Origin of the sequence: Rothia mucilaginosa (assembly GCF_019334805.1) — a bacterium.
Lineage (GTDB): Bacteria > Actinomycetota > Actinomycetes > Actinomycetales > Micrococcaceae > Rothia > Rothia mucilaginosa_C.
In genome coordinates this window covers 1-115,343 of the sequence record NZ_CP079822.1, presented here as the reverse complement: position 1 = coordinate 115,343, position 115,343 = coordinate 1, and the positions used below count along the sequence as shown (strand labels likewise).

Below are 115,343 nucleotides of genomic sequence, written 5' to 3'. Positions count from 1 at the left end.
GCGCGGTAGAGCCCGCTGGCGGTGAGCCGTTCGGGGTACTTGGCGCGGAAGGCGCGTGAGGGTTTGAACTCTTTGATGAGGTCTTTAATGCTGAGCGCCGGTTCTTCGGTGATGATGCGTCGTCGTGCGGTGGGGGAGGCGCTGGGCTCCGTGTGGTGCTCAGCGTGTGCCGTTGGCGTGGCGGATGTACGCCCGGGATGGTCCTGCTGGCCCGCGGTGGTGGTCTCCATAGACAGTCACTTTCGATTTTTTCGATGAATGAGCGTGTGTGCCCCCTTCATCTTATGCCCTAACTCACGTTTAAGGCACACTTGTTACGACTTAAAAGTTCACCCTAAGGTAGAAAAGTTAGCAAGTAGGGGTACCTAACTAGCCAAAGAAAAACTAATTAGGACATACTTTATTTGTGTATTCCGTGAATAAGACCCCTCAGCGCGTCTCAACGAACGAGGCGCAGACCCGAAACGGCACCCGAACCGCCGCCTCGGGCTCTACTGGTGCTTCCAGTACAAAGTCCTCCGCGGCACGCACATCCAAGCGCAAAGCCGAGGCAGAAGAACGCACCAGGGACCGCGTCCTGCGTGAAGTCCTCAACAACGGCCCCGTATCCGCAGCAACCCTCGGTGAACTCCTCAGCCTCACCCCCGCAGCGGTACGCCGCCACCTCGACGCCCTCGAATCCAACAACATGATCGAGGTCGCGCCCATCAAAAAGCACGGCGCCGGAGCCGGACGACCCGCCCGCCGCTACGTGATCGCCCCCCAGGGCCACGAACGCCTCGGCAACGACTACCTCATCATCGCCCGAGAAGCCCTGCAAATGCTCCGCGACACGGTCGGCCAGGAAGCCCTCGAAGCTTTCGCCTCCGCCCGCGCCGCAGAAATGGAAGCCCGCTACCGACCCGTCGTAGAAGCCGCCGGTGACGATGTGGCAGCCCGAGCGCAGGCGCTCGCAGAGGCAATGAGCAAGGACGGTTTCGTGGCGACCGCGCAGGTCACCGCTCCTCCTGCAGGACGAACGGTTCCCGAGCATTTCCTGGCAAGTATTCAGCTCTGTCAGGGTCACTGCCCGGTACGCGACCTCGCTGGAGACTTCCAAGTGTTCTGCGAGCAGGAAACCGGGATTATTTCTGACCTGCTCGGCGTTGATGTCCGTAGGCTTTCAACCATGGCTTCGGGTGCTCACGTGTGTACCACGCACGTGCCCCTGAACCGTGTCACCGCCGAGAGTGAGAAGAACGCAGAAGAATCCGCAGGGAAACCTTCGGAGGAACCTTCCGCGTAACAATCACCGCAGTACCCAGCGGCACACCCCGATGAACCCGTCAAGGGTACGAGCCGCACGCTGAAATCCGCCCGCAACCACGCGGTGTACACCGCAAGCACACTGCGTACACCGCATCACGCATCGTGGTTGAGCGCGGCATCAGCCCCTTCAACTACCGCGCCTGCAACCGGCAGGTGGCGGCAAGAAATGTAATAACCATCGAAGAAAGGCCGTAATGACTGAGAAAGTTGGGCAGAACGCCAACGACACCGTCATTTCAGAGATCCTGGAGATGAACCCCGAACTCGAGGGCATTGGCAACTACGAGTACGGTTGGGCAGACTCCGACGAAGCAGGCCAGGTAGCAAAGCGCGGCCTGGACGAGGACGTCGTGCGCGACATCTCTGCGAAGAAGAACGAACCCCAGTGGATGCTGGATATGCGTCTGAAGGCGCTGAAGTTCTTCGAGCGTAAGCCCATGCCCACCTGGGGTGCGGATCTTTCCGAAATCGACTTCGACAACATCAAGTACTTCGTGCGTTCGACCGAGGGCCAGGCGGCTTCTTGGGAGGAACTGCCCGAGGACATCCGCACCACCTACGAGCGCCTGGGTATTCCCGAGGCGGAGCGTAACTCCCTCGTCGCGGGTGTGGCTGCACAGTACGAGTCTGAGGTCGTGTACCACCAGATCCGTGAGGACCTGGAGAAGCAGGGCGTGATCTTCGTCGACACCGACACCGGTCTGCGCGAATACCCCGAACTGTTCAAGGAATACTTCGGCTCCATCATTCCGATTGGTGACAACAAGTTCTCCGCACTGAACACCGCCGTATGGTCCGGTGGCTCCTTCGTGTACGTTCCCCCGGGAGTTCACGTGGAGATCCCGCTGCAGGCGTACTTCCGCATTAACACCGAGAACATGGGCCAGTTCGAACGCACCCTGATCATCGCGGACGAAGGCTCCTACGTTCACTACATTGAGGGCTGCACCGCCCCCATCTACAAGTCCGACTCCCTGCACTCCGCAGTGGTTGAGATTGTGCTGAAGAAGAACGCACGCGTTCGCTACACCACCATCCAGAACTGGTCGAACAACGTCTACAACCTGGTGACCAAGCGTGCGGTTGCGCACGAGGGCGCCACCATGGAATGGGTGGACGGCAACATCGGCTCCAAGGTCACCCAGAAGTACCCGGCTGTTTACATGGTCGGCGAGCACGCTAAGGGTGAGACCCTGTCCATCGCATTCGCGGGTGAGGGTCAGCACCAGGACACCGGCTCGAAGATGGTTCACATTGCACCGAACACCTCCTCGACCATTGTGTCCAAGTCCGTGGCACGTAACGGTGGCCGTAGCGCATACCGCGGCCTGGTTCAGGTTCGTGAGGGCGCTAAGCACTCCAAGTCCTCCGTGGTCTGTGACGCACTGCTGGTGGACACCATCTCCCGCTCCGACACCTACCCCTACGTGGATGTCCGCGAGGACGATGTAACCATGGGTCACGAGGCGACCGTTTCCCGCGTCTCCGAGGACCAGCTGTTCTACCTGATGCAGCGCGGCCTGAGCGAAGAAGAAGCAATGGCGATGATCGTCCGCGGCTTCGTTGAGCCTATCGCCCGCGAGCTGCCGATGGAGTACGCACTCGAACTGAACCGCCTGATCGAACTTCAGATGGAAGGATCTGTGGGCTAATGCCGACCAACGAAGAAACCCTGGGTTACCACTCCCCGATCATCCCCGGCATGGACCAGGAGGGCGAGAAGCTCGCCACCGAGTTCGCCCACGATGACACCCTGATGCGCGCCACCGAGGCACACCACCAGGGCTCCAACCCGAACAACGTCCAGAAGGTACTCGAAGCATCCCGTGCAGAGCGTAAGACCTCCTACAACGTGGAAGACTTCGCACCCCTGACCGGTCGTGAAGAGGACTGGCGCTTCACCCCGCTGAAGCGTCTGGGCGGCCTGCACCTGGAGAAGCTGACCGGCACCGCACCGGCACCGAAGATCACTGCACCCGAGCAGGTTCAGGTTGAGACTGTCTCTCGCGAGGATGCACGCATCGGCTCCGCAGGTATCCCCGAGGACCGTGTGGCAGCGAACGCGTGGTCCAGCTTCACCGAAGCAACCGTGGTGACCATCCCCGCCGAAGCTGAACTGGCTGAGCACGTGGAAATCGACATCACCGGCACTGGCAACGAGGCTGCCGCACAGCACATCGTGATTGAGGCTAAGCCCTTCTCGAAGGCTGTCGTGGTTCTGCGCCACACCGGCTCCACCGTCCTGGCACAGAACGTTGAGTTCGTGGTGAACGACGAGGCTGAGCTGAACGTTGTTTCCGTGCAGCAGTGGGCTGACGACGCGATCCACACCTCCGCACACTACGCTAAGCTGGGCCGCAATGCACGCTTCAAGCACGTTGTGGTGTCCCTCGGCGGCGACCTGGTGCGCGTGACCCCCTCCACCAAGTTCACCGCTCCCGGCGCTGAGACTGAAATGTACGGCCTGTACTTCGTAGACGCAGGTCAGCACATTGAGTCCCGCCTGTTCGTGGACCACTCCGTACCCAACTGCAAGTCCCGCGTGACCTACAAGGGCGCGCTGCAGGGTAAGGGTGCGCACTCCGTATGGGTTGGTGACGTTCTGATTGGTAAGGATGCAGAAGGCACCGACACCTACGAGCTGAACCGTAACCTGCTGTTGGAAGTTGGCCCCCGCGCCGACTCCGTGCCGAACCTGGAGATTGAGACCGGCCTGATTGAGGGCGCCGGCCACGCATCCACCACCGGCCAGCTCGATGAGCAGCACCTGTGGTACCTGCAGGCTCGCGGTATTCCGGAGGCTGAGGCACGCCGTCTGGTCGTGCGCGGCTTCCTGAACGAGATCATTCAGCAGATTCGTGTTCCCGAACTTGAAGAGCAGCTCACCGAGGCCCTTGAGGCAGAGCTCGCCCTCAGCAACAACTAAGCTTTACCAGGAGAAATCAATGTCTACTCTTGAAATCAAGGACCTTCACGTCTCGGTTATCCTCGACGACGAAACCACCAAGCCCATCCTGAAGGGCGTTAACCTGACCATCAACTCGGGCGAGATTCACGCAATCATGGGCCCGAACGGTTCCGGTAAGTCCACTCTGGCTTCCACCATTGCTGGCCACCCCAAGTACCAGGTTGATTCCGGTCAGATCCTGCTCGACGGTGAGGACATCACCGAGATGAGCGTGGACGAGCGTGCACGCGCAGGCCTGTTCCTGGCTATGCAGTACCCGGTTGAGATCCCCGGTGTGACCATGTCCAACTTCCTGCGTTCCGCTAAGACCGCTGTGGACGGCAAGGCTCCCTCCCTGCGTACCTGGACTAAGGACGTTAAGGAAGCCATGAAGAACCTGGAGATTGACCCCGCGTTCATCGCACGTAACGTGAACGAGGGCTTCTCCGGTGGTGAGAAGAAGCGCCACGAGATCCTTCAGCTGGAGCTGCTCAAGCCCAAGTTCGGCATCCTGGACGAGACCGACTCCGGTCTGGACGTTGACGCACTGAAGATCGTGTCTGAGGGCGTTAACCGTGCGCACGACGAGAACGACATGGGCGTCATGCTGATTACCCACTACACCCGCATCCTGCGCTACATCAAGCCGCAGTTCGTGCACGTGTTCGTGGACGGCAAGATGGTTGACCAGGGCGGCCCCGAGCTGGCTGACCGCCTGGAAGAAGAGGGCTACGTAGCTTACGTAGGTAAGAAGTAAGCTTCTTCCCTGACCGGATTCTGACAGAAAGATAGAACTATGACTGAGACTGTGCAGGGTCGTGTTCCTCAGGAAGAGATTGAGGAAGCCCTCAAGGAGGTCATTGACCCGGAGCTCGGCGTCAATATTGTTGACCTCGGTCTGCTCTACGGTCTGCGCTGGGATGAGGATGGAACCCTCATTCTGGACCTGACTCTGACCACTGCGGCGTGCCCGCTGCAGGAGGTTATTGAGGAGCAGGTTCAGAGCAACCTGGATAACCTGGTTGATTCTTGGCGTGTGAACTGGGTTTGGATGCCGCCGTGGGGCCCGGAGCGTATTACTGAGGACGGCCGCGATATGATGCGCGCGCTGGGCTTCAACATCTAAGCTCCTGACTCGCAGATAAGGTACCCGCCCGGTGCCGAAGGTGTATGCCTTCGGCACCGGGTGGGTATTTTTCTGCGCTTCAAATGAGGTGATTGTGTGGTATTAATCCCAGATTAAAAATTAATTTTTGATGATATGGGATACATTTTGCTAAAGCAATGAGGACGCTTTGACTTTGGGGGGGGCGAGTATATTTCCTTGTGAATCATACACTCACATCACATTAGGCTCTCATGCAATGGTTGCTTGAGGATGCCGAAAGGAAATCATGGCACAAAAGATTATTGCCGCTGACGGTTCTGTCTACGTTAAGAAGAAGCCTTTTTATCTCCGTTGGTGGTTTATCACTCTCGTTATTCTTGTTCTTCTTGGTGGTTGCGCTTCGATGATGGGCGGCGGCTCTAAGAGCTCCACCACGGTAAGCGCTCCCTCATCTTCTGCCGCTGCTGACTCAGCTGCCACGGATGCTCCTGCCGCTGCAGCAGACTCCTCTGCGGCAGAGTCTAATGCAAAGCAGAGCGATAGTGTACCGAGTGAGTACAAGTCGGCATTGAAGAAGGCCGAATCGTACTCGCGCACCATGCACATGTCCAAGCAGCGTATCTACGACCAGCTCACCAGCGAATTCGAAAAGTTCTCTCCTGAGGCTGCTCAGTACGCTGTAGACAATATGAAGGCTGACTGGAACGCGAATGCCCTGGAGAGCGCAAAGAGCTACCAGAAGACTATGAACATGTCTCCTGAAGCAATCCGCTCTCAGTTGACTTCTTCTTTTGAAGGTTTCACTGAGGAAGAAGCTGATTACGCAGTCTCTCACCTGAACTAATTCAATAGATGATTCATAGAAGCCGCCCGGCATGGAACACATTCCATACCGGGCGGCTTCTATATTGTCAGCTTTGAACCTAGTCGTTCAGGTGCAGCAGCTTCAGCGAGTGCTCGTACTTAATCATGAGGCAGGTACGAGTCGGTTCCTCCAGAAGAGCCAAACGCTGCGGGTCAGTATTATCCGCAATATCGGCAAGCTTCACCAGACGAGCCAAATCATTCACACGCACCCGGCTCAGATACGACTCACGCGACTCACCCGGGCGGCGGGTCAAAGCCTCAATCGCATCCACAATACGCGCCGAGAAATGACGCGCCAAGAAAGCGAGAGAAACGCCGGTATCCTCCACCGTGTCATGCAGCAGCGCCACGATCTGCGCTTCAGCCTTCAGCTCCTCCAAAGAGATATCAGGGTGAGTTGCGGCAGCCAACTCACTAGCAAGCTTACGCACCCCAAGAGCCACACGGCGAGGGTGGGAGATATAGGGCCAGCCGTTACGGTCAGTCTGCCCCTCATGCGCCTTATCAGCAATGCTGTCTGCCAGGCGAACCATCTCTTTGTAGTAGTTATTCGACATGAGAACCTCCGTTGGTTTGAACTCCTGCGAGTTGATGGTCCCAGCGGCGTTTTCCGTACCAACGCGGCACGGGTGGTAGCTGGTACCAACACTTTACTCCAGCAGCTACGCGGCAGTGACGGAACTCGCCCGAAAAACCCCTAATACGTCAAATATGACGCGCCGAAGAAGAAAAGAGGGTGTTTTTCCTTCTGAAATTGTGGGTTTGGTGCCCTTTCTGCCGTGTATCTGCGGTTGGTAACAGACATTCAGGAGGCGCCCGCCCCTCCGCGAAAGTGTCCGCCGAACCCTTTGGTACCGCCCGGTGTAACTCGCCCAAAATCTCATATGGTGGCGAAAAATTTCTAACTTTTTCTAGCGAAAATCGGCGTGCAAACCGCCCAACACTAAGGCAGTTTAAGCGTGTTTAGCACACACCGATACACACTCATCAAACGAAAAAATCGCCTGCCCTCTGTGCCCCGCCAAAACCTTCAAAAACCCGTATTTTTGCGCGAAAATACGCGATAAACTGGGGGCAACCAAACATCGGAGAACACCATGGCAGAGCTCTATGAGCGCTTCGTCGCCTTGTATCCCTACCCACACGAGCGAATCCGCCACGGCGCCCCACGAGCCGAACTTAACCGGCGATACCTCGAACACCTTTACGAGGGCAAGAACCGGGGAACAACCCCCATCGTGGTTGCCCTCGACCCGACCCTGCTCGGAACCATTGAGAATAACGTCTCCCTGCGTACTTCAACGCCCGTGCAGAACATCACCGCTGACACCGTCGAGCGGTATGCACACGACCTCATCACCGACCATCACTATTACCTGGATCAAGTCGGTGTAGAAGTTGCCGCGCACGAGGCGTTCCGGCACCTGAACGAGAGCACCTACCTGCAGACCTACCGCCTCCTCATGGAAAACGGCGAACTCGGTGAAGACGATATCGCTATGCCGCTGAAAGCGGAGTACCCCTTCGAACTGACCGCGGGCATCATCAATGAGAAGGTCAAAGCCACCGACATTGACAGCGCCGCGGAACTGCTCATCATGGACCTGCCGCTGTGGGATGCTTCCGGGGTGTTCGCATACCTGCCTTTCGGTGGGTGGGACTCCAGCCCCAGCCCCGAGGCGATGCTGTCCATTGCCCGCTACTGGTTTGAACGCGATGACGCCTACCCGGCTGTTATTGCCTCGGACTTTATCGAGTTCTACACGCCTGTACCGGTCACGACCCGCCGCGACGCAGAGATCCTGGCGGTTGAGCATACGATGGTTTCCTCGGCGATGCCGGTGCGTGTCTACCGCGGCTTCGACAAGCTTGTGGAGGCGCTCTACGGCCAGCACGACTGGTACCTGTGGTGGGAGCAGCTCCCGGCAGCGCTCCTCATTGAAACGCCCTAAACCAGCCTAAGCTAGGCGAGGCACAGCGAAGGGGCGGGGTGAACCTGCACGGTTCGCCCCGCCCCTCTCGCGTATCTGCGCTATTTCAGCTCGTCCACGTGTCGTGCCCGCAAAGCACGAGCGGTCGCCGTCGCGTAATCAACCGCCTGCACCACCCACGGAATCAGCAACCGCCAATACATGCGCTTGGGCAGATTACGCGCCACCGCCGCCCTGCGCAACGCACCCCAACGGTCCATGAGCGCCGGAATCGACCGGACCATCAACGCAATCAGCAGACCCAGACGCTCGGGAGAAAGACCCACGAAACGCAGCGGCGAACACAGCTTCACAAAGCCGTCAATCAGAACCGGCAGGGGAGTGCTCACCAACAGGGTACGGGAAGCGTAGAAAGCCGTCAGCATGGTCGCGATAGCATCCGCGCCGGAGGCGTACTGCCCCGTAAACACATAGTAGGCGACCATGATCAGTAGCAGCAGAGACAGCGTGCGAACCACCAGCCACAGCTGGGAAGCAGGCACACCGGCCCACAACGCGCAGAGCGTGGATGCGACCAAAGCCACCAGCGCCACCTGCCAGCCGGTCACCGCCAACAGCAGGAACAGCCCAAAGAAGAGCGTGCCCTTGAGCCACAGCGGCGCCCGATGCACCGGCGTGTTCAACGGCTGGTAGAAACCCACCAGCAGGGTACCGGGGTTGAAATCCGAGCCCTGGGAGGCGGGACGAGGGTTCACGCGCGGCGTGTTAGCGCCCATGCACGCCTCCTGACGAATCCAGGCCTTCGGTAGCGCCCTCGTTGGGGAACCCCTCGGCACACCACGTGCGGTACTGTTGCACCAGCTGCGCCGCGTCCCCCTGAGCGAGCAAACGGCCGTCATGAATGATCACGGCTTCATCGCAGGATGCCGCCAAATCCAGGTCGTGCGTGCTGAGCACCAGCATCTGATCCAGCGACTCCAAATGCTTCAGTAGCCGCGCGCGATTGCGCAAATCCAGTAGGGTAGTCGGCTCATCGAGCAGAAGAATCTGCGGGCGCGCCGCCAGCACGCTGGTGAGAGCGACCAGCTGCTTTTCGCCTCCTGAGAGGGTGAAAACGCTCTGGTCCTCCAGACGTTCGAGGCCGCGTTCACGGAGCAGCTCACGAATCCGTTCGCGGCGCTGATCATCGCTGAGGGCACTACCTTCAACGGCAGCGGCACGGCGCAGGCTCAGGTCAATATCCTCGGCAACGGTGGGCATAATCAGCTGCGCCTCCGGCTGGGCGAAGAGCATGCCCACACCCTCAAAAGCGCCCTGCGAATTACCGCGAGCACCCGCACCCTTCGAGCTGCGGCTCGGCGCCTCCAGGGTGTCGACACCGTTCACGCGCACAATACCTTCATCCGGGTGGGTGAGCCCATTGAAAAGCCCCAGTAGGGTGGACTTGCCGCTACCGTTCAGACCGAGCACCGCGGTGCGCTTCGCCGTGAACCGCAGGCTCACATCCTTGAGGATACGGCGATGCCCGCCTTCGGGCAGCTCGGTGAAAACACTCACCGATTCAAGCTCAAGGGCGGGCATGCTGGTAGAGGCGCTCACCGCCTGTTCGCCCTGTACCTGCTGTGGTGCAGGCTGGCGCGTGGAGCGGCGAAAAAACATAGCTATCCTCTCGTGCGGCACATTGTGTGCCTTTAACGCTGGGTAGAAGCCAGGGACGGGAAGGCGCGGCGTACCGACAAACCAACCAGAACCGCGATCGTGGACTTCACCAAATCCCAGGGAACGAATACCATTGCCGCACTGAATGCGGCGTCAAAAGTCATGTGGGCGTTCACCATCATACCGGCGATACCGCAGGCGGTCAGAACAACAAAACCGCAGAAGTTCGCAAGCAGAGCCATGAGGAAGGTCGCACCCACCGAACGGGTGTTGCGGGTGAACAGGTAGGCGAGGGTACCGGCAATAGCGGCGAAGGGCAAGAAGCCGAGCAGGTAGCCGGCACTCGGGGAGGCGAGCGTACCCAGGCCGGCGCCGCCCTTAGCGAAGATGGGCAGGCCCGCGAAACCAACCAGCAGGTACAGTGCCACGGAGGCGGTGGCGCGCTTGCCGCCGAGCACCTGAGCGGTGATGTAAATGCCGAGGGTCTGGAAGGTGAAGGGAACCGCAACGCCACCCAAGCTGACGGCGGGCATGATGGCGAGCGCGGCGATGAAGCCCGCGAACACTGCGATGAGGGAGAGGTCGGTGGCGAGCGAGGTCTTTGCCGCTACGTTACGGCGCGGTGCCTGGGATGCCGGGGTTGCCTGGGCTGATTCGCGCACGGAATCGGTCATTGGGGTGGTGCTCCTTTGGTACGTATTTCTCCGCAGATTTTTCTGCGGAGTTGAGGGTAGCGGTGGTTGAGTGCTTGTCACAACCCAATTTTGAACAATGTTCTATAAATAGTGTCCGGTATGTATCGTACACCTCACGCCACAAAAACAAAAGGTGCCCCACATGCGCACTCGGCACACCTGCACTAAAATTGATGAGGTGCTCCGCGCGCTCGCTACTTCTAGCCCGGCGAGTCCCGCCTACCGAGCACTATCAACCCACACACCAGACCGCCATCCGGAAAGGCACCCATGATTGCTGTACAGAACCTCGAATTGCGTGCAGGCGCGCGCCTGCTCATGGAAGAGGTCACCTTCCGCATCGATAAGGGCGACAAGATCGGTCTGGTGGGCCGCAACGGTGCCGGTAAGACCACTATGACTAAGGTGCTTGCCGGTCTGACCCTGCCCGCTGACGGTACGGTGACCCGCAGCGGCACTATCGGCTACCTTCCACAGGACCCGAAGGTGGATGACATGAGCCAGCTGGCTCGTGACCGCATCCTCTCGGCGCGTGGCCTGGACGGTGTGGCGCGCAAGATGCGTCAGGCGCAGGAGGACATGGCGAGTGAGGACCCGGCGGTGCGTGCTAAGGGTATGCGCCGCTACGACCGCCTGGAGGCTGAGTTCATTGCCGGCGGCGGCTACGCGGCGGAGTCGGAGGCGGCGGTCATCACCTCCAACCTGGACCTGCCGGAGCGTGTGCTCGCCCAGCCGCTGTCCACTCTGTCGGGCGGTCAGCGTCGCCGTGTGGAGCTGGCGCGTATTCTCTTCTCCAATGCGGACACCATGCTGCTGGACGAGCCGACCAACCACCTGGATGCCGACTCGGTTCTGTGGCTGCGCGATTTCTTGAAGAACTTCTCGGGCGGCCTGATGGTCATTAGCCACGATGTTGAGCTGATGGAACTGGTCGTCAACCGCGTCTTCTACCTGGACGCGAACCGCTGCGTGATTGACCAGTACAACATGGGCTGGAAGAACTACTTGCTTCAGCGTGAGCAGGATGAGCACCGCCGCAAGCGTGAGCGTGCGAATGCGCAGAAGAAGGCGAATGCTCTGATGGAGCAGGCGAATAAGATGCGCGCGAAGGCGACGAAGGCTGTTGCTGCTCAGCAGATGATTAAGCGTGCTGAGAAGCTTCTGCGTGGCCTGGAGGAGGAGCGCCAGAGCGATAAGGTTGCGGCGATTCGCTTCCCGGATCCGGCGCCGTGCGGTAAGACGCCGCTCTCTGCGCAGGGTCTGTCGAAGTCCTATGGCTCTCTGGAGATTTTCACGGACGTTGATTTGGCAATTGACCGCGGTTCGCGCGTGGTGGTGCTGGGCCTGAACGGTGCCGGTAAGACCACTCTGCTGCGCATGCTGGCTGGTTCCACTCAGCCTGATACGGGTGAGGTCGTGTACGGTCACGGCGCGAAGCTGGGCTATTTTGCGCAGGAACACGAAATTCTTGATGGTGACCGCACTGTCTTTGAGAACATGAAGTCTGCCGCGCCGGATCTGGACGACACCCGCGTGCGCACGATTTTGGGTTCGTTCCTGTTCTCCGGTGATGATGTGGATAAGCCTGCCGGTGTGCTTTCCGGTGGTGAGAAGACCCGTCTGTCCTTGGCGACCCTGGTGGCGTCGAGTGCGAACGTGCTGCTGCTCGATGAGCCGACCAACAACCTGGACCCCGCCTCGCGTGAGGAGATTCTGAACGCGTTGAAGGCGTACCAGGGTGCCATTGTGATGGTTTCTCACGATGAGGGCGCCGTGGAGGCGCTGGATCCTGAGCGTGTGCTGCTTCTGCCGGATGCGGTGGAGGATTTGTGGTCGAAGGATTACCAGGATCTGATTTCGCTGGCGTAAAGGCTGGCGTAAAGCAGTATTCGCCGACATAAAAGCATGGGTGAGGCTCCGGTGCCGTGTGGCGCCGGGGCCTCTTTGCGTGTATTGCTCGTTGTTTTATTGTCCGGGGCGTATTTCTATGTTCTGAAGATGCGTTGCGGAAGATGTTATCGGTATTTTTTCGCGTGAATAGTGCCGAAAAATGTGACCTGACCCGTGGGGTTGTATTGTTTTCTGATCATATGTGATGTTATTGCGTTCCTATGCATGGGAACTGTGGGTTCTGACACACGAAACTCGTGGCGTATTTGACGGGAAATAATGTTGCCTTGTGGGTTTTCCCGAAGGAAAGAAAAGCTCTTAGGCGATATTTCAGGGGGTCTGTGTGGGCTTTTTGAATTTTTCATGTGTCTCTACATACATTGTGGGAAAAATAGTAGAAACCCAACATGCAGGGGGCGTAGACTTATAACTGTTCCCGCCATTGCGAGGACGCAAATGCGAAACATTAGGGCTCACTGCAGATGGTGAGCTAACGCGGGGGAGAAGAGATTCCCGCCCGCTCACGAAGGAGAACTGCCAATGCACAACACTGAGTTCGAGAAGTACCCCACCTCCGGTGAAGAGAACGTTGAGGTTGACGTCTTCTGGCCCATCCAGGACGCTTAATCTCTCACCCCGATAGGTCGGGATAAGGATTAGAAAAGCGCCCCGCCGCTTCCGTAGGGAAGTGACGGGGCGCTTTGCTGTCCTCAGTGAGAATTTAGTTATGCGGCGTGAATACCCAGTCCGAACATTTGTAGGGGGTATTCGGTAAAGCCCATCATGGCTGCCGCGTACCAGGCGATGTACCCGGTCAGTGCTAGAACGAGTGCCTTCTCGCGTACGCTGCCGGCATCACCCAGGAGTGGCAGCGCCATGTAGCCGCTCTTTTTCCATAGGGGGGATGCCACCAGGGGCTTGATGACAATGGGGTAGAGGGGCAGCAGGCCGCGGGTTGTCAGCAGGTCGCCAATCAGGTGAATGGTGGCGCCAACTGAAATAGCCCAGGGGAGCAGCGCCAGCGAATCGGTTGTATAGGCTGCGTATCCAAGGGCAACGGCACCGATCCATCCACCCGGTGCGCCGAGCACGCGCAAGGCTAGACCGCCCGAGAATGCGGCAAGAAGCAGTGAAGCCCAGGGGATTCCGTTGTAGCTCAGGTTGGCACTGAAATAGGCAACCGCCCAGAAAGCTATCAGACCCAAAATGGAGTGCGTTCCCTTGCGGTGTCCGCCGCTGACCGCCCCGACAATACGTGCTACCCAGCGTGAAAGGGGTGGGATGGAGTTGGCGATACTGCCGTTGTGGTGGTCAATATCCGGGAGCATGCCCGCACCGGCGCACGCCAGGGTGGTCACGATGAGGGTGGGGGTATCGGGAACCTGCACCACTCCCGTCTCGACGAGCACTAGCCAGCCAGCTGCGGCGCTGACGGTGTGCGAATAGCCCATCATGGGGAGGTGCCTCCTTGAATGTGATTGCCCTGCGAGTGTGGTTGCCTGGGTTCCGGGATGTTCACTCGAACTAATTAGAACAAATATAGCATATATCGAAATTACTTTCGATAGGTGGGGTTATCCCCTCAAGCGGCATCACTTCTCAATCGGCACTACCTCTCAAACGGCAGAGTCTGCTTCCAGAACTCGCGCTCACGCAGGTAGTTCTCCAGCCAGCCCACGTGCTCGGAGCACGCCAGCCAAATCTTGCGACGCTCGGGGGTGTGCACCTTCGGGTTGTTCCAGAGCAGCTGAAATTCTGCAGCCTGCTGGCAGCCCTTGCGGGAGCACTTGGCGTACTCGGGCTGTGCGTCCTGTGAGAGTGAGCCGAGCAGATCCATGTCTTCTTATCCTTACTATTGCGCCTCTACGTGCGGTGTTATTCCGTGCCCGCGCAACCCCGCAGAAAAGGGGTGCGGGTTGTTCCGCTTCAGCTAGTGTACGCGCCCGATGAGGCATGTAAAAGAAGGGGAGCGGGCGTTCAGTACCCAAGAGCGGAGTGTAGCCTGCGGCACCATCACCCTAAAACGCGGTAAAATAAGGTTCGACTGTCCATCCGTCCACACCCCGACCGCGGAGCCGCTGCATCGGCTCTGATCGTGAGGGGTCGACTCATCAAGGAAGCTCATGAGCGAGAACACTCCCAAGACCGTGCTGGTCACCGGCGGCAACCGAGGCATCGGCTACGAAATTGCCAAGGAATTCCAGGCAGCAGGACACAACGTCTGCATCACCTACCGTAGCGGTGAAGCCCCCGAAGAATTTTTCGCCGTCAAGGCAGATGTACGCGATGCCGACAGCATTAACGAAGCATTCAAGGAAATTGAAGCAGAATTCGGCCCCGTGGAGGTGCTGGTCGCCAACGCAGGTATCACCCGCGACATGCTGCTGATGCGCATGAAGGAATCCGACTTCACCGACGTGGTCGACACCAACCTCACCGGTTCTTTCCGCGTGGTTCAGCGCGCCATCAAGGGCATGCTGAAGCTCAAGCGCGGCCGCATCATCCTGGTTTCCTCCGTGGTGGGTCTGTACGGTTCCCCCGGCCAGGTCAACTACTCCGCATCTAAGGCTGCACTGGTCGGTATGGCGCGCTCCATCACCCGTGAGCTGGGCGGCCGCAACATCACCGCTAACGTGGTGGCACCGGGCTTCATTAACACCGCAATGACCGAGGTTCTGCCCGAAGAGACCAAGAAGAACTACCTCGCGTCCATCCCGGCTGGTCGTTTCGCGGAGGCAGAAGAGGTCGCTCGCGTGATTCGCTGGCTCGCATCCGATGAGGCTAGCTACATTTCTGGCGCTGTCATCCCCGTTGATGGCGGCCTGGGTATGGGTCACTAACCCCACCCGTACGGACTGCACGAAGCGCCTGAGCGTGGGCGCACCCTTTCTAGACTTTAAGGACATAAAACTATGGCACAGCTGACCGGCAAGACCATCATCATTACCGGCTCCTCCCGCGGCGTTGGCGCAGACACCGCACAGATTCTCGCCGCTGAGGGCGCGAACATCGTGGTGAACTACCGCTCCAAGGCACCGCGCGCGAACAAGATCGTCAAGGCTATTGAAGAGGCTGGCGGCAAGGCAATCGCAGTACAGGCTGACGTGACCAACAATGAGGACCTGCAGAACCTCGTCAACACCGCCGTGGAGACCTTCGGCTCCCTGGACTACCTGATTCTGAACGCTTCGGGCGGCATGGAATCCGGCATGGGCGAAGACTACGCAATGCGCCTGAACCGTGACGCACAGCTGAACCTGGCACGCCTGGCTGCAGAGAAGATGCCCGAAGGCGCACGCATCGTGTTCGTGACCAGCCACCAGGCGCACTTCATCCGCGAGGTTGAGACCATGGACGAGTACAAGCCCGTCGCAGAGTCCAAGCGCGCAGGCGAAGACGCACTGATCGCCGAGATCCCCGCACTTTCCGAGAAGGGTATCTCCCTGGTCGTCGTGTCCGCTGACATGATTGAAGGCACCGTCACCGCAACCCTGCTGAACCGCCTGCACCCCGGCGCCATTGAGCAGCGCCGCGAGACCGCCGGCAAGCTCTACACCGTCAACGAGTTCGCGCAGGAAATCGCGAAGATGGTCACCGCAGACGTTGAAACCGGCCACGTTGAGCTGGTCGGCGGCGCACGCGGCTTCATCGACTAATAACTTCAGCTGCTATGGGTGCCGTCGCGGATGCGCCCGCCCCTCTGACAAGGTACATTTGATGAGGCGCGCCGCCCCTGACGCGGCGGCACCTATAGCCCCTAAGGTTTAGCGCGAGGAACCCAATGTGGGGTACCCGCGCACTATGCGCCAACCGCTCCGATAACCCGGCACGGGTTGCGGGGTGGGGCGCATCCCATCCATCTAACTCACTGGAAGAAGAACCATGAGCACCGTACTCAACCTTCAGAATGTCTCCGTGATTCGCGGCGGCCGCAAGATTCTCAACGACGTTTCCTGGACTGTGAACGAAGGTGAACGCTGGGTTGTTCTGGGCCCCAACGGCGCCGGTAAGTCCACTCTGCTTTCGATTGCGGCAGCCCGCCTGCACCCGACCAGCGGCGAGGTTGAAATCCTTGACGAGACCCTCGGCGCTGTTGACGTATTCGACCTGCGCCCGCGCATTGGTCTGTCCTCCGGTGCTTCGGCTACCCAGATTCCCGCCAACGAGAAGGTTTCCGACGTTGTCGTGACCGCAGCGTACGCTGTGTCCGGCCGCTGGAAGGAAGAATACGACGTCATGGACGACGAGCGTGCCACCGAACTGCTGGCTGAATGGGGTGTCGACACCCTCGCTGACCGCACCTTCGGATCCCTCTCCGATGGCGAGCGCAAGCGTGCACTGATTGCCCGCGCCCTCATGACCGATCCTGAGCTGCTGCTACTGGACGAGCCCGGCGCAGGCATGGACATCTCCGGCCGTGAGGACCTGGTTGAGCGTCTGACCGCGCTTGCCGCTGACCCCTACGCACCGGCTACCGTGCTCATCACCCACCACCTTGAGGAAATCCCGGCGGGCTTCACCCACGCCCTGCTGGTCCGTGATGGCGGCGTGGTTGCTGCCGGCCCGATCCTGTCCACCATTACCGAGGCTAACCTCGCCGCAACCTACGATATGGACCTGGCTCTGACCGTCACCTCCGCGGGTCGTTACTCCGCGTTCAAGCGCGCATGAGCCGTGCCCCGAAGCAGCTGAGCGCCGAACAGATCGCTGAGCGTGCCGAGCGTGTCTACGCCATCGAGTCGGTCACGGCTCTGGCGCAGGCACCCGAGCAGGCTTTGCGCTACTACACGCAGCTGACCGATGTGAAGCTCCGTAGCGCCATGGAGCCGCAGTGGGGTATTTACATTGCGGAGTCCTCGAAGGTGATTCGTCGTGCGCTCGTTGCCGGTCATCAGCCCGTTTCTTTCCTGATGAGTGAGAAGTGGGCTGATGATTTGGCGGATGTTCTGCGCGCCCATCCTGACACTCCCGCGTATGTGGGTAGTGAGGAGCAGCTGGAGCAGGTGACCGGTTTTCATCTGCATCGTGGTGCGTTGGCGGCGATGGCTCGTCCGGAGCCGCAGCCTCTGGAGCAGTTGCTGCAGGGTGCCTCTCGCGTGGCGATTTTGGAAGATATTGTGGACCACACGAATGTGGGCGCTATTTTCCGTTCGGCTGCCGCGCTGAACGTGGATGCTGTGCTGGTGACTCCGCGGTGCGCTGATCCGCTGTACCGCCGCTCGATTCGAGTGTCGATGGGTACTGTTTTTCAGGTGCCGTGGGCTCGCCTGGAGTCGTGGCCTGCTGACTTGCAGACCCTGCACGAGCTGGGCTTTAAGAGCGCGGCGTTGGCTTTGGAGGAGGACTCGCTGACCCTGGAGGAGCTGTCTGCCCGCCGGGATGAGAAGCTTGCGCTGATTCTGGGCACGGAGGGGCACGGCCTGTCGCCCCGCACCTTGGCGGCGTGTGATGATACGGTGATGATTCCGATGTCGCACGGCGTGGATTCTTTGAATGTTGCGGCGGCGAGTGCCGTGGCGTTCTGGGAGACCCGCCCGCGTTCATAACCTGAGTTCTCACCTGATTCTTAACCCGCGTGAGTGCCTTCTTCGGGGGCCCTTGCGGTGTGTAGGTTGGTGCCTGTGAGGGAACGTACTGGGATTTAATCCGTGAAGGTGGTACCCTTAATGGGTTGTGCACGCCCTATGCGGGCACAATGGTGATGCGCTCTGAGATTTTCTCGATAGCTGCACATCGAAAAACCTACTCCATCTATATAAGGGCTACTGGCAAAATCCAGTAGCAGAAGAAGGTAATCAATGAAGGCAGAAATCCACCCGGACTACAACCTGGTTCTGTTCCGCGACCTCGCATCCGGCAAGGTCTTCCTGACCCGTTCCACCATGACCTCGGACAAGACCGAGAAGTGGGAAGACGGCAACGAGTACCCGATCGTCGAGGTTGAAATCTCGTCCGAGTCGCACCCGTTCTACACCGGTAAGCAGCGCATCATGGACTCCGCAGGTCGCGTCGAGCGCTTCAACGCACGCTTCGGCAACTTCGGCAAGAAGTAAATCTTCTTTCCCAGTTTTGCTTTTTAGCGAGATCAATGCCCCGTTCTCCTTGGTTTTCAGGGAGGCGGGGCATTGCGCGTTCTATGCGGGTAGCAGAATGGTTCGCGTGAACGTGAGGAAAGTTGTAATGTAAAACCTTTCGTTCACCGGTGCGTAGACCCGCTGACGGCGTTACAATGGGAAAGTATTTTGCGAGCTGTGCATTTTCTGTGCCCTCCAGCGCCGCCCCGTATCGGCGGGTTATTTTCCGGCTCTCTGTATTCTAGAGACTTCGCTGGGTGCACTGCGCGCCTCGCGTATCACCACCTCAAACAAAGGACAACTTAATGAGCGACGCTCACTCTGAACCGTCGCAGAAGAAGAAATGGGTCAAGCGTATTCTGCTGATCCTGCTGATTCTTCTGCTGGTTATTACCCTCGGTATTGGTTTCTTTATTTGGCGTGCTGGCCACACCTGGGATAGCAAGACCGAGAAGTTTGACTCCATCACTAAGGTGGATGAAGATCTCAGCAAAATTAAGGAGCAGCTTGGCGAGGCTAAGAAGCTCAACGTGACGGAGCTGAAGGCTCCGACCGTCACCAACTCGGATACCGGCAAGAACGGCTCCGATGCTGCTGCGGCTCTTGCAGCGAACGCCAGCGAGCACGATAAGAACGGCGACGGCATCCTGGATGACGGTTACAGCTACGATGTCGTGAAGGGTCCGGGTAAGAACATCCTGCTGCTCGGTAGCGATACTCGTTCCGGTTCTGAAGCAGCTCAGGTGAGCGGCTCCCGTGCAGATAGCATCATGCTTGCTCACATCCCTGCTGATGGTAAGGGCGTGTACCTGGTCTCGATTATGCGTGATACCTGGGTGAACATCCCCGGCTACGGCGCGGCAAAGATTAATGCCGCACTGAACTACGGCGGTATTTCTCTGCAGGTGGCAACCGTTGAGAACCTGCTGGGTATCAAGATTGATCACGTGGCTGAGATTGAGTTTGAGGGCTTCAAAGCTCTGGTGAACTCGGTCGGCGGTGTGGATGTTCAGGTACCTTTCGACTTCGATATCAATGCGTGGTCTTTCAAGCAGGGTATGCAGCATATGGATGGTGGCGCGGCACTTGCGTTCGTGCGTGCTCGTTACCAGTTCGCTGATGGTGACTACCAGCGTGTTCGTAACCAGCGTGCGTTCCTGCGCGGTCTGTACAACACGATGAAGTCTAAGGGTGCACTGGATAATGTGGGCTCTTTCCAGTCTGCTGTTGAGTCTATTGCTGGTTATATGCGTGTGGACTCCGGTCTGAATGCGGCACAGATTGCTCAGATTGCGGCTCCGGTGCTGACCAGCGGTGACACCACGATGCGTATGACCACCCTGCCGAACGCAGGCCCGGGTTGGTCCTACGACGGTCAGTCGATTGTTATCGTGAACCAGGCTGCAAACGCTAACCTGTCCTATGCTTTGCAGCATGACAGCATGGATCAGTTCATGGCAACTTATGGTCAGGACTAAGATCTGACTCCTTACGGGGGTGAAAGCTGATGAGGCTTTCACCCCCGCTGGTTTTAATCGGCTCTCCACGCGTAGCTCATGATGCTCAGGATGGTAGGCACACAAAAGGGGCGGCTACCTCACCGTGATAGTGGGGTAGCCGCCCCTTTTGTATCTTTGCGTTGTATCTTTACGCTCTGTCGTGGAGGAGTTTATGCCTTCGAGTCTACTTCTTCAGCCTCGTCGGTCTCTTCGTATTCTTCCTCGTACTCGTCGTATTCTTCGTAGTCCTCGTAGTAGGGCTGGCGACCAAAGTAGAAGGCAACTGCCGCGACAGCGCCGCCCAGAATCGCGATGAGGATGCCGAGCATAGGGGTCCACAGCATCGAGATTAGGCCGGCGACCAGAACTGCGAGGCCTGCACCCTTAACCAGGTTCAGAAGACGCTCGCGCTCGGAGGGCTCGTAGTATTCCTCTTCCTCAATGCTGTACTCGATAACCGGCTTCTCCGCGGCAGGTTCGCTGCGGGTCGGCTCGGCGGGTGCGGAGGAGCCACCGGTCAGGGAGCTCATGAAACCGCGACGCTTCTTCGGAGCCTGCTGTGCAGAGGACTCCAGGTAGTGGCGTTCACCTTCGGTGGGTACGAATGCCGGGGGCACCTCGTAGTCTTCACCAACGGGCAGTAGAGCCGGAACGTTGTTGGGCAGAGTCTCGTACCATTCCTGCGGAATATCTGCTGGGCGTGCAGCCTGAACGGTCAGCGAAAGTTCGAGGGTGTTACCGCGAATGGTGCCCCACGCGCTGGTGAGGCGGTCGTTCTCGAACGCGTAACGAATCACGGGGGTGAGCTGCTCAGACATTTGGGTGCTCAGGCGACCGACGAGCTTACGGTCGTGGCGCACCTCTACACTGTCAACCACGCGGCCGTCGGAGGTCTTCAGCTGGTTAGCTTCCAGGGTCAGGATCACGCGGCCTTCACCGCTGGGCGGCAGGATGCTGTGCAGGTATTCGGAGTGTTCCTTCTCGTCGAGCACCTTCATGGACGGGCCCTGGGGCAGCAGGGTCGCGCGGGTCGGTGCGTCGTTGAGGGGGAAGAGAGAGCCGGGGGCGGACAGGGAGAGCACGCCGGTGCTCTTCACGTGCATGCCGCCGCCTTCCGCGCGTACGGCAACAGCGGAAAGCTGCAGGTGCGCGATGGGTTCGTAGCCGGAGGCGACCACGCGGGTAATGGAATCCCAGTACGCGGCGGAGTCCTCCACACTCATGCGGCCTACCTTGAATTCGTCAATGTAGACGGCAATGCTGTTGGGTTCGTAAGGGTTATCCGGTTCGGGAACAAGACGCGCTTCACCGTACCAGATCCGTTCACGGTCGATGTGCAGTTCCTCGAAAATTTGGAGGGTTTCTGCTTCGTAGTAATCATCGGTGACGATGTCAACGCTACCGCGGTCACCGAGTGCGTAATCGACCACTGAAAACTCCTTCTGATATGTCTAAGCGAGCGGATACCTAGTCTATTCTCTCATGCTTTCAGAGCGGACAGCTCACAAAAACGGGTGACATTTATCTGTCTTTTAGCACCGGGTGCATATAGTTTTGCGTTTGGGGGAATCAGCCCCGGTAACGATGGCTCACGTCGCCGCACTAAAGGGCCGCGAACCCTCCGCGTGGAGCCTCCCGAAACAAAAATTTCGGCTGAGAAAGCCGCGAAAAAGACCACCGCTCGACACCACCCGGTTCACAACCGGGTAAGTGCCAAGCGGCGGTCTACATCAATCAGTTTGAGAACCTGGCGGGGGAGATCGGAACCTAGTCTAGGCACCGGTCCACACCCCGCCTCAGCTACTCAAACCATGCAGCTTAGTTCTGCAGGGAAGCGTTGAACTTCTGAGCCACAATCGAACGGTGGCCGTGGTCCTGAGCCTCCAGAACCAGACGACGCAGAGCCGAAGGAGCCTCGGGGTTCGCCTCCAGCCAACGCTGAGCCAGCGCCACGGAGGGGTTGCCCTCAACACCCAGACCCTCGGTGGAGCCGGTGTTGTACGGAGCCTTCGGGTACAGGCCACGTACAATGCGGGTCGCCATACCAATCGAACGAGACGCCCAGAGAGGCAACAGAGCCTCAAAGTAGGAGTCGTAGTAGGACTCACGCAGCTCAACCGGGCCACGAGCAAAACCGTTAATGGTCGAGGCCAGAGCGTCGTTCGACAGCGACTCGTCTTCCATGATGGTCTTGTACGCGGCAGCCTTACGCTCAGCAGAGGGCAGAGCAGCAATCGCGTACGCGTAACCATTCGAAGAAATCGAGGAGGGGCTGTACTTAGCCGCACGGTCCAGATCCTCAACGGTCACCAGGTCGCGGCTTGCGAGCGCACCCAGTGCACTCCAACCCAGGTTCTGGTCGTAAGGAATGCCGGTTGCGTCAGCAATATCGCCGGTGGTGTCTTCGAAAGCACCGCGGGCAATATCGCGGCAGAGCTCTTCACCCTTGGTCGCGTTGGTGGAGACCGAAATCAGGGCGCGCAGCAGAATCAGCTGCTCGTCGGAGCCGGGCTTAGCCTGTGCCAGTGCGGCTGCGAATGCGTCATAGAGAGCGTCGTAGAGGCGCTCGCGGCCGGTGGGTGCGGAGAAGGTTGCGATAGCGACCTGTGCGTTGTTGACCATGGTGCCCAGCAGGGATGCGCTCGGTTCCTTGGAGACGTTGCGTACGACTGCGTCGACGTAGGTGGTGACGGGCAGGCGTGCATCGCGCACGTTCTCCCAGAGGGAGCCCCAGATGAGGCCGCGGGAGAGTGCGGATTCGAGGGTGGAGACACCTTCGATAGCTGCCTGCAGGCCGTCTTCGTCGGTCAGGGCGACCTTGGCGTAGGTGTGGTCTTCTGCGTTGAGCATGAGCAGGTCAGCTTCGCCAACGAGCTTCTTCTGCTCATCGGTGAGCTCCACGCGGTGCTCGGAGACGGGCTCTGCCGGGTACTCGAGGGAGAGCAGACCGGTGGAGGTGAGCTTGCCGTCGGTCAGTGCGAAGGTTTCCAGCTTTGCCACGTGGGGGCGGCCCAGACCTGCGGGCTGCTGTGCGGGCAGTTCCTGGGTGAGGATCAGGTCGGTAAGCTGACCGTCTTCGCCGTAGACGCGCTTGGTGCCCAGTGCGGACACGCCGGAGGTCTGCAGCCATGCGTTAGCCCATGCTTGCATGTCGCGGCCGGACACCTCGTTGAGTACCTGCAGGAAGTCGTTCAGGGAGGTGTTGCCCCACTCGAAACGCTTGAAGTACACGCGTGCTGCTTCGATGAAGGTGTCGAAACCGACGTAGGCGACCAGCTGCTTGAGCACGGATGCGCCCTTTGCGTAGGTGATGCCGTCGAAGTTCTGCGATGCTGCTTCCAGGTGGGGGATGTCAGCGACGATGGGGTGGGTGGTGGGCAGCTGGTCCTGCATGTATGCCCATGCCTTGCGGTTGTTCGCGAAGGTGACCCACGCATCCTCAAAGTGGTTAGCTTCCTTAGCGCCGAGGGTGCCCATGAAGTCTGCGAAGGATTCCTTGAGCCACAGATCGTCCCACCACTTCATGGTGACGAGGTCGCCGAACCACATGTGCGCCATTTCGTGGCAGATGGTGTTGGTGCGGCCTTCGAGGTCGTCCTCGGTTGCGCCGGAGACGAAGATGTAGTCTTCGGTGAAGGTGACCAGGCCGGGGTTCTCCATTGCGCCGATGTTGTATTCGGGCACGAATGCCTGCTCGTACTTGGGGTACGGGTAGGGGTAGTCGAAGAGGTCCTGGAAGAAGTCCAGGCCGTTTTTGGTGACCATGAAGATGTGGTCGTAGTCGAAGTGCGGCTTGAGGGACTGGCGGCAGTATGCGACCAGGGGGATGTCGCCGCTGTTGACCTTGCTCTTGGGCTTGTAGGTGGTGGTTGCGGTGAAGTATTCGCCGGCAACGATTGCGGTGATGTAGGTGGAGATCTTTGCGGTGGGGGAGAAGACTCGCTTGGTGATGGAGTCGTCGGTGGGGTCTACGACCTGGCTTTCGAGTACGCCGTTGGAGCTGACGACCCAGTCCTTGGGTGCGGTGATGCGGAAGTTGAAGACTGCCTTCAGGTCGGGCTGCTCGAAGTTCGGGAAGACTCGGCGGCAGTCGGAGGGCTCGTACTGGGTGTACAGGTACACGCGACCGTCGGAGGGGTCGAAGTAGCGGTGCATACCTTCGCCGGAGCGGGAGTAGTAGGAGCGACCGTGGATGGTGAGCACGTTTTCTGCCTGCAGGTTGGGCAGGGTGATGCGTGCGCCGTCGACGACATCAGCCAGGGTCAGCTCGGTGCCGTTGAGCTTAACGGAGTCGACGCTGTGGTGGATGTAGTCGATGAAGGTTTCTGCGCCGGGGGTGTTGCAGGAGAATCGGACGGTGGTGACGGTGGGGTAGGACTCGAATTCGGGGTCCTTGGCGTTAGTCAGGTCGACATGCACGTCGTAGGTGTCGACACTGATGAGAGCCGAACGTTCTGCGGCTTCTTCGCGGGAGAGGTTCTCATTATTCATGCTCTTTATTCTAGTCGTAATGACCGAAAATATGGCAGTTGAACGGGCGTGCCGGTCATATTACTCAAGGTGCGAGAAGATTACCCGGGGTGTGGGGAACTAACCAACCTCGAATGTGTGACACAGAACATGCTCTTTCGATTTGCGGAGTGCTCAGAAAGCCCGTATAGTATTACGTGTTGCTTCGAACGGCACCGAAAGGAAAACGTTCGAAAGTCACCTGCGCGGGTGGCGGAATAGGCAGACGCGCTAGCTTGAGGTGCTAGTCCTCGTATTAGAGGGTGGGGGTTCAAGTCCCCCCTCGCGCACAGATAATCCCCGGTTCTTCGGAACCGGGGATTTTTGTATGCCCGGTAAAATATGCCCGGTAAAAAACGCACAAAAAAGTAGTGGGGTGAGGCTCCTCGAAAGGAACCTCACCCCACACTAGCTACGCTAAGGAAGCTAGAAGAACAGCTGCATCAGCTGAAACTGAATTACTCAGCACTCAGAGAATTACTCAGCCAGACGCTCCGGGTCGGTGGTGACCAGAATCTTCACAGCGGTCTCGTTGTGGTTGATCAGGGTGTCGAAGCCCTTGTCAATCAGGTCTTCCACAGCAATCTTGCCGGTGATGAAGGGCTTCAGGTCAATCTTGCCGGACTCAACGAGCTTGATGGTCTCCGGGTGGGAGTTCACGTATCCGATGGTACCGCGGATATCGAGCTCCTTGAGCACAACCTTCTGAACATCCAGGGAAGCGGGCTTGCCCCAAATGGAGACGATGACAACCTTACCGGTGGGCTTGAGAGCATCCAGGATCAGGTCCAGTGCGGGCTGAACGGAGGTGCACTCGAACGCGATATCAGCGCCACGGCCGTCGGTCAGCTTGTGAATCTCAGCCAGAACGTCAACCTCAGCGGGGGAGAAAGCGTAGTCAGCAACACCGGAGTCCAGAGCCTTCTGGCGGCGCAGCGGGGACAGCTCAGAGATGATGACCTTAGCACCCTTAGCCTTCAGAACTGCGGAGGTCAGCAGACCGATGGGGCCAGCACCGGTCACCAGTGCAAATGCGCCCTCTTCGAACTCGCCTGCACGCTCAACAGCGTGGTAGCCAACGCTCAGGGGCTCAATCAGTGCAGCCTCGTCCAGGGGAATGGTGTTGGGGATCTTGTGAACCCAGCGGCGCTTGACAGCAACCTTCTCGGACAGACCGCCACCGCGACCTGCCAGGCCGATGAAGTTCATGTCCTTGGAAAGGTGGTAGTCCTTGGAGTCGGGGCCGGTGTAAACGTCATCGCGAATGATGTAGGGCTCGACAACAACGTGGTCGCCAACCTCAAGGTCGTCTACGCCTTCGCCCAGTGCCTCAACAACACCGGAGAATTCGTGACCGAGGGTGACGGGGGAGTCCTCACCAGAAATGGGGTGGGGGTGACCGTGCTGGGGGCAGAAGATGGGGCCGTCGAGGTATTCGTGCAGGTCGGTACCGCAAATGCCGCACCAGGCGACCTTGACCAGAACCTCGCCCGCAGCGGCTTCGGGTGCGGGGATGTCTTCAATGCGGATGTCGTGGCGGTCGTAGAAGCGTGCTGCCTTCATGGGATGGAGCTCCTTAGCGTGGTTGTGGCGCTTACTGCGGTGTGTGCTTGCCGGTACGGTTCGCATCCATGGGTCTGTCACGGTAATGGCAGAGGCCCAAACGACATGGTCTGGACCGGTTGTGAACTGTCCTGCCGGCATTCGCATCGCTAGCGCCAGATGGTGACGGGTGCGGCTGGATTGCCGCTCCCATGTGCTTAATGCTACTCCTATGAATCAAAGATTCCTAGGATATATACAAAATTTCTTTTATGTGACACAAATTTCTTTTTGGGTGTTTTCGACTCCATCACGCCCGAACATCTAGCGCCCGGCGAGCGCAGACGGTAGCGTAGAAGCATGACTGACGCGAACGCACAGGGCACCGCCGCCCACACCCAGCCCACTTCTGACAGCTCCGATCGAACGGCACCGAACCGACCCGCCGCAACAACCCGCCACTACGACGCACCCGACGCTGATTGCGTGCGCGGTAGCGAGTACTCCGAGATCCTTGCCCTCGAAACCGAGCAGCGTAAGCGTGCCGCTGAGCACCGCCGCAAGCGCGGGCACACGCATCCCGAGCAGGAACGTAGCCACGGCGAGCGCCAGGGACATGGAAAGGGTCACCACCTCGACGAAGACAGCGGGCTGGCGCATATTCGCCGCGACCTCGCCGAATCCGTTGCCACCCGCGCGGACTCCCTGACCGCAATTCTCAAGGCGATTCACGCGCATCCTGAGACCGCCTACGAGGAGTACTTCGCCTCCCGCACGCTCGTTAATGCGGTCCGCGAGGCCCACCCGAACCTCAGTATCGAGTACCCCGCCTTCGGTCTGGATACCGCGTTCAAGATGGAGCTCACCAGCGCCGACTACGACCCCGCCAAGCATCGCACCATCGCGATTCTCTCCGAATATGACGCGCTGCCGGGCATCGGTCACGGCTGCGGCCACAACGTCATTGCGGTATCCGGGCTGGGCGCTTTCCTTGCTTTGGCAGATGCGCTCGCCACCGGCCCCGAGGCGTTCAGCGGCAGGGTTCTCTACTACGGCACGCCCGCCGAAGAATCTGAAGCCGGTAAGGAGCTGATGGCGCGCGCCGGCGCGTTCGAGCGGGTGGATGCCGCCATTATGGTGCACCCCTACTTTATCGATGTGGCTGATCAGGCGTGGTTGGGTCGCCGTGAATGTCGCGTGACCTACACGGGCGTGAGCGCGCATGCTTCCTCGCACCCGTTTATGGGTCGTAACGCCCTGGACGCGGCGAACCTGGCGTATCAGGGTTTGGGTTTGTTGCGTCAGCAGATTCCCGGTTCTGACCGTATTCACGCGATTATTGACCACGGTGGGGACGCCCCGAACCTGATTCCTGCCTCCGCGAGCCTGCACATTAATATCCGTTCTAAGCACGCGCCGACTTTGCGTGCGCTGTCGCGACGGGTTGAGGAGGTGCTGCGCGGTGCGGCGCTCATGGCTGGTGTGAGTGCGGAGGTGACGTGGGATTCTTCGCCGATGACCATGCCAGTGCGCACGAACCGTCCGCTGTTGAAGCGTTGGGTTTCGGCTCAGCGTTCGGTGGGTCGCCACCCGTACCCGCCTGGCACGGTCAGTGACACCCTGGCGGCTTCTACTGATTTCGGTAATGTGAGCCTGCGCGTGCCCGGTATTCACCCGCTGATTCAGATTGCGCCCGAAGGTACCGGTATGCACACGGTGGAGTTCGCGCACTGTGCGGACACTCCGGCGGCGGTTGATGCTGCCCTGGATGCGTCGTTCGGTTTGGCTTCTGTGGCTTTGGATTTCCTGATTGACGACGAGTTGGCGGATGCGGTTCGTGCCGATTTTGAGGCTTCCGGCGGTGCCGTGGATGTTGAGGGCTACTTTAGCGACATGTGAGCTTGCTCAAAAGGTCAGAACGTCATTATTTGGTTTTATGAGTGAAAAACACCCCTTATAGCCCATAAAGTCACCAGCACCCATCGAAAAAAGCAAAATAATCCAACACAAAACGCAAAATCTGCGGCATAATAGAAAGTAACGGAGCGAGCCCACCGGGAAGAACGCCCACGCTCAGGAAATTCACCCCCGAGGCACACACCCGCTTCCACATAAACCCCGCGAGAATCCTCTCGCACCACACGGATAACTCTCACGAAAGAGGGCATACAGCAATGAACGGTGTCAACAACCCCACCAAGCTCGGCGTCATCGGTGCAGGCGGCGTCGGTAGCGCAACCGCATACGCAGCTATGGTCCGCGGCTCCGCAGACGAAATCGTCCTGTACGACATCGACGGCAAGCGCGCACACGCTGAAGCACTGGACATCGCACACGGCGCAATGTTCGCACACGAAGCAACCGTAACCGGTGGCGACGACATCGAACTGCTGCGCGACTGCGACATGGTCATCATCACCGCTGGTGCTCGCCAGAAGCCCGGCCAGCCCCGCCTCGAACTGGCAGGCGCAAACGTCGCAATCCTCGAGAAGCTGCTGCCGAACATCCTGTCCGTAGCACCCAACGCAATCATCATGCTCGTCACCAACCCCTGTGACGTTCTCACCGTTGTGGCTCAGAAGATCACCGGCCTGCCCGCAAACCGCGTGCTGTCCTCCGGTACCGTTCTGGACTCCTCCCGCCTGCGTTGGCTGATTGCTAACAAGGCTGGCGTCTCCATCAAGAGCGTTCACGCAAACGTTGTTGGTGAGCACGGCGACTCCGAGTTCCCCGTCTGGTCCGCAGCAAACATCGGCATGGTTCCCCTGACCGAGTGGGAGCAGGACGGCAAGCCTGTCTTCACCGAAGAGGTCCGTGCAGAGCTCGCAACCGAAGCTATGCGCGCAGCATACAAGGTTATCGAGGGCAAGGGTTCCACCAACTACGCAATCGGTATCTCCGGTGCACGTATCGCTGAGGCATTCCTCGGCGGCCAGAACGCGGTGTTGCCCGTCTCCACCACCATTGCAGGCGAGCTGTACGGCTTCAAGGACGTTGCACTGTCCCTGCCCACTATCGTGAACCGTGAGGGCATCCAGCGCGTGCTCGAGGTCCCCATGAACGAGGCTGAGCTGGCACAGCTGAAGGCATCCGCTGAGGCAATCCGCGCAGCCGCAGCTTCCCTCGGCTTCTAAAAACCCGGCTTCTAATTCTCTCGGGCTCAACCCGTAAGAAGCAAACATTCAGTAGGCGCAGCGTAGAGCTGAGCTAACCGACAGAAGAACCCGCCGCACCCGGCACCTGCTCCCTTGAGGAGTGGGGGATTCGGGGACGGCGGGTTCGCTGTGTCTGTAAGGTCTTTTATGCGGGGCTTGATGCGCCGCGTGCTGCTTCGCGTGACCAACCTGGCTTTACCGCTCTGACTTTGTGGCTCTCTTCGCCGCCCCGAATATAACTGCCGGTTGACCTGTCACGCCCGTTCATAGTTCCGCATTTAAACCGCTGTATGACCGCCCGGCGCACACCACAGGCGCGTAGGTAGTAGAATAATGGCATGAGCATTGATCCTCGCACCGAACTCACCCGCCTCCTTGACGCGCTGGAGGCGCACCTGACCGCCGTCGTAAACCGAACCGGCGAGCACGACCCCGCCGTCGATGAGGCGTACGTAGAAATCGCCAACGCCTTCGAAGCCTACGAAGATTCCCTCTTCGAAGCCTACAACGAGGTCACCCCCTTGAGTGTCTACGGTGACGAAGACGAGGACGACCTCGACGAACTGCTCGATGACGAAGAAGATGAAGACGACGACGATATCGAGTACGAGGACTAAATAGCGCCTCGCCCATACGTTACGGACCGACCCCTGACCGGTACCCCCTAAGCGGGGTAACGAGGCAGGGGTCGAGCCATACCTGCCCACCCGATACCCACCGAGCATGCACCGAGAACGGAGACACCCGTGAGCGAACCCCGCACCTGGCGCGATGCCGCCCTCATCCTCCGCACCCAAAAACTCGGCGAAACCGACCGCATCATCATCATGCTCACCCGCGATAACGGAATCACCCACGCCGTCGCCAAAGCCGTACGCAAACCCACCTCCAAATTCGGCGGGCGACTCGAACCGTTCATGCACACCGACCTGTCCTTCAGCCGCGGTCGTACTAATCTGCACACCATTACCCAGGCGGTAACCCTGCACGCCTACACCGCACCGATTATGGCTAACTACGATGCGTACACGTGCGCCTCCACCATCGCCGAACTGGCAGAAGCACTCACCAAAGACACCGATAGCACCTCCGATATTTACACTCTCACCCATGGGGCGCTTGCCGCGCTCGCGCATGGGCAGCATGTGCCGCAGAGGATTCTGACCCGCTATCTGGCGCGCAGCATGAACGCCGCCGGCTGGCCGCTCATCGGTGAGAACTGCACTCGATGCGGCAACCCGCTTGTCAGCACCGATAGCCGGGGCGATAACGGGGCAGACAGTAGCACCCCCGTCGCTACAAGCGGAAGCGGCAGGTACATTGCCTTCCACACCGCCCACACCTACGGGCACCACACGGTTCTCTGCCCCCAATGCGCACCCGCCACCGACACGCCCCTAACCGGTCTGCATGCCGAAGAGCTCGGCTATGCGCTCGCTACCGCATCGGCGGATCCGCGCGCCTGGGCAACTATTGACGCAGCACCGGTACCGGTCGCCTCCAAAATTCTGGGACTCTACCTGAAAACCACCCAAAACCTGCTCGAACACCCCCTGAAAACGGCGAGCGCCCTCGAAGCAGAAATTCCTGCCTCGTAAAAGATGCACGCCGGCGCGTCAAACATGGGCCAACCAGGACGCAAAATAACCCCCGAAGCACCCACCCATGCGCGCTGTGTCACGGTAAAATAGCTAACAGCACGCCAGCGTTTATTTCTGGCGTATATCTAGGCAAACGACCCCGGGGGAGAACCCCGCCAGGGAAGAAAGGCACACATGGCACGCACCCAGCCCGTACCCCCGCCCGCGCACCCCACCGGGGCAACCCCTCCGCCGATTCCGAAGAAGTTCATTCCGCAGCACGTCGCCGTCGTGATGGATGGTAACGGACGCTGGGCGAACGAACGCGGCCTGCCCCGCACCGAGGGTCACCGCGCCGGTGAGGCTGCACTGCTGGACGTTGTCGCGGGCGCTATCGAAATGGGCATCCCGTACGTGACCGCCTACGCGTTCTCCACCGAAAACTGGAAGCGCTCACCCAGCGAAGTGGCGTTCATTATGCGTTTCTCCACCGAGGTGCTGCAGCGCCAGCTGGCGACCCTCAAGACCTGGGGTGTGCGCATCCGCTGGGCTGGCCGCCGACCCAAGCTGTGGAAGAACGTCATCGAAGAGCTCGAACACTGCGAGCGTGAAACCATCGACAACACTGTCTGCACTCTCACCATGTGCGTGAACTACGGCGGCCGCGCAGAAATCGCCGACGCGGCGGCCGCTATCGCGGCGGACGCTGTGGCGGGCAAGCTCAAGCCCGGCAACATTACCGAAAAGACCATCCAGAAGTACCTGGATGAGCCTGACCTGCCGGACGTTGACCTGTTCCTGCGTTCCTCCGGCGAGCAGCGCATCTCGAACTTTTTGCTCTGGCAGAGCGCCTACGCCGAGATGGTCTTCATGAACGTGCTCTGGCCCGACGTTGACCGCCGCACCCTCTGGGAAGCTGTCGAAGAGTACGCGCGCCGCGACCGCCGCTACGGTGGCGCTGTCGATGCCGTCGCCAACGACAAGTAGCCCCTGGCATACAGACCCGGCACGCTAAGGCTCATAGCCCCATAAACCACCCACACCCTCCAACACTAGGGAGAACAAATGCGCATCTACCCGACCTTCTTCAACATCTTCTTCAAGGGCATGGACCCCGAGAAGGCACACCACGTCGGCTTCTGGGGCGTTCAGACCCTGCGCAACGTCGGCATCACCCGCGCGCTGCGCAAGTACTTCCAGCCCGCCCCCGAACTGGCAACCACCGTCATGGGCATTACTTTCCCCTCGCCGTTCGGCCTGGCTGCAGGCTTCGACAAGGGCGGTAAGGGCATTGCCGCGCTGGCTGGTATTGGCTTCGGCCACGTCGAGATCGGCACCATCACCGGTCAGGCGCAGCCCGGCAACCCGCAGCCGCGCCTCTTCCGCCTCGTGGAAGATAAGGCGGTCATCAACCGCATGGGCTTCAACAACGACGGTGCCGCAGCGGCAGGCCCGCGCGTTGCCGCCGCCCGCGCAGACCTCGAAACCGAATACCGCGGCGCCGTACGCCCGGTTATCGGCGTGAACATCGGCAAGACCAAGGTCGTTGAGCTCGAGAACGCTATCGAGGACTACCTGATCTCTACCCGCACCCTGGCACCGCAGGCAGACTACCTGGTCGTCAACGTCTCCTCCCCGAACACTCCGGGTCTGCGCACCCTGCAGGCTATCGAGTCGCTGCGCCCGCTGCTGGCTGCCGTGCGTGAAGAGGCAGACCGCGTATGCCCCAACCGCCACGTACCGCTGACTGTGAAGATTGCGCCGGACCTGGTCGATGAGGACGTTATCGAGGTGGCAGCCCTGGCTAAGGAACTGAAGCTGGACGGCATCATCGCCACGAACACCACCATCGCCCGCGATGGCCTGGGTCTGACCAGCGACATGACCAAGGTCAAGGAAATCGGTGCCGGCGGCCTCTCCGGTGCGCCGCTGAAGCCCCGCTCCCTTGAGGTGCTGCGCCTGCTCAAGCGTGAAATTAGCGACGACCTCGCCATCATCTCCGTTGGCGGCGTGACCACCGCTGAGGATGTGCAGGAGCGCCTGGACGCTGGCGCTGACCTGGTGCAGGGCTACACCGCGTTCCTGTATGAGGGTCCGCTCTGGGCGGCACACATTAACCGTGGCCTGGTGAAGCTGCGCCGCGCTCGCCGCTAGAAGATTTGCAGGCGGGAGCGTTATGCTCCCCGGCGCGCTGACTTGGCGTGTTGACTCTGCGTGCTGAAAGGGGGCACCGTTCTCTACCCGTTGGGGGTGGAGGCGGTGCCCCTTTTTTGTGTGCCCTCTATTCCGCCGAAAAGCCACATGTGGCTTCTGAGCATGCATAGTTATTTGACGTATAAAGCATTGAATTGTTCGAATAGTGACGATTCGTTGCTATTACACTCATTGCAAAGCAAACGACTGTAAAGATGCGGTAGGGTTTTATATGTAGCGTCCCGTGGTGCATTGTTGCGCCTGCTGGGTACGTTGCGCGGCTGGGTTCTTCCGGCGGTCAAGTAACGACCATTTTTACCAGCCTGACAAGTGCATACACACCATCACCGACGATAGGAGCGCACCCTCATGGAGCCTCGTACCTTCCTTTACCACACCCAAATTCCTCGCCGTACCCTGTTGGGTAGCGGCGCACTTGTGGGCCTGGGGGCCCTGCTTGCGGCGTGTGGCCAGCAGGCTAATAACGAGGCGGCAGCCACCGCATCCGCAGCGCCGAGCGAAACGGCTTCGGCTTCTGAGTCACCTTCGGCTAGTGCTACTCCGTTTACTGTTCGAGGCTACTCGGGCGGTTCCAAGGTGCCGGATGGGGAGTATCGCCCTGCGGACGGTAAGGGTCCTGCTCAGAATGTGCCGAAGCCTAACGCTCCTGAAGAGGGCTACCGCGAGAAGTCTATTGAAGGTATCCGTAAGACGATGGACGCTTGGGTTAAATGGACTAATTATGGAATTCAGGTAGGCGATTTTACGGAATCCCGAAAGTATATTTCCAATGATTTTACGGAGGAGCTGGAAGGGTATAAGAGTTTTGAAGATTTGTATAAGCGGGCGGGTGGATTATTGATGGCATAGATAACTACACCGCTCATACAAAGCCATGGACGGAAGATGGGGAAACCTATTTTTGGAAGGCATATCGCGAGTGGAATTATATAACTCTTGTGGAGCCTACTGGCGAGTGGCACAGAGATGTCAATATCCAGAAAGATAACGATACATGGAAATTTGAGTTTAAGTACTCCGATTCTTCCTGGAAGATTGTTGGCTGCGAACAGGTAGATGGATAATGCGCTGAGAATTAGTGCATTTCAAAATTCTAGAGTTTTGTATTTTGAGGATAGGAATTTCTGTGTCTTCTTTTGTTCTTAATCGCCGCGTGTTGTTGGGCGGCATTACGTTGTTTGGTGTATCCGGTCTGCTTGCGGCGTGTGGTCAGCAGGCTAATAACGAGGTGGCAGCCACAACTTCCGCTGCGTCGAGCGAGACCGCTTCTGCGTCTGCGGCGGCATCGGAGTCACCTTCGGCGAGCGCTACTCCGTCTACTGTTCGCGGCTATTCGGGCGGCTCCAAGGCGCCCGACGGCGAGTACCGCCCTGCGGATTCGAAGGGGCCCGCCCAGAACGTTCCGAAGCCTGCGGCACCTGAGGAGGGCTACCGCGAGAAGTCGATTTCTGGTTTGGAAAAGACCATTCGAGCATGGATCCTGCATGAAAATTATTCAATTCAAACTGGAGACTACGAAGAAACCATCAAATTTTTGAGTCCATCCTTTACATCAGAGATTGATTTCTATAAAAAGATTTCTTCCCTGTATCAACGAGGTGGCTGGGTTGTAGCTGGAACCCATAATTTTATTGCTAACGGTGCACCGTGGTCCGAGGATGGTGAAACCTATATTTGGCGCGCATACCGACAGTGGACTTACGCAATGTATGTTGAGCCTGACGGCAGCTGGGAAAACCATGAAAATAGTGAAGATACCAATAATATGTGGGATTTTAAGTTGCGTCATAATGGCGAGCGCTGGCTCATTGAAGCAACAACCAAAGTAAAGCCCTCGTAATCTTTCCGCAAGATAGACCGCACCCGCCCGGAGGGTAGGAACAATGACGGGTTCCCAGTGCGCGCTCGCGCATAATGGAGATAAGTGGGAGATCATGCACTACAACGATGTGGAGGACTGACCATGAACCCCAACATGCTGAACCGCCGCTCAATACTGACCGGAGGCACCCTCATCAGCCTCAGCACCCTACTCGCCGCCTGCGTGCCGCACGACATCACAACTGCAGGAGACGGATCCACCGCCTCCGGCACCTCTGCCACCAGCAGCAGCTCAGGCAGTAGCGCCGGCAACAACGCAAGTAACGGCGAATACCGCAAAGCAGACGCCAAAGGCCCCGCCCAAAACGTCCCCAAACCCAACGCCCCCGAAAACGGATACCGCGCAAAGACCCCGGAGGGCATCCTCAAAACCATGGACGCCTGGAACCAATGGGTCAACTACGGCGTCCAAACCGGCGACTACAGCAAAGCCCGCGAATTCCTCTCCTCATCAAACGACGGAGAACTCAAAATCTACCGGGAAATAGAAGCGCTCTACCAGCGCGGCGGATGGGTCATCGACGGCATTCAACACTTCGAACCCGCCGGTATACCCAGGACCGACGACCATCAAACCTACTACCTGGAAACCAACCACGAATGGGACAAACAAACCGAGGTAGAACCCGACGGCCGCCAAGAAACCTGGAGCAGCGACAAGGAAGAAGAAATCTACACATTCGCCCTCGAACACCGCGACGGCAGGTGGCAGATCCTCTACTCCCGAATCGAAGCCTAACCGTACCGGCGTCTAACCTCGATACATTCACCCAGAAGCCACATGTGTTTCGCGTAAGAACATAAAAATAGGGGAGAGGCCTGAACCTTCAGGACCTCTCCCCAAGCACCTATAAGGCGCAAACGACTTAGCGCGGGTACTCGCCGTACTTCACCATCGGAACCGGGCGGCGCATACGACGAATCATCATCATACGGTTAAACGCATACATGCCAGAACCGCGCTGAACCTCACCGAACTTAGCAATCAGCTTCTTCTTCAGGCTGCGCCACAAAATGAAGTAGTCAACAACCCACAGGATCATCAGCGCATACATTGCGTACACGGAACCGTAATAAATCGGCGCCGCCGCAGAAGACGTACCAGACACACCCTGAGCAATCCAGCCACCAATGAGCAGAACCAGCAGCACAGCCAGCATGAAATCGCCAAGGTTACGGCGCGCATCCACATAATCACGGATATAACGGCGCTGCGCACCACGGTCCACGGCGGGCAGGTAACGCTGATCGCCACCCATCAACGCATCATTCTGACGCTCACGAGCCTTCGCCATCGCCTCACGTTCACGAGCCTTTGCCTCCTTACGGTCATTAACAACCAGAGGCTGACGACGAGCCGCCTGCTGCTCCTTACGCGAAGGAGTAGGACGGCCCTTCTTCGGGGTGAACTTCGGATTAACCGGAGCCTGAGGCTCCTCTACAACCTGCGGCTGAACAGCTTCCGCTTCAGCCTTCTCTTTCTTACGACCAAACACCCTCCCATCATACCCGAACGGCACACACCAAACCCGCCCCCACAAGCCCACACCAGTAACTGAAACAACCCTAACCACCCGGCGGTTAGGGCCAAGGCAGGGTCAAGGTGGGGGTAAGGTAGAAACATGACTACTGAATTCACCCACCACAGCGCCCTCAGCGCCGCCGTCACCAAAAACTTCGAAGCAACCCTGCAGACCCTCACCGAGCTCGTCGCCATTCCCTCCATCGCCTGGGAATCGCACGACCTCACCCAGGTAGACCGTAGCGCCGAGGCAGTCGCCGCGCTCGCAACCAAGGCAGGCTTCGACAACGTACGCATCGAACGCGCCACCTACACCACCGCCGACGGCACCGAAAAGCAGGGCATGCCCGCCGTCATCGCCTCCCGCCCCGCCGCAGAAGGCTACCCGACCATCCTGCTCTACGCCCACCACGACGTACAGCCCGCCGGCGACCTCGACCTGTGGGACACCGACCCCTTCGTCGCAACCCGCAAGGGCGACCGCCTCTACGGACGCGGCGCAGCAGACGACAAGGCAGGCATCCTCGTGCACCTCGCCGCGCTCGCAGCCCTCAACGAAACTCTCGGCGAGGACTTCAAGCTCGGCGTGAAGCTCTTCATCGAAGGCGAAGAGGAGGCAGGCTCGCCCTCCTTCGTCTCCTTCCTCAACACCTACCGTGAGGAACTGTCCGCCGACTACATTGTCGTCGCAGACTCCGCCAACTGGCGCGCCGGCGTACCCGCACTGACCACCAGCCTGCGCGGCGTCGCATCCGGCGACATCGAGGTGCGCGTCGGCAACCACGCCATCCACTCCGGTATGTTCGGCGGCCCCATGCTCGACGCACACACCCTCATGGCACAGCTCATCGCCACCCTGCACGACGCCACCGGCGCCGTAGCCGTCGAAGGCCTGCACCGCGCCCCCGAACCCGAACTCGAATACGCCGAAGCAGACTTCCGCAACGACTCCGGCATCCTCGACACCGTACCCCTGGCAGGCACCGGTAGCGTCGCCTCCCGCCTGTGGACCCAGCCAGCAATCTCCGTCATCGGCATGGACATCCCCTCCATCGCAACCTCCTCCAACACCCTCGCCGTCGTATCCCGCGCACGCATCAGCACCCGCCTAGCACCCGGCGACAACCCCGAAAACGCACACCGCGCACTCGCCGAACACATCAAGGCACACGCACCCCACGGCGCACAGGCGAACTACACCGCCGTTGACTCCGGCATGCCCTTCGCCACCGAAGTCGACGCAGACGGCGCACAGACCGCCCTCGACGCAATGCGCGCCGCATGGGACGTCGAACCCGTACAGACCGGCATGGGCGGCTCCATCCCGTTCATCTCCGACCTGAAAGACGTCTTCCCGCAGGCACAGATCCTCGTCACCGGCGTAGAAGACCCCGACACCCGCGCACACAGCGCCAACGAGTCCCTCTACATCCCGGACTTCAAGAACGCAATCCTCGCGGAGGCGCTGCTGCTCAGCGCACTCGGCGCTCGCTAGAAACATCCACAAAAAGTGGGGGAGAAGGGTCACAAACCCCAACCCCCACTTTTTCGGTATCCTAGAAGCAGAATTACATGTCAAGCCCCCACACCAAAACTCACGCCCCCGGCGAACTATGCACACCCTAGGTTGTACATCAAACACCCGGGCGCGTATCGTGAAGGCTAAAACGCCCACACGCACCCACACGCGGCGCACACGGGCAACCAACCAAACAAAAGGACAACACCAATGAGTGAAACCACCACCGAACTGCCGACCCACGGCGTCAACCTCACCGAAGTAGCACAGACCAAGGTCCGCACCCTCCTCGAACAGGAAGGCCGCACCGACCTGCGCCTACGCATCGCCGTCCAGCCTGGCGGCTGCTCCGGCCTCATCTACCAGCTCTACTTCGACGAGCGCGTCCTCGACGGCGACGCAGTCCGCAACTTCGATGGCGTAGAAGTCATCGTCGACAAGATGAGCGCACCCTACCTCGAAGGCTCCACCATCGACTTCGAAGACACCATCGAAAAGCAGGGCTTCTCCATCGACAACCCCAACGCAGCAGGCTCCTGCGCATGCGGTGACTCCTTCCACTAAACCGAAGGCACCCACCACGCGCCACTAAAGCGCAACACACCTAACAAACCCCCGTCTCGCATACTGCACCCAACCATGCAGATACGCGGCGGGGGTTTTACACTTAACACATGACTACGCACGAAATCACCTGGAAATACATCCTCAACCAGCTCGTCAAACACCAAAACCTCACCGACACCGAAGTCGCCTGGGCAATGGACCAAATCATGACCGGTCAAACCGAACAGCCGATCCTCGCATCCTTCCTCACCGCCCTCCACTCCAAAGGCGAAACCCCCGAAGAACTCGGCGCACTCGCAGCCGGCATGATCGCCAAAGCCGAAACCGTCGACATCGACCCCCACGCCGTAGACATCGTCGGCACCGGCGGCGACCAGCAAAACACCGTCAACATCTCCACCATGGCAGCCCTCGTCATCGCAGGCACCGGCGCCACCGTCGTCAAACACGGCAACCGCGCCTCCACCTCCAAATCCGGCTCCGCAGACGTCCTCGAAGCCCTCGGAATCCGCCTCGACATGCCCATTCCCGCAGTCGCCGAATGCGCTCGCGAGACTGGCATCACGTTCCTGTTTGCGATGACTTTCCACCCGGCAATGCGCCACGTGGGCCCGACCCGCCGCCTGCTGGGCATTCCGACCGCGTTCAACTACCTGGGCCCCATGACAAACCCGGCTCGCGTGAAGTCCTCGGCTATCGGCGTTGCTAACCCGGTCATGGCTGAGAAGATGGCTCACGTCTTCGCGGAGCGCGGCGATCACGCCCTGATTTTCCGCGGTGATGACGGTCTGGACGAGCTGACCATCGCCACCACGAGCCGCCTGTGGGAGGCTGTAGACGGCGAACTGACCGAGTACCGCTTTGACCCGACCGAGTACGGTCTGCAGAACGCGCCGCTGGAGCAGTTGCGTGGCGGCGACGCCGAGTACAACGCGGGCGTTTTCCGTGCAATTTTGGCGGGGGAGGGCGAGGCCCCGAAGAGCCCGCTACGCGCTATTCACGACGCTGTGGTGATGAACGCAGCCGCAGGCCTGGTGGCGTACCGCCCGACCAACGGCGAAAGCTTTGAAACCCGGTTCACTCAGGCTTTGGCTGATGCGCGCGAATCCATTGCGTCCGGTGCAGCGGAGCGTGTGCTCAACGCATGGGTAGAGTTCAGCGAAAAGCACGCAGAATAAAGAAGCCCCAAAATAAAGAAGCGCAGTAGCTGATGACAGGCACCCGAGATAGGCGCACCGAACGGTGTGAGCTCGTCTCGGGTGTTTGTCGTTTAACTGGAGGCGTTGAGGAGCCCGAAGGTTCGGGGCATGTGAGCGTGCGGCTGAGCGCCGAGGAAGACGCGAGGCGCACGGAGCGCAGAATAGCGGATGGAACAGTGTACTCGCACTGCAAGGAGCGCACAGGTTTGATTCGTGCCAGCCTGAGCGTAGAAAGCACGGGTGAGCAGCCGGTGGGGTAGTGAAAAATAGGTCTACTTTACATAATGTATATTATCGGCTTTTTAGGGAGGTCTAGAATGAACCCAAGATTCCCCATATCTAAATAAAGTCTTAACAGTTCATGTATTAACCTCACTCGGTCACCAGAACCGTCGCCAGTACTCAATCCACCTGAAATAATGGATATACCCCGCATCACGAAGGTGTCGTCGCCTCGTGTGCAGATCCAACGTCAACCACGCCGGTTGATGTACATCAAAGGAGAAAACTCGTGGATTGGCTCTTTGAGACACCCTGGACGCTCTGGGTTGCACTCGCTCTCGTTTTCGCCGTCATAGAAATGCTCAGCCTCGACCTGTTCTTTCTCATGCTGGCGATCAGCGCAGGCGTCACCGCAGCAATATCGCCCTTCGTGGATAACATGCTGATTCGAACCGTTATTTTCGTGGTGATCTGCCTAATTTTGGTTCTTGGTCTGCGCCCGCCGCTGCTGAAGAAACTCAATAAAACAGCCACCGGAGCTGTCACTAATGCTGAAGCACTTATTGGTGCTGAGGTGCGCATCACTCAAGATGTGACTAGTGAAACCGGTTTGGTGGTACTAGCTGGCGACACCTGGACGGCACGCACCGCCTCCGGAACGCTCGTTGCAGGATCACACGCGAGGGTACGAGCCATTGAGGGTGCTACCGCAATCGTAGAGCCTCTCCCCCACAACTAAGAGCAACAACTAAGACCCATCTGAATACCGGCTCTAGAAGCAGGTTCAGATACCCTAAAACACACCATATAACTCACCGATAAGGAGAAACAATGCCTATCAGCCTTATTCTGACGGTCCTACTCATCCTCTTCGTGCTGACGATGCTCGCAAAGACCGTGCGCGTCATCCCGCAGGGACGAGCCGGCATCGTCGAACGACTGGGTAAGTTCCACGCCGTCCTCAACCCCGGCCTGCACATCGTCATCCCCGTAGTTGACCGCGTGCTGCCCCTCATCGACCTGCGTGAACAGGTCGTTTCCTTCCCCTCGCAGTCAGTGATTACCGAAGATAACCTCGTGGTCGGTATCGACACCGTCGTGTACTTCCAGGTCACCGACCCGCGCTCGGCAACCTACGAAATCACCAACTACATTCGCGCCGTGGACGAGCTGACCAGCGCAACCCTGCGTAACGTCGTCGGTGGCCTGAACCTGGAGCAGACCCTCACCTCCCGCGACCAGATCAACGCTGAACTGCGAGGCGTACTCGACTCCACCACCGGCCGCTGGGGCCTGCGCGTCTCCCGCGTGGACATCAAGGAAATCCAGCCCCCGGTATCCATCCAGGACTCCATGGAGAAGCAGATGCGTGCAGAGCGTGACCGTCGCGCCGCAATCCTCACCGCAGAAGGCCAGAAGCAGTCCGACATTCTGACCGCAGAAGGTGAATCCCGCGCCGCAATCCTGCGTGCAGAGGGTGAAAAGCAGGCGCAAATCCTTCGTGCAGAAGGTGACGCACAATCTGCAATCCTGCGCGCAAACGGTGAAGCCGAAGCCGTGCAGAAGGTCTTCGCAGCAATCCACGAATCCAACCCCAGCCAGCAGCTGCTCACCTACCAGTACCTGCAGACCCTGCCCAAGCTCGCCGAAGGCGACGCCAACAAGCTCTGGTTCATCCCGACCGAACTCGGCGATGCACTGCGCGGCCTGGGCAACGCATTCGGCACCCTGCCCGCATCCGACCTGGCAGACGCACCGAAGAAGCCCGCAGCACAGGCACCCAAGAGCGCACCGCAGGCACCCGGAAGCTACGGCATCAACGGCTAAACGCGAAATCTAACGCATAAAAAGGCGTGAATCACCAAAAATCACGCCGAATAAACACCACCACGCTGGGCGGGTGGAGACTATTACCGATATAATGGATGTTTTGTAAACGTTCGAGGGAATAGTTCTCCCCCGCCCAACGTTATGCCTAAAGCGCCAAAGAGCGCACCCGACGACACTGGAGGAAAAATGAGCGATCGTAGCCTGCGCGGTATGCGCCTGGGTTCCCAGTCGATGGAAACCGAATCGAACGTACAGCCCGCGCCCCGCCAGCGCGTCGAATACCGTACCGCAGACGGTGACCGCGTTTTCGTGACCTTCGCGGCAGAAGCAGAAATCCCCTCGGTATGGACCGCAAAGTCCGGCAAGGAAGCATACCTCGTCAACGGCGACTCCACCGCAGACGCCGAAGAAGAGAAGCCCGCACGTACCCACTGGGATATGCTCATGGAACGCCGCAGCATCGAAGAGCTGGAAAAGACTCTGGAAGACCGCCTAGAATACTACCGCAAGCACTACGCGCTCTAAAAGCGCCGTAGAGGCGCCGTAGAAACGCTGTAGAAGCCCGCGCTGTAAGAAGGGCCCGCTAAGCACCACTCGTGCTCTTAGCGGGCTTCTTGTTTTGGCGCTGGTTCCGTCGGTACATGAGCCAGGAAAGAGCGCTACAGACAGCATAAAAAGACCGGGGCGGATACGTTATGTATCCGCCCCGGTCTTTCGTTTAAAGCTCAGGCGCGAGAAGCGTCTGCGCAAAAAGCTACCGGGCTTACTTGCCCAGAGCCTTCTTCAGCTTCTGAATGCGGTTAGCCATACCCCAGCGAGTCACCTTAGACATGGAGTCAAAGATAATGTTGCCGTCCATCTTCGAAGCGCCAATCTCACGCTCAACGAAGGTAATCGGAACCTCAACAATCTTCAGGCCAGCCTGCTCAGAACGCCACGCCAGATCAACCTGGAACACGTAGCCCTTCGAGTCGATGCCCTCAAGGTTCAGGCGCTGCAGAGCGTCACGACGGTACGCACGGAAACCAGCGGTAATGTCCTTAATGGAGGTGCCCAGAATCAGGCGGGTGTACAGGTTAGCGCCGCGCGAGAGAACCTGGCGGTGAGCCGGCCAGTTCTTGGTCTTGCCACCGGGAACGTAACGCGAACCAATAGCCAGGTCAGCGCCCGCCTCCACAGCACGAACCAGAGAAGGAAGCTGCTCAGGCTGGTGCGAGCAGTCAGCGTCCATCTCAATCAGAACGTCGTAGCCTGCCTCAAGGCCCCAATCGAAGCCAGCGAGGTATGCGCCGCCCAGGCCGTCCTTAACGGTGCGGTGCAGAACGTGAATCTGGGAATCCTTAGCCGACAGCTCATCAGCAATCTGACCGGTACCGTCGGGGCTGTTATCATCCACCACGAGAATGTCCACCTCGGGAGCTGCCTTGCGAAGACGCTCTACCACGATGGGCAGGTTCTCCTTCTCGTTATACGTCGGGATGACAGTTAGAACGCGCATATTACTCCCTCACAGGTGTATATAAAACAGGCAGTGTAGGTATCCAGTATACCGGGTAAATATTTGAGCAACTGAACCATTGGCGGCCTCCACTGCTCCTAAACCGCCTAAAAAGGTGTTGACAAGCTAAAAAATTAGTTACTTTCAGTGTAAATAGATTCCAGGACGGGCAGAGTCGAATCCTCCTCCAGCGCCGGAAGCAACGGAATGCGAGCGCGGGGGTCGGTGCTCCACGATGCTACGCGGGAGTCGGGTGCTTGGACCATGAGGGCTTCGACGCGCCATTGTGCTACGTATGCGGGGGTGTCGGGGGTGAGTTGGCCGGTGAAGGGGTTGTCTTCGTGTGCGAGGCGGTATACGCCGCGAGTGAGGGCGGCGAAGGCGCTGCGTGCGGAGATGCCGTGTTCGTCGTTGACGAGTTCGCGGATGAGGGACCAGGCGCCGGGTGCGTAGAGTTGGGTGTCGGATCCGAGGGCGATGGAGGTGCCGGTTGCGTTCGCGCGGCGTGCTACGGAGGCTACGGTTTCGCGTGCTTCTCCCCCGGCGTGTGCGAGGAGTGCCTGGACGGTGTCGTTGGCTTCTTCGTCTTCTTCGGGTTCGCAGACGCTCAGGCCCAGGTTGATGCGTGCTTCTGCCAGTTTGGTGAGGTATTCGTCGGTGATGGGGTCTTGCGGGGTGCTGATTGCCGCGTCGAGGCGGATGGGCAGCCAGGGGCGGTTTTCGCGTACGGCGAGTGCGGCATCGGCTGCGGTGGTGAAGCCGGTGGATGCGTCGATGGAGAGCAGGAGTGCGGCGTCTTCGGCTACCTGTGCTGCTGCGGGGGCTTCGGTGGGTGCGACGAAGATGCCGACCAGCTGCAGGCCCTTGACGGCGCGTTTGCCTTCGGTGAGGGGGCGTAGTGCCTTGATGGCGCTGATCAATTCATCGGTTTCTACGCCGGTGGCGTTGAGGATGAGGCGGATGTCGGGTGTGCCATGTTCGGCGGTGTAGTAGCTGAGTGCGGAGACGAGGTCGGGTACGTCTTCCATGCCGGCGAGGAGGGTGTGGGTGTGGTAGCCGGCTGCGCGGTATGCCTGCAGGTAGTCGAGGATTTCGGGTGCTTCTTTGCCTGCTACCGGTGCCAGTGCGCGCGCAAAGGCGGGGGTTAGCAGGGCGCCTTCGAGTTCGGTGATGGTGGCTGATTCGTCGGCAATTGAACGCGCGCCTGAATCGGAACCAACCCAGCGGACCGCACCGTCCTCGACCAGCATTGCGGTTGCGTACGGGTCGACCGGGCTGTACACGCTACCATCTACAAAAATACGGGTAGACATTAGAATCCTTTCACCTTTGAGGCGCGCCGAGGCGCATGAGGGCGGGCACTTCAATTGTGCTCGCGTAGCTGAGCTGAGCATCTTATTTGAGTATAGAAGCACCCCCGCTACCTGCGGTAGTTCGTTCGTCCTTAGATGACGTGCCCACGATGAGGCGGGATGAGGCGGAACGATACACAAGTGGCGGGGGTGGTAGCCCGAACCGGTCGGGCATGGTGTTGCACTATATACGGTGTCGCACTAAGGCGCGGGTTAGACGTCCAGTGCGACCACGCCGCGGCGGACCGCCTCAATCGCCTCTTCACAGCGGGCGCGAATGACCGGGTCCAGCGAGCGGATGTGCGCAATCTGGTCCAGGGCGTCCAGTACCTGCTTTGCCCAGCGCACGAAGTCGCCGGCGGCAAGGCCGGTGTCCTCGATTGCCTTTGCGAGGTGCGCACCGTTCGCCCACGCGTACATGGGTTCGACCAGGCCGAAGTCGCATGCCGGGGTCGGGTTGACCTTGAACTGTTCCTCGGCTGCGTTCAGGTCGGCGAGGCGCTGCGTAATCGTCGCGATGGGTGCGCGCAGGGACGGGTGCGGGTAGTGAGCCAGGTATTCCACCGCGTCGCGCTTGCCCTGGTAGGTCAGCGCGGCAACGGTTGCCGCGATGGCGGCGGGTTCCAGTCCGTCGAGGAAGTGCGCGTCCAGGCACAGGGCGGTCAGTAGGTCACGCTCGCCGTAGATGCGGCGTAGAGCCTGTCCGCCGGTGGTTAGCGATAGTTCGTTATCCTCGGTGCGTTCGACGTAGCCGTAGCTTTCCAGCAGACGCGCAATGCGGTTGAAGACCTGCGCGATCGTGTTGGTGCGGCGGGCAATCTGACGGCGCAACCCTTCCGTCTCGGAGTTGAGCTTCTGCCAGCGCTCAGCCCAACGCATGTGGTTTGCACGGTCGGAGCAGCCGTGGCACGGGTGGTTACGCAGCTGAGCCTGCAGAGCCTCCAGCTGTGCGTCAATGCTGTTCTGACGAGCAGGGATGTTCTGCTGTGCGAGCGCACGCGGGGCGCGGCCGTCGTAGAGTGCCTGGCGCATGCGGCTTGCCGTGTCGCGGCGTTCCTTGGGGGTTTTGAGGCTTAGGCGCTTGGGGATTTTGATGCGTGAGACCGGTTCGACGGCGCCTTCGAAATCGCGGGTTGAGGCGGTGCGCTGGTGCGCGTCCTCGGTGACGATGCCGATGCGCGGGTCGGCGTGCGAGTCGGAGCGGGTGATGACGACTGCGTAGCCGCGGGAGCGGCCGTGCGGAATGTAGATGATGTCGCCGGGTAGTAGCTGCTGGATGCTGTGGTGTGCCTGCGCGCGGGCGTGGCGTTCGTTGCTCTTGGACGCTTTCTTTTCCAGTTCGGCGATGTGGCGGCTGAGCTGGACGTATTCGGTGAAGTCGCCCAGGTGGCATGCCATTGCTTCGCGGTAGCCTTCTAGGGCGCTTTCGTTTTTGCGTACGCGGGAGGCGACGCCGACGACCGATTTGTCTGCTTGGAACTGTGCGAAGGAGGATTCCAGGATTTTGCGGGTGCGTTCGGCGCCGTAGGAGGCGATGAGGTTTGCCGCCATGTTGTAGGTGGGGCGGAATGAGGAGTTCAGCGGGTAGGTGCGGGTTGAGGCGAGGGTTGCCACGTGTTCTGGGGACATGCCGGGGCGCCACATGACGACGGCGTGGCCTTCGATGTCGATGCCGCGGCGGCCTGCGCGTCCGGTTAGCTGGGTGTACTCGCCGGGGGTGATGTCCACGTGGGATTCGCCGTTGTACTTGGTGAGCTTTTCCAGGATGACGGTGCGGGCGGGCATGTTGATGCCCAGTGCGAGGGTTTCGGTGGCGAAGACCAGCTTGATGAGGCCCTGGGCGAAGAGGGTTTCGACGACCTCCTTGAATAGGGGTAGTAGGCCGGCGTGGTGCGCGGCGATACCGCGAATCAGGCCGTCACGCCATTCGTAGTAGCCGAGGGTGTTCAGGTCGCGGGTGTCCAGGTGAGCGGTCGCTTCCGCAATGTAGGCGCGGATGGTCTGCTGCTGTTCGGGGGTGGTCAGCGTAATATCGGCGGATACGCAGTGGCTGACCGCGCCGTCGCAACCGGCACGGGAGAAGATAAAGCAGATTGCGGGCAGCAGGCCCTGTTTGTCGAGGGCGCGCACCATCTCCGGGCGGGTAATGCGCTGCGGGCGCAGAGGCTTCTGCTCACCGCGCGCATCAAAGTCCCGGTCGTTACTGAAACGATCGTTGCTGAAACGGTCACGACGGTTCGAGCGGCCGCGCTCGCCGCTGCTGAACGTCTCATTGAGCCAGCCTTCACGGCGGTGACGGAAACGTTCACGCTTGCCGCCGTAGCGTCCACGGCCCGGGCTCGAACGGAAGCCGGGGCGTAGCGCCTTCAGCTGCGGGTTCAGGCGCAGACCGGCAAGCAGAGGGTTGGCGCCCGCCTCCACGGTTGCGCCGCGATGCTTAGCCTTCTGTGCCTTCTTCGCCTGCTTGCGGGAGAGCTTCTCCTCCGGCTCCTGGTTCTTGCCCTGGGTGTGGTTTTTGCCCTGCGCGGAGTTGTCTTCGGGTACGAACAGGTCCACCACGCGGTGACCGACCATCATGTGCTGCCACAGCGGCACCGGGCGGTGCTCCGAAACAATAATGTCCGTGCCGCCGCGCACCGTATCCAGCCACGCGCCGAACTCCTCAACGTTCGACACCGTAGCCGACAGGGAAATGACGTTCACATGCTCGGGAAGGTGAATAATCGCCTCTTCCCACACTGCGCCACGGAAACGGTCCGCCAGGTAGTGCACCTCATCCATCACCACGTAGCCCAGGCCGGTCAGCGTGGTCGAGTTAGCGTAGAGCATGTTGCGCAGCACCTCGGTGGTCATCACGACCACGGGTGCTTCCGTGTTAATGCTCGTATCGCCGGTCAGCAGACCCACGTAATCCTCACCGTACGCGCGCACGAAGTCGTGGTACTTCTGGTTGCTCAGCGCCTTAATGGGGGTCGTGTAGAACGCCTTCATGCCGCGGCGCAGCGCCAGGTAAATACCGAACTCGCCCACAATGGTCTTACCCGCACCCGTAGGCGCGGCAACCAGGACGGAACGGTCCGCCTCCACGGCGGCACACGCCTGACGCTGAAAATCATCCAGCGGAAAATCCAGGGACGCTTCAAAAGCCCCCAGGGCGGTCTTCGCGTAGGCGGCGCGTTCTCGGGATGCGGCGTAGGCGGCAGCGTAGTCGGTGCGCTCCGCCGGGGTCTGTGCGTTAGAAGCGTTAGAAGTGTGTGCGTCGGACTGTGCGTGGTGCTTGCTCATAGTATGTCCAGTGTAACGGTTCGCCCGCCGCGAGCCTCCAGAAAGCATCCTGCACGGGCACTAATCCGGTATGGGCGAACAGCGAGCGCATCCGGCGCGGTATAACGCTCCCTGTGAATCTCGCTATGGAGGTGCCGTGCGAGCCGACGTTAGAAGCTTTCCCGGCATGCGAATCTGGGCACTCTAATCTGGGTATGTCTGGGCATGCGAAAGGGGCGGGATACAGGTTCTCTGTACCCCGCCCCTTGCGGCTACGTCGCTCAATGCGAACTATTTAGTTAGGAAGTCTTCTCTTCCTCGAAGTAACCCATCTTCGCCAGGTCTTCACTGCTGGTTGCGGTGTTCAGGCTTGCTTCATCCGACCCCTGTGCCAGCTTGGCAAGCTTGCGGTCGCGGCGCTTGTCGTTGATCATGCAGATGCCGATCGCTGCGAAGAAGAAAATCAGCAGCGGCGCCATGAGCACGAACATCATCATGATGTCGCTACCGGGTGCGGTCAGCGCTGCAATCACTGCAACGAGCACGACAACCCAACGCCAGGACTTCAGGATGGTCTTGCCTCGGATGAGGCCGAGCATGTTAATGCCGACCAGGATCACCGGGATGATGAACGCGCAGGAGAACGTAACAACGAACTTCAGGATGAAGGAGATGTACACGCCCGCATCAATGTAGTTACTTTCGTTGACGGGGGTGAACTTCAGCAGCGCGTAGACCACGCCGGGGAGGGTGAAGTACGAAATGGCGACACCGCAGGCAAACGCGAAAATAGATGCGGTGAGGAAGCCGAAGAGATACTTCTTCTCCTTGGTGTGCAGTGCCGGCAGCAGGAATCGCAGTGCCTGGTAGAGCCAGACGGGAGAGGCGATCACCAGGCCGATGTACATACCGACCTTCAGCAGCTGGTCGAAAGGAGATGCGACGCTACCGTAGTTCAGGTTTGCGTTGCGGCCGGTTTCTGCGTTGATCTGCTGCAGGGGTGCAGAGATCATTTCGATGAAAGGCTGGTAGAGGAAGACCGTACCGATGATGGCTGCGATGATGGTTGCGATAGCCGCTTTGATGAGGCGGTCGCGGAATTCGCGCAGGTGTTCCTTGAGTTCCATGCGTGCTTCAGGATTGATTTTGCGGTTGCGCACGTCCTGGTCGGGTGTTGCCACGTGGTGTCCTCTGGGTGTCGGTGCCGTGTGTGATTCGGCTGAGGGGGTCTGGTGGGGTGTTTATGGGGTGGTGCCGCAAAACCCGTGCCGGCCGGTGGGCTGGCACGGGTTTGGTGCATCGGTGGCGGGACCGTTACTTGGTTTCGGTCTTGCCGTCCTTGCCGTTGTCTACGACCTCAGCGGTGACGACCTCTTCGCCGTCCTTCTCGCGGGGGTCCTTCTTGGAGTCGTTCTTCAGACCCTCAACTTCGGTCTTGAAGATGCGCATGGACTGGCCGAGGCTGCGTGCCATGCCGGGCAGCTTGGGTGCGCCGAAGAGCAGGACGATAAGGAGGATAACGACAATGATGGTCGCGGGGTGGCTGAAAATCTGGCCCATGGTGTGCCTTTCTGGTTAGAGCAGGTCTCCGATGTTTTGAGGTTGGCCGAGTCGATCTCGTCGGGAGACCCGTCGCTTGATCCGCTCAGACCTGCGTGTCTGCTTACCTTGTTCGTAGTTATTGTATGCCTCAGTGATGGGTGTGAATACCCCGAGGGTGGTGTCTCGCGGGAGTTTTCGGCTTGCGTTCGCTTGCGCTGCGTCGAATTGTCCCTCGATTGACTCGACCCAGGTTACGGTTTCGTCAAGGAGTGTGAAACCGCGAGTGAGTGCTTTGTAGGTGAACCATGCCAAATAGAGGAGCGAGCAGATGATGAGCGCGCCCCATAGCAAAATCCAGAACCACCAAGACATGAGCACCATTATACAAGTTTTAGGTTAATGTTTTGGCCCCTTGGAAGGGTTTTTAGGGTGTTTTTACTAGTGGGTGAAGTTCTATTTTTCTGCGGGCACACCTGCAGGCACACCACTGCGGCTACTCGCATTGAGGGTTTGCAACTGGTCAAGCAACGCCGCACGCAGGTGCGCGGGACCGACAAGTTCGAGGGCACCTCGGTGCGCGATGACGGTGTCGAGGATGTTCTTATCGCCAGCGCCGTGGGCGTTGTTGTAGTAGTGGATGCGCACGTACTGGGTGCGTGAAGCCTTCTTCACGTGGTGGGTGCTTCGACGCATGTACGTTGCGGTGAGAGTATCAAGCGGCTCACCGCTGGGAATGTGCTCGGTCGGGTGAATCCGCAACTCAGCGAACGGGTTGGTCTGAGTGCTGTGCTGCTGCGCGTGCCAATGCGGGACGGTGTCTCCGGTGACCGGGTGGGTACGACCCGCGCCCGCCTCCTGAATGTGGTTGATGCGGGTGAGGCGGAAGTTACGCCAGAAAGTGGGGGTCTTCTCCCCTGCCTCATTGTCCGCCGCCTCGCTGTCTGCAACTTCGCTGTTCTCTGCCTCGCCGGTGGTGGGGTGAGCAAAAGCCTCGGGCACATACTCGGGCACCTCTTCACCGCGCGCGGCATAGTAGCGTTCCTCAGCGGTACGGCACCACGCATGCAGATACATGTGGTCGCGGTGCAGCACCAACGCATACGGGTCCACCAGGCGGTCCGCGGCACGCTCACCGTAACCAATGGTCACGGCGTTGCCGCTGCTCAGGGCGGCAGTCGCCTCCTGCAGTAGGGGCTCCTGCGGGGCGAAGCACAGGTGCTGCGCATAGAAGGGCGCGTTCGGGTACGCGGCGGCGAGCGCCGCACGGATACTGCCTAGGCGCGCATCAGCCGGGTGCAGAATATCTGCGGCAGAGAGGGTGAAAACGAGGATGGCGAGCTCAGTGTCGGTGAGACGGGCGTAGTTCAGTAGCGTGTTCGGGGTGGCGCCGTCAAAGTCCGGCAGCAGGTTAATGTAGGTGGGCTTGAGTGCGTCCGGGTCCTTGGGGTCAGAGTCGAAGGGTACGGTGTCTACCAGCGCGAAAATCTCGGCAATAGTTTTGCCGAGGGCACGGTTCTTGTCGGTGTCCACGCTGTAGAGGGCGTTGAGCTGGTTCAACGGCATGGGCTCCTCGTCGTGGGCGCTCGCCCAGCGGTCGGCACGGTGCAGACCCAGAAGCAAATCCACAAGATCGTCAAGGGAGTTGTTGCGGTTGCGCTGGTTGATATCTGCCCAGGTGCCGGGGTCTTCAACTGCGCCGCTGTGCAGGTCGGTGAGGGTGCGCAACAGCTGCTGCTGGGCGGCGTAACTGTCACGCTGGCGGGTAGATGCAGCCTCCGATTCCTCGGGCGGCTCGATCACGCAGCTGTAGCTGGTCGCCGCCACAGCACTATCAATCGTGCCGTATGAGGGCACGGTGAAGGGCTCCGACAGCGTAGAATCGGCGCTGACCTCGGCAACAATCAGGCTCTCTTCGTAGCCCTCAATGTCCTCAAGCCAGTTCTTGGCTTTAAACGTCGCATTGATGGGGGTCGAATCGATACGTGAAAGCATCGTGAGCTTCTGAATACGGCTGGCACGGAACGTGTACTCCTTACGCTCCGCGCTCTCAGTGTAGTAGCCGACAAAATACCAGGTGCCGTAACGGTAACCGATACCGGCAACACTGACCTTCTCCTGTACGCGGGTCGCACCGGCAGCCGTCTGATAGGTGAACGTGACCGTCTTACGCTCCGCATAGGCGGTAAACAGCTCGTTCAGGTGCGGGTTATCGCTAAAGTAAATGCGCTGAAGGGGCTCACGGTAGGCGTACAGGTTCTTCGCACGCTGACGCTTGCCGGTCTTCGGCTCCAGAATCTTCGCAGCGGCGAGCGCCTCATCGGTGAGGTTCTCGCTGGTCAGCGCAATCTTACGCAGGATGCGGTAGGCATCATCCTGCAGCTCGGTGCCTTCCCAGCCGCGCAGGATGGTGTTGATGAGGCGGAACTCCTCGGCAGTGGGGTTCCAGGCGGGCAGCTTAGCGGCGTTGCTGGTTTCGAGGCGGTAGCGCTCCCCCAGATCTGTGGTCACGTGGGTGATGCGCGCGCCGGCATCACGCAGGGTCTGCTTGGCTCGCTCAAAGGCGCGTTCCTGCGACTCGCTGAGGGAGCCGTTCGCGCGCGTCTTGACACCGAGCAGGGTCAGTAGCTCGTTGCGGCTGATGCCCTGGGTTCGGGTTGCGGTGTCGGGTGCCTCGGCGGCGGTGGCGAGGCGGTGAAGAGTCATGTAAAGCTGAGCTGCGGTGGACATGGTTCAATCATACCGTGTGTGTTCCGCGGCACTTACTCAGTGTGCGGGGCGGCGGGAGGAACGCGCGGGTGCGGGCACAAAAAAGCCCGGTGCCCCTCCCACAATCGGGAGAAAGCACCGGGCTACGCGTCTCTGCGCGTCTTACGTGAGAAGCGCGAAAAACGCGAGAACCTTACCGGCTAGTCCTTAGCGGACGTCCAGCAGGTCCACCACGAAAATCAGGGCCTCGCCGGGCTTAATGACCGAACCTGCGCCGCGGTCACCGTACGCCATGTCGGCGGGAATCTCCAGGCGACGACGGCCGCCGACCTTCATGCCGAGCAGACCCTCATCCCAGCCGCGGATAACCTGGCCAACGCCCACCTGGAACGGCAGCGGCTCACCGCGGTTCCAGGACGCGTCAAACTCTTCACCGGTGGAGAATGCCACACCAACGTAGTGGGTGAGCACGCGGGAGCCGGGAACAACCTCAGCGCCTGCACCCTCGATCAGGTCGGTGATGACCAGCTCGGTGGGGGCGTCGCCCTCGGGGAAATCGATTTCGGGCTTTTCGCGGTCGAGGTTACGCTGACCGAAAGACATGGGTGTCTCCTTTGATTGGTTCGAAATGAATCGAAATAGTGGGTGCGCCCGCCGCCTACGTCATATAAGCGGCGAGCGCGGTATAAAAATGTGGGCTACTGCGCGGTAGCCGAAGCGGTAGCCGCCGGGGTTGCGGTTGCCGAGGCGCTCGCCTCCGCAGCAGCCGCGCTAGAAGCCGCCTGGGCACGCTGCAGGGTCTGCGGGTTCTCCTCCGCACCCAGAATATCAACCACGAACACCAGAGTACCCGAAGGCTTGGAACCGCCGGTGTCGTTACCGTACGCCAGGTCCGCCGGGATGACCAGCTCAACGCGGGAGCCGACCTTCTTACCCTTCAGACCCTGAGTCCAGCCTTTGATAACGCCCTGCAGGGAGATGCCCATCGGGGTGGCGGCGTCGTAGTTGCCGTCGACAACCTTACCGTCGGAGTACTGCACGCCAATGTAGCGCACGTACACGGTGTCGGTTTCCTTGACCTCGGGGCCCTCGCCCTCAACGAGGGTCTTAGCGGTCAGCTCGGTGACCTCAGGCTTATTATCGGGCAGCTTAATCTCAGCCTTGCCGGTGGACTCATCCAGAGTGAAGGACGGCAGCGACGGGTCAGCCTCGACAGCCTTACCGGTTGCGTACTTGGGCAGCTTCGTCTTTACGGTGTACACCTCAACGTTAGTTGCGGCACCGGGCGAAGCGGTCGTAGTGGTCACGCCCGCGGTGCTGCGCTGCTGCAGAACGTTGGTGGTGTACGAGAAAGAACCGCCAACCTTAATCTTCTTCAGGGTTTCGTACACCTGCGGTGCAGCCTGCTTCAGCTGATCGTTAATCGGCAGCAGAATCGGCTCGCTGGAGTAAGTGGAACCGTTGAGCTTGCCGTCGGTGCCGTTGAATACGGCAGCCTCAACGAGCACGTAGTCACCATCGTTGATGGAGTCGCCGTTACCTTCCTCAATCACGTACGCGGAGGGGCTAGAAGCGGCGAAGGGAGTCGCGAAAGACGCCTCCGGCTCAGCGGTCGCGTTCTTCAAGGTGTACTGCACCTTAGACAGGTCGCCATTATTAGACTGTGCGCCACATGCAGACAGTGCGAGCGCGAGAGCTGCCGCGCTGGCACCGAAAATAGTGAGCTTAGAGCGTTTGGTCATAGTGTTATCCTCTGGGGTTTTCTGTGAGAGTGGGGCGTGTGAATGCCCGTGTGCCACAGAACAGTTTACAGGTATAGGTTTAGCTGTTTTATGCTACGGCACGTAGCTGTGTTCAGGCTGTGTCGCGGCCGAGGTGTTCCCGAAGGTTGACAACCCCGACCGCCGGCGGGTTTCCCCTCATCAGAGCGTTTCTAGCGGTGCTGTTTAGGGGTGCCGTCTAACAGCGCTGTTTAGCAGGGCGGCGGGAATGCCGCCTCCTGATGCTGACGCGCCTTAGACGCCAACAGGCTCAGCACCTCCTCAAGCTCCTCGCTGCCGGTAGCAAACGGGTCCTTACACACCAGCGTGTGCTGCGGGTAGGCGTTGAGCTTCAAATGCACCCAATCCACGGTGAACTGCTCCCCCGCCGCAACCGCCGCATTAATGAAACGCGAACGCTGCAGAGCGCGAGTGTTCGGCGGCTGAGTCTTCGCCGCCTCCGCAGCACCTTCAGGCAGGATGCGCTTGACCGCACCGCGACGAACCAGCGCGTGGAAGACGCTACGGTCCGGGTCGATGTCGTGGTACGCCAAATCCAGCTGACGGATGCGGGCACTCGCATAATCGGCAGGCTGACCAGCCGCGCGGGCGCGGGCAATGTACGCGTCCAGGAGCTTCTTCTTAATCGCCCAGTCAATCTCAGTATCGATGCTGCTGTAGTCGCCGGACTCGATAGCGTCCAGGGTGCGTTGCCACAGGTCCAGGGCGTATTCCACGTGACGGTGGTGCGCGCCGTACTGCTGCACGTACTGGCGTGCCGCATCCAGGTAGTGACGCTGAACGCTCAACGCCGTGTAGTGCTTACCGTCCGTGGTTTCGAAGGTTGCGGTGCCGGTCAGGTCGTGGCTGATGGCGCGCAGAGCCGCCGGGACGGACACAATATCCAGGCTCGTGACCGGGAAGCGATCCTCCAGCATGCGCAGCACCAGGTCGGTGCTGGCAATCTTCAGCAGGGTCGTCGGCTCCGCCATGTTCGAGTCGCCATTAATAACGTGCATGCGGCGGAACTTCGAAGCGTCCGCGTGCGGCTCATCGCGAGTGTTAATGAGCGGGCGAGCGCGGGAGGTCGAGGTGGACGCCGCCTCCCAAATGTGGTCAGCACGCTGCGAGAACGAGTACGAGGGCACACCCGTGCTGGACGCCGGGTCGGTCGAACCGGGCACCGGGCCGCCCTGCGGGTGAGTCTTGCCGGCGCCCACCAGAATCTGGCGGGTCACCAGGAACGGCACGAGCTGCTTAATCAGGTCGTTAAACTGCAGCTTGCGGCTAATCAGGTAGTTCTCGTGGCTACCGTAGGAGTTGCCCGCCGAGTCCACGTTGTTCTTGAACAGGTACAGCTCACCGTCGAGGGGGCGACCCTCCGAACCGGCGAGCAGGCGCTTGCGGGCGGTACGCGCCAGGTCAGCGAACAGCAGCTCACCGGCGCGTTCCTGCGCGAGCAGCTCATCAATGCTGCCGCACTCGGCGGAGGCGTACTCGGGGTGCGAACCCACGTCAAGGTAGAGCCTGCCGCCGTTGGGCAGGAAGACGTTCGTTGAACGCCACTGATCCAGGACGGGCTTGAAAAGGGCGGCGGCGGACTCTTCGATGCTCAGCCGACCGAGCCCGTGCGGGACGTAGCTGAGCCCGAATTCGCTTTCAATGCCGAAAATACGGTGTTCCATGATGCTGACCCGGCGCGCAGGTGCGCCGGTTACTCGCCGCCCTTCTGGACGAAGCCGGTGACGAAGTCTTCAGCGTTCTCAGCGAGCAGGCCGTCAATTTCGTCGAGCAGGTCGTCGACCTCGCTCACGTCAGAGACAACGTGGGAGGCGGCTAGGGTCAGTTCCTGCTCCTGCTCGGCTGCGGTGGTTTCGGTCTGCTGCGCGTTAATGCGTTCGCGGCTCATGGTTCTCTCCTCAAGGGGTTTGCGGTTGTGGACAAATAAGTTTTGAGTGGGGTCGGGTGCGGGGTGTAAGGGTTTTGGTACCCAGATTCTCCTGCACCCTACCTGTGGGTTATGTGGTTTTTACTCTTCCGAATGGGGGTATTCGCCCCGGGGAAGAATGTGAGTTGATGTGGGTTTAGGGATGGTGAGGTGCCACTAGCGTACTAGCGCAGGCGGTTCAGCAGCTCATCCGAATGGTTCACCTCATCCAGCAGCGGTTCCACCTCGGCGGCACCGTAGCGGGTCGGCTCCATCATCGTAAAACGAGTCAAATCCTTCGAATACCTGCCGCGGCAGGATACCGTATCCCAGTTAATACCCAGAATCTCCTCCGGCCAACGCGCCATCAACGTGCCACGCAAAAACGCGCGCGTCTCACGCGGCGGCTCAGTCGTCGCACGCTCAATCTGCTCCGCAGAGAACAGCGTGCGCATACGGCCACGCGCCACCAGACGGTGATACAGGCTCTTCGACGGGTCAATATCAGCGTACTGCAAATCCAGAGCCTTCAACTTCGGATTCGCATAATCTACGCCCTGAGCGACATAGCCGCGCACCAGCGCATACTTCGCCACCCAATCCAGACGATCCGCCAGCGAGAGCGGGTTGGTTTCCAGGGCATCCAGAACCTCGCCCCACAGATCAAGAATCTGCGCGGTCGCGGCATCCACACCCGCCGGGTTCGACTCCTCGTGCGCGCGGGAGGCCTCATAGTAGGCGCGCTGAATCTGCAGGGCACTCGCAGAACCGCTCGTGGACACCGGGTTCGGCAAGGTCGCCGAAGACGGCGCCAACGGCAGCTGAACCGACAGCGACAAATCGTGGCTGACCGCGTGCATCGCCGCCACCGGATCAGACAGACGCACACCCGGCAGAACCGGAGCCTGCTCGCTGTGCGACTCAATCAGGTTCATCACCAGCGCCGCCGTGCCAAACTTCAACAGGTTCGAATAGTGCGACATGTTCGCATCCGCCGGAATCACGTGCAGGCGGCGGTACTTCGACTCGTCCGCATGCGGCTCATCGCGCGTATTCACAATCGGGCGGCGAATCGTGGTCTCCAGACCAATCGTGCGCTCAAAGAAATCAGCACGCGAACTAATCTGAAAACCCGGAACCTCACCGTGCGTACCAATACCCACACGGCCCGCACCCGTAAAAATTGCGCGGGTCGCAAAGAACGGCAGGAGCGCATCCGCAACCTGCTCAAACGGAACATCACGGCTAATCAGGTAGTTTTCGTGGGCGCCGTACGACTGGCCCTTCGAATCGGTATTGTTCTTGTACAGCTTCACCTGCGGCAAATCCTGCGCGTGGTTGTCCAACTCCACCAGCGACTCGTACGCCAGCGCGTCACCGGCAGCGTCATAGAGCACCGCGTCGGCGGGGGTCAGAACCTCCGGCGACGAATACTCCGGATGCGCGTGATCCACATACAGGCGCGCACCATTAGGCAGAATCGCATTCATGGTCACGCGGTCCCAGTCCAGACGCTCCGGGAAACCACCGCGGCCGTGCACACCGGCGAGCGCATCCAGGGCGCTGCGCGGCTCGGCGGGCTCACCCGGTGCCTGAACGCCCGCCTCACGCATGATCTCCAGGGCGATGTCTTCGCTGGTCAGCTCGGTGCGGGTGTGCGTCATCTGGCTCGAGTGGGCGGTGGAGGCGTCCTGAACCTGGCCGAACGCGTCACGCAGCGGCGACTCGGACTCACCCAGCCACTGACCCTCGGGGGTGGTGGTCGAGTAGTTCTCTGCCTGGCGTGCCTGCTCGGCGGTCAGCTCCTCCGCCAGGGCGCGGCGCTGCAGCTGCTCGCGGAAGGCGGCGCCGCGGCGGAAGGCGAGCTTGGCGTAGGTGTTGACCACCAGTGCGGACAGCACGGTCGGGTTGGTGCCCGGCGCGGAGGGGGCGATGACGCCGTACTCGGTTTCGGCACCCATAATGCGGTGCACGCCGTAGCTGGGGGTGGAGTTCATGGGGTTCTCCTGAAAAAATCTATACCATTTAAAGGCTTTGGACCTGCGGTAATGCTGGGTTGATGCGGGATAAGCGCGGGGTGTGGGCTAATCGCACAGTTGAGTGGGCTCGCGCCGCCCGGCTCATGCGGGCGCACGGTTTAGCGCGGCGGCTCCACCGACACCAGGCGGCCACGCACACCGGCAACGGTGAGCGCATCCTCAATATCGGGCAGCGGCGGCAAGTCCACCTGATCCTCAAACTCGGCGCGCACCGCCTCCAGCAGGTGACGGGTACCAATACCAACGCTCGAGGCATCCGCACCGGCGGTCAGCGCCTGCAGCTGCTCCTTAATCGCGGCCTTCTTCGCACGGTCCACAATGTTGCGAATCACCGCGCCCGAAGCGAAATCGCCGCGGTACAGCGTGTGCGTGGACAGGTTCGCGCTCGCACCAGAACCAACGGCCATGGAAGAATCCACGGTCGCCACAGCGTACGCCGTGGCGGGGGTGCGCGCGTACAGCTGACCTGCCGCCGCCGCAATCATCGCGGTCAGGGCGGCGCGGGTCGAACCGGCGGCAGCGACCTCCGCAGCGTCCAGGGGCAGGTCCTCGGTCAGGTACAGGCCGAAAATCTCTGCCGCACCGGCGACGTCCGGGCGGTTAATGCGGATCTTCAGGTCGAGTCGGCCCGGGCGCATCACCGCGGCATCAATGAGGTCTTCACGGTTGGTCGCGCCAATCACGATGACGTTCTGCAGCGACTCCACACCGTCAATTTCGGCCAGCAGCTGCGGCACGATGGTCGTCTCAATATCGGAAGAACGACCCGAACCGCGCATACGGAACAGCGACTCCATCTCGTCAAAGAACACGACGACCGGGTGGCCCGCCTCCGCCTTCTCACGGGCAGCAACAAAAATATCGCGAATCTGGCGCTCCGTCTCACCGACGAACTTATCGAGCAGCTCGGGGCCCTTAATGTTCAAGAAATAGCCGCGAGTAGCCGAACCCGGGTTCAGCGCAGCTGCACGAGCCGCCAGGGAGTTCGCCACAGCCTTAGCAATCATGGTCTTACCGTTACCGGGAGGACCGTACAGCAGAATACCCTTGGGCGGCGCCAGGTGGTAGCGCTCAAAAATCTCGGGGTGCAGGTACGGCAGCTCCACCGCGTCGCGAATCTGCTCAATCTGCGCGCCCAGGCCACCAATCTGCTCATAGGTGACGTCCGGGATCTCTTCCAGAACCAGCTCCTGCGAACGGGAGGCGGGAACCTGCGAGGTCAGCATGCGGGTGCGGGTGTCGAGCGTGACCGCGTCACCGGTGCGTAGCTGCTCAATGTCGAGGGAACCAGCCACGCGCGCCACCTGCTGAGCACCCGAGGACGTATCAACCAGCACGCGCTGCTCATCCAGCACCTCGCGCACGGTCACCACGTCACCGAAGGGTTCGGTGTCTAGGGCAACGACCGCCTCGGTCTTATCGTTGAGCAGCACGGTCATGCCGGGGGTCAGCGTGGACAGGTCAATGAGCGGGGACACGGGAATACGCATCATGCGCCCGCTCACCTGAACATCCAGGTAGGTGTCAATCTCGGCGGGAGTCTTATCGTCAGCGACCTGCTCGTAGGTCATGGTCTGGCCCTCATGCACCGCCAGCACAATCGCCGAATTCAGCGGCGGCATAACATTCTGCGACAGGGACGCGCGCAGACGCTCCACCTGGTAGCGCATGCTGGTGATTGCTTCAACGAGCTTGCGGTTCTTCTCCCCCGCACCACGAATCTGTCGGCTCATATTGTCGCGGGTTGCCTCCGCCGCGGAGAGTCGACGCAGCACGGCGTCATACTCCTGCGCGCTGACGGGCTGACTGCCGGGCAGGGAGGTCGACCCGAAAGCAGCCGAGTAGTGCGGTGCCGCGCTGGCTGCACTGTGGGCGGTGCCGTACTGGGGGGTTCCTGCCTGATCTGCAGATTCGTGGGTGGACACGGTAGCTCCTTTAGCTGTTCGTCCTTGTCGGCGGCTACTCGATGCGGGTGGTTGGGCACAGTGAGTAGCCTGGTGAGTGCACTGCGGGGGCTCCAGGCAACGCCCGTGCCCCCGCAGGTCAAAGGTGGTTCAAATTATTCGGCGGATTCAGTCGCCTCAGCTGCTGCGCTGTCGTTTTGCGCGGTACCGTTCTGTTCGAGCGCAATCTCGTTCGCGCGTGCGGCGTGAGCGGCAAGGTTCTTCGCATCGCGGGCTGCGCGGCGAATCTTCTTATCGGTCACCTCACGCTCACCCACGTTCATGGGAATCCACGCGTTCATATCCTCTTCAGAGAAATCAGTCTTGGACGCGCGACGCTTCGGTGCCAGACGCACCGCACCGTCAGCCAGGCGACGAGCCACGACCAGGAACGCGGTGTGTGCAACCATGCGGTGGTCGGGGCGGACCGCCAGGCCCTCCACGTGCCAGCCGCGCACAATGGTTTCGTCGCATTCGGGTTCGGTGAAGCGGCCGTCCAGGCGCATGCCCTCAACCAGGCGGGACATCTGGGTCACGGTCGCAACGTAGCAGATGAGCACGCCGCCGGGTGCGAGCGCCTCCGCTACAGCGTCCAGGCATTCCCAGGGTGCGAGCATGTCGAGTACGACGCGGTCGACGCTGCCGGGCTCTTCAACCTGCGGAAGGGTGTCCTGCAGGTCGCCGATGCTCAGCTTCCACGCCGGGTGGGGGCCACCGAACATGGTTTCAATGTTGCCGCGGGCGACGTCCGCGAACTCTTCGCGACGTTCGAAGGAGTGCACGCAACCGTAGTCGCCGACTGCACGCAGCAGGGCGATGGACAGTGCGCCAGAACCGACGCCTGCCTCGACGACGCGTGCGCCGGGGAAGATGTCTGCCTTGACGATAATCTGCGCGGCGTCCTTGGGGTAGACGACGGCTGCGCCGCGCGGCATGGAGAGCACGAAGTCCTTGTAGAGGGGGCGCAGCGCCTGGTAGAGGATGCCGTGAGTGTTGGCGATGACGGTGCCTTCGGGTGCGCCGATGAGGTCGTCGTGCTTGAGGAAGCCCTTGTGGGAGTGGTATTCGCCGCCTTCGGCGAGGGTGATGGTGGTGATGCGGCCGCGTTCGTCAGTGATTTGGACGCGCTCGCCGGGGCGGAAGGGGCCGCGGCGGTTGATTGCGCCGGTAGGGGTGTGGGTGCCGCTGCTCACGGGGTGGTTCTCCTCGGGTTTGGGTCAGTCTGTGCTGTTCGCGCTTTGCAGCGAACTAGGGTACGGAAAAAGTCCTTTTCTATTTTAGCGGAGTCTGCAAATCGGCTGTGGCGCATTACCCCGCGGGCGTGATAGGGCGACGGCATGGATGGAGCGATGACCACTGAGCAATGAGGGCTACTCATTTTTGGTTAGACTTGAGGGGAGTTCGCCAGAATCCTTGGCGGGCAGAAACACCTTAGTGCCCACGAATTATGGGGCAAAGGAAAGAGTATTGTGACTGATTTCAACTCACTAATTGCCGAGTTCGGCAGGCAGGTGCGGGAGAATCTGCGCGTTGGGGATGGTGAACCGGAGGCTCAGCTGACGAACCCGGTCGCTACCCTGTTGCAGGACTTTGGCGCTTTGCATTCGATGAAGGTTGTGACCGTCCGTGAAACCTCGCTGAAAACCGCGGGGGGGGGTCTAGTTTCTGAGGGTCTGGTTCGCCCCGATTACGCCATCATGGTCGATGGTGTTTTAACCGGTTACGTGGAGCTGAAGGCTCCGGGTAAGAACATTGATCCCGCTTCTTTCACTAAGAAGAGCCACGAGTATAAGCAGTGGCAGCGTCTGCGGAACCTTCCTAACCTTTTGTACACCAACGGCACCGAATGGCGTCTGTACCGTTATGGCGAACCGGTGCTGACAAGCACCGGGTACGACGCGGTGCATATGCATGGTTCTTTTAGCGGCCATGGCACGCTGAGCGCACCGGATGCTCTCGCGACGTTCTTCCTCAACTTTTTGCGTTGGGTTCCCGCTCCGATTAAGAGCGCTGGACAGCTGGTGGAAACTCTCGCTCCCCTTGCGGCTTTGCTACGTGAAGAGATGCTTTTGGGTCTTTCCGCGCAGGAAAAGACCTATAAAGCGGATCAGGCGAAAGCTAAGAAGAAGGGCGAGGAAGATTTTGTGATTCCTCCCCCGCTGGTGGGTCTACGTAAGGATTGGCGCGATACTCTCGCCCCGAGTACCAGTAATGAAGAGTTTGCCGATAGCTTTGCACAGACGGTGGTGTTTTCGCTGGTGGTTGCTCTCTCAGAAGGTCACGACCTGAGCCTTGAGACGTTCTCGACCATGGCGGGTCGTTTGCGTTCTCAGCATGGCCTGCTGGGCAATGCGTTGAGTCTTCTCACTGAGCATCTGGATGAGGAAAGTTCCTTGTATAGCACTTTGGCTGTTATTGTGCGTGTGATGAACGCTGCGTCATGGCCAGATATTTCCAGCGGTAAGTCAGACGTATACCTGCACCTTTATGAGCACTTCCTGAAGGTCTATAACCCCGAGCAGCGTAAGACAACTGGTAGCTACTACACCCCCGTTGAGGTGGTGGACCAGATGGTGCGCCTGGTAGATGACGCTCTGCGTGCCTACCTGGGCAAGGAACACGGTCTGGCGAGTGAGGGTGTGTCCGTGATTGACCCGGCGATGGGTACCGGCACCTATCCTCTGTCGGTGATGCATAGGGTGGCGAAGACGGAGAGCCTCGCTCCCGCTGCACGTACTCGTGCCCTGAACCGTCTGGCAAAGAACCTGTACGGCTTTGAGCTACAGTCGGGTCCTTTCTCCGTGGCTGAGCTCCGTCTGAACGAGACGCTTAAAGAGATGGGTGCTGATATTCCTGAGGACGGTCTAAATCTCTATGTAGCTGATACTCTGAGCGACCCCTACGCTAAGCAGAAGCCGGTGAACAGTCAGACCCTGCGCCTGCTCTCTCAGCTGTCGAATAAGGCAACTAGGGTGAAGCGTGAGGTGCCCATTCAGGTGTGCATTGGTAATCCGCCGTATAAGGATAAGGCGGAGGGTATGGGCGGCTGGGTGGAGTCGGGTTTCCGCTCACCCGAAGTTGCCTCCCCTATTCTGGATGACTTCCGTGCCCCCGGCATGGGCAAGTTCGAGTATGTGCTGAAGAACCTGTACGTCTACTTCTGGCGCTGGGCTTTCTGGAAGGTCTTTGAGGATTCTTTCCGTGCTTTGGAGGGTCAGCCCGATAGATCCAAACGTGCAGGTGCGGTCTGTTTTATTACCGCATCTGGCTATCTGAAGGGACCGGGATTCGCAGGGATGCGTGAATATATTCGCCGTTCCGCCAGCCGTGGATGGATTATTAACGTGACCCCTGAGGGTAAGCGCCCACCCAAGGGAACAGCTGTTTTCGATATCGAGACTCCGGTATCTATTGCTCTGTTCCTGCGTGAAGAAAATACCGATGAGGAAACCCCTGCGGATATCCGCTACGTTGCCCTGCACGGAAAACTTGAGGAGAAAATGCAGGCTCTTGCCGCCCTCAACCTGGATGGCGCAGAGTTTGAACCGGTGCGTTCCGGGTGGGGTGATAAGTTCGCTCCCGAAGCGGGTGGTGACTGGGATAGCTACCCCGAATTGGTAGATTTTTATACCAAAAATTTCCAGGGGATAAAACCCAACAAGACCTGGGTCTATGCTCCCGCTGAAACTGTATTGCAGGAACGCTGGGTGGAACTTATCGAAGGTAATGATTTAGAAGTACGTACTGAGCGTTTTAAGGAGACGCCTAGCACCAGTATCTTCAAAGGTAAAAAACCACTTCCCGGGAAGGATACTTTCCAAGGGAGTCGTGAAAGCCTTAACGATCAGATTGCTCGCGAGGTTATTCCGGATGCGCCAAATATTGTACCGGTAGGATATCGTTCCTTTGACCGGCAGTACATCTTGGCTGATTCTCGTCTTTTGGAGAGGGAACGTCCTGAGCTATGGGAGCATCGCGTCCCAGGGCAGATTTTTATTGTGGAGCAGCACGCACACTACCCCAAGGCGGGCCCGGGTCTTCATTTCAGCACCCTCATCCCTGATTTGGATGCTTTTAATAATCGTGGTGGCCGTGCTCACCCGGTGCTAAACGTGAGCGGTGTCCCCAACCTCACCGAACCTGCCAAGCAGATGCTACGTGAACGTTTCGGCGACAATGCCCCCGGCAATCTCGTTTACTACCTGGCGGCACTTACTGGACATCCCGGATACGTGCGCACCTTTGACAAGCCACTCCAGCAGGCGGGTATTCGTGTGCCCCTCACCGCTGACCCGAAGCTCTGGGAACGCGCCGTTCAGCTTGGTAAGCAGGTCGTGTGGCTGCACACCTACGGTGAGCGCGGCGAGCCGCTACCGGGTATGAAGTACCTACACCAGATTCCCGAAGGTGCAGACTACGTCCTGCCGACCCCGACGGTAGACATGGGCAGGACAATGCCAACCAAACAACCTAGTTTCTTGCCGAACTCAGTAACCGATGAGCTTGCTGAGAAACAGAATACTCCTGTGAGGGGTACCGTCTCCTTCGGTCGGGCACGCTGTGAGAACGTGGAGAAGCGCGTTTTCGACTACACCGTCGGGGGTAATCGGGTACTAGGTATGTGGGCTAAGTACCGCCTCAAGAAGCCGAAGACAAACCGGAGCTCCTCGCTCAACGATATTGTTCAGCGAGAATGGCCGGAAGCTTGGAGCGAAGAGTATGAGCGGTTGCTCTACACTCTTACGCACCTGGTGCATCTGGAACCCGCTCAGGAGAAACTCCTTGATGAGGTTCTCGCCGGTGAACAGATTTTCCGCGAGGAATTTGTAGATACCGAAGACTAGCCACTCAACAGCTGCCAGTCATCCGGTTCAATAACCGGTTAAACGCAAGGGGTGGGTGACCCTGGATTATTCCCGGATCACCCACCCCCTTTGTTGGGCTCATATCGCTCTCAGAAGCCCTACGCTTCCTCCTGCGCCTCGTATGCGCGAACCTCAGCTAACATCTCTGCTGCGAGCGCATCGACCGTCTCACGGTCATACGGGCGAAAAGCGTACAGCTCCTCCACGACCGACGAAGCCATCTTAGAGGACCACGCCCAGGCGTGCCGCCAGGATGTCACGCACCAGCGCGCCACCGCCGACGGTGGTGTCCGCCAGAGCCTTCACAGCCCACGCATCCACAGCCGCCAACGCCGCCGGAGCGTTCAGGTCCTCGCCGAGCGCCTCACGCACAGCAGCCAGCAGCTCAACCGCCGCCTCATCGGTGACACCTTCGGAACCTTCACGGCCCTCAGCCACCGACACCGCATGACGGTAGGTGTCCAGGCGAGCCTTCGCGTGCTCCAGTAGCTCATCAGTCCAGAACCAATCCGAACGGTAATGCTGACCCATAATCGCCAGACGCACCGCGTTCGCATCCTCACCGGCTGCACGCAGACGCGAAACCAGCACCAGGTTGCCGCGGGACTTGCTCATCTTGTGGCCGTCCAAACCGACCATGCCGGTGTGCGCGTAATGCTTAGCGTGCGGGCGTGCAGACACAGCCCACGAGTGACCCGCACCCAAATCGTGGTGCGGGAACGTCAGGTCGTTACCGCCCGCCTGAACGGTCAGCGAACCATCCACAAAACGGCGGGCAATCATCGTGCACTCAATATGCCAGCCCGGGCGGCCCGCGCCCAGCTCGCCGGCATCCCAGCTCGGCTCGCCCTCACGCTCAACACGCCACAGTAGCGGATCCAGTGCGTCACGCTTGCCGGCACGGTTCGGGTCGCCGCCGCGCTCAGCGAAAATCTCCAGCATCTCATCACGGCTCAGGTGGCAGACCTCGCCCGGCTCCCACGAGTAGCCCTCAGCGTTCGCAGGCAGCTCATGCACAGCCTTCAAGTCCAGGTACACGTCACCGTCAGGATGCACCACACCCTGCTCATCCGTGAAACCGGGCACGCGGTACGCCAGGCCGCGGCGCAGCAAATCCTCAATCAGCGGGAACATCCACTCAATGGACTCCACCACACCCACATAGTGCGCAGGCGGAATCACGTTCAGCGCCTTCATATCGGTGCGGAACAGCTCCGTCTGATCCTCAGCCAGCTCACGCCAATCCACGTTCGTGGCGGTCGCACGCTCCAGCAGCGGGTCGTCCACATCGGTCACGTTCTGCACGTAGGTGACCGGCACGCCCGCATCCAGCCAGGCGCGGTGCAGCAAGTCAAAAGCAACATAGGTGGAGGCGTGACCCATATGCGTCGCGTCGTACGGGGTGATACCGCAAACGTACAGGCTCGCCGCCTTATCCTCCTGAACCTGAACAATCTCACCAGCCGCGGTATCAAAAATACGCGGCAACGCAGCCTGACCGGGCAGAGTCACAGAGGCGGGGGCATCCCAAGCTCGCATGGGTTTCCTTTCCGTAAAAACGCCCACAACCGGTGGACGCGCCACACCCGCCGCCCAACCTCAAGGCATGCGGGTGCCAAAAAATCTACTCCAATAAGAATACCCGCCCGTGAGAAACTCACGGACGGGTATGTCATATCACGCTGAGGGCTAAAGCCTTAGAACGCCGAAGAAGTAGCGTTCAGAACGCCAGTGCCCAGACCAACGAAAATCAGGATACCGAGCGCAATACGGTACCAGATGAAAATGCCGTAGGACTTCGACGACACGTACTTCAGGAACCAGCCAATCATCAGGTAACCCACCACAAACGCAACCAGAGTAGCCACGATAGTCGAGGGGATACCGTAGTAGCCGGTAGCTTCCTCGCCGGTGACCACCTTGAAGGTCTTGTACAGGCCAGACATGAACACGGCAGGCATGGCCAGCAGGAACGAGTAACGTGCCGCAGCCTCACGGGTGTACCCCATGAACAGACCCGCAGTAATCGTACCGCCCGAACGGGAAACACCCGGGATCAGTGCCAGCGCCTGTGCGCAACCGTACAGCAGGCCGTGACGGAACGTCAGGTCCTTCAGCTCACGCTGCTCGCGGCCAAAACGGTCCGCAAGACCCAGGAACACAGCGAAGACAATCAGCATAGTCGCCACAATCCACAGGCTACGGAACTGGGTGTCAATGTAGTCTTCCAGCAGCAGGCCCAGAACGCCGATGGGCAGGGAGCCAATAATAATCAGCCAACCCATGCGGGCATCCGGGTCATTGCGCGGTACACGACCGGTAAGAGCGCCAAACCACGCCTTCACAATGCGCACAATATCGCGCCAGAAAAAAATCAAGACCGCGGTCTCAGTACCCAGCTGGGTGATTGCGGTAAACGCGGCGCCCGGGTCAGCCTTCTCCGGCAGGATCTGGCCAACAATGTTCAGATGCGCCGATGACGAAATCGGCAGAAATTCGGTCAGGCCCTGAACAAAGCCCAAAATAATTGCTTGAATCCATTCCACGCATTCAAGGATACAGGAGGCGCACCCGCCCGGGGTGGTTCGCCGAAGGTGATGTGAAACTTCCGCAAACCGCCCCGTCCACACTCTGAAACGCTCAGGGTGCCGTTTCAGGAGGTACACCGCGGTGCAACCGGGGCTTATCCATAGCTCATCCACGGTTCACCCATGGCTCAAGGAGGCCGCGCAAACACCTCAAATGCGCGCTCTCCGGCGCATCAAAGGTGCGTCACCGGTGCAAGCATACTAGCCGCACGACCAGTCGAAAACACCCGTCTCAAAATCAAAAACAGCGCTACCGCACCCAAAATTCAGCACATCAAACTCATCGAACTCAATATAACGAGCCGTCAGACCCTCCGGCAGAGCCTGCGCATAAAAATGAGTGCCACCCAGGTGAGTACCCACCGCAATTAGCGGCTTCGCCCACTCAAACCACGCCGAATCCTCAGCATCCCAATCGAAAGGACTCAAATAACCAGTCTGCGAGTCCACATTCTCAAACACATCACTGGGGACCTTACCTGCATTCGGGTCATCCGTCGGAACCCACCCCACCAGAGCAGGCTTACGAGCCAGCGGCTGCTGCTGATCCGCCAAAGCCCAGGCGCTGAAGCTCTCCTCCTCACCACGATGCTCACCGGGCCGGCGCACATCCTGCGGCGGCGGCGTGCGGGACGAGAACTCCTCCTCACTCAGGTACAGCACCGCAAACTCGGCATCCAAAATATCGCGCAACAACAACTGATACGGATGCACCCGCGCCTGCGCATACTGCACCTCAAACGGGTCATCACTAGCAGCATTAGCAACACCCTCAGTCGCCTCATCCTCAGCGAACTGGCCATCACCGGCAAAGAAAGAGAATGCCACAACGCCCGGATACTTCTGCGCATCCGGCAGGTACTCCCCCGGCAACCTCACCGTAAAAATATGCTGCATCGGCAAACCAGTAAAAGTACTGCGCGGCCACTGATCCTGCTCAATACCGGGACCGGTCGAACCCACCCAGCCAGCCTCCCACACCTCAGGGCAACCTGCAGGCAGAGCAGTATCATCACCACCGTGCAGCTCATAATTCCAGGCACGAACAGAAGAATCGGTGCCCGCCGCATCAACGGGGCTAAACACCATCGCGTAGCTTTTCATGAGAGTTCCTCCCAGCAGATTATTCGCCCCACAGCACGCCGATGCACACAACACCTGCGCACATTAACGCGTAAGGGCGGGATACATACTCCCAGTATGCATCCCGCCCCCACATCATGCACGGCTAACGGTCACCCACCAGCGGTCACCCGAAAACCTTGCACAAAGCATGTACGGCTATCGCCTACGCCTGACGCTCATCACGCAGCGCACGGTTCACAGCTGAAATCATCGCCTTCAAAGCCGCACGAGTCGTCGAGTTATCCACACCGATACCCCACAGCACGCGAGAACCAACAGCAGCCTCAACGTAGCACGCAGCGTTAGCAGTCGACGAAGACGACATGGTGTGCTCCGAGTAATCCATCACGCGAATATCCACGCCCTCGCCCGACAGGATGTTCTGCAGAGCATCCACCGGACCGGTACCCGAAGCCGAACGGGTGTAAGTGTGACCATCAATGTTCAGACCAACACGCAGAGTGGTCGCACCGGTATCAGCCGAATCAATGTTAATCGACTCAATACGGTACTTACCCCAACGGTTCTGCGGATCCGGAGCCGGCAGGTACTCATCCGCGAAGATGTTCCACAGCTTCTGGCTGGTCATCTCGCCGCCCTCAGCGTCAGTACGAGCCTGAACAATCTTCGAGAACTCAACCTGAGCACGACGCGGCAGATCCAGGCCGTGATCCTGCTTCAACAGGTACGCCATACCGCCCTTACCGGACTGCGAGTTCACACGAATAATCGCCTCGTAGGTACGACCCAGGTCGCGAGGATCAATCGGCAGGTACGGAACCTCCCAATAAACCTCATCCACGGTCTTACCCGCCTCAGCAGCGGTACGCTCCAGAGCCTCAAAGCCCTTCTTAATAGCGTCCTGGTGAGAACCAGAGAACGCAGTGAACACCAGGTCGCCACCATACGGCGAACGCTCGTGCACCTTCAACTGGTTGCAGTACTCAACAGTCTTACGGATACCGTCAATATCAGAGAAATCAATCTGCGGATCAATACCCTGGGTGTACATGTTCAGACCCAAAGTAACCAGGTCAACGTTACCGGTGCGCTCGCCATTACCGAAGAGGCAACCCTCAATACGGTCAGCGCCCGCCAGGTAACCCAGCTCAGCAGCAGCCACGCCGGTACCGCGGTCATTATGCGGGTGCAGCGACAGCACAATGTGCTCGCGGTGGTTCAGGTTGCGGTGCATCCACTCGACAGAGTCGGCGTACACGTTCGGGGTAGCCATCTCAACGGTAGCGGGCAGGTTCACAATCAGCTCGCGGCCGTTCTGACCAATCTCCAGTTCCTCAGCCACAGCGTTCACCACGCGAGCCGCGTACTCAAGCTCGGTGCCGGTGAAGGACTCGGGCGAGTACTCGTAGATGACCTTAGTATCAGAAATCATCTGCTCTTCGTACTTGCGGCACAGGCGCGCACCCTGCAGGGCGATATCCAGCACGCCCTCCTGATCCTGGTTGAACACCACGCGACGCTGCAGAACGGAGGTCGAGTTGTAGAAGTGCACAATCGCCTGCGGTGCGCCCTCAATCGCCTCAAAAGTGCGGGCAATCAGGTGCTCACGCGCCTGCACCAGAACCTGAATGGTCACGTCCGAAGGAATGTGGCCATCCTCAACGAGGGTGCGCACAAAATCAAAGTCAGTCTGCGACGCCGAGGGGAAACCAACCTCAATTTCCTTGTAACCCATCTTCACCAGCAGCTTGAACATCGCAAGCTTACGGTCGGTGTCCATGGGGTCAATCAGCGCCTGGTTGCCGTCACGCAGATCCACGGCGCACCAGCGCGGAGCCTTCTCAATGACCTTATCCGGCCAAGTGCGGTCCGGCAGGTCAACAACAATCTGCTCGTGGAAAGGGCGGTACTTGTGTACCGGCATGGGGCTGGGCTTCTGGTGGTTTTTCATGATGAATTCCTGTTGGTTGGTCCGTCTCGCTCTACCCCACTTGTGGGGCTCGTACCGTGCCGGGTATCGGTCCCCGGCAGCCGTGGTCAAGGCGGTGCATCAGAAAGGATGCGAAGGTGAGATGCCGCGTCAAAAAGCCGGAACGGTTGCGGCAGATTCTAGCGTGCCCCGTTCCGGCGAATAAGCAGCAGGTTCACTGCCTGGCGGGTAACCCCGCGCATGCTCTCACCGTCAATAGTCATGCCTCCACGCTATCACAGGGGTCGGAGGCGGTGGCAGGGCACCCGGGAAGCCGTCCATCATCTGGAAAGAATCAACGACAAAGGGGCGCAGCCACCATTTCTGGCGCTACGCCCCTTCACTCAATATTCACGTATCTGCGCTATGTTCTACTAGCTACAACCTAGTAGGCGAAAGCAGTCTGGCACTTGTGCTGATCAGCAGTCTGACCGGTCGCGTTACCCGCAATCGCAGCCTCCTGCTTCTCCATCGCCTCACCGGACGGGAAGTCAGTACCAATCGTCACCGACACGCCCAGAACCTCTTCAGTAGCCACCACGCGGGTTACGTTCAGCTTCGCGGCGATTTCCTTCGCTTCCGCCTCGTAACCGGTCGAGTAGAACACCGTGGTGAAGTTCGTCGGGCTAGCGGAGGTACCCGGAGTAACATTCGTGTAGCCCAGGCCCTCAATCACCGAAGCGATCGTAGCCGAGCGGCCATCCAGACCGGTCGCGTTGTACACGTTCACCGGAACCGTACGATCCAGCTGAACCGGAGCGGCAGCAGTAGCCGGCGCCTCCGGAGCCTTCTCCTCCTTCAGCGACTTATCATCACGCAGACGCTGGAACACGTTCGCAGCATCCGCAGAAACCTGCAGACGGTTCTCATCCTGGCTCCACGGCTCAGTCGGCACGGTCGCAAACACAACGTTCGACAGGTCCACGCCACCAAGAGTCGCACCAACACCCGCCAGAGTGCTGATATTACCCAGGTTCTTATCCACCGTCACGTTCTGAGTAATCGCCTCAGCAATATTAATCAGACGGCCAGGATTCGACAGAGTACCCTCGCTCTTCACCTTACGCAGCAGCGAAGACAAGAAGCCCTGCTGAGCCTGAATACGACCAATATCGGAACCATCCGAGAAGCCGTGGCGGCTACGCAAGAATGCAAGAGCCTGCTCACCCTCAACAGTGGAAGTACCCGCAGGAAGCTTCAGGCCACTGTACTCGTCATCAATCGGAGCGTCCACACACACCTGAACGCCGCCGACGACCTTCGACAGCTCCTTCACAGCGTTAAAGTCCACCAACATAAAGTGGTCAATATTCACACCGGTCAGCTTGCTAATGGTCGCCACAGTACAACCGGCACCACCGCGAGACAGAGACTCGTTAATCTGAACGTTCTCCTCAGCCGGGTACACGGTGCCGGTCTCAGGATCAGTACACTGCGGAACATCAACCATCAAGTCACGCGGGAACGACAGCACGCTCACGTTCTTACGGTCCTTACTGATCTGCAGCAGCATCATCACGTCCGCGCGAGCCTCAGAATTGCGGTCATCCTCATCACCGTACGCGCCGTTATTACCCTTACGGGTATCGGAGCCAATCACGAGAATGTCCAAGGCGCCGTTCTCCAGGCCGTCCTTGTAATTGCTGATGTTCAGCTCCTGAGTATGCAGATTATTGCGCATACGCAGAGCCACCACGCCACCAAAGCCAACAACAATGACGAGCATGCAAGCAATAAGCAGAGCAATCCACTTATTGCGGTTTGAAGTCATCACCGTCGTGCGCATATGACGACCGGTGCTTCGTAAACGAGGTGCCTGGGGCATACCTTTTCTCTTTCTGCCGGTGAGCAAGTGCTTTCTCAGAGTAACACTCTTCCCTATGAGCGCCGAATGAGAGTGAAAAGTTTCACCCGGAGGCATGCACATATTTCTGCAAGCCACCGGGTGAAAACTATGGATGCGCGCCCACCCCGAAGACAACCTCTCAGGGCCACCTTTCGGGGTGACCTCGCAGGGGTGACCTCTCAGCGCAAATTCTCTGGGCGATGCGCTCAGGAAAGCTACTAGAATCCCAGGCGGTTCAACGCACGCGCGTCAGACTGCCATTCCTTCGCAACCTTCACATGAATATTCAGGTAAACGCGGGTACCGAGCAGCGCCTCAATCTGCTCACGAGCCTTCGTACCAATCTTGCGCAGATTCGAGCCGCCCTTACCGATAATGATGTACTTCTGCGACTCACGCTCCACAAACAGGTTCACGTGCACATCCAGCAGCGGGTTATCCGCCGGGCGACCCTCACGGAACTCCATCTCCTCAACCGTCACAGCAATCGAGTGGGGTAGCTCCTCACGCGCACCCTCCAGAGCGGCCTCACGCACCAGCTCCGCGATGAGGGTTGCCTCCGGCTCATCGGTCAGCTCACCCTCCGGGTATAGCGGCGGCGACAGCGGAGTGTACTGCGCCAGCAGGTCAGCAACCGCATCCACCTGGAAATGCTTCACAGCAGACACCGGGATAATCGCAGCCCAGCCGCCCTTACCGTCAACCGGCATCGGCTCAGCAACCTCACCGGCACGGCGCTTAGCCGCAGGACCCGAACCCTTCGCGAAAGGCACAGCATCATTCTTGCCGCCCTTACCCTTGGGGCCCTTACCCTTCTGCTTCGCACGATGCGCGGCGCGCTTAGCACGAGCCGCACGCTCAGCGCTCATGACCTCCTCGCCGAGCGCCTCAACAGCCAGCAGCTGCTCACGCAGCTCCTCAGAGCTCACCGTGTCAGCCTTCGTCACAATAGCAACCACCGGCTTATTGCTCGACGCCACCAGCTGCGAGGCAATGTAACGGTCACCCGGACCGATCTTCTCATTCGCCGGAATGCAGAAGCCCAGCACATCCACCTGCGAAAGGGTGCTTGCCACCAGGTCGTTCAGACGCTCACCCAGCAGAGTGCGGGGGCGGTGAATACCCGGGGTGTCCACCAGAATCAGCTGGTACTCGTCCTTGTGCACAATACCGCGGATCGTGTGGCGGGTCGTCTGCGGACGGTTCGAGGTGATAGCCACCTTCTGACCGACCATAGCGTTCGTCAAAGTAGACTTACCCGCATTCGGGCGGCCCACCAGCGACGCGAAGCCCGAGCGGAAATTCTCCGGGTAGGTCGGCAGCGGGGTGCTCAAGTCCAGAGTGCTCAAATCGAGCGGGGTGTACTCCTGGTCCATGTGTTTCTCCTTATCAAATCCCGGGGTCAAACCCCGGGCGGGGTGTGTGGGGTGCCAGCCTCATCTGCCTGCGCCTTTTCGGGGCGGGGCGGCCGACTCAAAGCGTGTTAGGGAAGATGCTGTGCATCTATGTTCGGTATCTAGCGGTTGCCGTGCGTATCGGTGGCAGGTTCGGCCTCTGCAATATCTCCCGGAAGATCCGGATGTGCGTGCGGCTCAGCCACAGCGGGCGGCTCGGTATCCACGGTGAGAATGTCAGCGGCCTCAGACTTCAGGGCGTGAGACTCCGGGAAGGACGCCGCGGAACCTTCAGCGTTCTGCCGCTGCTCATCACGAGGCGGCTCATACCACGCCTGCAACATGTCCACCTGGTGGCGGCGGCCCGACGAACCAATCGCACGAATATGAATGCCGTCAAGCTCAATCTCAGAACCGACAATCGGCACCATGCCCAGATGCTTAGCGAGCAGACCGCCTACCGTATCAACATCTTCATCGTCGAGTTCACGGCCGAAAATCTCGCCCAGCTCATCAATACCCAGACGGGCAGAGAGACGGAACGTGCCGTCATCGTTCAGCGTGTACTCGGGGCGCTCATGGTCGTACTCATCAGAAATGTCGCCGACCAGCTCCTCAATCAGGTCCTCAAGCGTGATCAGACCGGCGGTGCCGCCGTACTCGTCAACAACAATCGCCACGTGCGTGGACTCGCGCTGCATCTCACGCAGCAGGTCCATGGCGCGCTTCGACTCGGGCTCAAAACGAGCCGGGCGCATCAGCTCAACTACGGTCGGCAGGGCGGTACCCTCCGGAGACTCCGAATGCAGGATGAAGGCGCGCATCGCATCCTTCAGATAGAGCACGCCCAGAATCTTATCGCTCGAATCACCAATCACCGGCATACGGGAATAACCCGAACGCAGGAACAGGCTCAGTGCCTCACGCAGAGGGGTGTCACGGCTGGCGGTGAGCATGTCGGTACGCGGAACCATGAGCGAACGGATGCGGGTATCGTCCATCTCAAAGACGGACTGCACCATCTGCGCCTCGTCGTCCTCAATGGTTTCAGCATCGGAGGCGCGGTCCAGGAACTCGCGCAACTCCTCCTCATCGAACACGCCGACCGGGGCCTCAGCCGAACGTTCCGGCGCCAGGCGCACACTGAGCTTATCGAGCAGACCGGTCGCCGGGCTCAGCAGAACCGACAGGTAGTGCACCGGTCGAGCCAGCACACGAATCGACGCAACCGGGCGGTTACGACCCACCGAACGCGCCAGCACGTGCAGAATCGGGTAGCCCACCAGCGCAACAATCACGAGGGTCAGCACGACGGCGAGCGCGTGCACCTCGACCAGGTTCAGCAGGCAGGTCATGGTGGCGAGCACCGCGGCGGCCGCCGCAATGAGGCGGGTCAGGCGCAGCGGGTGCGTGTATGCCTCGGAGTCACCGTCGAGGGTACGCTGCAGGACGCGGGCACCGAGGGTGTCCGGGTGTGCCTCCACCGCTTCCTCAGCCTCGTTGTGCGGCAGGTAGGTGAACGCAGTTTCGGCGATCGCCGCGACCACGGTCAGGCAGAGCGCGAGAACGGCGAGGAGGGCCGTGAATAGAATGTCCACGCCGCTCCCCTAGTGTCGGGTTTCGACCGGTGCCGGGCGGCCCAGGAACTCTTCGAGGATGGAGCGCTGAATGCCGAACATTTCAGCTTCCTCTTCGGCGGTGCCGTGGTCGTAGCCGAGGCAGTGCAGAATGCCGTGGGTGGTGAGCAGGCACAGCTCGTCGAGGGTGCTGTGGCCCGCATCTGCGCCCTGACGGGCGGCGACGGGCGGGCAGAGGATGATGTCACCGAGCATGCCGCTGGAGGGGTTTTCGGGGGTTCCCGGTTCCAGCTCGTCCATGGGGAAGCTCATCACGTCGGTTGCGCCGGGCAGGTCCATCCATTCGATGTGCACGCGCTCCATTTCGTCTTCGTTCACGATGGCGATGGACAGGTAGGTGTCATCGGCAAGGTGCATGCGCTTGAAGGCGTGCTCGACGAGGCGGGTGAGCACCTCGGTGTCTACCGCTTCGAAAGATTCGCGGATGAAAGCATCGGTTGCCGGGTCGGCACCGGTTGCGGGTTCTTCACAGTCGAATTCGATCTCTGCCACCGTTTAGCGTCCTTCCGGGGTGGTCTGTGCGTTGTCGGGGTTCTGCGCGGCGTTCTTTTCGGAGCCGCCGTTAATGCCGGCGCGGTCCAGCAGCTTTTCGGCTGCGGCCTCGATGGTGGCGCGCTTGACCTTGCGGTTGCGCTTGCGTTCCATTGCCTTCTGGTCTTCGCCCCACTGATCGTAGGCGGACACAATGTTCGACACCAGGGTGTGGCGAACCACGTCAGAGGATTCCAGGATGCTGAAGTGAATATCCTCCACACCCTGCAGAATGTTGCGCACCTGCTTCAGACCGGATGCGGCGCCACCGGGCAGGTCAATCTGGGTGATGTCACCGGTAATGACCATCTTCGAGCCGAAGCCCAGGCGGGTCAGGAACATCTTCATCTGCTCGGCGGTGGTGTTTTGCGCCTCGTCAAGGATGATGAATGCGTCGTTGAGGGTGCGGCCGCGCATGTACGCCAGCGGTGCGACCTCGATGGTGCCCGCCTCCATGAGCTTGGGGATGGTTTCGGGTTCGAGCATGTCGTGCAGTGCGTCGTAGAGCGGGCGCAGGTACGGGTCGATCTTCTCGTTGAGGGTGCCGGGCAGGAAGCCCAGACGCTCACCGGCTTCCACGGCGGGGCGGGTGAGGATAATGCGGTTCACTTCGTGGGTCTGCAGCGCCTGCACAGCCTTCGCCATGGCGAGGTAGGTCTTACCGGTACCCGCCGGGCCGATGCCGAAGATGACGGTGTTCGCGTCGATAGCGTCCACGTACTTCTTCTGGTTAATGGTCTTGGGGCGAATCGTGGTGCCGCGGGTGGAGAGGATGCTGGTGGACAGCGAGTGCGCCGGGTTGCTCAGTTCGTCGCCGAGCATGCCCATGAGGCGGTGAATGACCTGCACGGTAATCTGCGTGTCGTGGCTGGAGAGCACGCGCAGTTCGTTCAGCAGCTTTGCGGCGGTGTTCACGGCCTCGGAGGGGCCGGTGATGAGCACGTCCAGGTCCTTGGGGCGCAGGCTAATCTGCTCGAAGTAGTCCTCGATAATTGCCAGGTGCGCGTCCTGCGGGCCGAGCACGGCAATCATTTCTGTGGCGCTCTTGAAGGATACGGTGCGCGCGGTTGATAGAGGTCGGGAGGTAGTCATATGGGCTCCTTGGCTAGTGATGTATTTACAAGTATAGATGTGCGTGATGTGTCACGCTCGGGGTGGGCTCTATCAGCTAGGTTCTAGCAGGCGCTTTTACCGGCTGGACTGTGCCGGAGCTGGACTTGAGCGGCGGCGCTCTACCGGAGGTGCTCTACCAGCGACCCAGCACCACGTTCAGGGTGCACATGGCGGCGGACCCGGCGGTGGAGGAGCGCAGCACCTCGTCACCGAGTAGTGCCAGCTGTGCGCCGGCCTCGGTGAAGAGCTGCACCTCGCGGTCGCTGATGCCGCCCTCGGGGCCGACGAGCAGGTAGATCTCTTCGGGCAGGTTCTCCGCCTCTACAAGCGTGCGTGCCAGGGCGCTCAGTCGTTCGGTGGCCTGCTCGTGCAGGATGAACACGGCGGCAGACTGCTCCGAGCCGGCTACTTCTTCAATGAGTTCCACCAGGTCGGCGGTGTTGTACAGGTCGTACACTTCGGGAATGAGCGCACGGCGCGACTGCTTCGCGGCGGCGGTGACGGTGTTCTGCCATTTGGTGTGTGCCTTGGAGGCGCGTTCCCCCTTCCACCGCACGATGGACCGGTCCGCACTCCACGGAAGCACACCGTACACGCCTAGCTCGGTCGCGGTTTCGATGGCGAGCAGGTCGCGACCGTCCTTCGCGAGCGCCTGCACCAGGTAGATAGAGGGCACGCTACGTTCCTCGCGTAGCTCCTGCACCTGCACGCTCACACCGTCCGCGTTAATGGAGGCGACCGTACCGAGTGCGCGGCGGCCGGTGCCGTCACCCAGGTCGATGCGTTCGCCGAGCTCAAGGCGCTTGACGAGGGCGTGCTTGCCTTCGGAGCCGCCGAGCGCGCAGATGGCGCCGGGGGTGAGTGCGTCGTATTCTTCCGTGCTGATGTAGAAGATGGGGGCGCTCATGGTTCTCCTTGAGGTGCGGTTTGAAAGCGTGGGTAGTGTGCGGGTGGCGTGTGAAATAGGTGTGTGGCTTAGCGCGGGCACGTACAGCGCTTCCTGTCAGCAGTACTAACAGCAGCGCTAACAGGAAAGCGGCGGGTGCGGGTTGAGTACCGCACCCGCCGCATCCTCAGATTGGTGTAGGGATCCTACTTGAACTGGTCCTTCAGGCGGGAGAAGAGACCGCCGCGGTGCTTGACCTGCGAACCCTCAGTGAGGGATTCACCGCGCAGGGCGGCAAACTGGCGCAGCAGTTCACGCTGTTCTTCGGTCATGTCGGTGGGGGTGACCACCTGGATACGCACCAGCAGGTCGCCGCGACGCTCGGTGCCGAGCACGGTTGCGCCCAGGCCGTTGAGGGTGATCACGTCACCGCTCTGAGTGCCTGCGGGGATAACAACTTCCTGGTCGCCGTCGAAAGTCTTCAACGGGATGGTGGTACCCAGCGCCGCCGCAACCATGGGGATGTTCACGGTGGTGACCAGGTTGTCGCCCTCGCGGCTAAAGTACTTGTCGCGCTTGACGTTCAGGTCAATGTACAGGTCGCCATTGGGGCCACCGTACAGACCGGCCTCGCCCTTGCCGCGCAGGCGGATACGCGCCTGGTCGTGCACGCCGGCGGGAACGTTGAAGGTCAGCGGCACATCTTCACGGACGCGGCCCTGACCGTGGCATTCAGGGCAGGGAGTCTTGATGACGGTGCCGTAGCCGTGGCAGTCGGGGCATTCAACCTGCTGCATGACGGTACCGAGGATGGACTGCACACGGCGCTGCATGAAACCGTGACCGGAGCAGGTAGTGCAGGTTTCGGGCTGGGTGCCCTCTGCGGTGCCTTCACCGTTACAGGACTTACAGGTCACGGCGGAGCGACGCTCAATGGTCTTCTCAACACCGAACACGGCGTCCTGCAGGCTGATGGAGACGGTAATCAGGTCGTCCTGGCCCTGACGCATACGGGATGCGGGGCCGCGGGCACCTGCCGCGCCGCCGGTAAACATGTTCAGCAGGTCCTCGAAACCGCCGAAGCCGCTGAATCCGCCGCCCGGGTAGCCGCCGCCTCCGGGGTAGCCTGCGCGGCCCTGTTCGTCGCCGGTGGTGTCATAGTTGCGACGCTTTTCAGGGTCGGAGAGCACCTCGTAGGCGAGGGTGACGCGCTTGAACTCTTCGGCTGCGTCCTCGGAGGGGTTCACGTCGGGGTGCAGCTGGCGTGCCTTCTTTCGGTACGCCTTCTTGATCTCTTCGGGGCTGGCGTCGTTCGATACGCCGAGAGTATCGTAGTGGCTCATGCGTTTCCTTCCTCTCGAGACGATGGCGGTGCTCGATGAGTGCACCGCCAACAATGGTCGTATCAATTCTAGGGGATACTACCCCCGACCCGATACAATGGCTAGGCTGAAAGGGGGTCGCTCCCGCTATCCGCTTAATCTGCGGGGTGCCCGACCCCTGTTTTAGTTCCCCTGCCGGTTCTCTCTAAACTGTTCCGGCGCTGCCACCGCCCTACCGGCTCTGCTGCCCCTACCGCCCCAAAGGAGAATACGTTGAGTACCCACCACTCCCCCTACGGCTGGGGTGCCCAGGATCTAAACGCCGCCCGCATGAGCCGCCAGGCGCCGCCCCCGCGTAAGGTGCCGCTGCGCCGCGGCCTGCTCATTGAGGATATTAACGGCTGGGTGGGTGAGGTCGTGAAGGCTGAACGCATCGGCGGTGCCCTCTTCTTCGGACTCGAGGATGCGAAGGGTCGCGTGAAGAACTTCCCGCTGGGCCCTGGCTACCTGATCGAGGGTGAGCCCGTTGAGATTGTCGCCCCGGTGGCTGCGAAGGAGCCGAAGCGCACGATTTCTCGTTCCGGTTCTATTGCGGTGAAGAACGCCCCGGCTAGGGTGGCGCGCGCCTCCCGCATCTGGGTTGAGGGTCTGCACGACGCCGAGCTGGTGGAGAAGGTCTGGGGCCACGATCTGCGCGTTGAGGGCATTGTTGTGGAGCCGCTGCACGGCGTGGATGATCTTGCCGGCGCTGTTCGTGAGTTCGCGCCGGGCCCGGGCCGCCGCCTGGGTATTCTGGTCGACCACCTGATTGAGGGCACGAAGGAGCAGCGCATTGTCGCGGAGGCGATGGCTGTGCCGGGTGCCGCCGGGCACGTAAAGATTGTGGGTCACCCGTTCATCGATATTTGGCAGGCAGTCAAGCCCTCGGTGCTGGGTTTGAAGGCATGGCCGCAGGTGCCGCGCGGTGAGGACTTCAAGAAGGGCACGCTGCGTCGTCTGGGTCAGCCGCATGAAACGCAGGCGGATGTGGCGCAGGCGTGGAAGCACATCCTCTCCCGCGTTGACTCCTACGCTGACCTGGACCCCACGCTGCTCGGTCCGGTCGAATCGCTCATTGATTTTCTGACCGAGCCGGGCGCCTAACCCCACCCTAACCGCACCCGCAACCCGTTATTCCGCCCCCGTCTGCGGGCGTAGGTGTGAGCTTGCTCAGAACCTTTCCCTCCAGGGCATTATCCTGTGGGTTTTGCCCGCTCAAGCGGTACAATGGTTGAGCGTGTGGTATTGCCCCTGTGGGTTTATGTTGCACCATCACTACACTCTTAGGTCACCACCGCTCAAACGACTCACCTCCTCGGAGGGCAGATCCACCGGCTTCGGTGATCACCACAAGAAACTTCTATCGAACCAGGATTTTCGTGACTAACGATGTTCGCCCGGCAACCGGGCCTCAGAAAACCCGTAAGATTAGCGTGATTCAGGACCGCAACCGTGCGACTCTCGCTCATTTCGGCGGCATTCTCGGCATCATTCCTTCCGCAGCGGTTTTCTACGTCAGCCGCAATAACGCACCCTTCGCTGAGCAGGAAGCTCGCGAGGCGATGAACTTCACCCTCCTGCCCTCCATTGCCCTGGTGGTGCTGTGGGTTGTATCGTTCCTGCCCGGCATGGGTAACATTGCTATGGTTCTGGGCGCGCTCGTGTGGCTGTTCATGGCTATTGCGTCGCTGCGTGCCGGCATTGAGGTGAACCGCGGTGAGCCGTACAGCTACCGCTTTAACCCGCGCCTGCTGGACCGCTTCTACTCCACCGAGAACGCAGAATCTACCGAGTCCTAAAAACCGCGCTGCCCCATAACCACGTGATTCTAGGACCGCGCTGATAGCTTTTACGCTGAACGCCCCGCACGTTGTGTGCGGGGCGTTCTACGTTTAAGTACTGCTACTCTACAGGCTACTGGCGGAGGCGCCACTAAGGCGGGCCCGTGCCTGCCGTTGTTGATTCTGCGGCTGTCGGGTGTTCTGTGTCCGCTGGTTCTGCGCGTGTAGGGCTTGCGGGTTCTTCTGCCGGGGCTTCTTTGCCCAGTGCGCGTGAAGTGCCGCAAACTCTACCGAATGGTGCTGTACATAATCGTTGTTAAACGATCGTGGGCCCCTGTTACCAGGAGCCCACAACCGTATTCACTCAACTTCAGCAAAGACGAGAACACGCTGTTAGACATATACCGTCCTGCCATGACCTATTATGGCACAGCGTAACCTTCAACCACAACTTGAAATTAGAGGTTTTGGGAAAATTTTTCTCAGGAAAGTATTCGAAAAATACGCACCCTAAAAATGGTATGAAAGAGTGGAAAATTCTTTCAGCTAGTCCAGCACAAATGCGAACAATTAGCACGCCCGTGTAAGGTTTAGTACTCCCCTGACATTCCTCCAAAAAGCCCCGAAAAAATTTTTAAAAATTTTTCTGAACCCACAAAAAACGCCCCGAAATCACCGAAATATTACGGCGATTCCGGGGTGTACGCCGCGCGCAGGCGGCAGCAGGGATAGGGATCAAGCGGAGCTACAACAGGTTTAAGCCAAGGCGCAGCTCCAGCTGAAAAGCCCCTTATCACGCAGGTATTTCTTAGTGCTCCTCGTGCTCTTCCGAGACTTCCGGGAGCAGCTCACGGGTAACCGCGTCCCCCAGCAGGCGGCCCTTCAATGTCAGGCGCACGTGAGCTTCAGGGTCAGGTTCAGCCTGAGAAGTTAAAGCATCAGGCTCAATCAGAGCTTGAGAAACCAGCCAGCGCAGGGAGGCGCCCAGCTGCGCCTCATCGTGCACGGCGAGCAGCTCGCGCATCGCCAGGCCCTCACGCACACGGATCATGAGCATAATCGTCTCAAAAGCACGAGTGGCGGTGTCCAGCACCTCACGTGCCGCCGCCGGGGACTCCCCCGCACGCACCTGCTGCGCGTACGGCACCGGGTGCTTCACGTTCCACCAGCGGGTACCGTTCACGTGCGAGTGCGCGCCGGGGCCGATGCCCCACCAGTCCTGGTTGCGCCAGTAGGCGAGGTTGTGGTCGCTGCGGGTGTCCTCGCTGCGCGAGTAGTTGGAGACCTCGTACCAGTTGTAGCCGGCTTCGGTGAGTAGCTCTTCGGCGAGCAGGTACATGTCTGCCATGAGGTCTTCGTCGGGCATGGTGTATTCGCCGCGGCGAATCTGCGCGGCAAGCTTCGTGCCGTCTTCCACGATGAGCGAGTACGCGGAAATATGGTCCGGTTCGTAAGAGATCGCGGCGCGAACGCTTTGCTCCCACTGTTGCAGGCTCTCCCCCGGCGAACCGTAAATCAGGTCCACAGACACCTGCAGGCCGACCTCCTTAGCCCAGGCGACGACCTTCGGTACGTTCGACGGCGTGTGGGTTCGGTCGAGCACCTGTAGCACCTCGGGGACGACGGACTGCATGCCGAAGGATACGCGGGTGAAGCCGCCGTCCTTGAGGGTTTGCAGGTCCTCGCGGGTGACGGAGTCGGGGTTCGCTTCGGTGGTGACTTCTGCGCCTTCGACGAGGCCGAATACGTCGATGGCTGCCTGCAGGATGCGTACGAGGTCGCGGGCGGGCAGTTTGGTGGGGGTGCCGCCTCCGAAGAAGACGGTGTGCATGGGGCGTTTTGCGACGCCGGATGCTTCGAGGGTGCGGGCGGCGAAGAGGATTTCTGCGATGGCGTCGTTGGCGTAGGTGCCGAGGCCGATGCCGTCGCCGAAGTCTTCGGTGGCATAGGTATTGAAGTCGCAGTAGCCGCAGCGTACGGAGCAGAAGGGGATGTGTACGTAGAGGCTGAAGTCGCGGGTTTCGCATCCTGCCGCGCTGGTGGCGGGGATGCGCCCGTCGCGGGGTGCGGGGGCGCCGGTGGGCTGGGCGGGCATTCTGCCTCCTGGAACTAGGTGTAGAGGTTGGGGGAATTAAATGGGCGGCGTGCAACAGGCGGGGCGCAGAGAACCCGGCGGTACACGAGGCACCAGCCGGGTTCTCCACTCAAACAGGTCAGCACACAGCCGGAAAAGCTACAGCAGCGAAAGAGGCTACTTCTTCTTTTCCTTCTCCTCGCTCGAAGACAGTGCCGCAATGAAGGCTTCCTGAGGAACCTCCACACGACCGACCATCTTCATGCGCTTCTTGCCTTCCTTCTGCTTCTCCAGCAGCTTACGCTTACGCGAAATATCGCCGCCGTAACACTTCGACAGAACGTCCTTACGCATCGCGCGGATATTCTCGCGGGCAATAATACGCGAACCGATAGCCGCCTGAATCGGCACCTCAAACTGCTGGCGAGGAATCAGCTCACGCAGCTTAGAAGTCATCATCAGGCCGTACGAGTACGCCTTATCGCGGTGAGTAATGGCGCTGAACGCATCCACCTTCTCACCCTGCAGCAGGATGTCGACCTTCACCAGGTCGGCCTCTTCCTCACCGTCGAACTTCCAGTCCAGCGACGCGTAACCGCGGGTACGGGACTTCAACTGATCGAAGAAGTCGAACACAATCTCTGCCAGGGGCAGGCGGTAACGCATCTCCACACGATCCTCGGACAGGTAATCCATGCCGCCGATCTGGCCGCGGCGAGCCTGGCACAGCTCCATAATCGCACCAATGTACTCGCTCGGGGCAATAATCGTACACGCCACCATGGGCTCGCGAATCGTCGCGACCTTGCCCTCGGGGAATTCGCTCGGGTTGGTCACGCGCTTAGCGTTACCCGCCTCATCTACCACGTCGTAAATAACGTTCGGTGCGGTCGAAATCAGATCCAGGTTGAACTCGCGTTCCAGGCGCTCACGCACAATCTCCAGGTGCAGCAGACCCAGGAAGCCACAGCGGAAACCAAAGCCCAGAGCGGCAGAAGTCTCCGGCTCGTAAATCAGCGCGGCGTCGTTAAGCTTCAGCTTATCCAGCGCGTCACGCAACGCCGGGTAGTCCGAACCATCAATCGGGAACAGGCCCGAGAACACCATCGGCTTGGGGTCCTCGTAACCACCCAGGGACTCCTGCGCAGGCTTCGCGGCGGAGGTGACGGTATCACCCACACGGGACTGACGGACGTCCTTCACACCGGTAATGAGGTAGCCCACCTCGCCCACACCCAGGCCCTTCGACGGGACAGGCTCCGGCGAAATCACACCGATTTCGAGCAGGTCATGCTCAGCGCCGGTGGACATCATCTTAATCTTCTGACGCGGCTGCAGGCTACCGTCCACAACACGCACATAGGTGACCACACCGCGGTACGAGTCGTACACCGAGTCAAAAATCATGGCACGCGCCGGGGCGGATGCGTCACCCTGCGGGGCGGGAATCGCCTCCACAATACGGTCCAGCAGAGCCTCAACACCCTCACCGGTCTTACCCGATACGCGCAGAACCTCGTCCGGCTCGCAACCAATCAGGTTCGCCAGCTCCTCAGCGTACTTATCGGGCTGAGCCGCGGGAAGGTCAATCTTGTTCAGCACCGGGATGATGGTCAGGTCGTTCTCCATCGCCAGGTACAGGTTCGCCAGGGTCTGAGCCTCAATACCCTGGGCGGCGTCCACGAGCAGAAGCGCACCCTCACACGCGGCCAGGGAGCGGGAAACCTCGTAGGTGAAGTCCACGTGGCCGGGGGTGTCAATCATGTTCAGCGCGTAGGAGGTGCCGTCAACATCCCAGGGCATGCGCACAGCCTGGGACTTAATCGTGATACCGCGTTCACGTTCAATGTCCATGCGGTCCAGGTACTGCGCCTTCATATCGCGCGGGGCAACCACGCCGGTGGCCTGCAGCATACGGTCTGCGAGGGTGGACTTACCGTGGTCAATATGGGCGATAATGCAGAAATTGCGAATAATCGCGGGGTCGGTCGCCGCCGGAACGGGCGGGTTCTTCGACATCGGTGCCAATCACATCATCCTTTCGAGATGCTGGCTGCGGGTATGGGCATAGTTACCTATCATTTTCCCATACCCGCGCCATATGTGCGAACGGACCTAACGTTCCGAAGAATCCTCCACGGAATCCGTACCATCCTCGGCAGGATTCTCGGTCCCGGAGGAGCCGCTGAGGGAATCCAGGTAGCCCTCAATATCCTCGGCAATCACCTCACCGGAGACAGTGCGCAGAGTCGAATCCATCCTCTGCTCAATCTCACGCACCAGCTCAACCTTCTCGTAGTCCTTCGCCATTTCTTCGGCAAGCTCCGCCTCCCACTCATCAGCGTGGGCGCGCAGGCGGTCATACTCCTCAGACTCGACCTTAATGCCGAGGATGACCTCCAGCGCCTCGATCAGGCTCACGACCGCGCGCGGGTTCTGCTGGTCAAAGCTCAGATACCCCGGGATGCTCATGCGCAACATGACCGAGGAGGACAGGCCGTGCTCGGCGGCGAGCGCAGACATTGCCATCGTCACCGAGGTGGGGCCGGTGTAGTCCTCGTGCAGAATACCGGGGATAGCTGCCAGCTTCTCGTCGTGAGTGGTCAGCGTGTACGGGTACGGGCGGGTGTGCGCCACCTGATCCTCAAAGGTCTCAACGAAGATCGCGTGGTCCACGTGGAGCTTCTTTACGTACTTGAAGAAGCGGGTCATGAACCGCTGCAGGCACAGGCTCGGGGCGGGGCCGGTCACCACGAGCAGGCGCAGGCGGCGCTCCGGGATGGTGACCATGTTGTAGAAAACCTTGGGCCACACCAGAACCGTGGATTCGGAGTCGTCATTGTTCAGCAGCTGCGGGGCGACGGAGGCATAGTCGTAGAAGTCGTCCATGTCGAAGCCGGGGCTCTCATCGCACGGGTCGAACGCGCGGTGAATCACGTCGAGGGCGTCCTCACCGTTGCCCGGGGGTTCCTTCGCGGAGTTGAAACCGACCAGCATGACGGTCGTGTAGTTGTCCTCCTCGGAGGATTCGCTCAGGCGTAGCTTGCCGAGCAGGCCTTTCTTCGCGGGCTGTTCTGTGGAGGCGGGCTTGGCGAAAGCGTCAAAGAGTCGGGCGGGAGGGAAGTTCGGCTGGCTCATCGTTGTCCTTAGCTCGTGGTCGGTGGTTGTGTGGTGTGTATCGGCGGTGCTCACTCCCCCGGTGCCGTCTATGCGGCACTATTGCTAGGGCGCGGGCGGTGTGCGGTACCGCCGATAGTTCCCACTATACGGGCTCCCGCGCGACCCGCAAGCGGTTTCGTCACCGGGCGGGCGCCTCCCCGAAATCTGTGCCATAAAACCACAGCGTGCGGGTATAGCAAAAGGCATCCCGCCACTTAGCAGGATGCCTTTCACACAAGTTATGAGGAGTTAGCCGGTGACGCCCCCGACGGTCTTCTAGACCGAAGCATAAAGCCGCGGCCGCCCAAGCATTATTGCCACACCAATAGGCGAGGCTCAGGGTTACAGAGGAATCGTCTAACTCCTTGAGCCCAAGTATACACGAAAATCTATCTTCCTATTTCGTCATTTGTCTTTGTATTACTGGCTTGCTACTACTCAATTGGGTCGCAGGCTGCGGGCTCCACTTCCCAGTCATCAGCATGAGCAGCAAATAGTCACAATTTACCCACTATTTTGAAAAAGGTTTTGCTAGATGCCACCTTTTCTCTTTACGACAGGAACGGCGTTTCACTTAGTTTTAGGTTCCTTACGGGCATAGCAAAAGGCATCCCGCCACTTAGCAGGATGCCCTTCACACAAGTTATAAGGAGTTAACCGGTGGTGCCCCCGATGTCTTCTAGACCGAAGCATAAAGCCGCGGCCGCCCGAGCGTTATTGCCACACCGATAGGTGAGGCTCAGGGTTTCAGAGGGGTCGTTTAACTCCTTAACCCCAACTATACACGAAAAAGAAACCCCCTGCGTTCCCCTTAGAGGAGGGGGAACACAGGGGGTCTCTGCCCTTAAACCAGAGAGGTACTCACGTACCCCGCAAGTTTTAGAAAGCCTTGTTTACCAGCGTAGCAAGACCGGACTTCTTGTTTGCAGCGGTCTTCTTGTGCAGAACACCCTTGGAAACAGCCTTGTCCAGCTTACGGTTCACAAAACGCAGAGCCTCAACAGCTGCTTCCTTGTTCTGTGCCTCAACAGCAGCCTTGACCTTGCGGGTCGCGGTCTTCAGCTCGGACTTTACAATGTTGTTGCGCAGGCGAGCCTTCTCGTTGGTGAGGATACGCTTCTTCTGAGACTTAATGTTAGCCACAATTAAACTTTCTGTTTTGTCTTATTGGTCGGTGAGGGCGACGCTGGCCGATCATCGACTGAGCGGCGTGGGGATGCCTATGGCAACCGGCCAGCAGTGCCCGATGACCATCGGACACTCAACCACACATAATACCAGATGAACAGCCTCCACGACAGACCCTCGCGGAGAGAAAAATACTGTGAAAACCGCTACACGTAGCCCCCACATCTAACGCCGGTCACCCTCAGATTCCCGGCATCAAGCACAGGGGTTAGCCGTTATGGCGAGTCCAGGCACGCTCAATCAGGCGGAACGTATCCTCCGGCATAATCGCGCCCTCACGGCGCATCGCATCCGGACGAACACGAATCACACGGTTCAACTTCACCTCAGAAGCGCGGCCCTGCGGATCCCACGGGCCCGAACCAATATCAAGGTAATTCGGATCAGCGTGCTCACGGTTATTATGATCCTTGCTGGTCATCATCAGCGCCAGCAGGTACTCACCGTCACGACCCACCAGAAGCACCGGGCGGTCCTTACCCTGCGAGTGGTCCTCCTCGAAGGGAACCCACGTCCACACGATTTCACCCGGGTCAGCGTCGCCATCCAGGGAGGGCGAATACTCAAAGTTGATCATGTCGCGGTAATCGCCCGGGTAATCCGAACCGTTCGACGCGCCGGTAGCCGGTGCGGAAGGCTTCGGGGCGCTCGGCTTAGGCGCCGAAGAGCCGGAGGTACGAGCCTCACCCTGACGAGATTCGCGCTGACGAGATTCATCCCCGCGGGACTCACTCTTCTGGGAGGACTCGGAGCCGCCCTTAGACGCAGTAGCGTCGTTGAGGGCATCCTCTGCCGCCTTCTGCAGGAAGGGCAGCAGGGCAAAGAAAATTTTCTTCAGAATTTCGAGCATGGGCTCTATTATGCACTACAGGCGCGGAGGTAGAGCAATCGCCAAAACAGCCTGCTCCACCGCATACACAGCATCCTGCGACTCACCCTTCAGCTGGGCGTCCGCATCAGCCAGAAGCTGAACAATATGCGCCAGCTGGGCGCCGGTAAAACGGCGGCCGTCACGCTGAGCCTGCTCAACCTGCCACGGTGACATACCCACCTCACGCGCCAGCTCATTAGCGCTCATACGCACGTGATGCACGCGCGCAATATTGCGGATACGCATAGCGAGCGCGCCAAGCATCGGAATCGGCTCCGTGCCGGTGGCAAGGGAGTGACGGAGCAGACGCAGAGCCTCCGGGGCGTTACCGGAAATCGCCGCGTCACTGACACGGAACGCGGTGACCTCGGTGCGGCCGCCGTAGTAGCGGTTCACCACCTCCTCGGTGATTTCGCCGGGTACGTCAGAGAGCAGCTGCTGGCAGGCGGCGGCAAGCTCCGCAGTGTCGGAGGAGGCGGCAGTCAGCAACGCCAGGGCGCCGCCGGTAATCGGGCGCTGGGCGGCGGCGAACTCCCCCGCCAAGAACTCGCTCTTCTCGCGATCGGTCTTGAGCGCCTTGCAGTTAATGAGCACGAACTGGGAGCGCACCAGGTCGATGAGCTTCTTGCCGCGGTTACCGCCCGAGTGGTTCAGAATCAGCATGATGTCCGGCTCGGGGGCGTTCAGGTAGGCGAGCGTATCGGTCAAAAACTCATCACTCATGGAGGCAACGTTCTCAACCTCAATGATCTTCGCCGAACCGAACAGGGAGGGCGAAGCGTGCAGGATCAGCTCCCCCGCCGTGTAGGTGGCGGCGTTAATCTGAACGCGGTCCACCTCCGGGTGGATGCTGCGGAACAACTCACGCAGGCGCGCCGCAGCGCGGGAGGCGAAGTACTCCTCCGGGCCGTAGAGCATGACGGCGGGTGCCGGGGTGACGGTACGCCACGCGGTGTCGAGGGCGGGGCCGCCTCGGCGGGCGTAGCCTCGGGAACCACCACGCTGGGTTGAACGCTTGCGCTCGGACACGCTTATCACTCGCCTTTATCTGCAGGGTACGGGCTGAACTCGGCCCCGCTGCGCACGGGGGTGCTGCGCGGGTAGAGTCTCGAGTATCCATCATAGCGTTTTCTTCTCAGATGCCTCTAGCGGTGGTTAGGGGTAGTCGGTCAGGGTCAGTCGGTCAGGGACGGGCGGGCTGATGGGAGCGCGCGGTGCGCGGTACCACCCGCAAATACTGCCGGTGCGTGACCGCACGGTAGCGGCGCGCATCCACCCACCAGAGGGCAATGCTCAACGCCAGCACGCAGAGGGCGCTACACACCACCGCCGGCACGCTCGAACCGGGCTCCCACGGGTTACCCGGCGCGTGCGCGGCAGTGTGTGCCGCCCACTCGATGCCCTGCGCGGCAAGGCCACCGGCACGCAGGCACAGATCCGCCGCAGTGGGCAGACCCAGGAGCATGAATCCGAGTGCCGCCAGCCCGGCGAGCATACTCAGCGGCGCTAAAGTAGCGGCAATCAGGTTCGCCGGAACCGAGTAGAGCGGCACCTTACCGCTCATCGCCAAAATCAGCGGAGTGCACCACAGGGACGCCACAATCGGCGCGGCGAGCATTTCCGCGCAGAACACCGGCATGACGCGCATGAGCAGGCGAATCAGCGGCGGGCCCAGCAGAATCAGCGCGGAGGTTGCCGTCACCGACAGGGCGAACCCCATATCCACGGCGAGGTGCGGGGCGGCAAGCAGACACGTCAGTACCGTTGTTTGCAGCGCCGCCAAGGACTGGCGGCCCGAACCGCGCAGCATCGCGTAAGCGCCGAGCAGACCCATGGCGAGGGAACGAATCACGGAACCCTCAGAGTCCAGCAGCATGGCGTAGGCGAGCACCGCCGCGACCCCGCACAGCACCATGACGCGGTGCGGAATGGCGAGGGTGCTCAGCCGATGCACGAGCGGCGGCAGGGCGTGGGCATTTGGCGGGGTAGGTTGTTGCGGGTAGGCCGATTGTTGAGCGGGGGCGGCGTGGCGGGGGTACGCGGGGCGGCGAGAACGAGCCGCGCCTCTCCCCCGCAACCGCTGTATCCAGGAACGGAACAGCAGGTATGCGCTGGCGAGGCGGTACGGGCGAACCGTCAACACTAGCCGGTACGCACCCAAAAACACAATGGCAATATTCGCCCCGGACACCGCCGTAATATGGCTGAGCCCGCTGAGCTTATACTCCTCCCGCGCGGTCGAACTCATCAGCGAATCATCCCCGTAGGCGGTACCCAAAACCAGTGCCGCCGACTCCGTGCCGAGGGCGTCCAGGGCGCGGGTGCGCAGCTGCTCCTTGAGCGTGGACAGGTACGGCTCCGCCGCCGTCCGGGTGACAGCGTTCGACCCGGTACCGTAGGCGGGCGCAGGAAAAATAGTTGCGCCGCTCAGCTTCGCCGTGGAACCGTTGAACTCCACCGTGCCGAGAGCGGTCACCTTCATGCCCGGATAAATCGCCTGCGAGCGCGCGGTACCGCTCCCCTGTTGCTGAGCTGCCGAGCTCGCCGCCGAACGTGCCTCCAGGCGCTGCGCGGCGCTCTTTGCCGAACCGTCACGCCGATACACGCGTACCCGCTCATTCACCAGCGCACGCACGCTCCGCCCCTGAATTTCCTCCAGCTTAATGACCACCAGAGTAGTGCGCGGATCCACGCGGCGAACCTGCTCCACCGTGCCATTCAGACGAAGCGAGGCACCCTGCGCCTGCTGCAGGGTGGCGCGGGATGCATCCACCCCCGTAGCGCACAAAAGCACCGCCTGAACCGTGACAATACACGCCAGAAAAACCAGCTGACCGGTCGTGCGAAAGAGCAGGCTGTAGGGCATCACCGCACGCGGCGGAAAGAACAGCAGAATCACCAGGCACCCCAGCAGGGCAATGAGCACACACGCCAGCGGATGCACCACCCGCCACGTACCCACGGTCAGCGCCGCCGCGGTAAAAGCCCACAGCACCAGCACCGTAAAACTCAGGCGAAAGTCCAGGTGAATGAGGCTTCCCTGGGCGCGCAGCTCCTGCTCATCACGGCGGGTACGCCACCGTTCAGCGCCGATGCTCCAGCGGTAGCGGACGCGGTCATACGCCGTAGCCGCGGACCGGATGAGGCGCCGGGTGAGGCGCAAGGAACCGGGAAAGAGTTCCTGCTCCCCTGCCTGCGGGCGGTTCGGCCTGCGGTTTTGCCGGGGCATTAGACCGTCACCAGCGGACGCAGATTCTCCAGCATCGACGGACCAATGCCAGGCACCGCATCCAGCTCATCCACGCTACGGAAACCGCCGTGCGCCTCACGCCAGGCAATAATGCGCTGAGCCATCGCCGGACCAATACGCGGCAGGGTCTGTAGCTCCTCAGCGGTGGCGGTGTTAATGTTCACCGGGGTTGAACCCTTCTGCGCGCTGCCCGCAGGAGTTAGCGTGCGCGCAGGCTGAGGCTGAGTGCCACCCTGAGAAGCGCCGTTCTGCGCTGCACCATTCGCCGCGTTACCCTGACCCGCATTTGCCGTTCCACCATTGGGCTGAATCTGCGCCGGAGCAGCCGTCTCACCACGATGGGGCACATAAATCTGCACCCCGTCACTGAGCGCACCGGCAAGGTTTACGCGGTCCAGGTCAGCATCCGCGGCGGCACCGGAGGCGGCGGCAATCGCATCCACGGCACGACCCTGCGCGGGTAGCGTGTACACGCCGGGATTGTTCACGGCACCCGCCACGTGCACCCGCACGGTAGCCTCACCGGAGGCGCCACCCTGCGCAGATTCACTCGGGTTAGCGCCCGGCTGGGCAGTAGATTGAGTAGCGGACTGGGTGCCGGGTTGAGTTCCGGGGCTCTGCTGGGCACCCACCGCCTGCACCGACTCGGCAGAAGCGCCCGGGGAGGCGACCTGCTCGGCACGCGGCGCCGCCGAAAACTGGGTCACACCCCACACCACGGCAACCAACGCCAACACCGCCACCAGAAGCAGCACGCGCGGCGACAAGCCCCAACGGGCACTGCGGGTGGTGCCGGGCTGATCGGTCTGCTCCCACTCCGCCCAGTCGTCCACCTCGTTCCAATCGGGCTGCTGATCCCAGTCAGCCCAACCATTCGACTCCGGCTGGGATGCCGTGGGCTTGCTGGTAGGTACAGGGTCGCCGGTAGGTACGGGCTGGCTCGCCCTGGGCTGTGCGGTGCCGGGCTGAGAAGAATTAGGCAGCGAAAATTCAGGCTGCGGTGCCTCAGCTTCTTCGGCAGCTACCTCCGCGGGCGTTACCTCAGCGGCAATAGCCAGAGGTACGGTGTCCTCGGCATCCGGCGCACCGTTCTTGCGGGCGCGGGGGCTGCGGTAGAGGCTGTTCATCAGGGAACGGGCGCTACGCTGCGCGCCGCCCGGCTGGGCTGTGCCACCCTGCTGGGGTGCGTTGTCTTGCACAGGGCTCTGTACAGCATTCTGGTCGGGGTTGGGGGTCATGCTCGTCATACCCCTACCCTAGGCTCACGCGCGTGAACGCACGAGCGCACGCAAAGAACCTGTGGATAACTCCCCTCGATCGGCGCGAAAGGAGCCATCCACAGGTTCATTTTTGAAAAATATGCGGTTTTTGTTCAAAAACAGCGGGTTGCGGCTTGTCACAAAGCCGTCACAAACACCTCAGCCACACGAGCTTCCCACACCGTTTGAGAGCAGAATCTAGCCTTCGCTTAGTCCTCGCGCGGCAACTCAGTACCGGGAACACCCAGCTCCGAAGCACGCTTATCAGCCATCACCAGCAGGCGACGAATACGGCCCGCAATCGCGTCCTTCGTCATCGGCGGATCAGCCAGACGACCCAGCTCATCCAACGACGCATGCTTATGCAGCACACGCAGCTCACCGGCATAACGCAGATGATCCGGCGCCTCATGCCCCAGAATCTGCAGGGCACGCTCCACGCGGGCGCTCGCCGCAACAGCCGCCTGAGCGCTACGGCGCAGGTTCGCATCATCAAAATTCGCCAGACGGTTCGCGGTCGCACGAACCTCCTTGCGGGTGCGCGCCTCACGCCACGTGGTCAGGGTGCTAGTCGCGCCCATACGCTCCAGCAGCTGCGAAATGGTCTCGCCGTCACGCACCACCACACGGTCGGTGCCGCGCACCTCGCGTGCCTTCGCAATAATCTCCAGGCGACGAGCCGCACCCACCAGCGCGAGTGCCGCCTCCGGACCGGGGCAGGTAATCTCCAGGGAGGAGGAACGACCCGGCTCAGTCAGCGAACCGTGCGCCAAGAACGCACCGCGCATAACCGCCTCGGCGTCCTGCAGGGAGCCGTTCACCACAGCCGGCGGCAGGCCACGCACCGGGCGGCCACGCAAATCCAGCAGGCCGGTCTGGCGAGCCAGTGCCTCACCGCCGTGATCCACACGCACAATGTAGCGGCCGCCTCGACGCAGGCCACCACCGCTGACGCTGGTCAGCTCAGAGTCGTGACCGTAAATCTCCGCGATGGTGCGGCGCATGCGGTGGGCGGTTGCCTCGTGGTCGACCTCAGACTCCACCACGATTCGCCCCGAGACGATGTGCAGGCCTCCGGTAAAACGCAGAATCGTAGAGATTTCTGCCTTACGAGCAGAGACTTTCGTTGCCTCGTAGTTGGCGAGTTCGTCCTTGACGAGCGTGGTTAATGCCATGAAAGGTCCTTCTGGGCGTAGTGTTAAAGTCTAAAAATCAGGAAAAGAGCGCACAAAACAGCCAGCTCAAGCATCACGCCTGAGCCGCAAATCCAAGCCAGTCAATCTAAGAGCTCAGCTCAAACGCTTCGTTATACGCAGCCGCAAGCTTCAGCGGGTCGTGCACATTCGGCTGGGAGCTCGAACGCAGATGCGCCCACACAACCTTCGCACCCATCGCAGAAGCCTCCCGCTCCAGCTCGGAACGGTGATCAGCCTGCATGTCAGCGTCAGCAATCACCGCGTCAAGGTGAAGCTTCGGGGCGTACTGGCGCAACAAATCCAGGTGCGTTGCCGGGGTGAAACCGACCGTCTCCTTATCATCGGAGAGGTTCATGACCACGCAGCGGCGCGCCTCCGTGCGGATAATCGCCTCACGCTGAGCGTCCAACAGCAGATGCGGCAGAACCGACGTACGCCACGAACCCGGACCCAAAACAATCCAATCGGATTCCTCAATAGCGGAGAGCGCCTCCGGGCAGGGGCGAGCATTCTCAGGGGTCAGACCAATATCGTGAACCCGTTCCTCCTTCGAGAGGTTCACCTGGCCGACCACCTTCACACGCTCAATACCGCCACCGTTATGCTCACGCAGCACGGTGCCGTAAATGACCATCGGATCCAGCGCCATCGGTAGCACGCGGCCGCGCGCGTTCAGCAGGGCACCCGCCCAGTCCAGACCGGCAACCGGGTCATCCAGCAGCTGCCAGAGAGTAGCAATCAGCAGGTTACCGAGAGCGTGGTAATCCAGCGGGAACTCACCCTCATAACCTTCGGGCGCGCTAAAACGATGCTGCATCACATCACGCCACGTGCGACCCCAATCGGTGTCATCACACAGCGCAGAAAGCGCCATACGCAAGTCCCCGGGAGGGAGAATACCCATCTCCTCACGCAAACGACCCGACGAACCGCCATCGTCAGCAACCGTCACAACAGCCGTCAAATCAGGCGTGACGTGGCGAAGCGCAGACAGGGAACCGTACAGCCCGTGGCCGCCGCCCATCGCCGTGACCTTCGGCGAACGGTGCGTGGTCTTCAACAGGCGCAGAGCCTGAGTCGGCAGAGCCGGCAGGCGCGGAATACCCTGAGTGTCATAACTGGTCGAATGGGTGGACATAGTAATACCTCACATACCCGGAAGGAATGGTATGCCGGTCCCACGGGTGCGGGGCCGGACGGCGGCTAATGAATCACGACGCGGTGGTTGGGACGCGCCGGGAAAAACTTACTCGCGGCCCTTGTCACGGTGCTGAACATTCACGTTCAGCTCACCGAAAGCAGAGAGACGACGAGCCAGTTCCTCCGTCACAGCCACGGAACGATGCTTACCACCGGTGCAGCCAATAGCGATGGTGGCGTAGTACTTGCCCTCGCGGCGGTAGCCCTCAAGCACGGGGCGAAGAGCCGCAAGGTAGTTGCTGATGAACTCCTCGGTGCCCGCGTGCTCCAGCACGTAGTCGCGCACCGGGGCGTCCTGACCGGTCAGGGGGCGCAGCTCCGGAACCCAGTGCGGGTTCGGGATGAAACGCATATCAGCCATATAGTTAGCGTCCGAAGGCGCACCGTACTTGAAGCCGAAGCTCATCACGGTCAGGTTCAGCTTCTTATCCGCACCCTCAGCGAACATTTCACGCACGGTACGAGCCAGCTCGTGAACGTTCATGCCGGTGGTGTCAATGGTGCGGTCAGAAGCGAGGCGCAGACCTTCAAAGAGAGTGCGTTCAGCGCGGATGCCATCGAGGACGCGGCCCTCACCCTGCAGCGGGTGCGGGCGGCGCTGAGCCTCGTAGCGGGCAATAATGGTCTCATCCTTGGCGTCAAGGAAGAGCATGGAGAAGTCAATATCGGACTTGCGCAGAGTCTCAATCGCAGCGGGAAGATCGGAGAACAGGGCGCGGGCGCGAACGTCAATACCGAGCGCCACCTTCGGAACTCGCGCACCGTCGCGGGTCACCAGCTCAGCCAGGGAACCGAGCATCTGCGGCGGGATGTTATCGATAACGTACCAGCCCTCATCCTCCAGTACATTTGCGACAGTACTGCGGCCTGCACCGGAAATACCGGTGATCACCAGAATCTGAGGGCGCTCCTCACTCTGGGCGGACTCTACCGTGGCGGGCTTGCTCTGATTCTCGGGCATGGTGCTTCTTCCCCTTCAACGCGAAATACTCTCTATGCCATGATACAAGACCTTTATCTGACGGTTCAGGGGTACGGTCAGAAATTTCACCAGTATGACAGAAATATGAGGCACTCCCCCGAGTGAACCCCAGAAGAAAGAAACCCGCATCACAAGTGCTTGCGCATAATGCTCTCCAAGGGGGCTACAGAAGAAGGCGGGCGGCAGAGCTACGGAGGAGCAGGCAGGCAGCAGAGCCGGGGGTATAGCAGATTTGGAGGGTACAGCAAAGCCCGCACGGTACCTCCCACAGGAGGCACCGCACGGGCTCCACGCCACGAACGTTTCGAACTATGAACGCTCCGCAACTATACGCGGATGCGCCAGGTTGTCTTAGACAGAAAGCTCAGGCCAAAAGCTTAGGCAGAAAGCTCAGGCAGGAACGCCGCCACATGCTCCAACAGACGCACGGACAGTTCCTTCTTCGAACCGGAGAACACCGGCGCCTCATCATTCAGAGTCGACAGCAGCGTAATCGTGTTATCGTCCGTGCCGAAACCACGATTCACACCCACCGTATTGACCGCCAGGAAGTCCGTGCCCTTACGCTGCAGCTTCTCACGACCCAGCTCCAACGGAGTCTTCTCCGCCGAACCGGTCTCCGCCGCAAAACCAACAATGAGCTTCGGACCGAGGGTGCTCTCCCCTGCCTCACGAGCCTGCTGGCGGCGCACCACGACCTCACGCAGAATATCCGGGTTGCGCACCAGCTGAATCACCGGCGCATCCTCAGAATCGGCGCTCTTCTTAATCTTGAACTCGGCAAACTCGGCGGGCCTAAAATCAGCCACCGCCGCAGACATGATCAGCACATCTGCCGCCGCGCTCGCCTCAAGGGTCGCCTCGCGCAGCTCCAGGGCGCTCACCACGCGGGTCACCTGCACACCCTCCGGCGCAGGAACCTCAAGGTTCGCACCAATCAGGTGAACGGTCGCGCCCAGGTCGCGTGCCGCCTCCGCGAGCGCCACACCCTGCTTGCCGGTCGAACGGTTGCCGAGGAAGCGTACCGGGTCCAGCGCCTCACGGGTACCGCCGGCGGTAATGACCACGAGGCGACCAGCCAGAGGGCCACGCAGCGATTCGGATGCGCCAGTTGCCTGGCTGGGTTCAATCTGACCAGGCTCAGTCTTGCCCGAATCACCCTGGCCCAGCAGCGCCGAAGTCAGCGTCGCCGCACGCGCCGCCGCCATACGCTCCTGCTCCGTACCCGTGTACAGGGGCTCAGTCGGCGCGTAACCGGGCGTGTACACCGGGTGCACCTGACCCTTCGGGAAGCGGGCAATCACATCCAGAGCCACCGTGAAAATATCCTCCGGCTCAGGCATGCGACCCGGACCAGAATCCGGGCCCGTCAAACGCCCAATCGCAGGCTCAATCACGTGATAACCCCACGAACGCAGCGTCTGCACATTCGCCTGAGTCGCCGGATGCTCCCACATCTGGGTGTGCATCGCCGGCGCCAAAATCACCGGGGCGTGCGTCGTCAACACCGTAGAGGACAGCAGATCATCCGCACGACCAGCCGCCAAACGAGCCAGCAAATCAGCGGTCGCCGGGGCAATCACCACAGCGTCAGCCTGTTCAGCCTGACGCACATGGTTCACCTCCGGCACGCGGTCAAATACGTCCGTTGAGACGGGGTTGCCGCTCAGCGCCTCCAGAGTGGGAACACCCACGAACTTCGTCGCGTTCGGGGTGGGCATGGCAATCACCTCGTCGCCATTCTTCGCAAAAAGACGAAGGAGCATCGCCGCCTTGTACGCAGCAATGCCCCCTCCAATACCAACGATAATGCGCATGGTACGTCAAAGAATCCTTGTAGAAGCAGATTACTCAGCGGACTCGTCGAGGATAACCTCTTCGATAGCAATAACCTCTTCGCTACCTGCGGGGATGTACTCCTCCTCGATAGCGCCAGAGAACTCAGCCGCGCTGAAATCAATCACAGCGGACAGATCCTCGGGAATCGGGTAGCCGTCCTCGTCGAACTTAGCGTCCGGGCGGTGCTCCGCCACAACACGGTCAGCAATGATTTCACGCATTGCCACCGACAGGGACTTCTCGTTCGACTCAGCGTCAACCAGCGGGCCAACGTGCGCAGCAGTATTGTCCTGCAGGTTAGCGTAGTACGCGTTAATCTGGCGTGCACGGCGGGCACCGAAAATCACCAGGCCGTACTTGGACTCCGCCTTCTCAATCAGCGCGTCAGCGCTGGGGCTCACGATGCCCTCGGGAGCGACACCGTCAACGAAGTTGTAGTCCTCGTGTTCCTTGATTTCGTTTGCCACTAAAAACTCCAAATAGCTTGATGGAATGTACGTACCGAACACCCCCGCACACCGTTCGCGCTATGGCGCAAACCGGGCGCACTGAGGGCACGGTCAAAACTAAAGAACTATTCTACCCTCTCAACGGCTAAAACGCACGTACCAGCCTGGACAAAAGGTGTCAGCCCATAGAAAAAGGTGGGGGCCCGAAGAAAACTCTTCGAAACCCCCACCCTTCACAACGCCTCGCGGCAGAACTACAGGTCGGAAGAAACTCTAGCCCCACCGCAAACGCAAAGCATGCAGATTAGGCGGCGCCAATCAGCTCAGCAATCTCCTTCGCCGCACGCTCAACAGAGTCGTTGACGACCGTGACGTCAAATTCCTTCTCAGCAGCCAGCTCAACCTTCGCGGTTTCAAGGCGACGAGCTTGCTCCTGCTCACTCTCGGTACCTCGACCCACCAGACGCGACACCAGCTCATCCCAGCTCGGAGGAGCCAAGAAAATCAGGCGAGCATCAGGCATGGTCTCGCGAATCTGGCGAGCACCCTGCAGGTCAATCTCAAGGATCACCGGGCGGCCAGCATCCAGAGCCTCCTGGACCTTAGCGCGCGGAGTACCGTACTTGTTCTTACCGTGCACCACAGCGTACTCAAGCATCTGACCGTCAGCAATCATCTGGTCAAACTCTTCCATCGAAACGAAATAGTAGTGAGTACCGTCAACCTCACCGGGGCGAGGATCACGAGTGGTAGCGGAAACAGAGAACCACACGTTCGGGTAGTTCTCACGAATGTACTGGCACACCGTACCCTTGCCAACAGCAGTGGGGCCAGCCAGTACGGTGAGAGTCGGCTGAGACATAGCTTCCTTACTGCACCTTCATCGGCTGAAGGCACGAGGTATTAGGGCTGAGAAGATTCAGGAGGCAGAGTATTAGTCCTGCGACGTGCACGGTTCAAATACCGCGAATTACGGTTGAAGTACTCCACCATCTTGCGACGCTGGTGTACACCAAGGCCGCCAAGGCGGCGAGTCGGTGCAATATGAAGTTCTTCAATGATGCGTTCAGCTCGAACGGCACCAATGCCCGGAAGTGCGCGCAACATCTGCCCCACCGGCATTTTAGCCAGTGCAGGGTCGGAATCGACCATGTCGAGCACCTGACGCACGGAAAGTTCACGGTCACTCAGTGCACGCTTAATTTCCTGGCGGTGTGCTCGGGCAAGTACTGCCTTCTCGCGGGCGGAGGCGCGCGCATCCTCAGTTAGCGGAGTCAGCGGCATGGTTGGGTCCCCCATTTCTGCGAGTTATAGAATTTTACTTATCAACTAATGTAACACGGATGACACGAGAATCCTCGTTCCACCCGCGGCACTCACCCTCGCACCAACAATGCGTCTACGCACGTCAGCACGTAAATATCAGGGAGTACCCCTATAGCATAGCGGAGTATTCGCCCTATCAAAAGTGGAGCCACGCACGCACCTCATAGAGCGGGCGCACTCCCCCGCTACAGAGGTGAGCAAACTCGCATCGGCGCGAGTGCACGGCGGCAAAATTATGCATGCGGGTGTACCGAAAAAATGCGATAAAACAGGCACGCACGAGGGGTACGCAAAAGGGGCGCGCACCCCGAGCAGACCCTCAACAGAATCCACCCGGAGCACACGCCCCTCACGCAACACGCGAACTATGCGCCGCGAGCCGCCAACAGGTCATCACGAGCCGCCTGCGCAGCCTGCGCCAGGCCCTCAACCGAGGGACCAGCGGCCAGCACGCCACGGCTAGAATTCACCAGCACCTGCGACTCAACGCCAGCAAACACGCGGTATAGATCAGCCGCCGAAGCGCCCTGCGCACCGTAACCCGGCGACAGAATCGGGCCGTTGAAGGAACCCAGGTCAATACCCAGGTCAACCAGCGCCTGGCCGACGGTCGCACCGACCACCAGGCCGCACGGGCCCATCTGCTCCCACTGGCGGGAGGCGTTCTCGGCTACCGCCGCGGCAATAATGCGCTTGGCCACCGCGCCCTCGGACTCCGATGCGCCCACGTGCTGAACGCTCTTACCCTCAGGGTTCGAGGTCAGCGCCAGCACGAACGTGCCGCGGTCATTCTCATCCGCCAAATCCAGCGCCGGACGCAGCGACTCAAAACCCAGATACGGGCTCAAAGTCACCGAATCGGTACCCAGCGGCGAAGACGAGCCGAGCCACGCATCCGCGTACGCCTTCATGGTCGAACCGATATCGCCGCGCTTAGCGTCAGCAACAATCAGCACACCATCAGCGGCAGCGCGGGCGAACAGCGCCTCCAGCACAGCAAGACCAGCCGAACCGTGACGCTCAAACAGCGCCACCTGAGGCTTCAATGCCGCCGCAAACGGGGCGCAACCCTCATAGACCGCCTCAGTAAAAGCAGCCAGGCCGGCAGCGGAATCCTCAAGACCCCACTGCTCCAGCAGGTTCGGATGCGGGTCAATACCCACACACAGCGGGCCGCGCTCCGCCATCGCCTTCGCCAGGCGATCACCAAAAGCGGCGGACATTACGCCTCGCCACCCTCAGAACGAGCATCCACAGCGGCAGCCAGCTGAACGCCGTGCTCCTGCAGGCTCATGATGTCCCAGCTGTGCTCACGCAGAGCATTAATCGCCTGAACAGCCGCAGCGAACTCAGAAATAGTGGTCATGACCGGGCAGCCCACCGAAACCGCAGCGGCACGAATCTCGTAACCATCGCTACGAGCAGCGCCACCGGCAGGGGTGTTCAGAATCAGGTCAATGTCACCGTTGCGGACCATGTCCACAATCGAGTGGTCGCCATTCGCCTCAGCGAACTTCGAAGCCACAATCACCGAGTTCAGGCCGTTACGGCGCAGAATCTCAGCGGTACCACCGGTCGAAACAATCTCGAAGCCCAGCGACTCCAGCATCTTCGCGTAAATAATGACGTTACGCTTATCGTGGTTAGCCACCGAAATGAACACCTTACCGGAGGTCGGCAGCGGCGAACCAGCACCAGCCTGAGCCTTCGCGAACGCGGTGTCATAGTGCTTATCCAGACCCATGACCTCACCGGTCGAACGCATCTCCGGGCTCAGCAGCGAATCGACCACCACACCCTCGGGAGTGCGGAAACGAGCGAACGGCAGAACCGCAGCCTTCACAGCAATCGCGGTCTCCTCAGGCAGGGACGCGCCATCCATGTTCGACGGCAGGTAGCCCTCAGCCTTCAGCTCCGCAATGCTCTTGCCCAGACCAATCAGCACAGCAGCCTTAGCCATCTGCACGCCGGTAGCCTTCGACACGAACGGAACAGTACGAGAGGCACGCGGGTTCGCCTCAATCACGTACAGGTTCTCAGACACGTACGCGAACTGAATGTTAATCAGGCCGCGCACACCGGTACCGCGAGCAATCTTCTCGGTAGCGTCCTTCACCTTCGCGATGATGTCCGGGCCGAGAGTAATCGGAGGCAGAGTACAAGAGGAGTCACCCGAGTGAATACCGGCTTCCTCAATGTGCTCCATGACGCCGCCCAAGTACAGCTCCTCGCCGTCGAACAGGGCGTCAACGTCAATCTCGATAGCGTCCTCAAGGAACTTATCAATCAGAGCAGGCTGCGAAGGCGAAACCTCGGTAGCGTTCTCCAGGTAGCGTGCCAGGTTCGCCTCATCGTAGACGATCTCCATGCCACGGCCACCCAGCACGTACGAAGGACGAACCAGAACCGGGTAACCAATCTCATCGGCGATGCGCTTAGCACCCTCGAAAGTGAACGCGGTACCGTTCTTGGGCGAAATCAGGCCGCCCTCCTCCAGCACGCGAGAGAACTCGCCGCGGTCCTCAGCCAGGTCAATAGCCTCGGGGGTGGTGCCCAGAATCGGCACGCCCGCATCCTTCAGGGCACGAGCCAGCTTCAGCGGAGTCTGACCGCCCAGCTGAACGAACACGCCCATCAGACCGCCGGTACGACGCTCCGACTCAACAATCTCAAGCACATCCTCAAGGGTGAGCGGCTCGAAGTACAGGCGAGTCGAAATATCGTAGTCAGTCGAAACAGTCTCAGGGTTGCAGTTGACCATGACAGTCTCGTAACCGAGCGAACGCAGCACCAGCGAAGCGTGCACGCAGGAGTAGTCGAACTCGATACCCTGACCGATACGGTTCGGGCCCGAACCCAGAATCATAATCGAGGGCTTCTCGTGGTGCGCAACCTCATCCTCCAGGTCGTAGGAGGAGTAGTGGTACGGAGTGAACGCCTCAAACTCGGCGGCACAGGTGTCAACAGTCTTGAAGACCGGGCGGATACCCAGAGCGTGGCGAACACCGCGCACAACATCCTCAGAAGAGCCGATAATCTCAGCAATCTGAGCGTCCGAGAAACCGTGACGCTTAGCCAGCTTCAGGGTCTCCGGATCCAGGTGGTCACGCTTAGCGTGAACCACGCCGGCAACCTCATTCAGCAGCACCAGCTGATCCAGGAACCACGGGTCAATCTTGGTAGCCTCGTGCAGCTGCTCCACGGTAGCACCGGCCAGCAGAGCCTGCTGAACCTGGTAAATACGCTGAGTGGTCGCAACCTTAGTCTTCTCAATCAGCTCAGCCAGCTCAGCCTCAGACAGGGACAGCGGCTTGAACGAGAAGGACGCGCCCTTCTGCTCCAGCGAACGCATAGCCTTCTGCAGAGCCTCAGTGAAGTTACGGCCCAGAGCCATAGCCTCGCCAACACTCTTCATGGTGGTGGTCAGGGTCGGGTCAGCAGCCGGGAACTTCTCAAACGCGAAGCGCGGAACCTTCACGACCACGTAGTCGAGGGTCGGCTCGAAGGATGCCGGGGTCTTCTGGGTGATATCGTTCGGAATCTCATCCAGGGTGTAACCCAGGGACAGCTTGGTCGCAATCTTCGCAATCGGGAAGCCGGTAGCCTTCGACGCGAGCGCCGAAGAACGAGACACGCGCGGGTTCATCTCAATGACGATGATGCGGCCGGTCTTCGGGTCAATCGCGAACTGGATGTTACAACCACCGGTGTCCACGCCAACCTCACGAATCACGTTGATCGCGATGTCGCGCAGCTTCTGGAACTCACGGTCGGTCAGGGTCAGTGCGGGGGCCACGGTGATGGAGTCACCGGTGTGCACGCCCACGGGGTCGAAGTTTTCGATGGAGCAGACGACCACGACGTTGTCGTTGGTGTCACGCATCATCTCCAGCTCGTATTCCTTCCAGCCGAGGATGGACTCCTCCAGCAGGACCTCGCTGGTCGGCGAGTACTGAATACCGGCACCGGCAATACGGTAGAGGTCTTCCTCGTTGTACGCCATACCCGAGCCGAGACCACCCATAGTGAAGGAGGGGCGGACCACCATCGGGTAGCCCAGCTCCTTAGCGGCTTCCAGCGCCTCCGGCATGGAGTGAACGATCACCGAGCGGGCAGACTCGCCGCCGGCGCGCTCCACCACGCCCTTGAATGCTTCACGGTCCTCACCGAGGTTAATCGCCTCAATGTTCGCGCCGATCAGCTCAACATTGTACTTGGCGAGCACGCCGCGCTCATCCAGGGAGATAGCCGCGTTCAGCGCGGTCTGACCACCCAGGGTCGGCAGGATTGCGTCCGGCTTTTCCTTCTCGATGATCTTCTCAATCACCTCGGGGGTGATGGGTTCAATGTAGGTGGCGTCCGCGAACTCGGGGTCGGTCATGATGGTTGCCGGGTTCGAGTTCACGAGGATGACGCGCACGCCCTCCTCCTTCAGCACGCGCAGCGCCTGAGTGCCGGAGTAGTCGAATTCCGCTGCCTGACCGATGACGATAGGGCCGGAACCGATGACGAGGACGCTATTAAGGTCAGTACGACGAGGCATTTATGCTTCCTTTGCAGTCTTGGTTGCGACCATCAGGTCGATGAAACGGTCAAAGAGGTAGGCGGAATCGTGCGGGCCCGCAGCAGCCTCGGGGTGGTACTGCACGGAGAACGCGGGGATGTCCTTACAGGTCAGGCCCTCAACCACGTTGTCGTTCAGACCCACGTGGGAGACCATGACCTGACCGAACTCGGCGTTCGGTGCGGTCACGTAGTCGCCAATCGGCGCGTCCACAGCGAAGCCGTGGTTCTGCGCGGTGATTTCAACCTTGCCGGTGGTCTTGTCCATGACCGGCTGGTTGATGCCGCGGTGGCCGAAAGGCAGCTTGTAGGTGCCGAAGCCCAGGGCGCGGCCGAGCAGCTGGTTACCGAAGCAGATGCCGAAGAACGGGGTGCCCTTACGCAGCACGCCCTGTAGCAGCTCAACCTGCTCGTCAGCGGTTGCCGGGTCACCGGGGCCGTTGGAGAAGAACACGCCGTCAGGGTTGTGGGAGTAGATGTCCTCGAGGGTTGCGCTTGCGGGCAGCACGTGCACGCGCACGCCACGCTCAGCGAAACGCTGCGGGGTCATCGACTTAATGCCCAGGTCCAGGGCAACAATGGTTGCGACCGGGGGTGCGAACCAGTTGAACTGGTGCGGCTCAACGGTGTAGGCGGTGTCAACCGAAACGGAGTCAGCGAGCTTACGGCCAGCCATCGGCTCGGAGGCGCGCACCTCCTCCAGCAGTTCAGCTTCGGGGCGTTCTGCGTGCTCACCGGAGAACACGCCCGCACGCATCGAACCGCTCGAACGCAGGCGGCGGGTCAGGGCGCGAGTGTCAATGCCCTGAATACCGACGATGCCCTGTTCGATGAGCTCTTCGTCGAGGGTGCGCTCAGAACGCCAGTTGGATGCCACGCGTGCTGCGTCGCGAACCACGTAGCCTGCAACCCAAATCTTGCGGGACTCAGCGTCGGTGGTGTTCACGCCGGTGTTGCCAATATGGGGAGCGGTCTGAACCACAATCTGACCCGCGTAGGAGGGGTCGGTCAGGGTTTCCTGGTAGCCGGTCATACCGGTCGAGAAAACCGCCTCGCCCAGGGACGCGCCGGTTGCGCCGTAGCCATAGCCGCGGTAGACGGTGCCGTCCTCCAGGACGAGCATCGCGCGGTCCGTACGCAGGGCGCCGGATCGTGTCATGTCAGTCATGCTCTTCTTCCTTTTCTCTGGTGTTCTCCCCCGCTTCCTGTACGGCCTCTACCGTGCAGGTTCCGGGGTAGTCTATGGTGCCTTCGGCGGGGTGTTCGCCTGCCGTGGGGCAAAATCTATACGTTTCGCGGTTTGTCCGGGGTTTAGGCTTCCGGTTCTGCCGCCCACTTCTCGGGCGCATCCACCGCGTTCGGGGCGATGCGGCGCAGCTCCTGCAGTACCGCCTGCTTGTCCTCGGCGTAGCGGGTGCGGAAGCCGGTCTGCACGCGGTGACCGTCGAGGGTCCAACCAATCACGACCAGGCCGTTCTTCTCCACAACCTTACCCGCCATACCGCGGTCGGTGGTGATGACTGCGAGCTTCTTCGCCGGAATCCACAGGTCCTTCGCGCCGTTACGGGTGAAGATGATGCTGTCCGGGTAAATCAGCAGGGTGGACTTGCTCTTGAAGCCGAGCGAATCGAAACCCACGCGGTCCAGCCAGTTACCGAAAATCGTGGTGCTGACGTACTCGCCCTCGAAAGCGGCGTCAGCGGTCATGCCCTCGTAGCGTTCGGGAACTTCCTTGAGGGAGCCGAACATGTTCGCCTGGCGTGCCAGGCGCGAGCGCCATCCGTGCCACATGCCGTAGATGCACAGGGCGACCAGGGCGATGCAGATGACGGCGGTCAGGAACTTTCCCACGAAGGTTCTCTCTTTCGGTTGGGGTCTCGGTCGATGATCTCGGCCGGGTTGGTGGGTCTGGGTTGGTGAGGTTGGGGGCGGTGCTCCCGGCGCGGTTGAACCTCCCGGCGAGGCGGTGGCAGGCGTGAACCTACCACCGCCCAGGCGCAATCACCACGTACGGTCACAACGCGGTTCGCCTCGCGGGTTAGCGGCGCGGGGTTGCCAGCTCGCCGTTCAGCACGGTCGGGTGGCCAGCGTAGAAGGTTGCACGGATCGAGCCGGGCACCTCCATGCCGCGGTAGGGGTTGTTCTTACCCTTGGTTGCCTGCTCCTCCGGCTTGATGACGCGGGTTGCCTTCGGATCGACCAGCACAATGTTTGCCGGTTCGCCTTCGGCAAGCGGGCGGCCCTGCTCGTGGTCTAGGCGACCAATCTTCGCGGGCTCCTCGGAGAGGATACGTGCCACATCGCGCCAGGTAATCATGCCGGTGTCAACCAGGGTCATCTGGATGATGGACAGTGCCTGCTCCAGGCCGGTCATACCGTTGGCAGCGCATGCCCATTCGCATTCCTTGGTCTCTGCCGGGTGCGGTGCGTGGTCGGTACCAATCACGTCGATGATGCCGTCAGCAACTGCCTGACGCAGCGCCATGACGTCCTCTTCGGTGCGCAGCGGCGGGTTCACCTTGAACACCGGGTCGTAGGTGCGTGCGGTCTCGTCGGTGAGCAGCAGGTGGTGCGGGGTTGCCTCCGCGGTCACCTTCACGCCGCGGGACTTAGCCCAGCGCACAACCTCAATGGAGCCCTTGGTGGACAGGTGGCAGATGTGCAGCTTGGAGTCCAGGTGCTCAGCCAGCAGCACGTCGCGGGCAATGATTGCCTCTTCAGCGACGGCGGGCCAACCGGTCAGACCCAGATCAGCGGACACCTTACCTTCGTTCATCTGGGCGCCTTCGGTCAGGCGCGGCTCCTGCGCGTGCTGCGCAATAACGCCGTCGAAGGTCTTGACGTATTCGAGGGCGCGACGCATCACGGCGGGGTCGTACACGCACATGCCGTCGTCAGAGAACACGCGCACGTTCGCGGTGGAGTTCGCCATGCCGCCAATGTCGGAGAGGCGCTCACCCTTCAGACCCACGGTCACTGCGCCGATGGGCTGCACGCGGCACCATGCGGATTCCTTGCCGAGGCGGTCAACCTGCTCAACGACTGCGGCGGTGTCTGCCACGGGCATGGAGTTTGCCATGGCGAACACTGCGGTGTAGCCGCCCAGGGCTGCTGCGCGGGTGCCGGTCTCGACGGTTTCGGATGCCTCGTAGCCGGGCTGACGCAGGTGGGTGTGGATGTCGACCAGGCCGGGTAGCGCCACCTGGCCTGCCGCCTCGACGACCTGTGCATCTGCGGCGTCAATGTTCTCTGCGATGCGGCTAATCACGCCGTCCTCGATGAGGATGTCGGCGACCTTTTCGCCGTAGAGGCTTGCGCCCTTAATCAGGTACTTGCTCATGGTGTTGGTTCCTCTCGTTAGGAAGGTCGTTTAGGATTCGTCGCCGGCGTAGAGCTTGGCGCTGGAGCCGTCGGTCAGAAGCAGGTAGAGCACCGCCATGCGCAGCGCCACGCCGTTGCTGACCTGGCGCAAGACCCAGGAGTTGGTGGCGTCGGCGGCTTCGGTGCAGATTTCCAGGCCGCGGTTCATGGGGCCCGGGTGCAGGATTGCGACCGGCTGCGGCTGCGCCTGCAGGGTTGCGAAGCGTTCGGCGGTCAGGCCCCACAGCTCGGTGTACTCCTCTGCGGAGGGGAAGTACGCGGCGTTCATGCGTTCCTTCTGGATGCGCAGCAGCATGACGGCGTCCGGGTTGGTGGCGATGGCTTCGTCGAAGTCGTGGAAGATTTCTACGCCTGCTTCTTCAACCCAGGAGGCGGTGTTCAGCGGCAGCAGGGTCGGCGGCGCGACGAAGACGACCTGCGCACCGAGGGTGGTCAGCAGCCAGAGGTTGGAGCGTGCCACGCGCGAGTGCAGGATGTCGCCGACGATGAGCACGCGCATGCCGGACAGGTCGGTGCCGCGGGGGCTGTCGAGGCCGTCGCGTTCTGCCTTGTACTGGCGCAGGGACACGGCGTCGAGCAGTGCCTGGGTGGGGTGCGCGTGGGTGCCGTCACCCGCGTTGAGTACGGGGATGTCGGTCCAGCCTGCCTCGGCGAGGCGCTGCGGTGCGCCGGATGCCGAGTGGCGAATCACGAACGCATCCGCGGCAATCGCCTTGAGGGTCTGCGCGGTGTCCTTGAGCGACTCGCCCTTAGACAGGGAGGAGCCAGAAGCGGAGAAGTTGGTGACGGCGGCGCCCAGGCGCTTCTCTGCGGCTTCGAAGGAGAGGCGGGTTCGGGTGGAGTCCTCGAAGAAGAGGTTGACGACGGTCTTGCCGTTGAGCACGTTGAGGGTGCGGTTTTCGGCTTTGACCTGCGCCATGTAGTCGGCGACGTCAAGGATTTCGATGGCTTCTTCGCGGGTTAGTTCGCGGGTGTCGAGCAGATGCTTCATGAGAGCCCTCCCAGCTGGATAATGTCAACTCGGTCTGTTGCGTTGTCGGTTTCAGTCAGTACGACGCGCACGGTTTCGCTAGCGCTGGTGGGCAGGTTTTTGCCCACATGGTCGGCGCGGATGGGTAGTTGCCGGTGTCCGCGGTCTACGAGGACTGCCAGGCGTACGAGGGCGGGTCGTCCGTGGGCGTTGAGTGCGTCGAGGGCGGCGCGTACGGTGCGGCCGGAGTAGAGGACGTCGTCAACGAGGACTACGGTTTTGCCTTCAATGCCGATGGTGGGCATGATGCTTTCCCCTGCGGTTTCTGGGGAGGTGGCGCCGCCGGTTCGCTGGTCGTCGCGGTAGGCGGTGATGTCCAGGGCACCGATTCGTGTTTCTGCGTTGAAGTTCGGCTCGATGGCTTGGATGCGGGCTGCGAGTCGTACGGCGAGGGGCACGCCGCGGGAGCGGATGCCGATGAGTACGAGGTTTTCTACGCCTTTATTGGTTTCAATAATTTCATAGGCGATGCGGGTGAGGGCGCGGCGGATTTCGTCCTCGCTGAGGATGGTGCGGCCGACGGTGGTCGCGTCCTCGGAGGTGCTTTGAGGGGTTGCCGAATGGGGGGCTGCGGTTACATTTCGCCCCTGATTCGCGCCGGATGTGGGTACAGTTGACCCAGGCATAGCCGTCTCCTTCCCCGCCTCACGGGACGGATTTAAAGGTTTTGTGCTTCTAGTAGGGTACCACAGTTCACAGGCTACGTTCAGGTTCGGCGAGAGACCGCTCACGGTGAGGGGCTGCGGGGATATCAGAAGCACCTATTGAAGAAGCACGTCTATAGCATGAGGCCAAAAATAGAAGTGGGAAGGTAGTTGAAGCACACTCAGATGTACTTCAAGTACCTTCCCATTTCTGAAAGCGTTAGTGCTGCGAGGGCTTGCAGTCACCCTGAACTTTGCGGCCACTCTGAATCACAAACACACCGTCAGGTCGACGAATCATAATGTTCTCGCGCATTTCCTCTGTTGCGAGAGAATCATCAAGAACAATAGGTTCGCCGGTTGGCCAGCGAAGGCTTCCCCAGTCTTCGCAATACTGCACACGAACAACGGCGTTAGGGGTGCTCTGCCCGTTTGGTCCGTTGAGGCAGATACTTCGACTACTTCTACATCGCGGATTTCAATCTGCCCACTGAACGGCCCTTCCTGAAGTGTTTCACGTAAGTCCGCAAAACCATCCAGGGTGCTTTTAACGCCCTTCGGTTCCATATACTTAGCGAGATCCTTTTCACTGGTATGTTCCAGGTTCCCCTGCATCCAGGCATTCCGAAGGCGCACGTCCTGTTCCAGCACTTGCTTAGCAGCTTCTCCTGCAGCTTTTCGTGCTTCTTCTGAGTCAACGGTGGTGTCAACGGCGGCACGGATTTCGACAACCTCAGAACCGGTCGGGGTAGGTGAAGGAGTGGGGGTTGCGGAAGCTTCGGCGCTTGCCGATTCAGCGCTCGCGGAAGTGGATGCGCTCGATTCTGCGTTGACCTGCGAGCCGCCAGAACATGCGGACAGGGTGAGCATCATTGCCGCCGAGAGCGCGGCAATAGAACTACGGTTAAACATCATTGTTGGTTCTTTTCTGGTGTGTGGTTGTGCCGCCAAAAGACGGCTATGAAACGGTGACTGCTGGAGGCGCATATCGAGCAACACAGGCGGGGTAGCCTCCCCGTGTGCCCGATATGCGTCCCATTAGATTAAGGGCGGAGGTTAGACAACCTCGTCTACCTCATAGTCACAACCTTCATGCTCAATATCGGTACTGCCGAGAACATATGCCCCGTCATCACGTCGAACGATAAAAATCCTCCGTGTTTGGCTGGCGTTCAGCCTACGCCCGTCAGACATACGAATATTGCTGGTATCTTCACAGTAGGTGATGGCTATACCAGCGTTAGGCTGCGACGGCTTAGAACCGTCAGAGTGCTCCAAACTGTAGATAGAGGGAAAGCGAACATCACGGAAAACAATATCGCCTTCCACAGGAGCGGATACAGCGAGCTTACGCATAGACTCTACCTGCTTTTTAACGCTTTCAAGAATGCGCTTATCTACATACTGCAATAGTTCCTCATCGCTGGTATGCTCCAGATCTCCATGCACCCATGCGTTCTTAACACGTAGATGCTGGTCCAATACGGCGTACGCTGCGACAAGCGCCGCGTTTTCAGCTTCCTTCGAATCATTATTGGTGTCCACGCTCGGGCGAACCAGTACAATCTCGGAGCCAGACGGGCCGGTCGGGGTAGGTGAAGGAGTGGGGGTTGCGGAAGCTTCGGCGCTTGCGGATTCAGTGCTCGCGGAAGTGGAAGCGCTCGATTCTGCGTTGACCTGCGCGCCGCCGGAACAGCGACAGGGTGAGCATCATCGCCGCAGAGAGCGCGGCAATAGAAGTACGGTTGAACATCATTGTTGGTTCTTTTCTGGTGTGTGGTTGTGTAAACCGCAGAATTATCCACGCAACAACGTGTGGAATTCAGCGGAATGTTATCGGTTGATGCCATTACCCTAACATATATCCACAGAGCACACACCCCGGCTCACTATTTGTCCACTTGGCAATGTTCCGTTCATATCGGTGCAGACAAGGGCATATCTGAGGTATGCATAGAGGCGCATACCGGGCACGCGGGGCGACCGCATCCGCTCAAAGCGAATAGCTGATACTGCACGAGGCGCATACCGGGCACGCGGGCGGGGGCTCCGTCCTCGAGGCGCTCAGCGCCGCAGAGGGGGCACTCCCCCGCCCGCGTTGTCCGGTGAAGCCTCGCCTGTTACCACCAGCCCCTATCCACGGGCTCCGGCAAAGCCTCGAATACCGCCGAACCCAGCAAGCGCATCCGCACCAAATCCGGAACCCCACGCAGAACTGCGCCAGCCAAACGCAGCGTAGACACAGAAACCCCCGCCGTCCTGTAGCGAACTACAGTACGGCGGGGGGTTCACGTACGCTCCCCTGCGGGTGCATCCTCAACGGCGGCAAACCAACCAGCCATAGGTGGCGGGCATGTCGCGGCGGGACGTCTTACGCGAGCAGGGTCGGCTTCACCTGACGGAGCTTATCCAGCAGACCGTTCACGAACTTCGGAGATTCATTCGTGGACAGCACACGCGCCAGACCGACAGCCTCAGAAATTGCGACAGCATCCGGAACTTCGTCATTGTACAGAAGCTCCCAAGTGCCAATACGCAGCACGGCACGGTCCACGGCGGGCATACGCTCGAAGGACCAGTCACGGGGCGTAAGTCTCACAAACTCGCGGATTTCTTCGTCGTGGTCGCGGACGCCACGAATGATTTCCTCAGAGTATGCAGAAATCTGCGCTACCGTGTACAGTCGGCGGCGGCGGAGTACCTCAATATAATCTTCGTTGCGCTGATCCGCCTCGAAGAGCACTTCGAGGGCGCGCAATCGGGCTTTCGTACGCGAATTCATTAGTCGTTCACGCGACCGAGGTACTCACCGGTGCGGGTGTCAACCTTGACCTTGGTACCGGTCTCCAGGAACAGGGAACCTGGATCTCGTAGCCGGTCTCAACGGTTGCGGGCTTGGTGCCGCCGGTGGAGCGGTCACCCTGCAGGCCGGGCTCGGTGTAGGTGATTTCGAGACCACGGATGCGGGCAGCTCAATGTACAGGGGGTTGCCCTCGTGCATTGCGATGGTTGCGGTCTGGGACTCGAGCATGTAGTTTGCTGCGTCGCCGACAACGGTTGCGGGAACGTTGATCTGGTCGTAGGTCTTCATGTCCATGAAGACGTAGTCGTCGCCGTCCTGGTACAGGTACTGGTAGTCGGAGCGGTCAACGGTTGCGGTTTCGATCTTAGCGCCAGCGTTGAAGGTGCGGTCGACGACCTTGCCGGAGGTAACGTTGCGCAGCTTGGTGCGGACGAATGCGCCGCCCTTACCGGGCCTTAACGTGCTGGAACTCTACGACGGACCAGAGGTTGCCGTCAATCTTCAGGACGGGCGCCGTTCTTAATATCGGTGGTGGATGCCATGGGCTCTCCTTCGTGTCATCGACGCTCACGCCGTAGTGGTACCCGGCGCGGCGCTAAGTTTTCAATGAGCAAAATATGTCCCGTACATTCTACAGGATGCGCACGAATTTGCCTAGCAGGGGCGCCACAGTTTTTCTGTGGCACCCCGCCCGCTGCCGCATGCTGGTGTGCATATGCTGGCAGCCGCGTGGCGGGTGCATCCGGTAAATGTACGGGACCCGTCACCTACTCGGTAATCTCCTGGTAGGTCATGTACAGGATCGAGTCGTCCGGCACCTCGTAGACGCGCGGGCGAGCCAAACCGTCAAGAATGATGAAGCGCAGCAGGTTGCCGCGTGCCTTCTTGTCGCGGCGCATTGCTTCGAGCAGCTGGGGCCATGCGTCTGCCTTGTAGGAGGTGGGCAGGCCCAGGGATTCGAGGATGCGGCGGGTACGTGCCACGAGTTCTTCGTCGGCGTGGCCGGTTGCCAGCGCCAGTTCGGCGGCGTAGACCATGCCGACGGACACTGCCGCGCCGTGACGCCACTGGTAACGCTCGTTGCGCTCAATGGCGTGGGCGAGGGTGTGGCCGTAGTTCAGGATTTCGCGGCGGCCGGATTCGCGCAGGTCCTCGGAGACGACCTCCGCCTTCACGCGCACGCTACGCTCGATGAGTTCACGCATCACGGCGGACTGCGAGTCGCGTACGGCGTTCGGGTTCGCCTCGATCAGATCGAGATTTCGGGGTCTGCGATGAAGCCGCACTTGACGACCTCACCCATGCCGGTCAGCAGCTCATGCTCAGGCAGGTGCGCAGGGTGCCGATTCGCAGAGCACCGCGGCGGGCGGCCAGAACGCGCCGACCAGGTTCTTACCCTCGGCGGTGTTGATGCCGGTCTTACCGCCCACGGCAGCGTCCACCATGCCGAGCAGGGTGGTCGGAATGTGGATGACGCGCACGCCGCGCAGCCAGGTTGCCGCCACGAAGCCGCAACGTCGTAATAGCGCCGCCACCCACGGAGATGATCGCGTCGGTGCGGGTGAAGTCGTTCTGACCGAGCACCTGCCAGCAGAACGCCGCCACCGTAGTGCTTCGCCTCCTCAGCATCCGGGATTTCGGGCTGAACGACTCGTAGCCCATGGCACGCAGGTCTTCCATGACCACTCACCGGTGGAACGCAGGGCACGCGGGTGAATCACGAGCACCTTCTTGGTGCGGTTGCCCAGAATTTCGGGGATTTTACCGAGCAGGTTGTGGCCGATGAGAACCTCATAGTTCTCACGCGGGGAGCTGCCAGTCACCGGGATGCGGGTGATATCTTCCGCGCGGAGGCACCGAAAGTGGGGTGGGCTGATGCTCATCATGTGTCCTTTCACAGGTGAGGGGTTATGCTTTGGGGGCGCTGCGCACGGGAGGCACGGGTTGCGGTCACGTACGCCTGGATCTCGGCGTCATCTCGGTGATGGGGCGGCCGCCTCGTGCATCCAGGTGAAGTGCGCCAGCTCTTCGTATCGGCTGCGGCGGCGCTCAAAAATTTCGGTCCACCGGCTCAACCGGGTTCGGTTGCAACAGGCGGCGGGTCTTGTTGCCGGTAATGCGCGGGGTGACGGTGTCAGCATCAACGAGGATGTACACCACGCATTCGCCTGAGCAGCTCCGCCACCGAATCGGTCATGGGCGCGCCCAGGGAGAACACCGTGTTGCGGTACACGGGCGAGGTGAGGACCTCTTCAATGGTTTTGCGTTCGAGCTCGCGGAAGTGTGCCTCACCAAAAATCTCGAAGATCTCGGAGACTTCGCCGTAGCGTTCCACAATGGTGCGTCGAGGAACTCGTAGCCGTAGAAACGCGCCAGGTGCGTACCAATGTAGGTCTTACCTGCCGCCATGGGGCCGATGAGCACAATGGGCGGGAGCGTTCCGCGAAGTTCTCGTGCATTTCACGCACCTGCTGCGGGTGGATGCGAGCACCGCAGGCGGACTCGTCTTCTGCGAGTGCCTCTGCGGGGGTTTCTTCCGGCGCGCCAGTTCTTCCAGCGCAACGGGTTCTTCCGGCATGCATGCCTCTGCGGGCGCGGCAACCTGAACCTTACCGAACAGCGCCGGGGTCGGACGAACCGGCTTGGCGTGTTCAGCGGGCATAGCTACGGGGGCTGCGGGCGGCTGAGGTTCCGGAGACTGCGGTTCAGCCTCCTGCACGGGAGCAGAAGCGCTCTCCCCCGCCGCAGGCTGAGCCTGTTTCGGAGGTGCCGGCTTGGGCGCGGCAGGCTTCGGCGTAGCGACTACCGACGGCGCGACCGGTTTTGGAGCTGCGGGCTTGGCGGGTGTAGGCTTGGGTGCAGTCGGCTTGGGTGCTTCCGCCGTCGCGGCTCCTTGCCGGATTCCTCTTCGGCGGTGCCCATGCCCTGCAGGGCGCTGAGCAGCTTCAGGCGCAGGTCTCGTCCAGACCGAGCGCCGGGTCGGCGTCCTCAGACACCGAGGAGGCGTACAGGCGCACACCCTGCGTGTTCGCCGCAGCGGCGGCGGGCAGGGAGCGGGCGCCAGAACGCATCAGGTCAGCGGGGTGGGCACGCGAGAAGCCGGGCGGGAAGAATCCTCACGCGCAACAGTCTCACGAACCCCAGCGCCAGCAACCTCAACAGCCTCAGCGCCCGCAGTCTCAACACTCCGCTCAGCCGCAGTAGATACACCGGGTTCTGCGCCGGGTTCCGGGCGCGGCGAAGCGCCCCCTCGCGCACGCTGCGTAGCCGCAGCAATACGCGCAAGGGGGCTCGAAGCGACCGGGCGAACACCCCGCTCCACA

At 60.3% G+C, this 115,343-nt stretch carries 96 protein-coding genes, 1 tRNA gene and 2 pseudogenes (1 of these 99 running past the window's edge); 33 read left to right on the top strand and 66 right to left on the bottom strand.

Annotated features, from left to right (window positions below):
- Nucleotides 1-230 carry the start of an ABC transporter ATP-binding protein gene (locus LPB405_RS00480; RefSeq protein ID WP_219101482.1) on the bottom strand. 904 nt of this gene lie to the left of the window's left edge, so only the first 230 of its 1,134 coding nucleotides appear in the window; its start codon is at nucleotides 228-230; the stop codon falls past the left edge of the window.
- Nucleotides 231-406: 176 nt separating this feature from the next.
- Between LPB405_RS00480 and LPB405_RS00475 the strand changes: the two genes are divergently transcribed.
- The 6 genes from LPB405_RS00475 (at nucleotide 407) to LPB405_RS00450 (ending at nucleotide 6,207) form a co-directional block, all read left to right on the top strand.
- A complete protein-coding gene (locus LPB405_RS00475) occupies nucleotides 407-1,285 on the top strand; it encodes a helix-turn-helix transcriptional regulator (protein ID WP_219101480.1) in 879 nt (292 codons plus the stop codon).
- Between the two features lie 217 nt (nucleotides 1,286-1,502).
- Nucleotides 1,503-2,960 carry a Fe-S cluster assembly protein SufB gene (sufB, locus tag LPB405_RS00470; RefSeq protein WP_060824821.1) on the top strand — a complete coding sequence of 486 codons (1,458 nt, stop codon included), beginning with the start codon at nucleotides 1,503-1,505 and terminating at the stop codon, nucleotides 2,958-2,960.
- Nucleotides 2,960-4,234, top strand: coding sequence for a Fe-S cluster assembly protein SufD (sufD, locus tag LPB405_RS00465; RefSeq protein WP_005506109.1), 1,275 nt, complete (start codon nucleotides 2,960-2,962; stop codon nucleotides 4,232-4,234). The genes sufB and sufD overlap by 1 nt, the downstream gene beginning before the upstream one ends.
- A gap of 19 nt (nucleotides 4,235-4,253) precedes the next feature.
- The gene (sufC, locus tag LPB405_RS00460) at nucleotides 4,254-5,012 is read left to right on the top strand and encodes a Fe-S cluster assembly ATPase SufC (RefSeq protein ID WP_005506105.1); all 759 of its coding nucleotides are present in this window, start codon (nucleotides 4,254-4,256) and stop codon (nucleotides 5,010-5,012) included.
- Nucleotides 5,013-5,051: 39 nt separating this feature from the next.
- Nucleotides 5,052-5,381: a metal-sulfur cluster assembly factor gene (locus tag LPB405_RS00455; RefSeq protein WP_005506103.1), complete on the top strand. Its 330-nt coding sequence runs from the start codon at nucleotides 5,052-5,054 to the stop codon at nucleotides 5,379-5,381.
- 268 nt (nucleotides 5,382-5,649) lie between these two features.
- On the top strand, nucleotides 5,650-6,207 hold the full coding sequence (locus LPB405_RS00450) for an Ltp family lipoprotein (protein WP_219101478.1): 558 nt from the start codon (nucleotides 5,650-5,652) through the stop codon (nucleotides 6,205-6,207).
- 79 nt (nucleotides 6,208-6,286) lie between these two features.
- On the opposite strand, the gene LPB405_RS00445 is transcribed toward LPB405_RS00450, so the two are convergent.
- Nucleotides 6,287-6,787: an HD domain-containing protein gene (locus LPB405_RS00445; RefSeq protein WP_060824817.1), complete on the bottom strand. Its 501-nt coding sequence runs from the start codon at nucleotides 6,785-6,787 to the stop codon at nucleotides 6,287-6,289.
- Between the two features lie 540 nt (nucleotides 6,788-7,327).
- Between LPB405_RS00445 and LPB405_RS00440 the strand changes: the two genes are divergently transcribed.
- The gene (locus LPB405_RS00440) at nucleotides 7,328-8,182 is read left to right on the top strand and encodes a DUF4253 domain-containing protein (RefSeq protein ID WP_219101476.1); all 855 of its coding nucleotides are present in this window, start codon (nucleotides 7,328-7,330) and stop codon (nucleotides 8,180-8,182) included.
- An 80-nt stretch (nucleotides 8,183-8,262) separates the two neighbouring features.
- Here LPB405_RS00440 and LPB405_RS00435 read toward each other — a convergent pair whose 3' ends face one another.
- From LPB405_RS00435 to LPB405_RS00425, 3 genes are read right to left on the bottom strand one after another with little or no spacing between them, the layout of a single operon-like run.
- A complete protein-coding gene (locus LPB405_RS00435; RefSeq protein ID WP_219101474.1) occupies nucleotides 8,263-8,937 on the bottom strand; it encodes an energy-coupling factor transporter transmembrane protein EcfT in 675 nt (224 codons plus the stop codon).
- A complete protein-coding gene (locus LPB405_RS00430) occupies nucleotides 8,927-9,820 on the bottom strand; it encodes an energy-coupling factor ABC transporter ATP-binding protein (RefSeq protein ID WP_219101471.1) in 894 nt (297 codons plus the stop codon). Before LPB405_RS00430 ends, LPB405_RS00435 begins: the two co-directional genes overlap by 11 nt.
- Nucleotides 9,821-9,852: 32 nt before the next feature.
- Nucleotides 9,853-10,494, bottom strand: coding sequence for a biotin transporter BioY (locus tag LPB405_RS00425; RefSeq protein ID WP_219101467.1), 642 nt, complete (start codon nucleotides 10,492-10,494; stop codon nucleotides 9,853-9,855).
- 291 nt (nucleotides 10,495-10,785) lie between these two features.
- Between LPB405_RS00425 and LPB405_RS00420 the strand changes: the two genes are divergently transcribed.
- Nucleotides 10,786-12,384, top strand: coding sequence for an ABC-F family ATP-binding cassette domain-containing protein (locus LPB405_RS00420; protein WP_219101465.1), 1,599 nt, complete (start codon nucleotides 10,786-10,788; stop codon nucleotides 12,382-12,384).
- 746 nt (nucleotides 12,385-13,130) lie between these two features.
- On the opposite strand, the gene LPB405_RS00415 is transcribed toward LPB405_RS00420, so the two are convergent.
- On the bottom strand, nucleotides 13,131-13,859 hold the full coding sequence (locus LPB405_RS00415; protein WP_012903565.1) for a metal-dependent hydrolase: 729 nt from the start codon (nucleotides 13,857-13,859) through the stop codon (nucleotides 13,131-13,133).
- Between the two features lie 155 nt (nucleotides 13,860-14,014).
- A complete protein-coding gene (locus LPB405_RS00410) occupies nucleotides 14,015-14,242 on the bottom strand; it encodes a hypothetical protein (RefSeq protein ID WP_005509100.1) in 228 nt (75 codons plus the stop codon).
- A gap of 286 nt (nucleotides 14,243-14,528) precedes the next feature.
- Between LPB405_RS00410 and LPB405_RS00405 the strand changes: the two genes are divergently transcribed.
- From LPB405_RS00405 to LPB405_RS00380, 6 genes are all read left to right on the top strand, one after another.
- Nucleotides 14,529-15,245: a beta-ketoacyl-ACP reductase gene (locus LPB405_RS00405; protein WP_005509097.1), complete on the top strand. Its 717-nt coding sequence runs from the start codon at nucleotides 14,529-14,531 to the stop codon at nucleotides 15,243-15,245.
- 72 nt (nucleotides 15,246-15,317) lie between these two features.
- On the top strand, nucleotides 15,318-16,061 hold the full coding sequence (locus LPB405_RS00400; protein WP_012903562.1) for an SDR family oxidoreductase: 744 nt from the start codon (nucleotides 15,318-15,320) through the stop codon (nucleotides 16,059-16,061).
- A 226-nt stretch (nucleotides 16,062-16,287) separates the two neighbouring features.
- Nucleotides 16,288-17,076 carry an ABC transporter ATP-binding protein gene (locus LPB405_RS00395; RefSeq protein ID WP_070676330.1) on the top strand — a complete coding sequence of 263 codons (789 nt, stop codon included), beginning with the start codon at nucleotides 16,288-16,290 and terminating at the stop codon, nucleotides 17,074-17,076.
- On the top strand, nucleotides 17,073-17,951 hold the full coding sequence (locus LPB405_RS00390; RefSeq protein ID WP_012903560.1) for a TrmH family RNA methyltransferase: 879 nt from the start codon (nucleotides 17,073-17,075) through the stop codon (nucleotides 17,949-17,951). The genes LPB405_RS00395 and LPB405_RS00390 overlap by 4 nt, the downstream gene beginning before the upstream one ends.
- 252 nt (nucleotides 17,952-18,203) lie before the next feature.
- Nucleotides 18,204-18,458 carry a type B 50S ribosomal protein L31 gene (locus tag LPB405_RS00385; RefSeq protein ID WP_005506069.1) on the top strand — a complete coding sequence of 85 codons (255 nt, stop codon included), beginning with the start codon at nucleotides 18,204-18,206 and terminating at the stop codon, nucleotides 18,456-18,458.
- Between the two features lie 326 nt (nucleotides 18,459-18,784).
- Nucleotides 18,785-19,957, top strand: a complete 1,173-nt coding sequence (locus LPB405_RS00380) for an LCP family protein (RefSeq protein ID WP_219101463.1) — start codon at nucleotides 18,785-18,787, stop codon at nucleotides 19,955-19,957.
- A gap of 191 nt (nucleotides 19,958-20,148) precedes the next feature.
- Here the strand turns inward: LPB405_RS00380 and LPB405_RS00375 are convergent, their stop codons facing one another.
- Complete coding sequence (locus tag LPB405_RS00375) at nucleotides 20,149-21,408, bottom strand: hypothetical protein (RefSeq protein WP_219101461.1); 1,260 nt, start codon at nucleotides 21,406-21,408, stop codon at nucleotides 20,149-20,151.
- A 388-nt stretch (nucleotides 21,409-21,796) separates the two neighbouring features.
- Nucleotides 21,797-24,469: an aminopeptidase N gene (pepN, locus tag LPB405_RS00370; protein WP_219101459.1), complete on the bottom strand. Its 2,673-nt coding sequence runs from the start codon at nucleotides 24,467-24,469 to the stop codon at nucleotides 21,797-21,799.
- 222 nt (nucleotides 24,470-24,691) lie between these two features.
- On the opposite strand from pepN, the gene LPB405_RS00365 reads away from it, so the two are divergent.
- Nucleotides 24,692-24,777: transfer RNA gene (locus tag LPB405_RS00365), tRNA-Leu, on the top strand.
- Nucleotides 24,778-24,964: 187 nt separating this feature from the next.
- On the opposite strand, the gene LPB405_RS00360 is transcribed toward LPB405_RS00365, so the two are convergent.
- Nucleotides 24,965-26,050, bottom strand: a complete 1,086-nt coding sequence (locus LPB405_RS00360) for a 2,3-butanediol dehydrogenase (protein WP_219101457.1) — start codon at nucleotides 26,048-26,050, stop codon at nucleotides 24,965-24,967.
- Nucleotides 26,051-26,389: 339 nt separating this feature from the next.
- On the opposite strand from LPB405_RS00360, the gene LPB405_RS00355 reads away from it, so the two are divergent.
- From LPB405_RS00355 to LPB405_RS00315, 9 genes are all read left to right on the top strand, one after another.
- A complete protein-coding gene (locus tag LPB405_RS00355) occupies nucleotides 26,390-27,928 on the top strand; it encodes an amidohydrolase (protein ID WP_219101455.1) in 1,539 nt (512 codons plus the stop codon).
- A 275-nt stretch (nucleotides 27,929-28,203) separates the two neighbouring features.
- Complete coding sequence (locus tag LPB405_RS00350; protein WP_219101453.1) at nucleotides 28,204-29,163, top strand: L-lactate dehydrogenase; 960 nt, start codon at nucleotides 28,204-28,206, stop codon at nucleotides 29,161-29,163.
- Between the two features lie 359 nt (nucleotides 29,164-29,522).
- On the top strand, nucleotides 29,523-29,801 hold the full coding sequence (locus LPB405_RS00345) for a hypothetical protein (RefSeq protein WP_060824801.1): 279 nt from the start codon (nucleotides 29,523-29,525) through the stop codon (nucleotides 29,799-29,801).
- Between the two features lie 129 nt (nucleotides 29,802-29,930).
- Nucleotides 29,931-30,782 carry a DNA repair protein RecO gene (gene recO / locus LPB405_RS00340; protein WP_219101451.1) on the top strand — a complete coding sequence of 284 codons (852 nt, stop codon included), beginning with the start codon at nucleotides 29,931-29,933 and terminating at the stop codon, nucleotides 30,780-30,782.
- A 177-nt stretch (nucleotides 30,783-30,959) separates the two neighbouring features.
- A complete protein-coding gene (locus LPB405_RS00335; RefSeq protein ID WP_219101449.1) occupies nucleotides 30,960-31,751 on the top strand; it encodes an isoprenyl transferase in 792 nt (263 codons plus the stop codon).
- 78 nt (nucleotides 31,752-31,829) lie between these two features.
- Complete coding sequence (locus LPB405_RS00330; protein ID WP_219101447.1) at nucleotides 31,830-32,918, top strand: quinone-dependent dihydroorotate dehydrogenase; 1,089 nt, start codon at nucleotides 31,830-31,832, stop codon at nucleotides 32,916-32,918.
- 408 nt (nucleotides 32,919-33,326) lie between these two features.
- Nucleotides 33,327-33,827 (top strand): DUF6318 family protein, encoded by a 501-nt coding sequence (locus LPB405_RS00325; protein WP_257604927.1) that lies wholly within the window; start codon nucleotides 33,327-33,329, stop codon nucleotides 33,825-33,827.
- Nucleotides 33,828-34,104: 277 nt separating this feature from the next.
- Nucleotides 34,105-34,818, top strand: a complete 714-nt coding sequence (locus LPB405_RS00320; RefSeq protein WP_219101445.1) for a DUF6318 family protein — start codon at nucleotides 34,105-34,107, stop codon at nucleotides 34,816-34,818.
- A gap of 84 nt (nucleotides 34,819-34,902) precedes the next feature.
- Complete coding sequence (locus LPB405_RS00315; RefSeq protein ID WP_257604926.1) at nucleotides 34,903-35,598, top strand: DUF6318 family protein; 696 nt, start codon at nucleotides 34,903-34,905, stop codon at nucleotides 35,596-35,598.
- A 127-nt stretch (nucleotides 35,599-35,725) separates the two neighbouring features.
- Here LPB405_RS00315 and LPB405_RS00310 read toward each other — a convergent pair whose 3' ends face one another.
- Nucleotides 35,726-36,355 (bottom strand): DUF3043 domain-containing protein, encoded by a 630-nt coding sequence (locus LPB405_RS00310; RefSeq protein WP_219101443.1) that lies wholly within the window; start codon nucleotides 36,353-36,355, stop codon nucleotides 35,726-35,728.
- A 126-nt stretch (nucleotides 36,356-36,481) separates the two neighbouring features.
- On the opposite strand from LPB405_RS00310, the gene LPB405_RS00305 reads away from it, so the two are divergent.
- From LPB405_RS00305 to LPB405_RS00280, 6 genes are all read left to right on the top strand, one after another.
- The gene (locus LPB405_RS00305; RefSeq protein WP_219101441.1) at nucleotides 36,482-37,876 is read left to right on the top strand and encodes a M20/M25/M40 family metallo-hydrolase; all 1,395 of its coding nucleotides are present in this window, start codon (nucleotides 36,482-36,484) and stop codon (nucleotides 37,874-37,876) included.
- Between the two features lie 234 nt (nucleotides 37,877-38,110).
- Nucleotides 38,111-38,464, top strand: a complete 354-nt coding sequence (locus LPB405_RS00300) for a HesB/IscA family protein (RefSeq protein ID WP_049358261.1) — start codon at nucleotides 38,111-38,113, stop codon at nucleotides 38,462-38,464.
- Nucleotides 38,465-38,574: 110 nt separating this feature from the next.
- Nucleotides 38,575-39,645, top strand: a complete 1,071-nt coding sequence (gene trpD, locus LPB405_RS00295) for an anthranilate phosphoribosyltransferase (RefSeq protein WP_219101439.1) — start codon at nucleotides 38,575-38,577, stop codon at nucleotides 39,643-39,645.
- Nucleotides 39,646-40,177: 532 nt separating this feature from the next.
- Nucleotides 40,178-40,627, top strand: coding sequence for an NfeD family protein (locus LPB405_RS00290; protein ID WP_219101435.1), 450 nt, complete (start codon nucleotides 40,178-40,180; stop codon nucleotides 40,625-40,627).
- Nucleotides 40,628-40,719: 92 nt separating this feature from the next.
- Nucleotides 40,720-41,715 carry an SPFH domain-containing protein gene (locus tag LPB405_RS00285; RefSeq protein WP_070634063.1) on the top strand — a complete coding sequence of 332 codons (996 nt, stop codon included), beginning with the start codon at nucleotides 40,720-40,722 and terminating at the stop codon, nucleotides 41,713-41,715.
- A 189-nt stretch (nucleotides 41,716-41,904) separates the two neighbouring features.
- A complete protein-coding gene (locus LPB405_RS00280; protein WP_005506034.1) occupies nucleotides 41,905-42,243 on the top strand; it encodes an RNA polymerase-binding protein RbpA in 339 nt (112 codons plus the stop codon).
- Between the two features lie 238 nt (nucleotides 42,244-42,481).
- Here LPB405_RS00280 and LPB405_RS00275 read toward each other — a convergent pair whose 3' ends face one another.
- From LPB405_RS00275 to LPB405_RS00215, 13 genes are all read right to left on the bottom strand, one after another.
- On the bottom strand, nucleotides 42,482-43,216 hold the full coding sequence (locus tag LPB405_RS00275; protein ID WP_219101433.1) for a polyprenol monophosphomannose synthase: 735 nt from the start codon (nucleotides 43,214-43,216) through the stop codon (nucleotides 42,482-42,484).
- A 134-nt stretch (nucleotides 43,217-43,350) separates the two neighbouring features.
- Nucleotides 43,351-44,529 (bottom strand): amidohydrolase, encoded by a 1,179-nt coding sequence (locus LPB405_RS00270; RefSeq protein ID WP_219101431.1) that lies wholly within the window; start codon nucleotides 44,527-44,529, stop codon nucleotides 43,351-43,353.
- A 252-nt stretch (nucleotides 44,530-44,781) separates the two neighbouring features.
- Complete coding sequence (locus LPB405_RS00265; protein ID WP_219101429.1) at nucleotides 44,782-47,853, bottom strand: DEAD/DEAH box helicase; 3,072 nt, start codon at nucleotides 47,851-47,853, stop codon at nucleotides 44,782-44,784.
- A gap of 278 nt (nucleotides 47,854-48,131) precedes the next feature.
- On the bottom strand, nucleotides 48,132-49,013 hold the full coding sequence (gene tatC / locus LPB405_RS00260; RefSeq protein WP_070543505.1) for a twin-arginine translocase subunit TatC: 882 nt from the start codon (nucleotides 49,011-49,013) through the stop codon (nucleotides 48,132-48,134).
- A 133-nt stretch (nucleotides 49,014-49,146) separates the two neighbouring features.
- Complete coding sequence (gene tatA, locus LPB405_RS00255; RefSeq protein ID WP_005506024.1) at nucleotides 49,147-49,392, bottom strand: Sec-independent protein translocase subunit TatA; 246 nt, start codon at nucleotides 49,390-49,392, stop codon at nucleotides 49,147-49,149.
- Between the two features lie 435 nt (nucleotides 49,393-49,827).
- Entirely contained in the window at nucleotides 49,828-52,101 is a 2,274-nt protein-coding gene (locus tag LPB405_RS00250) for a WYL domain-containing protein (RefSeq protein WP_219101427.1), read from the bottom strand.
- Nucleotides 52,102-52,287: 186 nt separating this feature from the next.
- Nucleotides 52,288-52,683: an FKBP-type peptidyl-prolyl cis-trans isomerase gene (locus LPB405_RS00245; protein WP_049362378.1), complete on the bottom strand. Its 396-nt coding sequence runs from the start codon at nucleotides 52,681-52,683 to the stop codon at nucleotides 52,288-52,290.
- A gap of 95 nt (nucleotides 52,684-52,778) precedes the next feature.
- A complete protein-coding gene (locus LPB405_RS00240; RefSeq protein WP_219101425.1) occupies nucleotides 52,779-53,822 on the bottom strand; it encodes an FKBP-type peptidyl-prolyl cis-trans isomerase in 1,044 nt (347 codons plus the stop codon).
- Nucleotides 53,823-54,052: 230 nt separating this feature from the next.
- Nucleotides 54,053-55,525: a Pup--protein ligase gene (gene pafA / locus LPB405_RS00235; protein ID WP_219101423.1), complete on the bottom strand. Its 1,473-nt coding sequence runs from the start codon at nucleotides 55,523-55,525 to the stop codon at nucleotides 54,053-54,055.
- Nucleotides 55,526-55,554: 29 nt separating this feature from the next.
- Nucleotides 55,555-55,749, bottom strand: a complete 195-nt coding sequence (locus LPB405_RS00230; RefSeq protein WP_049334195.1) for a ubiquitin-like protein Pup — start codon at nucleotides 55,747-55,749, stop codon at nucleotides 55,555-55,557.
- Nucleotides 55,750-55,952: 203 nt separating this feature from the next.
- The gene (gene dop / locus LPB405_RS00225) at nucleotides 55,953-57,764 is read right to left on the bottom strand and encodes a depupylase/deamidase Dop (protein WP_219101421.1); all 1,812 of its coding nucleotides are present in this window, start codon (nucleotides 57,762-57,764) and stop codon (nucleotides 55,953-55,955) included.
- 140 nt (nucleotides 57,765-57,904) lie between these two features.
- Complete coding sequence (gene arc, locus LPB405_RS00220; protein WP_219101419.1) at nucleotides 57,905-59,731, bottom strand: proteasome ATPase; 1,827 nt, start codon at nucleotides 59,729-59,731, stop codon at nucleotides 57,905-57,907.
- A gap of 134 nt (nucleotides 59,732-59,865) precedes the next feature.
- Nucleotides 59,866-60,942 carry a tRNA (adenine-N1)-methyltransferase gene (locus LPB405_RS00215; protein WP_070543518.1) on the bottom strand — a complete coding sequence of 359 codons (1,077 nt, stop codon included), beginning with the start codon at nucleotides 60,940-60,942 and terminating at the stop codon, nucleotides 59,866-59,868.
- 276 nt (nucleotides 60,943-61,218) lie between these two features.
- Between LPB405_RS00215 and LPB405_RS00210 the strand changes: the two genes are divergently transcribed.
- On the top strand, nucleotides 61,219-64,593 hold the full coding sequence (locus LPB405_RS00210) for a type ISP restriction/modification enzyme (RefSeq protein WP_219101417.1): 3,375 nt from the start codon (nucleotides 61,219-61,221) through the stop codon (nucleotides 64,591-64,593).
- A 119-nt stretch (nucleotides 64,594-64,712) separates the two neighbouring features.
- On the opposite strand, the gene LPB405_RS09015 is transcribed toward LPB405_RS00210, so the two are convergent.
- The 12 genes from LPB405_RS09015 to dnaJ form a co-directional block, all read right to left on the bottom strand.
- Nucleotides 64,713-64,835 (bottom strand): hypothetical protein, encoded by a 123-nt coding sequence (locus LPB405_RS09015; protein WP_257604925.1) that lies wholly within the window; start codon nucleotides 64,833-64,835, stop codon nucleotides 64,713-64,715.
- A 1-nt stretch (nucleotide 64,836) separates the two neighbouring features.
- The gene (gene mshC, locus LPB405_RS00205; protein ID WP_219101415.1) at nucleotides 64,837-66,153 is read right to left on the bottom strand and encodes a cysteine--1-D-myo-inosityl 2-amino-2-deoxy-alpha-D-glucopyranoside ligase; all 1,317 of its coding nucleotides are present in this window, start codon (nucleotides 66,151-66,153) and stop codon (nucleotides 64,837-64,839) included.
- A 158-nt stretch (nucleotides 66,154-66,311) separates the two neighbouring features.
- Complete coding sequence (locus LPB405_RS00200) at nucleotides 66,312-67,160, bottom strand: undecaprenyl-diphosphate phosphatase (RefSeq protein ID WP_044145830.1); 849 nt, start codon at nucleotides 67,158-67,160, stop codon at nucleotides 66,312-66,314.
- Nucleotides 67,161-67,403: 243 nt separating this feature from the next.
- Nucleotides 67,404-68,306: a hypothetical protein gene (locus tag LPB405_RS00195; RefSeq protein WP_060824779.1), complete on the bottom strand. Its 903-nt coding sequence runs from the start codon at nucleotides 68,304-68,306 to the stop codon at nucleotides 67,404-67,406.
- A gap of 184 nt (nucleotides 68,307-68,490) precedes the next feature.
- Nucleotides 68,491-70,239 (bottom strand): 2-isopropylmalate synthase, encoded by a 1,749-nt coding sequence (gene leuA, locus LPB405_RS00190; protein WP_219101413.1) that lies wholly within the window; start codon nucleotides 70,237-70,239, stop codon nucleotides 68,491-68,493.
- 403 nt (nucleotides 70,240-70,642) lie between these two features.
- Nucleotides 70,643-72,082, bottom strand: coding sequence for an LCP family protein (locus LPB405_RS00185; RefSeq protein ID WP_219101411.1), 1,440 nt, complete (start codon nucleotides 72,080-72,082; stop codon nucleotides 70,643-70,645).
- Between the two features lie 239 nt (nucleotides 72,083-72,321).
- A complete protein-coding gene (locus LPB405_RS00180) occupies nucleotides 72,322-73,479 on the bottom strand; it encodes a GTPase Era (RefSeq protein WP_219101409.1) in 1,158 nt (385 codons plus the stop codon).
- 140 nt (nucleotides 73,480-73,619) lie between these two features.
- Complete coding sequence (locus tag LPB405_RS00175; RefSeq protein ID WP_219101407.1) at nucleotides 73,620-75,095, bottom strand: hemolysin family protein; 1,476 nt, start codon at nucleotides 75,093-75,095, stop codon at nucleotides 73,620-73,622.
- A gap of 9 nt (nucleotides 75,096-75,104) precedes the next feature.
- Nucleotides 75,105-75,626 (bottom strand): rRNA maturation RNase YbeY, encoded by a 522-nt coding sequence (gene ybeY / locus LPB405_RS00170; RefSeq protein WP_005505992.1) that lies wholly within the window; start codon nucleotides 75,624-75,626, stop codon nucleotides 75,105-75,107.
- Nucleotides 75,627-75,629: 3 nt separating this feature from the next.
- Nucleotides 75,630-76,757 carry a PhoH family protein gene (locus LPB405_RS00165; protein ID WP_219101405.1) on the bottom strand — a complete coding sequence of 376 codons (1,128 nt, stop codon included), beginning with the start codon at nucleotides 76,755-76,757 and terminating at the stop codon, nucleotides 75,630-75,632.
- A 154-nt stretch (nucleotides 76,758-76,911) separates the two neighbouring features.
- Nucleotides 76,912-77,685: a 16S rRNA (uracil(1498)-N(3))-methyltransferase gene (locus LPB405_RS00160; protein ID WP_219101403.1), complete on the bottom strand. Its 774-nt coding sequence runs from the start codon at nucleotides 77,683-77,685 to the stop codon at nucleotides 76,912-76,914.
- A 185-nt stretch (nucleotides 77,686-77,870) separates the two neighbouring features.
- Nucleotides 77,871-79,007, bottom strand: a complete 1,137-nt coding sequence (dnaJ, locus tag LPB405_RS00155; RefSeq protein ID WP_070634046.1) for a molecular chaperone DnaJ — start codon at nucleotides 79,005-79,007, stop codon at nucleotides 77,871-77,873.
- 252 nt (nucleotides 79,008-79,259) lie between these two features.
- Here dnaJ and LPB405_RS00150 point away from each other — a divergent pair, with 252 nt between their 5' ends.
- Together LPB405_RS00150 and LPB405_RS00145 are read left to right on the top strand one after the other, a co-directional pair.
- Nucleotides 79,260-80,129, top strand: a complete 870-nt coding sequence (locus tag LPB405_RS00150; RefSeq protein WP_219101401.1) for a DUF3097 domain-containing protein — start codon at nucleotides 79,260-79,262, stop codon at nucleotides 80,127-80,129.
- Between the two features lie 275 nt (nucleotides 80,130-80,404).
- Nucleotides 80,405-80,824, top strand: coding sequence for a DUF4870 domain-containing protein (locus tag LPB405_RS00145; RefSeq protein ID WP_219101399.1), 420 nt, complete (start codon nucleotides 80,405-80,407; stop codon nucleotides 80,822-80,824).
- A gap of 790 nt (nucleotides 80,825-81,614) precedes the next feature.
- Here the strand turns inward: LPB405_RS00145 and hemW are convergent.
- The 30 genes and pseudogenes from hemW to LPB405_RS08990 all read right to left on the bottom strand — a co-directional run bounded on the left by hemW (nucleotide 81,615) and on the right by LPB405_RS08990 (nucleotide 115,342).
- On the bottom strand, nucleotides 81,615-82,901 hold the full coding sequence (hemW, locus tag LPB405_RS00140; RefSeq protein ID WP_219101397.1) for a radical SAM family heme chaperone HemW: 1,287 nt from the start codon (nucleotides 82,899-82,901) through the stop codon (nucleotides 81,615-81,617).
- 156 nt (nucleotides 82,902-83,057) lie between these two features.
- Nucleotides 83,058-84,899 (bottom strand): translation elongation factor 4, encoded by a 1,842-nt coding sequence (gene lepA / locus LPB405_RS00135; protein WP_371260001.1) that lies wholly within the window; start codon nucleotides 84,897-84,899, stop codon nucleotides 83,058-83,060.
- Between the two features lie 96 nt (nucleotides 84,900-84,995).
- A complete protein-coding gene (locus tag LPB405_RS00130) occupies nucleotides 84,996-86,018 on the bottom strand; it encodes a PAC2 family protein (RefSeq protein ID WP_219101395.1) in 1,023 nt (340 codons plus the stop codon).
- Between the two features lie 900 nt (nucleotides 86,019-86,918).
- Nucleotides 86,919-87,182 (bottom strand): 30S ribosomal protein S20, encoded by a 264-nt coding sequence (rpsT, locus tag LPB405_RS00125; RefSeq protein WP_049360830.1) that lies wholly within the window; start codon nucleotides 87,180-87,182, stop codon nucleotides 86,919-86,921.
- A 253-nt stretch (nucleotides 87,183-87,435) separates the two neighbouring features.
- On the bottom strand, nucleotides 87,436-88,077 hold the full coding sequence (locus tag LPB405_RS00120; protein WP_219101393.1) for a type II toxin-antitoxin system PemK/MazF family toxin: 642 nt from the start codon (nucleotides 88,075-88,077) through the stop codon (nucleotides 87,436-87,438).
- Nucleotides 88,078-88,092: 15 nt separating this feature from the next.
- On the bottom strand, nucleotides 88,093-89,127 hold the full coding sequence (gene holA / locus LPB405_RS00115) for a DNA polymerase III subunit delta (RefSeq protein WP_049345456.1): 1,035 nt from the start codon (nucleotides 89,125-89,127) through the stop codon (nucleotides 88,093-88,095).
- Nucleotides 89,128-89,281: 154 nt separating this feature from the next.
- Entirely contained in the window at nucleotides 89,282-91,327 is a 2,046-nt protein-coding gene (locus LPB405_RS00110) for a ComEC/Rec2 family competence protein (RefSeq protein WP_219101391.1), read from the bottom strand.
- Nucleotides 91,327-92,595: a helix-hairpin-helix domain-containing protein gene (locus tag LPB405_RS00105; protein WP_219101389.1), complete on the bottom strand. Its 1,269-nt coding sequence runs from the start codon at nucleotides 92,593-92,595 to the stop codon at nucleotides 91,327-91,329. Before LPB405_RS00105 ends, LPB405_RS00110 begins: the two co-directional genes overlap by 1 nt.
- A gap of 221 nt (nucleotides 92,596-92,816) precedes the next feature.
- Nucleotides 92,817-93,782, bottom strand: a complete 966-nt coding sequence (gene whiA / locus LPB405_RS00100; RefSeq protein ID WP_219101387.1) for a DNA-binding protein WhiA — start codon at nucleotides 93,780-93,782, stop codon at nucleotides 92,817-92,819.
- 106 nt (nucleotides 93,783-93,888) lie between these two features.
- Nucleotides 93,889-94,941 carry a gluconeogenesis factor YvcK family protein gene (locus LPB405_RS00095; RefSeq protein WP_012903503.1) on the bottom strand — a complete coding sequence of 351 codons (1,053 nt, stop codon included), beginning with the start codon at nucleotides 94,939-94,941 and terminating at the stop codon, nucleotides 93,889-93,891.
- Between the two features lie 108 nt (nucleotides 94,942-95,049).
- The gene (gene rapZ, locus LPB405_RS00090) at nucleotides 95,050-95,964 is read right to left on the bottom strand and encodes an RNase adapter RapZ (RefSeq protein ID WP_219101385.1); all 915 of its coding nucleotides are present in this window, start codon (nucleotides 95,962-95,964) and stop codon (nucleotides 95,050-95,052) included.
- 398 nt (nucleotides 95,965-96,362) lie between these two features.
- Nucleotides 96,363-97,802 carry a bifunctional phosphopantothenoylcysteine decarboxylase/phosphopantothenate synthase gene (locus tag LPB405_RS00085; RefSeq protein ID WP_219101383.1) on the bottom strand — a complete coding sequence of 480 codons (1,440 nt, stop codon included), beginning with the start codon at nucleotides 97,800-97,802 and terminating at the stop codon, nucleotides 96,363-96,365.
- A gap of 30 nt (nucleotides 97,803-97,832) precedes the next feature.
- Entirely contained in the window at nucleotides 97,833-98,291 is a 459-nt protein-coding gene (gene rpoZ / locus LPB405_RS00080; RefSeq protein ID WP_044150418.1) for a DNA-directed RNA polymerase subunit omega, read from the bottom strand.
- A 286-nt stretch (nucleotides 98,292-98,577) separates the two neighbouring features.
- Complete coding sequence (gmk, locus tag LPB405_RS00075; protein WP_005505951.1) at nucleotides 98,578-99,135, bottom strand: guanylate kinase; 558 nt, start codon at nucleotides 99,133-99,135, stop codon at nucleotides 98,578-98,580.
- Between the two features lie 41 nt (nucleotides 99,136-99,176).
- Nucleotides 99,177-99,557: an integration host factor, actinobacterial type gene (mihF, locus tag LPB405_RS00070; protein WP_070666537.1), complete on the bottom strand. Its 381-nt coding sequence runs from the start codon at nucleotides 99,555-99,557 to the stop codon at nucleotides 99,177-99,179.
- Between the two features lie 407 nt (nucleotides 99,558-99,964).
- Nucleotides 99,965-100,822 (bottom strand): orotidine-5'-phosphate decarboxylase, encoded by an 858-nt coding sequence (pyrF, locus tag LPB405_RS00065; protein WP_219101378.1) that lies wholly within the window; start codon nucleotides 100,820-100,822, stop codon nucleotides 99,965-99,967.
- Nucleotides 100,822-104,142 carry a carbamoyl-phosphate synthase large subunit gene (gene carB / locus LPB405_RS00060; protein ID WP_219101376.1) on the bottom strand — a complete coding sequence of 1,107 codons (3,321 nt, stop codon included), beginning with the start codon at nucleotides 104,140-104,142 and terminating at the stop codon, nucleotides 100,822-100,824. The genes pyrF and carB overlap by 1 nt, the downstream gene beginning before the upstream one ends.
- Nucleotides 104,143-105,330, bottom strand: a complete 1,188-nt coding sequence (carA, locus tag LPB405_RS00055) for a glutamine-hydrolyzing carbamoyl-phosphate synthase small subunit (RefSeq protein WP_219101374.1) — start codon at nucleotides 105,328-105,330, stop codon at nucleotides 104,143-104,145.
- A gap of 143 nt (nucleotides 105,331-105,473) precedes the next feature.
- Nucleotides 105,474-106,013 carry a PH-like domain-containing protein gene (locus LPB405_RS00050; RefSeq protein WP_200963021.1) on the bottom strand — a complete coding sequence of 180 codons (540 nt, stop codon included), beginning with the start codon at nucleotides 106,011-106,013 and terminating at the stop codon, nucleotides 105,474-105,476.
- Between the two features lie 187 nt (nucleotides 106,014-106,200).
- The gene (locus LPB405_RS00045; RefSeq protein ID WP_219101372.1) at nucleotides 106,201-107,502 is read right to left on the bottom strand and encodes a dihydroorotase; all 1,302 of its coding nucleotides are present in this window, start codon (nucleotides 107,500-107,502) and stop codon (nucleotides 106,201-106,203) included.
- 30 nt (nucleotides 107,503-107,532) lie between these two features.
- Nucleotides 107,533-108,534: an aspartate carbamoyltransferase catalytic subunit gene (locus LPB405_RS00040; RefSeq protein ID WP_005508724.1), complete on the bottom strand. Its 1,002-nt coding sequence runs from the start codon at nucleotides 108,532-108,534 to the stop codon at nucleotides 107,533-107,535.
- A complete protein-coding gene (gene pyrR / locus LPB405_RS00035) occupies nucleotides 108,531-109,199 on the bottom strand; it encodes a bifunctional pyr operon transcriptional regulator/uracil phosphoribosyltransferase PyrR (RefSeq protein ID WP_257604916.1) in 669 nt (222 codons plus the stop codon). The genes LPB405_RS00040 and pyrR overlap by 4 nt, the downstream gene beginning before the upstream one ends.
- Before the next feature lie 315 nt (nucleotides 109,200-109,514).
- Nucleotides 109,515-110,132: a methyl coenzyme M reductase subunit gamma gene (locus tag LPB405_RS00030; protein WP_257604924.1), complete on the bottom strand. Its 618-nt coding sequence runs from the start codon at nucleotides 110,130-110,132 to the stop codon at nucleotides 109,515-109,517.
- Between the two features lie 141 nt (nucleotides 110,133-110,273).
- Entirely contained in the window at nucleotides 110,274-110,762 is a 489-nt protein-coding gene (locus LPB405_RS00025) for a hypothetical protein (RefSeq protein ID WP_152901222.1), read from the bottom strand.
- 826 nt (nucleotides 110,763-111,588) lie between these two features.
- On the bottom strand, nucleotides 111,589-111,999 hold the full coding sequence (nusB, locus tag LPB405_RS00020; protein WP_219101381.1) for a transcription antitermination factor NusB: 411 nt from the start codon (nucleotides 111,997-111,999) through the stop codon (nucleotides 111,589-111,591).
- Nucleotides 111,999-112,562: pseudogene (gene efp, locus LPB405_RS00015) on the bottom strand (elongation factor P). Before efp ends, nusB begins: the two are co-directional and overlap by 1 nt.
- Nucleotides 112,563-112,787: 225 nt before the next feature.
- Nucleotides 112,788-113,903 (bottom strand): annotated as a pseudogene (gene aroB, locus LPB405_RS09190) (3-dehydroquinate synthase).
- 257 nt (nucleotides 113,904-114,160) lie between these two features.
- Entirely contained in the window at nucleotides 114,161-114,355 is a 195-nt protein-coding gene (locus tag LPB405_RS09000) for a shikimate kinase (RefSeq protein WP_257604922.1), read from the bottom strand.
- Nucleotides 114,356-114,965: 610 nt separating this feature from the next.
- On the bottom strand, nucleotides 114,966-115,091 hold the full coding sequence (locus LPB405_RS08995) for a hypothetical protein (protein ID WP_257604921.1): 126 nt from the start codon (nucleotides 115,089-115,091) through the stop codon (nucleotides 114,966-114,968).
- The gene (locus tag LPB405_RS08990) at nucleotides 115,091-115,342 is read right to left on the bottom strand and encodes a hypothetical protein (RefSeq protein WP_257604995.1); all 252 of its coding nucleotides are present in this window, start codon (nucleotides 115,340-115,342) and stop codon (nucleotides 115,091-115,093) included. The genes LPB405_RS08995 and LPB405_RS08990 overlap by 1 nt, the downstream gene beginning before the upstream one ends.
- Nucleotide 115,343: the final 1 nt, after the last annotated feature.

Excerpts from the sequence above, each read along its gene's own strand:
- LPB405_RS00405 (WP_005509097.1), top strand. The coding sequence starts at position 14,529 with ATGAGCGAGAACACTCCCAAGACCGTGCTGGTCACCGGCGGCAACCGA.
- leuA (WP_219101413.1), bottom strand. The coding sequence starts at position 70,239 with ATGAAAAACCACCAGAAGCCCAGCCCCATGCCGGTACACAAGTACCGC.
- LPB405_RS08995 (WP_257604921.1), bottom strand. The coding sequence starts at position 115,091 with ATGCGTTCTGGCGCCCGCTCCCTGCCCGCCGCCGCTGCGGCGAACACG.
- LPB405_RS00335 (WP_219101449.1), top strand. The coding sequence starts at position 30,960 with ATGGCACGCACCCAGCCCGTACCCCCGCCCGCGCACCCCACCGGGGCA.
- carA (WP_219101374.1), bottom strand. The coding sequence starts at position 105,330 with ATGACTGACATGACACGATCCGGCGCCCTGCGTACGGACCGCGCGATG.
- LPB405_RS00425 (WP_219101467.1), bottom strand. The coding sequence starts at position 10,494 with ATGACCGATTCCGTGCGCGAATCAGCCCAGGCAACCCCGGCATCCCAG.
- LPB405_RS00040 (WP_005508724.1), bottom strand. The coding sequence starts at position 108,534 with ATGAAGCATCTGCTCGACACCCGCGAACTAACCCGCGAAGAAGCCATC.
- LPB405_RS00380 (WP_219101463.1), top strand. The coding sequence starts at position 18,785 with ATGAGCGACGCTCACTCTGAACCGTCGCAGAAGAAGAAATGGGTCAAG.
- LPB405_RS00185 (WP_219101411.1), bottom strand. The coding sequence starts at position 72,082 with ATGCCCCAGGCACCTCGTTTACGAAGCACCGGTCGTCATATGCGCACG.
- hemW (WP_219101397.1), bottom strand. The coding sequence starts at position 82,901 with ATGCCCGCCCAGCCCACCGGCGCCCCCGCACCCCGCGACGGGCGCATC.
- LPB405_RS00105 (WP_219101389.1), bottom strand. The coding sequence starts at position 92,595 with ATGACGAGCATGACCCCCAACCCCGACCAGAATGCTGTACAGAGCCCT.
- LPB405_RS00120 (WP_219101393.1), bottom strand. The coding sequence starts at position 88,077 with ATGCTCGAAATTCTGAAGAAAATTTTCTTTGCCCTGCTGCCCTTCCTG.
- tatA (WP_005506024.1), bottom strand. The coding sequence starts at position 49,392 with ATGGGCCAGATTTTCAGCCACCCCGCGACCATCATTGTCGTTATCCTC.
- LPB405_RS00345 (WP_060824801.1), top strand. The coding sequence starts at position 29,523 with ATGAGCATTGATCCTCGCACCGAACTCACCCGCCTCCTTGACGCGCTG.
- mihF (WP_070666537.1), bottom strand. The coding sequence starts at position 99,557 with ATGCCGCTGACTCCGCTAACTGAGGATGCGCGCGCCTCCGCCCGCGAG.
- LPB405_RS00305 (WP_219101441.1), top strand. The coding sequence starts at position 36,482 with ATGACTACTGAATTCACCCACCACAGCGCCCTCAGCGCCGCCGTCACC.
- LPB405_RS09015 (WP_257604925.1), bottom strand. The coding sequence starts at position 64,835 with ATGGCTTCGTCGGTCGTGGAGGAGCTGTACGCTTTTCGCCCGTATGAC.
- LPB405_RS00410 (WP_005509100.1), bottom strand. The coding sequence starts at position 14,242 with ATGGATCTGCTCGGCTCACTCTCACAGGACGCACAGCCCGAGTACGCC.
- LPB405_RS00300 (WP_049358261.1), top strand. The coding sequence starts at position 38,111 with ATGAGTGAAACCACCACCGAACTGCCGACCCACGGCGTCAACCTCACC.
- LPB405_RS00270 (WP_219101431.1), bottom strand. The coding sequence starts at position 44,529 with ATGTCTACCCGTATTTTTGTAGATGGTAGCGTGTACAGCCCGGTCGAC.
- LPB405_RS00325 (WP_257604927.1), top strand. The coding sequence starts at position 33,327 with ATGGAGCCTCGTACCTTCCTTTACCACACCCAAATTCCTCGCCGTACC.
- pyrF (WP_219101378.1), bottom strand. The coding sequence starts at position 100,822 with ATGTCCGCCGCTTTTGGTGATCGCCTGGCGAAGGCGATGGCGGAGCGC.
- pafA (WP_219101423.1), bottom strand. The coding sequence starts at position 55,525 with ATGGAACACCGTATTTTCGGCATTGAAAGCGAATTCGGGCTCAGCTAC.
- LPB405_RS00085 (WP_219101383.1), bottom strand. The coding sequence starts at position 97,802 with ATGCGCATTATCGTTGGTATTGGAGGGGGCATTGCTGCGTACAAGGCG.
- LPB405_RS00445 (WP_060824817.1), bottom strand. The coding sequence starts at position 6,787 with ATGTCGAATAACTACTACAAAGAGATGGTTCGCCTGGCAGACAGCATT.
- LPB405_RS00030 (WP_257604924.1), bottom strand. The coding sequence starts at position 110,132 with ATGATGTTTAACCGTAGTTCTATTGCCGCGCTCTCGGCGGCAATGATG.
- LPB405_RS00230 (WP_049334195.1), bottom strand. The coding sequence starts at position 55,749 with ATGAGCCGCGAACGCATTAACGCGCAGCAGACCGAAACCACCGCAGCC.
- pepN (WP_219101459.1), bottom strand. The coding sequence starts at position 24,469 with ATGAATAATGAGAACCTCTCCCGCGAAGAAGCCGCAGAACGTTCGGCT.
- pyrR (WP_257604916.1), bottom strand. The coding sequence starts at position 109,199 with ATGCCTGGGTCAACTGTACCCACATCCGGCGCGAATCAGGGGCGAAAT.
- LPB405_RS00430 (WP_219101471.1), bottom strand. The coding sequence starts at position 9,820 with ATGTTTTTTCGCCGCTCCACGCGCCAGCCTGCACCACAGCAGGTACAG.
- LPB405_RS00435 (WP_219101474.1), bottom strand. The coding sequence starts at position 8,937 with ATGGGCGCTAACACGCCGCGCGTGAACCCTCGTCCCGCCTCCCAGGGC.
- LPB405_RS00245 (WP_049362378.1), bottom strand. The coding sequence starts at position 52,683 with ATGTCTTTCGGTCAGCGTAACCTCGACCGCGAAAAGCCCGAAATCGAT.
- LPB405_RS00285 (WP_070634063.1), top strand. The coding sequence starts at position 40,720 with ATGCCTATCAGCCTTATTCTGACGGTCCTACTCATCCTCTTCGTGCTG.
- sufB (WP_060824821.1), top strand. The coding sequence starts at position 1,503 with ATGACTGAGAAAGTTGGGCAGAACGCCAACGACACCGTCATTTCAGAG.
- LPB405_RS00360 (WP_219101457.1), bottom strand. The coding sequence starts at position 26,050 with ATGAAGGCAGCACGCTTCTACGACCGCCACGACATCCGCATTGAAGAC.
- LPB405_RS00395 (WP_070676330.1), top strand. The coding sequence starts at position 16,288 with ATGAGCACCGTACTCAACCTTCAGAATGTCTCCGTGATTCGCGGCGGC.
- LPB405_RS00350 (WP_219101453.1), top strand. The coding sequence starts at position 28,204 with ATGAACGGTGTCAACAACCCCACCAAGCTCGGCGTCATCGGTGCAGGC.
- LPB405_RS00385 (WP_005506069.1), top strand. The coding sequence starts at position 18,204 with ATGAAGGCAGAAATCCACCCGGACTACAACCTGGTTCTGTTCCGCGAC.
- lepA (WP_371260001.1), bottom strand. The coding sequence starts at position 84,899 with ATGTCGAAGAACCCGCCCGTTCCGGCGGCGACCGACCCCGCGATTATT.
- LPB405_RS00195 (WP_060824779.1), bottom strand. The coding sequence starts at position 68,306 with ATGAAAAGCTACGCGATGGTGTTTAGCCCCGTTGATGCGGCGGGCACC.
- carB (WP_219101376.1), bottom strand. The coding sequence starts at position 104,142 with ATGCCTCGTCGTACTGACCTTAATAGCGTCCTCGTCATCGGTTCCGGC.
- sufD (WP_005506109.1), top strand. The coding sequence starts at position 2,960 with ATGCCGACCAACGAAGAAACCCTGGGTTACCACTCCCCGATCATCCCC.
- LPB405_RS00450 (WP_219101478.1), top strand. The coding sequence starts at position 5,650 with ATGGCACAAAAGATTATTGCCGCTGACGGTTCTGTCTACGTTAAGAAG.
- LPB405_RS00330 (WP_219101447.1), top strand. The coding sequence starts at position 31,830 with ATGCGCATCTACCCGACCTTCTTCAACATCTTCTTCAAGGGCATGGAC.
- LPB405_RS00160 (WP_219101403.1), bottom strand. The coding sequence starts at position 77,685 with ATGAGCGCCCCCATCTTCTACATCAGCACGGAAGAATACGACGCACTC.
- LPB405_RS00250 (WP_219101427.1), bottom strand. The coding sequence starts at position 52,101 with ATGTCCACCGCAGCTCAGCTTTACATGACTCTTCACCGCCTCGCCACC.
- LPB405_RS00165 (WP_219101405.1), bottom strand. The coding sequence starts at position 76,757 with ATGACTACCTCCCGACCTCTATCAACCGCGCGCACCGTATCCTTCAAG.
- rapZ (WP_219101385.1), bottom strand. The coding sequence starts at position 95,964 with ATGCCCGAGAATCAGAGCAAGCCCGCCACGGTAGAGTCCGCCCAGAGT.
- nusB (WP_219101381.1), bottom strand. The coding sequence starts at position 111,999 with ATGAATTCGCGTACGAAAGCCCGATTGCGCGCCCTCGAAGTGCTCTTC.
- LPB405_RS00130 (WP_219101395.1), bottom strand. The coding sequence starts at position 86,018 with ATGAGCCAGCCGAACTTCCCTCCCGCCCGACTCTTTGACGCTTTCGCC.
- LPB405_RS00390 (WP_012903560.1), top strand. The coding sequence starts at position 17,073 with ATGAGCCGTGCCCCGAAGCAGCTGAGCGCCGAACAGATCGCTGAGCGT.
- trpD (WP_219101439.1), top strand. The coding sequence starts at position 38,575 with ATGACTACGCACGAAATCACCTGGAAATACATCCTCAACCAGCTCGTC.
- dnaJ (WP_070634046.1), bottom strand. The coding sequence starts at position 79,007 with ATGAGCCACTACGATACTCTCGGCGTATCGAACGACGCCAGCCCCGAA.
- dop (WP_219101421.1), bottom strand. The coding sequence starts at position 57,764 with ATGAACTCCACCCCCAGCTACGGCGTGCACCGCATTATGGGTGCCGAA.
- LPB405_RS00355 (WP_219101455.1), top strand. The coding sequence starts at position 26,390 with ATGACTGACGCGAACGCACAGGGCACCGCCGCCCACACCCAGCCCACT.
- LPB405_RS00095 (WP_012903503.1), bottom strand. The coding sequence starts at position 94,941 with ATGTCCACCCATTCGACCAGTTATGACACTCAGGGTATTCCGCGCCTG.
- LPB405_RS00420 (WP_219101465.1), top strand. The coding sequence starts at position 10,786 with ATGATTGCTGTACAGAACCTCGAATTGCGTGCAGGCGCGCGCCTGCTC.
- LPB405_RS00415 (WP_012903565.1), bottom strand. The coding sequence starts at position 13,859 with ATGATGGGCTATTCGCACACCGTCAGCGCCGCAGCTGGCTGGCTAGTG.
- LPB405_RS00045 (WP_219101372.1), bottom strand. The coding sequence starts at position 107,502 with ATGAGCAAGTACCTGATTAAGGGCGCAAGCCTCTACGGCGAAAAGGTC.
- LPB405_RS00440 (WP_219101476.1), top strand. The coding sequence starts at position 7,328 with ATGGCAGAGCTCTATGAGCGCTTCGTCGCCTTGTATCCCTACCCACAC.
- gmk (WP_005505951.1), bottom strand. The coding sequence starts at position 99,135 with ATGTCTCAGCCGACTCTCACCGTACTGGCTGGCCCCACTGCTGTTGGC.
- sufC (WP_005506105.1), top strand. The coding sequence starts at position 4,254 with ATGTCTACTCTTGAAATCAAGGACCTTCACGTCTCGGTTATCCTCGAC.
- mshC (WP_219101415.1), bottom strand. The coding sequence starts at position 66,153 with ATGCGAGCTTGGGATGCCCCCGCCTCTGTGACTCTGCCCGGTCAGGCT.
- whiA (WP_219101387.1), bottom strand. The coding sequence starts at position 93,782 with ATGGCATTAACCACGCTCGTCAAGGACGAACTCGCCAACTACGAGGCA.
- LPB405_RS00110 (WP_219101391.1), bottom strand. The coding sequence starts at position 91,327 with ATGCCCCGGCAAAACCGCAGGCCGAACCGCCCGCAGGCAGGGGAGCAG.
- LPB405_RS00180 (WP_219101409.1), bottom strand. The coding sequence starts at position 73,479 with ATGGACCAGGAGTACACCCCGCTCGATTTGAGCACTCTGGACTTGAGC.
- LPB405_RS00240 (WP_219101425.1), bottom strand. The coding sequence starts at position 53,822 with ATGACCAAACGCTCTAAGCTCACTATTTTCGGTGCCAGCGCGGCAGCT.
- LPB405_RS00280 (WP_005506034.1), top strand. The coding sequence starts at position 41,905 with ATGAGCGATCGTAGCCTGCGCGGTATGCGCCTGGGTTCCCAGTCGATG.
- LPB405_RS00455 (WP_005506103.1), top strand. The coding sequence starts at position 5,052 with ATGACTGAGACTGTGCAGGGTCGTGTTCCTCAGGAAGAGATTGAGGAA.
- LPB405_RS00275 (WP_219101433.1), bottom strand. The coding sequence starts at position 43,216 with ATGCGCGTTCTAACTGTCATCCCGACGTATAACGAGAAGGAGAACCTG.
- LPB405_RS00265 (WP_219101429.1), bottom strand. The coding sequence starts at position 47,853 with ATGAGCAAGCACCACGCACAGTCCGACGCACACACTTCTAACGCTTCT.
- LPB405_RS00400 (WP_012903562.1), top strand. The coding sequence starts at position 15,318 with ATGGCACAGCTGACCGGCAAGACCATCATCATTACCGGCTCCTCCCGC.